Genomic DNA, 110,354 nt, shown 5'->3' with positions numbered 1-110,354 from the left:
ACGACCTCGCCATCGTCGGCTACGACGACATCGAGTTCGCCGCCGCCGCGGCCGTCCCCCTCACCTCCGTACGCCAGCCCGCCGTCACCATGGGCACGCTGGCCGCCGGTCTCCTGCTGGAGGACACCGAGGCACGGAGCAAGGGGCGAACGCATGAGCACCGGCAGGTGGTGCTGCAGCCGGAACTGGTCGTCAGGCACTCCAGCCTGTCCGCCCGCTGAGGGCGCACCCCACACCGACCAGGCGCACCGCGCGAGGCCGTGGCCCCGCGCGGTGCGCCTCGTCGGTGTCGTGACGGTCAGGCGGGCAGGGCGAAGTCGACGACCCTCAGGGCCGACGGCGTCGTGCCGCTGGACTTCTCCTGGTACATGAACGACAGGACCCCGTCCTGGGCGACCCGCGTCTCGTCGATGACGACCTCGCCGAAGGCGTTCAGCCCGGCACCGTCGTACAGGATCCGCCAGTCGGTGTGACCGGACGCCGAGGAGGCGCCCGCGATGCGCCCGAAGGGGAAGACCGCGTAGGCGTTGTCGTACTTGTCGAGGATCAGCTTGGTGCGCTGGCTGGAGCCCAGCGGCACGGGGATCTCGGTCTTCTGCCAGGAGCCGGAGGCGCTCTTCCTGACCAGGAAGGCACGGCCGTTCGCGGTGCGGTCGGCGACGTAGTTCGTGGTGCACTGCCCGTAGCGGCCGGGGACGTAACTGATGATGCCGTGCGGACGGCCCGCCGAGTCGGTGGTCAGGCTCTCCTGGTTCATCAGGGAGTGGTCCGGGTTGAGCGCGTCGACGACGAGCCCGGAGTCGGTGACGGCCACCTTGTCGGAGCCGCCGGTGACCCCCACGACCGCGCCGGCGTTGTTGCGCCAGGTGCGTCCGCGGTCGTCCGAGTAGACGTAGCCCGTGTCGTGGTTGGTGATGCCGCCGCCGCTGCACATGACCGAGCCGGACTGCTCGCGCCAGGTGAACAGGGCGTGCAGACGGCCGTTGCGGTCGTAGTCGATGCCGTGCAGATACATGTTGCGGGCGGTCGAGGAACCGTGCTCGCTCGTGTAGGTGCCGGTCGAGCTGGACCACTCGCCCAGGTTCGTCCACGTCGAACGGTCGTACTCGGCGAGGGCGTTGCGCCCGTTGCCGGAGATGCCGGCGCGGTAGCTGAGCTGGAGCCCGCCCTCGGGGGTGGCGACGAACTGCGGGTAGGTGAACTGGGAGGTCAGCGTGAGCCCGTCCAGGGTGGACTGCGGGGCTCCGAAGCGGGCGGCCGTCCAGCTCAGTCCCGCCGGGTCGTCCATCAGTCCGGCGACCGACTTGACGTAGGTGAACCCGTCGCTGTGCGAGTCCATGTTGAGGTGCAGCCGGCCGTCGGTCCGGGAGATGCCCATGGAGATGACGTTGTGGGAGTCGTTGTAGCGCAGGGTGTGACCGGCCTTGACGGTCTGCCAGGTGCTCGCGCCGACCGCACGGCGGCCGACCACCGCGTTGCGGTCGGCGGTGTACCACGCCGCGTACTGGTGGCCGTTGTAGGTCAGCAGGCCGTTCTTCTGGAAGGCGTTGTTGTTCACCAGCCCGTCGTAGGAGACGAAGAAGAGCGCCTGCGAGTCGAGCAGCGAGGAGCCCTTGAGGGTGACCGAGGGGGCGGGGGCGGCGGCGCGGGCCGAGCCCGTGGCGCCGATTCCGGCCAACGCGGGAACGGACGCGGCACCCAGCAGGGCACCGGTCAGGAACATGCGACGCTTCATGGTTCTTTTCTCCGGCGGAAGTGAAAGGTTTCAGTGGGGTTGCCGGGAAGTTAAGTGGGGTGGGACCGTGGCGTCAATGCGTACGACGGTGAAAATTGGAGTTCGCAGATCAAGAGGGCGGCTGGGGTGACGATCGAGAGCTAGTGGCCGACAACTCGGTCGTCACTGTAATTGAAACGTTCAATCCATCGAGGGCTCGGGAGTGTCCCGCGACGGGGGTGGCACACCCTGCACGATGTTCGTATCTGATCGATTCTCTTCGTTTCGTGCTGCTGCTCTGGTCGTGTCGCGGACCGGCCGACTATTCCTGACCCCGCAGGTTCCGGCCGGACACCGGCGGAACGCGTTCGATCCCCGTGCCGAGGAAGAGGAGCCCGTACTCCATGCGCACCAAGCCCCATGCTCTGGTCGTGATGAGCAGGTCGAGCTTCGAAGCACACTTCGACCCGACGCGACGGGACCGCCTCGCCGCACTGGTGGCGACGGACGAGGAGTGCTGGACCGACGAACTCGACTCGGACCGGGCGCGAGCGCGGCTGGCCCGGGCAGAAGTGCTCGTCACCTCCTGGGGAGCCCCCACGCTGACCGAGGAGCGGCTCGCCGCGGCTCCCCGGCTGGGCGCCGTGCTGCACTGCGCCGGCAGCGTGCGGCACCTGGTCTCCCCGGCGGTGTGGCGCAGGGGCATCCGGGTCACCAGCGCCGCCGACGCCAACGCGGTGCCGGTCGCGGAGTACACGCTGGCCGCCATCATCTTCGCCGGCAAGAAGGCCCCGTTCCTGGCCGCCGACGCGGAGCAGGCATTCCGGGGGTGGGGCGCCGTCCAGGGGTACGGCGACCTGTCCAACTACCGGCGCACCGTGGGCCTGGTGGGCTTCTCGCGGATCGGCCGACGGGTGGCCGAGCTGCTCAAGGTGGTCAGCGGCACCACCTGCCTCGTCGCGGACCCCTACGCCGATCCGGACGAGGTGGCACGCGCCGGTGCCCGGCTGGTGGACCTCGAGGAGATGCTGCCGCAGGTCCACGTGCTGTCCCTGCACGCGCCCGAACTCCCGCAGACACGGCACCTGATCGGCGCCGCCCAGCTGAGCCGGCTGCCCGACTTCGCGACCGTCGTCAACACCGCCCGCGGCAGCCTCCTGGACGCGGACGCCCTGGCGCGCGAGTGCGCCTCCGGGCGGCTGTTCGCGATCCTCGACGTCACCGACCCCGAACCGCTGCCCGCCGACTCACCTCTGCGTCGGGTCGGACACGTGATGGTCACTCCGCACATCGCCGGATCCCTGGGCACGGAGATCGGACGGCTGACCGACCACGTGCTCGACGAACTGTCCCGCTGGACCCGCCAGGAGCCGTTCCGGACGGAGATCACGGCGGAGCACTGGGCGCTCGGCCTCAGCGCCTGAAACCCACAGCCTCCCCCAGCACAACCACCGCTCGAAGGAGAGCCACCGAGATGCAGATGAAGAAGAACCTCGCCGCACTCGCGCCACTGGCCGTGGTCGCGAGCCTGCTCGCCACCGGCTGCGACGCCAGTGGCAGCAGCACCTCGTCCGACGGCCGCACCGTCGTGAAGCTCGCGCTGTGGAACTACGACACCACACCGGAGTTCAAGGCGCTGATCGAGGGCTTCGAGGCGAAGTACCCCGACATCGACGTCCAGCCGGTCGACATCCTCGCCGACGACTACCCGGACAAGGTCACCACGATGCTGGCCGGCGGTGACACCACCGACGTGCTGACGATGAAGAACGTCACCGACTACGCCCGCTACGCCACCCGCGGCCAGCTCGAGCCCCTCACCGGGCAGGTCGCCGAACTGCCGCAGCAGTCCTATGCGGGCCTGAAGGACTTCGACCTGGACGGCAAGTACTACGCCGTGCCGTTCCGGCAGGACTTCTGGGTGCTCTACTACAACAAGGCCCTGGTCAAGGACGCCGACCTCTCCCACCTGACCTGGAAGCAGTTCGCCGACCTGGCGAAGGAGTCCACCAAGGGGTCGGGCTCGTCCAAGGTGTACGGCACCTATCTGCAGACCTGGCGGTCGGTGGTCCAGGCGATCGCCGCCGCCCAGACCGGGGGCGATCTGCTCGGCGGCGACTACGGGTTCATGAAGGACCAGTACGAGGTCGCGCTGGACCTCCAGAAGTCCGGGGCCACCCTGCCGTTCTCCACGGCGTCCAGCCAGAAGATCACCTACGACTCGCAGATGACCACCGGCAAGGCCGCCATGATCCCGATGGGCACCTGGTTCGCGTCCAAGCTGCTGGCGTCCGAGGCCGCGGGCACCAACGACGTCGACTGGGCCATGGCACCGATCCCGCAGGTCCGGGCGGGCGGCGAGACCGTCACCTTCGGCTCGCCCACCGCGTTCGCGGTCAACAAGAAGGCCCGCAACGCCGAAGCCGCCGAGAAGTTCGTGATGTGGGCGTCCGGACCCGAGGGCGCCGCCGCCATCGCCAAGGTCGGCGTCGTCCCCGCCTACTCCGACGACAAGGTCATGGAGACCTTCTTCGGCGTCGAGGGCATGCCGGGCGACCGCGTCTCCCGCCAGGCCATGGCACCGGGCAAGGTGCAGCTCGAGATGCCCGTCAGCGAGAAGTCCTCCGACATCGACCAGATCCTCACCGAGGAGCACGAACTCGTCATGAGCGGCGAGAAGTCCGTCGGCGCCGGCCTCGACGAGATGGGCCGTCGCGTGAGGAGCGAAGTGCAGTGACCCTGGCATCACCGCCGGTCCGGCGCCCCTCCGCCGCGCACGACGTGGCGGGCAGGCGCCGGCGCCGCCGCACCGCACTGATCGGGTGGACGTTCATCCTCCCCAACTTCCTCGGCTTCGCCCTCCTCACCCTCGTGCCCGTCCTCGGCGCGCTGGCGGTCTCGTTCACCCACTGGGACTCCTACAGCTCACCGAGGTGGGCGGGCCTCGACAACTTCCGCCGGCTGTGGAACGACGCCAACTTCTGGACGGCACTGGAGAACACCTGCTACTACGCCGCCGGTCACATCCCCCTGACCCTCGCCGTGTCCCTCGGCCTCGCGGTCCTGCTCAACCAGAAGATGCGCGGCGTGAAGGTCCTGCGGACGGCGTTCTTCTTCCCGTACATCACCTCCCTGGTGGCCGTGGCCGTGGTGTGGAACATGCTGCTGAGCCCCGAGGTGGGACCGGTCAACCAGTTCCTGCGGGCGGTCGGCGTGGACGACCCGCCGGGCTGGACCACCTCGCCCGACTGGGCCATGCCGGCCCTCATCGTCACCAGCGTGTGGCGGGACATGGGCTACTACATGGTCCTGTTCCTGGCCGGTCTGCAGACCGTGCCCGCGGAGCTGTACGAGGCCGCCCGGGTGGACGGGGCCGGGCCGTGGAAGCGGTTCTGGCACGTGACCCTGCCCAACCTGCGCCCCACCACCTTCTTCGTGACCGTGATGGTCACCATCCAGAGCTTCAAGGTCTTCGACCTGGTGCAGGTCATGACCGAGGGCGGCCCGGGCCGCTCCACGCTGGTGCTGTCCCAGCTCATCTTCAGAGAGGGCATCACGCACGGCCGCTTCGGCTACTCCTCCGCGGTCTCCCTCGCCCTGTTCGTGATCTGCCTGGTGATCACGGCCGTCCAGTTCCGGATCCAGCGAAGGAGCGAGCGATGAACACCACCGTGCTGCGGAAGGACAGCACCCGCACCTCCGTGCCGCCGCCGGCAGCGGCCCCGCCGCGGCACGGCGGGCCCCGCCGCGCGCTGCGGACCGCCGGACGTGTCGCCCTGTACGCGGCAGTGACAGCGGTCGCGCTGCTCATCCTGCTGCCGTTCATCTGGATGATGGTCTCCTCGGTCAAGGCCGACCGGGACGTGTTCACCGTGCCCATCGAGTGGATCCCCCGCGAGTGGCACTGGGACAACTTCCGCCGGATCTGGACCGACATCCCGCTCGCCGCCTACCTCGGCAACTCGCTCTTCCTCAGCGTCGTGATCACCTTCCTCCAGGTGCTCACCGGAAGCTTCGCGGCCTACGGCTTCGCGAAGATGCGCTTCCCCGGCCGTGACCTGCTCTTCGCCGGATACATCGCCACCATCGCCGTGCCCTGGCAGGCGTACATGGTCCCGCAGTACATCATCATGCAGAAGCTGGACCTGGTGAACACCCACCTGTCGCTGATCCTGCTCCAGGCGTTCGGACCGTTCGGCGTCTTCCTGATGCGGCAGTTCTATCTGACCATCCCCGACGAGATCAGCGAGGCCGCCCGGCTGGACGGGCTCAGCGAGTACGGCATCTGGGCACGCATCGTCCTGCCGCTGTCCAAGCCGGCCCTCGCGAGCCTGGCGCTGCTCACCTTCGTCAACACCTGGAACGACTACATGGGGCCGTTCATCTATCTGACGGACAACAGCCTGTGGACCGTGCAGCTGGGACTGCGCTCGTTCATCGGCCAGTACGACGCCCGCTACGCGATGATCATGACCGGCTCGGTGCTGTCCGTCCTGCCGATCCTCGTGATCTTCCTCTTGGGGCAGCGCTACTTCGTCCGCGGCATCGCCACCACCGGGGTCAAGGGATGACCGGGGGAGCGACCACGGGCGGCCGGGGCGCCGCCGCATCCGCCACCGGGCCGGGACTCCGGCTCAACGTCACCTACGGCTCCTGGGAACTGGTCTGGGCCCACGTCCACCGGGTCCTGGTCGTCAACCTCGGCATGGCGGCGGCGAACCTGCCGCTGCTCGCCGCCCTTCAGGTGAGTCACCAGCCCTGGCGGCATCCGCTGGTCTTCGGGCCGCTGCTGCTCCTCACGGGCCCGTCGCTCGCGGCGGCCTTCGCCTGTCTGGAGGGGACGGGCGACGAGACGCCCACCGTCCGTGCGTACGCCCGGGCCTACCGGCGGCACTTCCGCCGGGCGTCGTCCGTCAGCGCGGTGTTCCTGCCGGTGGCCGCCGTCGCCGTCGCCGACATCGCCTTCCTCGGCCCGACCACGGCCGGCCCGGCTCTGGTCCCGATGGCCGCGGTCGTCGCCGTCCTGGCGCTCCTGTCCGCCGTCGCCGCCCTCGCCCGGGTGGCGGCCGGGGCCGCGAGCGGGCGCGGGATCCTCCTGTCCGCGCCGTTCGCCGTGGTGCGGCACTGGCGGGCCTCCGCGGTCAACCTCGTCCTGATCACGGCCGGCCTCCACCTCGTCAACCAGGCCCCGCTGCCGGGCCTGGCGGTCCTGCCGGGCTGTGTGCTGTTCGTGGTCCGGCGGAACTGGCGGTGGGAACCCGATGCCGGCCGGCAACGGTAGTGTCGAGTGCCTGCGTGCCTCGTGCGGAGGTGTCACGTGGAGGGAGTCCGGGCGATGCCTTTGGCTGCCGAACGCCACCAGAGAATCCTCGCCGCCGTCCGGAAACACGGAGTGGTGCGGCTCGCGGACCTGGTCCACCAGCTGGGCGTCACGGCGGTGACCGTCCGCAGGGACGTGACCCTGCTGGCGGACCGCGGGCTCGTCCAGCGCGTGCACGGCGGCATCGCCCTGCCGCACCGGGTCCAGGGCCGGCCGGCCCGTGAAGCGCTGTCCGGCCCCTACGGCCCGATGGCGACACGGGCGCTGGTGGGCATGGTCGTGCCGTCGGTGGAGTACTACTGGCCGCCCGTCATCCAGGGCGCCCAGACGGCCGTCGCCGCCGCCGACGGCCGGCTCATCATGCGGGCCTCCCGCTACGACGACGCGGCGGAGGACAGACGCCAGGTCTCCTTCCTGCTGGACCGGGGCGTCCAGGCGCTGCTGGTCGCCCCGACCACCTCGGGGGACGCGGCGCTGGAACTGATGCGCTGGCTCGGGTCGTCGGCCGTCCCCGTCGTCCTCCTCGAACGGCGTCCGCCGGAGGCCCTCGCCACCCTCGCGCTGGATGCGGCCACCACCGCCCATCCGCACGGCGCCGGGCTGGCCGTCCGGCACCTGGTCACCCTCGGGCACCGCCGGGTCGCCCTGTTCACCACGCGCCGGAGCCCCACGAGCAAGGCGCTGCGCACCGGCTGGCAGGACGCCGTGGCCGCCCTCGGGCTCCCCCCGCACGACGGCCTCGACATGGAGATACCGTCGTACGGCGCCCCGGGGTGGGCGCAGGCCTACACCGACGCCCTGAAGCAGGTGGCCGGCCTCGGGGTCCGGGCGCTGCTCGTGCACTCGGACCGCGAGGCCATCGGCCTGATCGAACAGGCCCGGGAGCTGGGCATCGGCGTCCCCCGCGACCTCGCGGTCGTGACGTACGACGACGAGATCGGGGCCGCATCCGACCCGCCGCTGACCGCGGTGCGGCCCCAGAAGCACCGGCTCGGCATGCTGGCCTCCGAACTGGCCCTGGCCCGGCTCGCCGACGTGAGCGGCGAGTGGCCCGTGCACCGCGTCGAACTCTGGCCGAACGTCGTGGTCAGGGAGTCCTGCGGCACGGAGCAGGACCCGGACGTCCTCTGACCGGGGACGCGGCGACGGCCGTGCCGCACGGCCGTCGGGCCGCGTCACCTCGCTCAGGCGAGCTGCCACTTCTGGTTGGCGCCGCCCCAGCAGGCGTACAGCTGGACCTTGGACGTGGCCTTGTCCACGTCCAGGCAGAGTCCCGACTCGACGCCGCGCACGGTGCCGTCGGAGTGGAAGGCCCACTTCTGGTTCGCGCCGCCGTTGCAGTCGTAGATGCCGACCCGCGTCCCGTTCGCGGTTCCCCCGCCCAGCGCGTCCAGGCACTTCTCCCCGCCGTAGACGCTGATCTGTCCCGTCGCGGTCCTGGTCCACTTCTGGTTGGCGCCCCCGTTGCAGGCGTAGGAGGTGACCTGGGTGCGGTCGTCGTGGACGCCGCCGGGGACGTCGAGACACCCCTGAGTGCCGTCGTTCCGCAGCGCGGTCGTGGGCGAGCCGCCGCGCAGCCCCCAGGCGTAGGCGAGCCGGTCCAGGCCCGTCGTGTTGTGCACACGCAGCCGGAGGCCGGTTCCGCTGCCCTCCAGGCGGTAGAGCGCGTACCAGTCGTAGTCCGGACGGTACGTGTGCTTGCCGCCGAGGCCCGGCCAGTAGACGCCTCCCATGCCGAGGGAGCGGATGACGTCGGTGGCGGCGCGCAGATAGCGGACGAAGTTGTCGGTGCTCGCCGCGTCGCCGTAGTCGCGGCCGTCGTCCATGGGGGCGCCGAACTCGTCCATCACCGTGCGCGGCCCGCACGACCCGATGCGGTTCCTGAACTCGGTGACCCACTCGTCGTAGGTCTTCGGGCCGAACTGGAAGGCGTACAGGTGCAGGGAGAGATGGGTGCCGTCGAGCCGGCTGTCGGCGCAGACCGAGGTGACCTCGCCGTTGTAGCCGCTGCCGCTGATGACGACCCGGTCGCGGGGCACGGAGGGGCGGGCCGCCAGCCAGGCGGCGGCCACGTCGGCCCAGGCCGCGGCCGTGTAGCCGTGGGGCTCGTTCATGGGCTCGAAGTAGACGCCGGGGTTCGAGCCGTACTTCGCGACGACGGCGTCCCACATCGCGTCGAAGGCCTGAGTGTCGGTGATCTTTCCGCCGGAGGACGCGCCGTCCTCCCAGTAGGAGAGGATCACCTTGAAGCCCATGGCGGTCGCCGCGTCGACCGCGCCGGCGTAGGCGTCACCCCACGATGTGCCGGGCGCGGACTGCGTGTTGACCGGCAGCCGTACGGTGTCGGCGCCGGAGGTGCGGCGGAAACCGGCGTAGACGGCGGTGGCCTTGGCCTTGACGGTCGCATAGCTGTCCGTGACGGCCAGGCCCTCCGGGACGACCGGACCGTCCACGTAGTTGTCACCGGGACGGGCCCAGTTGACGCCCTTGAACCGGGCCGCGTCGGTGTCGCTCGGGGCGGCTCCGGCTTCCGGCGCCGCGGACAGCAGCGCGAGGGGAGCGGCGACCAGCGTGGCCAGGGCGGTGGTGAGCAGACGCCGGGACGAGCGGCGAAGGGGAGCGGTACGGCCCCCTGCGGGGCGGGTGCGGTGAGGCACGGCTGTCTCCTGTGGGGAAGGGACGGTGGCTGGGCCGGACGCATGTCGGCCCAGCCACTGAAGCCCCCTCACCTCACCCGCGGCAATGAGCGGCGGGGCAACCGAACCGACTCGATCAGATGCGAAACCGCCGTCAGAAGCCCGTCAGAAGCCCGCCGGAAGCCCGTCAGAAGCTCGTCAGAGGCCCGCCGGAAGCCCGTCAGAAGTCGTAGTCGTCGATGTTCTCGGCGTTGAAGAGCGTCGGCTGGTCCAGCGTGATCACCCCGTCCTTCTTGACGGTCCACCAGCCGTCCTTCTCCCCTTGCAGGAGCTGTCCCTCCCTGCCGGTGATCTGCCCGGAGGCGAGGGCGACGGCGGCGCGCGCGGCGAGGTCCCCGAGCCGCGCCGGATCCCAGAGTTCGAACGCCTCGACGGTGCCGTCCTCGACGTACTCGCGCAGGTCGTTGGGGGTGCCGAGGCCGGTCAGCCTGACCTTGCCCTTGAACTCGGAGCCCGACAGGTACTCGGCCGCGGCCCTGATGCCGACGGTGGTCGGGGAGATGATCCCCTTCAGGCCCGGGTGGGCCCGCAGGAGGTCCCGCGTCTTCTGGAGCGACTTCTGGTGGTCGTCGTCGCCGTAGGCCACCTCGACCAGCTTCATGTCCCGGTACCGGGGGTCCTTCAGCTCCTCGCGCATGAAGGAGATCCAGCTGTTCTGGTTGGTCGCCGACTGTGCAGCGGACAGGATCGCGATGTCCCCCGCGTAGTCGATCTGCTGGGCGAGCACCTGCACCTGGGTGTATGCCAGTTCCTCCGGACTCACCGGGGCGACGAAGACGTGACGGCACTCCGGGCTGGTGTCCGAGTCGTAGGTGACGACCTTGACGCCCTGCTCCATGGCCTCCTTCAGGGCGGGGCACAGGGCTTGTGGGTCCTGCGCGGACACGACGACCGCGTCGGCGCCCTGCTCGGTCAGTTCCTCGACGCGGGCGATCTGTCCCGCCGTGTCGGTGCTGCTGTCGGTGCCCGACTCCTTGTAGTCGGAGCCGAGTCGGGTGACCGCCTGCTCGCCGCCCCGGCCGGCGGCGGAGAAGTACAGATTGCCCTGCGCCTGCTTGGGGACGAAGCCGACGACCAGCCCCTTCTTGGTCGGAGCCCCGGGATGGGCTCGTCCGGCGGCCGTGGGATTCGCGGCGGAGTCGTCCGCCGCGTCGTCCCCCGCGCAGGCGGTGCAGCCGAGGGCGAGCGACAGCACGGTGACGAGAGCCGGCGCCCAGCGGTGCGGGTTCGTGGTGCTCATGGCGATTCGGTTCCTTCTGGACATGAGGATGCGCGCGGACGCACGGGAGCCCCGGCGGGACGTTCGGAGGCGCGCGTGATGCCGCCCCGGCCACGACGGTCGGCCACTGGCTCGACCCGCCGGACGGGCGGTGGTCCCCGCCGTCTGAATGGTTTCAGTCCCTGTGCCTGGGGAACGTTAGGGAAGCCGTGTGCGCTCCGTCAACGGTCGTGCACAGACTTTTCCTGCGGAGTGCCTTTGCGGCAGGGGTAGTTGTTGAATCGATTAACGACCGTGCTTCGGCTCGCGCGGTTCCGTCCGGGGCCGGGCCGCATCGGTGATCCTCTCCGGCGACCGCTGCACGGGGAACCGCGGATCGTCGTGGAGCCGCTCGGCGTTGAGGTCGTCGACGGCGCCCCGGGCGTCGCCGATCGTGGCGTAGTCCACGGCGACGAAGTTGACCGGCCGGTCCCGCCGGCGCTCACAGTCGTGCGCCCGCTCCCGCACCCGCCGGCGGGAGTTGACCGTGCCGGTGTCCAGCCGCCGGCCGCCGCCGGCCGTGACGAAGTGGTTGAGCAGGAACAGCCGCTTGTCCGTGCCGCCCCGGTTGGGCAGACAGGTCATCGCGTCGGGGCTGCGCACGGCGAACGGCGTCTCCATGCCGTACCGGTAGAAGTTCCGGTACCACGGGGCGGGGCCGTCCGCCTTCTCCGCGAAGACCACCAGCCGCCGGCCACTGTCGATCATGTCCTTGAGCTTCGGCCACGGGCGGTCCGGGTCGGGGTCCGGTGCGTACAGCAGGCGGCCGAGGCCGGCCCGCTCGAAGGCCCGCTGGGTGGCCGTGGCGTCGACCCCGTCCTGGAGGATCAGGGTGACGATCTCCGTGGGGTGCGCCCGCAGCCAGTCGCCGATCTGACGCAGAGTCGGCGTCAGTTGCAGCGCGCCCGCGCCGCACACCGAGTGACACAGCCACAGGCCCGGGTGCGGCGGGTTCACCCGCCCCAGGATCCTGGTGAGCTGCCCGCGCAGTTCCGGGGAGAACTCGGAGGCGTTCAGCCGGTCCGCGACCTCCTCGGGCCGCTCCCAGCGGTGGGTGTCCAGGAGCAGGGCGCGCACCCCGGCGTCCAGCTGGCCCACGATGTCGGGATCCTGGAGGGGGCCGATGAAACGGTCCGCCGTCGTGGCCATCGCGTTGTGCGCCGCGAGCTGGGCGATCTCGTCGTAGCGGGCGTCGCACAGCTCGGCGCTGCCCTGGCAGATCCGCGGGGTGGGTCCGGTCAGCGCCACGGGGGCGAACACGGTCCCGGCCAGTGCGCACGCCGACACCACGACGGTCAGCGCCGGCCCGTGCCGCGGGTCGGTGAACACCGGCACCGCCGGTCTGGTCTGCCAGACCCAGCCGACGGTGATCAGCAGCGCCCCCGCGGCGAGCAGGATCACGGCGACGACGGTGGCCGTGGTGAGCAGGCGGTCGAGCGCGGTCGCCTGCACGTCGGCCAGAAGTCGGGCGGCCGTCGGGGGCCACGACGGCGGCGCCCGGAAGAGCGCGTCGCCCAGCGTGAGCCGGAGCAGGAACACCGCCAGCGCGGTGAGCGAGGCGGCGGCGGCCGGCACCCAGCCCAGCGGCATCAGCCGCCGCTTGACCGGGGCCGGCCCGGAGAACCACAGCAGCGAGAGCGCGGCCACGCACAGGAGCGCGGCGACCGGCTCCACGACCTGCTGGAACAGCCGCGTGACCGCCCGTGCCCGGTGCACCGGGGCCAGCTCGTCGCGGAACGGATCGACGCGCACGGTGATGACCCAGGTGCCGTCGCGCGCCTCGCGCAGCAACTCCGCGGCGGTCGCGCGGACCTGGTCCGTGAGGGCCACCGGCGCGAGCGCGGCCAGCGCCGCGGCCACGTCACCCCGGTCCAGCGCGGCCTCCAGGGTGGGCGCGAGGGCGGCGCGCGAGCCCTGCGGCACCAGCCGCAGCAGAACCTCGGTGGCCGCGGCCGCCTGGTCCCGGGAGAGCGGCAGCGTCGGCAGGCTGTCCAGCGGCGCCTCGCCCGCCACGACCTGCGCGGCCACCTCGGACACGCGTTGCACGAAGGCCTGGAAATCGGGCTCCGCGCGCTGTTGCAGGGCGGCGACCGCCTCACCGAAGTACGCCTGGCTGAGCCGCTCGACGTTCGCGACGACGGGTTCCAGGTCCACGCAGACGCGCAGCCCCTCGCGGTCGCCCTCCAGGTAGTGGATCACCTCGGCGATCTGCCGGTCGCCCATGGTGCGCAGCGTCTCCGGCGGGATGACGACCTTGAGGTTCGAGGTGATGGTCGACTGCGGCACGGGGAGCCGGTCCAGCAGCTCCTGGGTCAGGGGAGTGCTGTGCGGGTCCACCAGCACCTCGTCGTAGAACCGCTGGTAGGCGTGCTCGTCCTCGAGGACCCGGCTGTAGAACGAGGGGTCGAGCACGGTGCTGCGCACGACGGCGGCCGCGGCCAGGACGGTCAGGCTCAGCACGGCCACGGTCCACACCAGCGCGTGGACCCAGGCCGAGCGGCGAACCAGTCCTTCCATGGGCCCCATTGTCGTGCCCGCCGGCCGTCGGCCGGCCTCCCGCGACACGGCGCGCCGCCGGTGGGCGGCCGGCGGCCCCGCCGCCCACCGTTACCCGGCGGGGCCCTACCGCCCGCCCGTGCTCGGCGCCGCGGCCGCGGACTGCGGGTGTACGCAGTGCCAGCGATGCCCGTCGGGACCGTCCGTCGCCGCCGGGAAGGCGGTGGCGCACGCGTCGTCCGCCTTCCACCCGCGCGCCTCCTGGCTGCTGTTCAGCAACACCGCGACCACCGGCAGCCGCAGCAACCTCACGGTCCGCCTCTCCTGCGACAACGGGCAGGACTGGCCGGTCCGCAGGACCGTCGAGGCCGGCCCGGCCGCCTACTCGACGCTGACCCCGCTCGACGACGGCACCCTCGCCGACTCCCGGGTCGGCCTGCTGTGGGAGCGGAACGACTACGCGGACATCACCTACTCGTCCTTCGGCCTCAAACGGCTCGGCGGCGTCTGCGCCCCCGTCACCGTCACCCCGCCCGCCGCCCTGCCCGCCGGAAAGACCACCGAGGTCACCGTCCGCGTCGTCAGCCAGAACGACGTCCGCCTCCCGGCCGGCACGGTCTCCCTCAAGCTGCCCGCGGGCTGGAGCGCCCCGAGCGTCGTCGTGCCCGCGCTCGCCCCGGGCCAGGGAGCGGACGTCAGGATCCCGGTCGCCGTCCCCGCGAACGCCGGCGCCGCCGAACTGGCCGAGGCCGTCCACGCGGCCGGCACCCTCGTCATGGCCGACGTGTCCACCGTCGGCGAGGGACGTGCGGCCGCCGCCCAGGGCGCCGACTTCATCGGCACCACCCTGTCCGGTTACGTCCCGGGCTCCCCGGTGCAGACCGCCCCGGACCTGACCCTGGTGACCGACCTGGCCGGCGCTCTCGGCACCCCGGTCATCGCCGAGGCCGCATCGCGACGCCGCGGCAGGCCGCGTCGGCGCTCGCGGCCGGCGCGCACAGCGTCGTGGTCGGCACCGCCATCACCGCGCCGACCGTGCTGACCAGGCTGTTCGTGGCGGGCTCACGGCCTGACCGGGCATGCGTGAGGGGCGGCGGGAGAGATCCTCCCGCCGCCCCTCACCCATGCTGCCGGGATCAGACCGCCGGCGACGGGTACGTCGGGTACTCCACCCCGGACACGTGCTGGACGACGCGGACGACCTGGCACGAGTAGCCGAACTCGTTGTCGTACCAGAGGTAGAGGATGGCGTTGTCACCCTCCACCTTGAGCGCGCCGGCGTCGACGATCGAGGCGTGACGCGAGCCGATGAAGTCGCTGGAGACCGCGTCGGGGGCGCTGATGAAGTCGATCTGGCGCTTGAGCGGAGAGGTCAGCGACACCTCACGGAGGTGGTCGAGGACGTCCTCGCGGGTCGTCTCACGGGCCAGCTGGAGGTTGAGGATCGCGATCGACACGTCCGGCACCGGCACGCGGATCGAGCTGCCGCTGATCTTCGCCTTGAGGTCGGGGAGCGCCTTGGCGACGGCGGAGGCCGCACCGGTCTCGGTGATGACCATGTTCAGCGGCGCCGACCGGCCGCGACGATCCGACTTGTGGTAGTTGTCCAGCAGGTTCTGGTCGTTGGTGAACGAGTGGACGGTCTCCACGTGGCCGCGCAGCACCCCGTACTCGTCGGCCATCGCCTTCAGCGGCGGCACGATCGCGTTGGTGGTGCAGGACGCGCAGGACAGGATCTGCTCGTCCGGCTTGATGGTGTCGTGGTTGACGCCGTGCACGATGTTCGGGACGTCGCCCTTGCCCGGCGCGGTCAGGACGACCTTGTCGATGCCGGGGCGCAGGTGCTTGGACAGGCCCTCGCGGTCACGCCACTTGCCGGTGTTGTCGATGAGGATGGCGTTCTTGATGCCGTACGCCGTGTAGTCGACCTGCGTCGGGTCGTCGGCGTAGATCACCTTGATGGCGTTGCCGTTGGCGAGGATCGTGCTGTTGTCCTCGTCGACGGTGATCGTGCCCTGGAACTGACCGTGCACCGAGTCGCGGCGCAGCAGCGAGGCGCGCTTCACCAGGTCCTGGTCGCCGCCGCCCCGCACGACGATGGCGCGCAGCCGCAGGCCGTTGCCCGAGCCGGCCTTCTCGATGAGCAGGCGGGCGACGAGCCGGCCGATGCGGCCGAAGCCGTACAGGACGACGTCGCGCGGCTCACGACGGTCGATCTTGTTCTCACCGGTGGCGCCGGCGACGGCCTCGGCGGTGAACTCCGCCACCGACAGGCCGCGGTCGTCCTCCTTGTAGGTGGAGGCCAGCATGCCGACGTCGATCTGCGAGGGACCGAGGTCGAGGGTGGTGAGGGCCTGGACGAAGGGGAGCGTCTCGGTGACCGACAGCTCCGCACCGGCGATCTGCCGGGCGAAGCGGTGGGTCTTGAGGATGCTGACCACCGACTTGTTCACCAGGGAGCGGCTGTGCAGCAGGACGGTGACGTCCCGCTCGCGGTGCAGCTTCCCGATCATCGGGATCATCGACTCCGCGATCTCCTCGCGGTTCTTCCAATTGATGAACGAGTCGTCGTTGACAGTCACGTCTCTATCTTTCGAGCTAGGCGGCGCTCATATGCTAACCCCACCGCACCTATGATCGATCAAGTGGGCCCCCTCCTGATCAGATGAGTGCCGGATCACGGCCGGTGCGGTGCCTCGAACAGGATTGCGTCGTGGGCCACCGGGTACGCGAGGCTGGACCGCGCTCGTGCCGATCAACGCGCGGGCCCTCACCGCCGCTACCAGGGAATCTGCCATGGAGACACCCGCGAACGACCACCCGACCACCCCCGCCCAGCGGGCTCTGGACGCGCTCGCCGAGAACACCGAGGACACGGCGGCGCTCGACACCCTCGCGAGCAGCGACGTGCTCGTCCCGGTACCGGACGACGCGAACGAGCAGGATGCCGCCGACCCCGGGATGCTGGCGCTGCCGGTGCTGGAGCAGCAGGGCGGCCGCCAGGTGGTGCCCGTGTTCACCTCGGAGCTGGAGATGGCGGACCTGCTGCCGTACGTCTCGCGCTACCGCATGGTGCCGCTCGGAGCCCTCGCCGCGCAGTGGCCGGCCGACGACCTGTCGCTGTCCATCGACGCCGGCTCGGAGCACCGGCTGACGCTCACGTCGGACGGTGTGCGCACCCTGCTGGCACGTCCCTAGGGAAGCGGGAGCCGGCCCGCCCCGCACGGGGGCCCGGGCCGGCCCGCCTCTCGACAGGTTCTAGTCCTCGTGGTCGCCCAGCATGCGGGCCAGCACCGACCGCTGCAGCGGCAGCACCTCGGAGTGCAGTTCGCGGCCCCTGCGGGTCAGGGCTACCCACACACCGCGCCGGTCCTCCGCGCACATGGAGCGCTCCACCAGCCCGTCCTTCTCCAGCCGGGCGATGAGGCGGGACAGCGCGCTCTGGCTGAGGTGGACCCGGCCGACCAGATTCTGCACCCGGCACTGGGAGCCCTCGTCCGGCGCCTCGGTCACCAGGATGTCGAGCACCTCGAAGTCGCTCGCGCCCAGTCCGTACGGATGCAGCACACGGTCGATCTCGCACATCGTGCGCGCGTGCACCGAGAGGATCTCCCGCCAGCGTTCCTCGAGCCGCGCCCCGGCCGTCTTGGCTGCCATGTCTGCACCGTAGCACCCGACGGATTGTTCGTTGACCGTGCAATTACTGTGGCCCGGGCGGAGCCGGAGGGCGCGGCCGGACGGCCGGTACCGGACACAGCGGCCGGAGTTCCGGACAGCGGAGCGGAGGCTGCGGGACAGTGGAGCGACACGGCACCGGAAGGCCCGGAGGGAGGGCGAGATGCCGGCGACCCCCGCCCACGGCACGCGTCGGGACATCCTGGAGTGGCTCAGGGACCCGGACGCGCATTTCCCACCGCAACGCCGCCCGGACGCCTACGCGCACGGCGTCCCCGCCGGCCTCGTCGCCGCCAAGCTCGGCGTGCCCCGCCGGGTGGCCCAGCGTCACCTCCGCCTCCTCGTCGCCCTCGGCCTCCTGCGCGCCGGCAGATTCCGCCGCCGCACCCGCTACCGGCCCGACGAGGCCCGGATCGCCGAAGTGGCCGGCCTCTTCGAGAAGGGCTGGCGGACCGCTCCCGAGGTGACCCGCACGGAAGACCGGCGCTAAGCTGGCCCGCAGCCGCGGCTCCCGGCCGCGGCGCGGCGGTGGGGCCCGCCGTACCCGAACCGCGGCACTCTCGCCGCCAACGGTCCCTACTTGCGAACGGGGGCACCCCCATGCCCGGCGAGTAGGGAGACGCACGACCATGACAGCCCCGGACACCGACAGCCTCGGCGGACTGGGCCGCGCCGCGCCCCGGCGCCCCGTCCGGATGACCCAGGCACCGGTCGTCGCCGTCGTCGCGCTCGGCGGCGGCATGGGCGCCACCGCCCGCTACGCGGTCTCCCTGGCCTGGCCCACGCACACCGGCGGCTTCCCCTGGGCGACCTTCTGGGTCAACGCCTCCGGCTGCGCGGTGATCGGCGTCTTCATGGTCCTCATCACCGAGGTCTGGGCCGCCCACCGCCTGGTGCGGCCGTTCTTCGGCACCGGCGTGCTCGGCGGCTTCACCACCTTCTCCACCTACGCCGTCGACAGCCGGCAGCTGTTCGCCACCGGCCACGTCCGCACGGGCCTGGCCTACCTCGCCGCGACCCCGCTCGCGGCCCTCACGGCGGTCGCCCTCGCCGCATGGGCGACCCGCCGCGTCCTGAAGCGGAGGCAGCCATGACACGGCTCACCGGCAGCGCCCTGCGCCTGACCGTCCTCGTCGGCGAGAACGACACCTGGCACCACCGGCCCCTGTACTCGGAGATCGTCCACCGCGCCCACCGGGCGGGCCTCGCCGGCGCGAGCGTCTTCCGCGGCATCGAGGGCTTCGGCGCCTCCTCGCTCATCCACACCACCCGGCTGCTGTCCCTCAGCGAGGATCTGCCGGTGGCCGTGATCGTCGTCGACACCGAGGAACGCGTACGGGCCTTCCTGCCCGAGCTCGACGAACTCGTCACCGAGGGCCTGGTGATCCTCGACGACTGCGAGGTCATCCGGTACGTCGGCCGCGACAAGACCCCCGGCGGACGACCGGGCGGCGGCACGGACCCGAAGGGCGGGAAGCCGTCGTGAACTGGCTGCTGGTCGTCGCGGGCGCCATGGTCGGCGCCCCGCTGCGCTACCTCACCGACCGCGCCGTGCAGTCCCGGCACGACTCGGTCTTCCCCTGGGGCACCTTCACGGTGAACGTCGTCGGCTGTCTGATCCTCGGCGCGCTGACCGGGGCGGCGCTCGCCGGAGCCGCCTCCTCCCGCCTCCAGCTGCTGCTCGGCACCGGCCTGTGCGGCGCCCTGACGACGTACTCGACCTTCTCCTACGAGACGCTGCGGCTGACCGGGACGGGCGCCCGCCTGCACGCCCTCGTCAACGTCGGGGCGAGCGTGGCGGCCGGCCTCGGCGCGGCCTGCGCGGGGGCGGCGCTGGCCGGCACGCTCTGGGCGTGACCCCTCGCGCACCGTCCCCTCAGTCGCGCAGCGGTTCCCCGACACCGCGCAGATGCCGCAGCGCCTCCCGGTGCGAGGCCAGCAGCCCGGTCTGGTGGTAGGGGACGCCCAGTTCGGCGCAGTACCGCTCGGTGATGACCTGTGCCCGGGCGAGGGCGGGCGTCGGCATGCTGGGGAACAGATGGTGCTCGATCTGGTAGTTGAGGCCGCCCATGAAGGCGTCGACGAAGGCGCCGCCCCGCACATTGCGGGAGGTGAGGACCTGCCGGCGCAGGAAGTCGAGCCGTGTGCCCTCCTCGATCATCGGCATGCCCTTGTGGTTGGGCGCGAAGACCGAGCCCAGATAGATCCCGAACAGGCCCTGGTGCACGGCGATGAAGGCGAGCGCCCTGCCGGGGGAGAGAACGGTGAACAGGCCGCCGAAGTACAGGACGAAATGGGCGACGAGAAGGGTTCCCTCCAGCACCGGCCTCTTCATGGACGGGCTGCGCAGCGCCTTGAAGCTGCTGAAACTCAGATTGAGGCCCTCCAGCGTCAGCAGCGGGAAGAACAGGGCGGCCTGATGCTTTCCGACGAACCGGGGAAGACCCCTGGCCCGGCTCGCCTGACGCCGCGACCAGACGAGGATGTCGGGCGAGACGTCCGGGTCCTTGCCCTCGTGATTGGGGTTGGCGTGGTGGCGGGTGTGCTTGTTCATCCACCAGCCGTAGCTCATGCCCAGCAGCAGGTCGGCCACCAGCAGACCGCCCGCCTCGCTCGGGCGGCGCCGGGAGAAGACCTGCCGGTGGGCGAGGTCGTGCGCGGCGAGACCGAGCTGGCCGAAGACGACGGCCGCCGCCGCGGCGACGGCCAACTGGGCCCAGCTGTCCCCGAGGACGGCGAAGGCCGCGACGACGCCGGCGAGCGCGAGGCCCACGGCGCCGAAACGCACCGTGTAGTACAGCGGGCGGCGCCGCAGCAGCCCCGCCTCGGCCATGCGCCGGGACAGTTCGGAGAAGTCGCTTCCCCTTTCGCGTTCCTCTTCCCTCTCGGGTATTGCGCGGGCGGGTGATGTCTCGATGAGCACGGTGGAATCGGCCATGCGCTTCAGTATGTGAACGGCCGCCCGCCCGCAGAATGACGTCTGCACCCGAAGAGGGGGTGTAGCCAGCCCCACCCCCCGGACGCCGGGAGGCACCCGGAGGGAAAGATGGTGACCATGAGCACGCCGACGACCTTCCAGCCGGTCCTGGAGCGCATCGCCGAGGAGATCGAGCGGACCCCCGGCAGCGGCCGGCCCGCCGACTACATCCCGGCGCTCGCCGCCTGCGACCCCCGCCGCTTCGGCATGGCCGTCGCCGAGGCGGACGGCACGGTGTACGGAGTGGGGGAGTGGCGTCAGCCGTTCTCCGCACAGTCCATCACCAAGGTCTTCACCCTCGCCCTCGACCTGGCCCGCGAGGGCGACGCCCTGTGGGAGCACGTCGGCCGCGAACCGTCCGGCAACCCGTTCAACTCCCTGGTGCAGCTGGAGTACGAGAACGGCATCCCGCGCAACCCGTTCATCAACGCGGGCGCCCTCGTCGTCACCGACCGCCTGCACACCCGCACCGGCGACGCGGCCGGCGAACTCCTCGCCTTCCTGCGCGCCGAGAGCGGCAACCCGGACCTGACCTTCGACGAGGACGTCGCCGCGTCCGAGACGGCCCACGGCGACCGGAACGCCGCCCTCGGCCACTTCATGGCGTCCTACGGCAACATCGACAACCCGGTGCCGGTCCTGCTGGAACAGTACTTCCGCCAGTGCTCCGTCGCCGCGTCCTGCGCCGACCTCGCCCTCGCCACCGGGTTCCTGGCCCGGCACGGGGTCCGCGCCGACGGCACCCGGCTGCTGAGCCGCAGCCAGGCCAAGCAGGTCAACGCGGTGATGCTGACCTGCGGCACGTACGACGCGGCCGGTGACTTCGCCTACCGGGTGGGCCTGCCGGGCAAGAGCGGGGTGGGCGGCGGCATCATCGCCGTGGTGCCCGGCCGCTGCACGCTGTGCGTGTGGAGCCCCGGCCTGGACGAGCGGGGCAACTCGGTCGCCGGGGTGGCGGCCCTGGACCGCTTCACCACGCTCACGGGACTGTCGGTGTTCTGACCCGCCCCCTGCGTCCCGCGGGTCAGTCGTCCGGCTCCACCCGGCCGAACATGAGCCGCAGGGCCAGCGCCATGACGCCCGCGCCGAGTCCGGCCGCGCCGAGGATCGCGCCGGTCTCCGGCCAGCCCGGCTCACCGGGGGCCGGCTTCGCGCTCGCCGTCGGGGGTGCGGCCTGGGGACCCGGCCGCGCCCGGGTGCCCCCGTGAACCAGCGAGCCGACGGGTTCGACGCGCCCGGCGGCGCCGAACCCCCAGTCGAGCAGCGAGCGGGCCTCCTCGTAGACGGCGTAGCCACCGCCCTCCTGAGGGTTCATCACGCTCACCACCAGGGTGCGGCCGTCGCGGCGGGCGGCGGCGACGAGCGTGTTGCCGGCGCTGCTGGTGTAGCCGTTCTTGATGCCGATCAGCCCCGGATAGGGCTCCACCCCGTCGGCACCGGTGAGCAGCCGGTTGGTGTTCATGATCCCGAACGTGTCCCCGTCGCCGTCGGGGAACATCGCGTCGATCCTCGCGCAGTACCGCGCGAAGTCCGGGTTGCGCAGCCCCGCCCGTCCGAAGACCGCCAGGTCGTACGCCGAGGAGACCTGGCCCGGCGCGTCGTAGCCGTCGGGCGTGCGGACGTGCGTGTCGCGGGCGCCGAGGGCGCGGGCCTCGGCCTGCATCCGGGCGGCGGCGGTGCGCCAGCCCCCGACCAGCGACGCGAGGACGTGGACCGCGTCGTTGCCGGAGTTGAGGAACACGCCGTTCCAGAGGTCGGAGACCCGATAGGTGTGGCCCTCCACGACGCCGACCAGACTGCTGCCGGGCCCGATGTCCGACAGCTCCTCGGTGCTCACCCGGTGACTGATGCCGCCCGGCAGGACCGGCATCACGGTGAGCGCGAACAGCGTCTTGAGGGTGCTGGCCGGCGGCAGCTTGCGGTGCGCGTCGTGCGCGGCCAGCACGTCGCCGCTGCCGGCGTCGGCCACCACCCAGGACAGGGCGGAGACGTCGGGAACCTCCGGCGTGCCGGGGCGGAGCCGGACCTGGGTACCGGAGCGGTACAACAGGGACGGCTGCGGCGCCGTGGCCCGTGGCCCGCCGGGTGCACCGGGGTCCGGCCGCACCGTGCGGGCCGCCGCGGCGGCGGGCATGAGCGTCAGCAGGCCCGCGACACAGAGCACACAGGTGGACCGGGATGCCCGAGACGAAAATCCGATAGTCATACCGCAAACGTAGGAATGGGTGCGCGCGACGCCACGCTGCCCGGGCCGAGCCGCGCCCACGAGCACCCGGATGGCGGTGGCGGGACCCGTCCGGGGCGGACCACGGCTCGTCGGTGCGTCAGTCCGCGGGCAGGGTCGGCTGGACGCGCCGCAGGAACGTGGCGTTGTCCGGCGTCTGGCGCATCCGTTCGAGGAGCGTCTCCACGCCGGACAGCCCGTCCCGGGCTCCCAGGGCCCGCCGCAGCCCCCGTACGGCCGTCGATTCGGCGGGGGAGAGCAGAAGTTCCTCGCGGCGGGTGCCGGAGCCGGTCAGGTCCACGGCCGGGAAGACGCGGCGGGAGGCGAGGTCCCCGCTGAGCCGCAGCTCCATGTTGCCGGTGCTCTTGAGCTCCTCGAAGTAGAAGTCGTCCGCGCGGGAGCCGGTCTCCACCAGCGCGGTGGCGAGGATGGTGAGCGAGCCGCCCTCCTCCGCCGTGCGGGCGGCGCCGAAGAACCGCTTGGGGCCGAGCAGCGCCCCGGCGTCGACGCCGCCGCTGAGCGTGCGGCCGCCGGAGGCGGCGGCGTTGTTGTGCGCCCGGCACAGCCGGGTCAGGGAATCGAGGAGGATCACGACGTCCTCGCCGGCCTCGACCAGGCGCTTGGCCCGCTCGATCACCAGCTCGGCGAGCGCGATGTGGTGCTTGGCGCTCAGGTCGAACGTCGAGGCGTACACCTCGCCGCGGACGGAGCGCCGCATGTCGGTGACCTCCTCGGGCCGCTCGTCGAGCAGCACCACCATCAGGTGCGCGTCGGGGTGGTTGCCGGCGACGGCGGCGGCGATCTGCTGGAGCAGCACGGTCTTGCCGGTCTTGGGCGGGGCGACGATCAGGCCGCGCTGGCCCTTGCCGACCGGGGCGACCAGGTCGGCGACGCGTCCGGTCAGCCCGGCCGCGGGGTGTTCGAGACGCAGCCGCTCGTGCGGGTGCAGCGGGGTGAGGTCCCGGAAGTGCCGCCGCTCCTGGCTCCCGGGCGTACGCCCGTTGACCCGGACGACATCGCCGAGGGCGCTGCGGTCGCCGAGGACGCCCTCGACCAGGTCGCCCTTGCGCAGGCCGTGCCGGCGGATCAGGGCGGGGGAGAGGTGGGCGTCGGACGGTCCGGGCAGCAGGCCGGTGCCGCGCAGCCGGCCCTTGCCTCCCGCGTCGACGTCGAGGACACCGGAGGCGATCTCGGCCGGTGACTGCTGCACAGGGGGGTGTTCGAGTGTGGTGGTCATGGTGCTCGGTCCTTTCGCGGACGCGGTCATGAGACTTACGGAAGGAAGGGGGAGTGCGCCGTGCGAGGGGTCGGACGACACCCTGGGGACGGCGGGGAACGGCACCTCGGACGACAGGGGGAAGACCCTGGTCACGAGGTTGTGCCGGGAAGCGGACGCGCCGGTCGTGTCAGGACGGGCGGGTCGGCGAACCGAGGGAGAATCGCACCGGCGTCAGAAGAAGCCCTGAGAACGGGATGTGCACAGGTGCTCTTGCACTGTACCACCGCGAGCGGCGGTGTGGTCGGAGGAAAGCCCGGAGCCCCGCCGGGCACCGCGGCCCGGCGGGGCTTCGGGACGGAATGTGCGATGCTCGTCAGGCCTCCCGCGCCGCCTCCTCGGCGATCCGCTCGAACTGCGCCGCCATGGCCGCCTGGAGTGCCTGAGCCCCCGACAGCGGGCGCACCATCACGGTGAGTTCGTCGATGCGGCCGGCCTCGTCGAGGTGCAGGAAGTCGCAGCCGCTGATCCGCCGGTCGCCGATCCGTGCGCCGAACAGCAGCGCGTGGTCGCGGCCGTCCTCCTCGCCGATGACCCGCTCGTACCGGAAGTCGTCGAAGACGCGCTCGACGGCGCGCAGGATCGCCGAGGTGATCGCCCTGCCGCGGTACGGCTTGAACACGACCGGGCTGGTGAAGACCACGTCCTCGGCCAGCAGCGCCTCGACGGCGTCCATGTCGTGCGCCTCGACGGCCGCGCGGAATGCCTGCATCGTCAGCCTCCCTATTAAACTATTTGAATAAGTGCGGAGTAGGGTAGCCACTTCTTGCTAGCGTGTCGACATGTCTCTCAAGTACGCCGTCCTGGCCGCCCTCCTGGAGGGCGAGGCATCGGGTTACGAGCTGTCCAAGGTCTTCGACGTCTCGCTCGCCAACTTCTGGCCCGCGACGCCCCAGCAGCTCTACCGGGAGCTGGACCGTCTCGCGGGTGAGGGACTGATCGAGTCCCGGACGGTGCCGCAGGAGCGCCGGCCCACCAAGCGCCTGTTCTCGCTGACGCGGGCCGGCCGGGAGCGGCTGGACGCCTTCGCCGCCGAACCCACCCGGCGTCCCACCGCCGTCCGCGACGAGTTCCTGATCAAGATGCAGGCCATGGACGGCGTCGACCCCGAGGTGGTGCGCGCGCTGGTCGAGGAGCGCAGGGTCTGGGCCCTCGGCAAGCTCGCCCGCTACGAGCGCGTCCGCGAGCGCCTCCTCGACGGCCGCACGGAGGAGGAGTACCTGCGCGACGCCGCCCGCGTCGGCCCCTACCTCACGCTGCTCGCCGGGATCACCTTCGAGCAGGACAACGCCCGCTGGTGCGACCGTGTCCTCGCGGTGCTGGAGCGCCGCGCGACCGCGAGCCCGGCCCGGCAGGCCCTAGGCTGACCGGATGTTCAGCCCCGAAGGCCCCACCCTGCGCGAACTCGCCGTCCAGGCCCTGTCGTCGGTCGAGCGGGGCTACGACCTGCTCGCCCCCAAGTTCGACCACACGCCGTACCGCACGCCGGACCGGGTCCTGGACGCCGTGGCGTCCGCGCTGGAGCCGATGGGGCCGTTCGCCGCCGGCCTCGACCTGTGCTGCGGCACGGGCGCGGGCGCGGGCGTCCTCGGCCGGATGTGCCGGGAACGGGTCACGGGCGTCGACTTCAGTGCGGGCATGCTCGCGCAGGCACGCAAGTGTTCCGTGCCGGAGGGGCCGGAGGTCTCCTGGGTGCGCGCGGACGCCCGCGCCCTGCCGTTCGGGCCCGTCTTCGACCTCGTGGTGAGCTTCGGCGCGTTCGGGCACTTCCTGCCCCGCGAGCTGCCGGGCCTGTTCGCCCAGGTGCGCTCCGTGCTGCGGCCGGGCGGCTGCTTCGCCTTCCCCGTCGGCGCCCCGCCCCGCCCCGGCACCCGGGCGTACTGGGCGCTGCTGGGCTTCGACGCGGCGATGCGCGTGCGCAACGCGCTGTGGAGGCCGCCGTTCGTCATGTACTACCGCACCTTCCGCCTCGGCGACGTGGGCCGCGAGCTGGCGCGCACCGGATTCCGGGTCGAGCTGCACACCCTGCCCGGCTTCGGTCTCCGGCCCGACGGCAGTCCGCGCGGACGGCTGGTCGTGGCCCGGCGGCTGCCGTGAGCGCCGCGCGCCGGGTCAGCCCGCCGCCGGCAGCGTGAACTCGTAGACAAGCAGGTCCCGTTGGGAGTCCACCACCAGGTCGGTGATCTCCAGCGGGCGCGCGTACTGGTCGTGCACCCGCCGGGTGACCCGGACCGCCGGGGTGTCCGCGAGCGGGGTGATCGTGTCGCGGTGGTGCAGCGACAGCCCCGCCCGGCGCATCCAGTCGTAGGCCCGGCGCAGCTGGGCGGAGCCTGAGCCGTCGGCGCGGTCGCGGTACCGGGCCAGCTCCGCCACCTCGGCCAGCGCCACGGCGGAGAAGGACGTCACGGCCGTCCGCCGCCCGGTGCCGTCCGGGGTCGCCGACACATAGCGGTGCACCAGGGTCGGCCGGCCCGGTGCCAGCCCCAGCGCCGCCGCGTGCTCCGGCGGCGGTGCCTCCCAGACGACGGTGGCCCGGTCGCCGGTGCCCGGCTCGGCCGCCCGGGCGCCGACCGGGAAGGTGAGGGAGGCCTGGCTTCCGGCGGGCGGTCCCGGCAGGGTGACATGACTGCCGCGCCGGTCGGTGGCGACCAGACCGTCCCGGCGCAGCACCTCCAGGGCCTGGCGCACCGTCTCGCGGCTGACTCCGAACCGCTCGGCCAGCCGGCGCTCTCCCGGCAGCCGTTCGCCGGGCGGGACGGCCCCGAGCCGCAGCTCGTCGAGCAGCCGGCCGGCGACCCGCCGGTACAGGGGGTCCGGAGCGTGGGGGAGGGAGTCGTCGTGCGGGGTGGTGCGGGTCATGCCGCGCCCTCCTGTGGGTGACGTTCGGTAGCCGCGCGGGCTCGGTGCGCCACCAGGAGTACCATTGGTCTAAACCAGTAGGGAAGTGCGGCCCGCCGGTTCGGCCGAAACCGGCTCTCCGGCGCGGGGCACCGCCTGTCCGCGCCGGAGATCCGGGTGCCGGGCGCCGGGGCGCTCGCGGGGCGCTCACAATGCGCTGTACAGGGCCTCCACCAGCGCCATCTTCCGCGGGTCGTCGGCGATGCGCGGGCCCATACGGTTCATCGCATAGCCCAGCGAGACCCCGGCCTCGGGGTCCGCCAGTCCTGCGGAACCGCCGAAGCCGTCGTGTCCGAAAGCATGCGGATTGGGGCCGTAGGAGCCGTTGGGGCCACTGAGCCACAGCCCGAGTCCGAGCTCCGTCTCGTGGGGGAAACCGGCACCGAGGACCAGGTCCCGGCAGGCGCCCTGGCCCTCGCGCACCCGCTCGGCGGCCTCCGGGGACAGCAGCCGGTGGCCGCCGTACGCGCCCCGGCCCGCGAAGATCCCGTACAGCTCGGCCACCGCACGCGCCGTACCGTGCCCGTTGGCGGCCGGGAGCTCGGCGGCCCGCCACGCCGCCGTGCCCGCCTCCGCCGCGCCCACCGGCGGGTTGGCCAGGGCGGCGACCGCCGCGGGCGCCAACTGGGCAAGGACCGCGGCTTGTTCACTGCCGTCCGCGGCGCGGGGGTGCACCAGTTCGGCCGCCCGGCCCGCCTCCCGCTCGGGCAGCCCGATGGTGAAGTCGATCCCGAGCGGCCCGGTCACCTCGCGCGCGAGGAAGGCCCCGGGCAGCAGCCCCGACACGCGCCGCACGACCTCGCCGACCAGGAAACCGAAGGTGATCGCGTGATAGCCGGACCGGGTGCCCGGCTCCCACCAGGGCTCCATGGCGGCCAGCCGGGCGGTGGTCGCCTCCCAGTCGTACAGCTCGGCCAGGGAATGCGGTTCCCGCAGGCCGCTGAGGCCGGCGCGGTGCGACAGCAGATGCCGCACCAGCACCTTCTCCTTGCCCGACGCCGCGAACTCGGGCCAGTAGGCGGCCACCGGCGCGTCGAGGTCGAGCAGTCCGCGGTCGGCGAGGATGTGCGCGCACAGGGCGGTCGGGCCCTTGGACGTCGACCACAGGTTCACGAGCGTGTCCCGTTCCCACGGGCGGGTGCGGGCCGCGTCGGCCCAGCCGCCCCACAGGTCCACCACCGTCCGGCCCTCGACGGTGACGGCCACCGCCGCGCCCAGCTCGCCGCGCTCCCGGAAGTTCTCCTCGAACGCGCTGCGCACCGCCGCGAAACGGGCGTCGCAGTGACCGCCGACCTGTGCCTCGTGCTCTGCCATGGGCCCTCCGTCCTGTGCCGGAACCGGGCCGCGACGTCACGGCCCGGGCCCGAAGAACGTACCGACTGGTCGGACCGGACGGAAGGGTGCGGGCCGGACGGAAGGGTGCGCGCCGGGGCCCGCCCCGGCTCAGGCGTACGCGCGCAGCCAGCGCAGCTTCGCGGCCTCCTGGTAGGGCCCGCCGCCCTCGTGGTCGTTGAAGTCGTACACCTCGATCGCCTTGTCCTCGTGCGCCCACGCGTTGAACGCAGCGAAGACCGTCGACGGCGGGCAGGTCTGGTCCTCCAGAGCCGCCGAGAACAGGGCGGGCGCCCGGCCGCGCGCCGCGAAGTGCACGCCGTCGAAGTAGGACAGCGTGCGCAGGGCGTCCTCCGTGCGGCCGCGGTGCGTCTTCAGGTACAGCCCGACCTCCCGGTACGGGTGCCGGTCGGTGAGCGTCACCGCGCGCGGGAAGTCGCAGAGGAACGGCACGTCCGGCGCGACGGCCACGAGGTCCGGTACCAGGCCGCCGACGGCCGTCGCGATGCCGCCGCCCTGGCTGGCGCCGACCGCCACGGTGCGCGCCGCGTCCGTCAGCGGGTGCGAACGGGCCGCCTCGACCGCGCGCACCGCGTCGGTGAAGACCCGCCGGTAGTAGTAGTTCTCCGGGGCGTCGATGCCCCGGGTCATGAAGCCGGGGTACGCGGGCGAGCCGCCGACCGGGTCCGCGGTGCCGCCACCGCCGCCCCAGGCGCTGCCCTGACCGCGGGTGTCCATCACGAAGTGCGCCCGGCCCGTGGACGCCCACAGCAGGTGCTCGTGCGGCAGCCCGCGTCCGCCGCCGTACCCGACGAACTCCACGACCAGCGGCAGCGGTTCCCCGGCCGCGGCCGGCAGGATCAGCCAGCCCTTCACCGGGTGGCCGCCGAACCCGGCGAACGTCACGTCGTACACCCGCACCGTGGACAGTCCCGTGTCGACCGGCTCGAACCGGGCGTCGAGGTCGTGCGCGCGAGCCTCCTGGAGGGTCTTGCTCCAGAACGCGTCGAAGTCCTCGGGCTCGGTGGACTCGCTGCGGTGGGCGCGGAGTTCCTCGAGCGAAAGGTCGAACAGGGCCATCGAGAACCGCCTTTGCGGGGAGACAGGGCCGGACCGTACGGATGATCACACCGTACGTGAGTGGTCCGACGACTTGCCAGATCCACCCGGGTCCGGGCCCGCCCCTGCCGTGTGGCCGGACCAGGTGGTCGGGTCACCCGCGCCCGGGAGCCGTCGGCGTCACGCCCGGCGGTGCGTCCACTGCGGTTCCGTGCGCTCCCAGTCGCGCTCCCACTCGGCCATCCGCCGCCGCAGCGCCGTCCGGTGGACGACGCAGTGCCCGAGGAGGACCGTGAGCGCGGCGCCCAGGGTCGTGAACGCGCCGACCGTCACGGTGTGCTCCCAGACCGCGGAGTCACCGGGCGGCGGCGGCACGCTCCGGCCGCGGGCGTCGAGCCACACGGCGATCACGTCGCCCTGCCGGGCACCGGCCGGGACCCGGCTCACCGTGGTCCGCGTGTCACCGCCCGGTGTGGTCCAGCGCACGGTCGCCCGGTACGACTGCTCGCCGCCGCCCTCCAGCGAGGACGGCCGGGTGGGGGTGCGGTCGACCACCGTGGCCCGCACACGGTGGCGTTCGGCGCGCTGCTGCTCCGCCACCTGCTGCGCCTGGCCCTGGGCGCCCACGGCGGCGAAGGCACCCAGCAGCGGGGCGCCGACGACCAGCAGGACGGCGACGAGCAGGACGGTCCACGCCTCCACCACGTCCGACCGGCGCCTGAGCGGATTGCGCCGCCAGCGCCAGCCGCGCACCCCGGTTCGCATGTCGACCTCCTCGCGACCACCGCGACCGGAGGACCGGACGGCCGGCCGTACGAGGCGGGGCCGCCGCCCTCTCCGCACCGCGTCACGCGTGCGAGTGCCCGCACAGGTCACGTACCCGCCCGGCGGCCCGTGTCACCGCCCACCACGTCGTTCGCGCGGGCGGCCGGACGGCCGTTCCCGTGCCGCCGCCCAAGTGCCCAGCCGCGGCACCGGGGAAACACGGCCCGCGCCCGGGACCGCCGCGGCGGTCAGCCGAAGCGCTCGATGCGGATCCGGTCCACCGGCTGTCCCGCCGCCACCAGCAGGCGCGAGGCGTGCTCCGCGAAGGAGTTCGAGCCGCAGACGTACGCCTCCCAGCCCCCGGCGGGCGGGTCGGCGAGCAGCGGCGCCAGGTGCGCGGCCGCCAGCCGTCCCACCGGCGTCCCCGCGGGGGCGCCGCGGGTGAACACGGGCGTCGTCTCCGGGCCGTACTCCCGCGCGTAGATCAGCTCCCGCGGACTGCGCGCCGACACCAGCAGCCGCACCGGCACCGACAGACCCCGCGCCCGGTGGTGGCGGACCATCGACATCAGGGGCACCACCCCGGAGCCGGCGCCCAGCAGCAGCGCGGGCCGGTCGCCGGGCCAGGCGAAGAAGCCGCTGAGAGGGCCCCGCACCTCGATCCGGTCGCCGGGCCTGGCCACCGTGTGGAACCAGCCCGACACCTCGCCGTCGGCGACGTGGTCGAGGGTCAGCTCGATGTGGCCCGAGTCGTCGGGCGCGGACGCCAGCGAGTAGTGGCGTTGGGCCACGTACCCGTCGGGCGCGGTCAGCCGCAGCATCAGGTGCTGGCCGGGCAGGTGTCCCGCCCAGCCGGGCACCGCCAGCCGGAAGGTGGCCGCGCGGGGCGTCTCCCGGCGGACCTCCGTGAGCGTGGCGGTCTGCCACGTCCCGGCCACCCCGCCGTCCACCTCGATGCGCCCGGGCACGGCGAACCGCGTCGGGGGAGTGAAGGCGCGTGCGCTGTGCGCCGTGGTCGTCTCAGTCACCGGAGTACCGCTGCTCCTCCCAGGGATTGCCGCGCGCGTGGTAGCCGTTCTGCTCCCAGAAGCCCGGCTCGTCGTGGTCCAGGAGCTCCAGTCCCGCGATCCACTTGACGCTCTTCCAGAAGTACAGGTGCGGAACGACCAGCCGCGCCGGACCGCCGTGCTCGGGGGCCAGCGGCCGCCCGTCGTACTCCCACACGATCCACGCGCGCCCGCCGGTCAGGTCCGCCAGCGGCAGGTTCGCGGTGTAGCCGGTGTGCGCGTAGGCGACGGCGTGCGTGGCGGACGGCAGCGGGCCGGCCGCGTCGAGGAAGGCGTCCAGGGACACGCCCCCGAACCGCACCCCGAACTTCGACCAGCCGGTCACACAGTGGATGTCGCCCTCGTACGCCGAGGCGGGCAGCCGGCCGGCCTCGGCGCGGTCCCAGGTGCGCGCAGCGGCCACCAGTCCGCCGACGCGAAAGGACCAGTCGTCGGGCGCCAGGTCGGGCGTGACCTCGGCGGACAGCACGGGCCAGTCGTCGCGCGCGTCGTACTGGCCGGGCGGAAGTCCCGGCCGGGCGGAGCGTGCGCGCCCGGTGAAACCTCGGGTGGTGTTCATGCGGCGGGGCCTTTCGGCCGACGGGGAGGGCTGCCCGCGGTCGGCGTGATCAGTGCGTACGCCGTCAACGGTACGTGCTTCACACGTGACCTCGGTCCCGGTCCCCCTCGGGGCCGGGGTCCTGCCACGCGTTGTACCGCTCCAGATACGCGGCGAAGCGGACCAGGTCCTCCTCGGCCCACTGGGCGAGCCGCTCCCGGAAGGCCGTGCGGCGGCTCTCGGTGACCTGGGCCAGGATGTGCCGGCCGGCGTCCGTCAGATGCAGGACCTGGACGCGGTGGTCGTCGGGGTCGACGCGGCGCTCGACCAGCGCGGCGCGCTCCAGCGCGGCCACCTGGCGGCTCACGGTGGACTTGTCCAGGGCGTAGTGCGCCGCCAGGTCGGTGGCCCGGCATCCGTCCCGCTCCTCCAGGTGGCCGAGCAGCGTGTACGACACCAGTGACAGCTCGGGGTGCATGCGTCCCGCCGAGGCGCGGGCGCGGCGGGCGAAGGCCGTCATCTCCCGCTGGATGGTCTCCACCGCCGCGTCCGCCGCCTCCCGGGCGCCGGAGGTGACCGTCGTCTCACGCGGGCTGTCGGCTGCCGTCACGGATTCCTCCCTCGGGGTTTGGTTGTATAGTACAACTTGAAGAGAGAGTTGTATAAGCCAACCATTGGAGGATGCGGGCCGATGAGGTCGCACGCCCTGCGCCATGTGCTCACGCACCTGATCACCCCGCTGCTGATGTGCGTCGGCATGGGGCTCGCCTACATGGGGGCCTTCGTGACCCCCGAGCCGAACCACCTGCCCGTCGCCGTCGTCGGCTCCGGAGCCGAGGCCAAGGTGCTCGCCCAGACCGTCAAGGACCGGGGCGGCGACGCGCTCGACGTCCGGACCGTCCCCACTCGCGCCGACGCCGTCGACCTGCTCCGGCACCGCGAGATCACCGGCGCCTTCGTGCCCGGCGGCGAGGCGCCCGAGGCCGTCGTCGCCACCGCCGCCTCCGACATGGGCGCCATGGCCGCGGAGAAGGTCTTCACCCCGCTCGCCGAGCGGCAGGGCGTCCCGCTGAAGGTCACCGACGTCGCCGCCCCGGTCGACGACGACCCCACCGGACAGGGCCTGTTCTTCCTGCTGATCGCGGTCAGCATCGGCTCCTACGCCTCCGTGGCCGCCCTCGGCGCCGCCGGCTCCGCCCTGCCGATGCGCGTCCGCGCCCTGCTGACCCTCGGCGTCTCGGTCGTCGTCAGCGGCATCGGCGCCCTGCTCGCCGGACCCGTGTTCCACCTCGCCCACCACGACCTGCCCGGCCTGTGGGGCCTGGCCTGGCTGTACGCCGCCGGCATCCTGTTCATCGGCGTCGGCCTGCACACCTTCCTCAAGCGGTGGACCACGCTCGCCATGATGGTGCTGTTCGTGATGCTCAACTTCACCACCTCGGGCGGCCTGTTCCGGCCCGAGCTGCAGAACGGCTTCTTCGGCACCCTGCACGCCTTCTGGAACGGCGCCGGATTCGTCGAGGGCGCCCGCAGCCTGCTCTACTTCGGCAACGACGGACTGGGCCGCAGCATCGCGACCCTGGCCGCCTGGCTGCTGCTCGGCCTGGTGGTGACGGGCGTCGCCGCCCTCCGTGAGCGGGCCCTCGCGCCCGGCCACCCGAGGCACGCGCGGCCGGAGGGCGGGACGGCGCAGACGTCCGCCGCCGAGGAGGAGGCCGAGGAGTCCGTCGGCGTGTGATCGCTGGGGTAGTGTGACCGACGGCCGCGGACCGTCCCGGCCGTCGGACACCTGGGAGGTGAGACCCATCACCGCTGTGTCGGCCCGGGTGCTCTCACCTCTCGGCAGTGCGGTCGCCGGCGACCGGTGACCGTGAGAGCGCCCTTCGGTTCCCGAAAGGCTCTCGATCTCCATGCCTCCACTGTCCTCCGCGTCCCCTTCCGCCTCGCCCTTCCCCTCGCGTGACTCCGTCGTCACCGCGCTCCGCGCAGCGGGGTGCGTCTTCGCCGAGGACGAGGCGGAGCTGATCCTCGGCGCCGCCCGTACCCCCGGCGAACTCGCCGCGCTGGTCGGCCGCCGCGTCGCCGGTCTCCCTCTCGAACTCGTCCTCGGCTGGGCCGGGTTCCACGGGCTGCGCATCGCCGTGGCCCCCGGTGTCTTCGTCCCCCGCCGCCGTACGGAGTTCCTCGTCGACCAGGCCCTCGCCCACGCGCCCCGGGCCCGCGTCGTCGTGGACCTGTGCTGTGGTTCGGGCGCCGTCGGCGCGGCCCTCGCCGCCGGCCTCGACCGGCCCGAGGTGCACGCCGCCGACGTCGACCCGGCCGCCGTGCGCTGCGCCCGCGGCAACCTCGCGGCCGCCGGCGGCCGGGTGCACACCGGCGACCTGTTCGACGCCCTGCCCGCCGCACTGCGCGGGCGGATCGACATACTCGCCGCCAACGTGCCCTACGTCCCCACCGGCGAGGTCGCCCTGCTGCCCGCCGAGGCCCGCGACCACGAGCCCCTGACCGCCCTCGACGGCGGTCCCGACGGCCTCGACGTGCTGCGCAGGGTCTCCGCCGGGGCGCCCGGCTGGCTCGCGCCCGGCGGCTGCGTGCTGGTCGAGACGAGCGAGCGCCAGGCCCCGGCCGCCGTCGAGGCCTTCACCCGCGCCGGCCTGGGCACCCGTCTCGCGGTCAGTGACGAGCTGTACGCCCAGGTCGTCGTCGGCGTCAGGCAGTAGCGGAGCGCCGGTCTACTCCGGGGGCGTGGCCCGGGCGATCAGCAGGGCCACGTCGTCGGAGTTCTCCGGCTGGTGCAGCGTGCGCAGCAGCAGGTCGCAGACCTCCTCCAGGGGACGGTCCGGACCCTCCAGCACGGCGACCAGCGCGGCCAGCCGCTCGTCGATCGGCTGCTGCCGCGTCTCGACCAGGCCGTCGGTGTAGAACACCAGCCGGTCGCCCGGCTCCAGCTCGACGGTCGTGGTGGCGAAGGCGACGCCGCCCACCCCGAGCGGCACCCCGGTGGGCAGGTCCAGCAGCTCCGGAGGGCGCCCGGCCCGCAGCCGCACCGGCGGCAGGTGCCCGGCGTTGGCGATGCGGCACTGCCGGGCGTGCGGGTCGTGCACGGCGTAGACACAGGTCGCGATGGCCTGGTCCAGGCCCGCGGTGGTCCGGTCGAGGTGCTCGAGCAGCAGCGCCGGATCCAGGTCCAGGGCGGCCAGCGTGTTCGTCGCGGTGCGCAGCCGTCCCATCGACGCCGCCGCCGTGATGCCGCTGCCCATCACGTCGCCCACGACCAGCGCCGTCTTGCAGCCCTCCAGCGGGATGACGTCGAACCAGTCGCCGCCGACCTCGCTGGTGGCCTCGGCGGGCTGGTAACGGGAGGCGACCTCCAGGCCGCCCGTCACCCGCGGGTGGCTCGGCAGCATGCTGCGCTGGAGGGTGAGGGCGGCGTCGCGGGCGTTCTGGTACCAGCGCGCGTTGTCGATCTGCAGCGCCGCGCGGGCGGCCAGCTCCCGGGCCAGCAGCAGATCGTCCTCGCCGAACGGCAGCGGATTGCCGATCCGCTTCAGATCAAGGGCGCCGAGCACCTCACCGCGCGCGATCAGCGGGACGGCCAGGTACGAGTGCACACCGGCCCGGCGCAGCATCTCGGCGGCCTCCGGCGAGCGGGCGATGCGGGGCAGGTCCTCGTCCGTCACCTGCGCCACCATCACGGGCTTGGCCGTGCGCACGCACTCGGTGACCAGGCGGTCCGGCCCGTACCTGGCGACCTGCCCGGGCGGATCGGCGGCGCGCAGCGCCTCGGCGCCGTCGTCCGCCTGGACGGCGAGGGCGCGGATCACCGCGGGCTCGGCGGGACCCAGCGTGCTGCGCCGGCCCTTGACCACGGCCTCCAGGAGATCCACGGCCGCGATGTCGGCGAGGTCCGGCACGGCCACGTCGGCCAGTTCGTGGGCCGTGCGGTCCAGCTCCAGCGTGGTGCCGATCCTGGTCGAGGCGTCGGCCACGGCGGCGAGCCGGCGCCGCGCGGCCTCCGCCTCGACACCCGCCCGGTACTGCTCGGTGACGTCGACGATCGAGACGGCCACGCCGAGCACCGCTCCGGCGGGGTCCTCCAGCCGGTACAGCGAGACGGACCAGGCGTGGTCCTCGTCCGGGTCGGCCGGGGTCCGTCCGACCGCGGACCGGTCGACGACGGGCCTGCCGGTCTCCAGCACCTGGCGCACCGCGTCCTCCAGCGCGTCGGCGTCCACGCCCGGCAGCACCTCCCGGACCGTGCGGCCGATGTGGGCCTCGGCGGGGACGCCGTTCATCCGCTCCAGCGCCGGGTTGACCGACACGTACCGCAGATCCGGGCCCATGACCGCAAGCCCGATCGGGGACTGCGTGATCACCCGGGCGGACAGCGCCACGTCGTGTTCCAGACGCCGCACGGTGGACCGGTCCACCGCCAGCCCGAGCGCGTAGACGTCGCCCCGGTCGTCGAGCAGCCGCATGTTGCGGAACTCGACCAGCCGGGTCTCGCCGTCCTTGCGCCGGATGGGGAAGGCCCCCGCCCAGCTCCGGCCGGTCTTCATCACGTCGGCGAACAGCTTCACGACCATGTCGAGATGCTTCTCGTGGACCATGATCCGGGCGGCGTACTGGCCCAGTGCCTCCGGCGCGGAGTAGCCGAACAGCTCCTCGGCCTGCGGGCTCCACAGCACGATCCGGCCCTCGTCGTCCAGCACCACCGAGGCCACCCTCAGCACGTCGAGCAGCCCGCTGGGACGCACCGGACCGCGCGGTGACTCGGCGCTCTCGAACCCGGCAGCTCTCATCCCACGCCCCGCCTTCGCCGTTCCACGCGGCACGCCTTCCCGATGCCGACTCCCTTGTTCTACCGCGTTCAACCTCGTACTGGGCCGTTTCTCCGAGGCATCTGCCGGTCCTTCCAGCATCTCCCCGCACGGCGGCGACCGCCCCGCGGGAAGGCGCATCTTTGGTCTGTACATGACTACGTTGCCGGGGCCACACTGTGCGCCGAGTGCGTCGTCGCCCCACCCCCCACCGAGGAGCCGACCCATGCCCCTGTGTGCCCGGCAACGTTGTCACGCGATCCTGACCGGACTCGCCGCCCTCGCCCTCTTCCTCGCCGCCCCGCCCGCCGCGGCGGCGGTCCCGGCCGCCGACACCTGGACCGAGGTGGGCAGCGACCGGGCCGACCCGCTCACCGAGAGCCAGGGCCTGGCATCGATCGAGGTCCCGGCCGGCAGCCCGAACCGCTACACCGGGATCGGCACCATCCCCTGGGACCTGCCCGGCCGCGGCTGGAACCACGTCGGCGACCCCGACGCCTCCTATGACGGGCACTACGTCGAGCCGTACCAGCGCGACGACGGCGGCACGAAGATGTTCCGCGTGCAGGCGCCGGACGGCAGCTGGTCGGAGTACGTGCACACGCTGAGCGCGGGCGAGGCGCTGAACAACTCCTGGGTCGCGATCTCGCCGGACGGCCAGTGGATGCTGTCCGGCGAGTGGGGCACCATGGACCGGCTGCTGGTCTTCCCGACGCCCGGCGTCAATCCGGCCACCTCGCCCTCGGCGAACCTCCCCCAGGCCGCCACCGTCCGCCTCGACCACGCCGTGCGCGACGTCCAGGGCTGCGACTTCCTCGACGCCACCACCCTCCTGTGCGCCTCCGACGACCCGGAGGGTGCCCTCTTCGGGCTCACCAAGCCGCTGCTGCGGATCGACCTCTCGGCGGCGCCGACGGGAGCTTCGGACGTCACCGGTCACGTCACCGCGCTGCGCCAACTGCCGCTGCGCAGCGCCTGCTCCGGCGGCTTCGAGGCGGAGGGCGTCGACTACGACCGCCGTACCGGCACCCTGCGAGTGATCGTCGTCTCCCCGGGCTTCTGCGTGCTGACCGACAGCAAGACGTACCGCCTCACCCGCGGCTGAGGCGGGGCCGTCCGCCGTGCCGGTAGTGCTCCGCCCCGGGTGGTGCTTTTCTGGGGGTATGGGTGCGGTCCTCGTGGGACGTCCACGCCGTGGAGCGGCTCACGGCACCGCACCGCGGCCAGGAGAGGAGCGATCACGATGGACGGCGAGCGACTGCATCCGGAGTCCGTCTCGGTGGAGCTGAGCGGCGACAAGGAGGACGCCCGCACCGTGTTCGACGCCCTGTGCGCGTGCTTCTCGTCCGACCGGCACGCGGGCGACGTGACCCGCGAGTACGACGAGGTGCGCCCGACCGTGTGGCTCGGCACCTTCGACGTGGCCGACGCCCACCAGGGCGAGTGCGGCCCCGCCCGGCTCCGCGCGCCCGTGGAGGCGGACGTGCAGGGCGGCTACTGGGCGATCGAGCGATTCCGCACCACCCTGGACTCCCTGTTCACCGTGCACGACCTGAGCACGGCCTCCGGCGACCAGGAACGCGAACTGCACGTACGGCTGGAGAGTCGCTGACCCGGGCGGTGCCCTTCGGATCACGCGGCGGACGCGCGCGCCCGGACGCGCGCGTCCGCCGCGTCGTCGTCGGCCGAGGGGCGCCGCCACTCGCGGCCGGCCTGATCCGGGCCGCGGTCCCCGAGGGTGCCGGATGCGCCGGTGTGGTGTGCGCCGCGTCTTTGTGCAACTAGTTGCACAAAGACGCGGCCGTCCTCTACAAAAGAGGCATCACACCGCGCACGGAGGGCCCGATGAGCCGTTACCCCCACCTGCTGAGCCCGCTCGACCTGGGCTTCACCACCCTGCCCAACCGGGTCCTCATGGGCTCCATGCACGTGGGCCTCGAGGAGGCCGAGCGCGGCTTCGAGCGCATGGCCGCCTTCTACGCCGCCCGGGCCCGCGGCGGAGTGGGCCTCATCGTCACCGGAGGCATCGCCCCCAACGACGAGGGCCGGCCCTACCCCGGCGGCGCCAAGCTCACCACGAGCGCCGAGGCCGCGCGCCACCGCGTCGTCACCGACGCCGTGCACCGCGAGGGCGGCCGGATCGCGATGCAGATCCTGCACTTCGGCCGCTACGCCTACCACCCCGACCTCGTCGCGCCGAGCCCGCTCCAGGCGCCGATCAGCCCCCACGTGCCCCGCGAACTGACCGACGAGGAGATCGAGCGGACGGTCGACGACTACGCCCGCACCGCCCGCCTCGCCCGCGAGGCCGGCTACGACGGCGTCGAGATCATGGGCTCCGAGGGCTACCTGATCAACGAATTCATCGCCGCGCACACCAACCGGCGCACCGACCGCTGGGGCGGCTCCTACGAGAACCGCATGCGCTTCCCCGTCGAGATCGTCCGCCGGGTACGCGAGGCGGTCGGCGAGGACTTCATCGTCGTCTACCGGCTGTCCATGCTCGACCTGGTCCCCGGCGGCTCCACGCTCGAGGAGGTCGTCACGCTCGCCAAGGCCGTCGAGGCCGCCGGAGCCACCATCATCAACACCGGCATCGGCTGGCACGAGGCCCGCATCCCCACCATCGCCACCTCCGTGCCGCGCGGCGCCTACACCTGGGTGACCAAGCGCCTGATGGGCGAGGTGTCGGTGCCGCTCGTCACCACCAACCGCATCAACACCCCCGAGGTGGCCGAGCAGTTGCTCGCCGAGGGCACCGCGGACATGGTGTCGATGGCCCGCCCGATGCTCGCCGACCCCGACTTCGTCGCCAAGGCCGCCGCCGGCCGGCCCGAGTCCATCAACACCTGCATCGGCTGCAACCAGGCCTGCCTCGACCACACCTTCAGCGGGAAGATCACCTCCTGCCTGGTCAACCCGCGCGCCTGCCACGAGACCGAGCTGGTCCTCACCCCGACCCGGCTGCGCAAGCGCGTCGCGGTCGTCGGCGCCGGACCGGCCGGACTGGCCTGCGCCGTGAGCGCCGCCGAACGCGGCCACGAGGTCACCCTCTACGACGCCGCCGGCGAGATCGGCGGCCAGCTCAACGTCGCCCGCAAGGTCCCCGGCAAGCAGGAGTTCGACGAGACGCTGCGCTACTTCCGCACCCAGCTCGACACGCACGGCGTCGACGTACGGCTCAACACCCGCGTCACCGCCGAGGACCTCACCGGCCACGACGAGGTCGTCGTCGCCACCGGCGTCACCCCGCGCGTCCCCGACATCCCCGGCGTCGACCACCCGAGCGTCCTCGGCTACCTGGACGTCCTGCGCGACGGCGCCCCCGTCGGCGACCGCGTCGCCGTCCTCGGAGCGGGCGGCATCGGCTTCGACGTCGCCGAGTTCCTCACCGACGGCGGCGACAAGGCCCACGAGGACCCCGCCACCTACTTCCGCCAGTGGGGCGTCGACATGGACTACCGCGCGCCCGGCGGCCTCGCCGCGCCCGAGCGCCCGGCACCGCCGCGCACCGTCCACCTGCTCCAGCGCAAGGCGTCCAAGGTCGGCGCCGGTCTCGGCAAGACCACCGGCTGGATCCACCGCACCGAGCTCAAGCACCGCGGCGTCACCATGGTCCCGGGCGTGCGCTACGACCGGATCGACGACGCCGGCCTGCACATCACGATCGGCGACGAGTCCACGGTGCTGGAGGTCGACACCGTCGTCCTGTGCACCGGCCAGGAGCCGCGCCGCGACCTGTACGACGAGCTGGTCGCCGCCGGCCGCAGCGCCCACCTCATCGGCGGCGCCGACGTGGCCGCCGAACTGGACGCCAAGCGGGCCGTCAAGCAGGGCACCGAACTGGCGGCGGCACTGTAGGAGGCGTCGGGAGCGGCGTGGGCCGTCCCTAGGATGAGCCCATGTCACTCCCGCACGCGATCCTCACCGCCCTGGTCGAAAAGCCGTCGTCGGGGCTGGAGCTGACCCGCCGGTTCGACAAGTCGATCGGCTACTTCTGGTCGGCGACGCACCAGCAGATCTACCGCGAGCTGGGAAGACTGGAGGCACAGGGGCTGATCCGCGCACTGCCCGCCCAGCAGCCCGCACGCGGGCAGAAGAAGAGCTACGAGGTCCTGCCCGCGGGCCGCGAGGAACTCGCCCGGTGGACCGCCACCCCGCAGGACCCGCGGCCCCTGCGGGACACGATGCTGCTGCGCCTGCGGGCCGCCGCGGTGGTCGGCACCGCCGGGATCGAGGCGGACCTGCGACGCCATCTGGAGCTGCACGAACGGCAGTTGGCCGAGTACGAGGAGATCGAGAAGCGCGACTTCCCGCCCGGCAAGGACAGCACCGAGGACCGGCTGCGGCACCTGGTGCTGCGCGCCGGCATCGACCTGGAGACCTTCTGGACCCAGTGGCTCCGGCACGCCCTGGCGGAGTGCGCGCAACTGCCCGGCGACGGCCCGGCGTGACGCCCGCGCGGCACGCTCAGAAGCGGTACGGCTTCGAACAGCGGCGCAGGAACCAGGCCGCGGCGATGACCCCGCCCCCCATCAGCGCACTGCCCACCACGAGGGTGACCGTGCCGTAGTCCTGGATAGCCCCGCCCACACCGCCCAGGACGCCGCGCGGGGACGCGGACGGCGAGGGGGAGGGGGATGCGGTGCGGCTCGGCGAGGGGGAGGGCGAGGACGCCGCGGACACGATGACCGTCTGGGAGCCCGCGGTGCTGTTGTTCGAGCAGACCACGACGACCGTGTAGGTGCCCGGGGAGATGCCCGACCACGCGGCGGACTGGCCCGCACTGGTCCCCGACAGCGCCACCTGGCGGCCCTCGGCGAAGCTGCCCTGGCTGCTGGTGAGCAGCGAGGCCGTGCCCCAGCTGCCGTTCAGCTGGGCGCACGCGGTGGTGGTGACCGACACCGTGCTGCCGGTGGTGCTCACCGAGATCCCCGGACCCGCGGCGGCCGGCCCCGCGGCCAGGGCGACGGGCAGCGCGGCGGCGGCTGCCACGGTCAGGCCGGAGCGGAGAAGTGGCGATGAGATGCGCATGTGGACTGCCCTCCGGCGGCACGGTTGGCGGACTTCCCTTGCGCCGCCGAGTTCGGATCGCCCGTGCTGCCCCCTCAGGGGCAGCCAACAGGGCTCCGAACGGGCCCGCATGCGGAGCGCGACCGCCCAGGTGACGCGCCTGCCGGCCGCCCGCGCGGCCGGGACGTCACCGTTGCCGGCCCGTCGTCACCGTCCGCTCCGCGGAGAAGCCGCCCCAGGTGCCGTCGGGCAGCCTGGCCCGCAGCCGCACCCGGTGCGTGACGCCGGCCTCCTGTCCGGCGTAGAAGCTGTACTCGGCGCGCTCGCGCGGAGCGTCGCCGCCGTACACGAGCGAGGTGGCCCTGCGGCCGTCCAGATGGATCTCGTACTCGGTGACCACACCGTCGGTGCGCGGCGGCACCCAGTCGAGGTCGATGTAGTACGCGCCGTCGGCGCGGTGGGTCGCGGCGCGCAGCCCGGTGGGCGCGGTGGCGCGGCCGTCGTCGGTGCCCGGGGTGGTGAGGCGGACGACGGCACTGGCGGGGGAGACGTTGTCGGCCGCGTCCCGCGCCCGGACGGTGAACACATAGCGGGTGCCCGGACGCAGGCCGGTGACGACGGCCGCGGTCTGGGCGCCGCCGACGCTGTGCACCTTGGTGTCGCCCTGGTAGACGTCGTACGACACGACGCCCCGGTCGTCCTTCGCCGCGGACCAGGTGAGCTGGACCGCCCGGCTGCCCGCAGCGCGCCCGTGCGCGCCGTCCGGCGGGGTGGGGGCGGAGGCGTCGGCGGCCGCGGCGGCCGGGGTCGTCGCCCGGACCTCCGCACTGTTCGGCCCGAGCCGCCCGTCCGCGTCGCGCGCCCGCACGGTGAAGACGTAGGCGGTCGACGGGCGGAGCCGGGTGACGTCGACCATGCGCTCGGCGGCCGGCACCTCCGTCACCTTGGTGGTGCCCCGGTAGACCTCGTAGGCCTCGACCCCGTCGACGGCGTTCCACATCACGTGCACGCTGGTCGCGCTGCCCGCCGCGGCGGTGACTCCCGTCGGCGCCCCGGGCGGGCGGCCGCTCCCGTCGTCGTCCGCGCCCCAGCCGCAGGAGGAGACCAGGGCGAGGGCGCCGCACAGCAGGGCGCAGCGGCGCAGGACGGACGGGCGTGCGACGGGGTGGGGGGTGGGGAGGGGAACGCCTCGCACGACTCTGCCTTTCGGGCGACCGGACGGCAATGGTCCGGACCAATATGCCCCCGTGACGCGATCACATCAAGAGGGTCGTCGGGCTCGATCACCCGGAAGGGTTACGTATCCTGGACGCCATGACGGTCCAACTCCCCTCATGTGCAGGGGAGTTGCGACCTGCCGTCGCGGACCGCTGTCGTCGCTGATCCCGCGCCGGCGCGGGCGGCCGAGCGGGCCCGAACCGGTACCGGACCCGGCCCGCCGGCCGCCCGTCGCGCACCCGGGTGTGCACCGTCTGGCCCTGTTCCGGTGGTCAGCGCGCGCGATCCGGGGACAGATGGGGCCGAGTGACGTCCATGCCCCCCAGGAGAGGCCACCACGTGCGTGTCCCGTCGCTGACACTGGCCGCGGCCAGCGCCGCCCTGCTCGCCCCCACGGCGTTCCCCGCAGCACCGCCGCCGCCCCGGCCGGGCGCGCAGCAGCTCCAGGTCCGGCCCGCCCCCGAGGGAGCCACCCGGTACCGGCCCGCCCTCGCGGACGCTCCCCTCTACCGGCCCGCGCTGGAGGACGCCTCCCGCCACCGGGCGGCGTCCGCGTCCGGGGCCGTGGCTCGCCTCAGGCCGCAGCACAGGGCCGGCTCCCGCTCCGCGACCCGACCCGTGCCCCGCCCGGACGCCGGTGCCCGGACCAGGGTCGGCACGGCGTCGGGACCCGTCCGCGCCGCCGACCTGCTGGCGAAGACCCGGGACTGCGACCCCGTCTCCCACGGCCGCTACCGCAGCGACGCGGGAGGCCGCGCGGACATCCCGGTCTGCGGCACCCGGGACGCCGTGTTCTGGAAGGCCGACCTCGACGTCGACTGCGACGGCAGGAGCGGCGACCGCTGCAACGCCGGCACCGACCCGCACTTCACGGCCGCCACGGCCTACACCGCTTCCGACGGCGGCCCGCTGGACGCGGAGAAACTGCCCTACGTCGTCGTCCCCCAGCCCAGCGACATCTGGGACCACCGGGCGGACGGCGTGCACGGCGGCTCGGTCGTGGCCCTCGTCCACGGGGACCGGGTGGGGTACGCGGTCGTCGGCGACATCGGGCCGCGCGACATCATCGGCGAGGCGTCCTACGCGGCCGCCGAGGCCCTCGGCGTCCCCGCCGACCCCAGCGGCGGCGGCGTCGCCTCCGGGGTGACGTACATCGTCTTCAAGGACACCGCGACCGAGCCCCTCGAGGACACGGCCGCCACCGAGCGGACGGGGGAGCGGCTGGCCCGGAAGTTCGCCGGCGGCGACTGAGCGGCCGGCGTGCAGGGGGCGGCGTGTCGCCGTCCCCCTCCCGCTCGCTACACCTTCCGGTAGGAGTACGCGTCCGCTGCCGCCGCCTCCACCGCCGCCAGGTCGGCGCCCGTCGCCGCCGTGACCACCGCCGCCACCGCGCCCTCGACGAACGGGGCGTCGATCAGCCGGGTGCCGTCCGGCAGTTCGTCCCCCTCGGCCAGCAGCGCCTTGACGGTGAGCACCGCACTGCCCAGATCGGCGAGCACGGCGACACCCGCACCCCGGTCCACGGCCGCGGCGGCGGCGGACACCAGCTCGGAGCTGGTGCCGAACCCGCCGGCCGCGGTGCCGCCCGCCGGAGCCACCGGCACCGCCGCGCCACCGCCCGACAGGGACTTCGCCAGCTCGGCCACGGAGGCCGCGACCTCCGCGCTGTGCGACACCAGTACGATCCCGACCAGCTTCTCGTCACTCACCGGACGCCTCCTCGAGCGCCTCGAACAGCAGCGCCGACGACGTGGCACCGGGGTCCTGGTGGCCGATGCTGCGCTCGCCCAGATAACTCGCCCTGCCCTTGCGCGCCTGCAACGGCGTCGTCGCCCTGGCCCCTTCCCCCGCGGCGGCGCGGGCCGCGGCGAAGGACTCGCCGAGGGCGTCCACGGCCGGCACCAGGGCGTCGACCATCGTCTTGTCGCCCGGTGCCGCGCCCCCGAGGGACCGCACCGCGTCAACCCCGGTCCGCAGCGCCTCGGCCAGCTGCTCCCCGCTCACCTCGGCCGCGTCGCCGAGCGCCTTTCCGGTGCGGCGCAGCAGCGTCCCGTACAACGGCCCCGAGGCACCGCCGACCGTCGAGATGAGCTGCCGCCCGGCGAGCGTCAGGACCGCGCCGGGAGTGCCGGGCGCCTCCTTCTCCAGCGTGGTCCGCACGGCCGTGAACCCGCGCTGGAGGTTGGTGCCGTGGTCCGCGTCGCCGATCGGCGAGTCGAGGGCGGTGAGCCGGTCCGCCTCACGGTCGACCAGCGCGGCGGTCGCCGTCATCCAACGGCGGAAGAAGTCGGCGTCGAGCACGGGCTCTCCTTGCCTGGTAGGTGTGTTCCGGTCCGTTCCCCGTCCAGCCTCACATGCCCCACCGCAGACCCGGCGTGCGCACCGGCGCGTCCCACAGCCCGAGCAGCTCCTCGTCGATCTCGCAGAGGGTGACCGAGGCGCCCGCCATGTCGAGGGAGGTCACGTAGTTGCCGACGAGGGTGCGGGCGACGGCGACACCGCGCTCGCCGAGCACGCGCTGCACCTCGGCGTTGAAGCCGTACAGCTCCAGCAGCGGCGTGGCGCCCATGCCGTTGACGAGGACCAGAACGGGATTGCTGGGGGCGAGGTCGGTCAGTACCGCGTCCACGGCTGCCTCGGCGATCTCGCCCGAGGTCATCATCGGCCGCCGCTCCCGGCCGGGCTCCCCGTGGATGCCGATGCCCAGCTCCAGCTCGCCGGCGGGCAGGTCGAAGGTGGGGGTGCCCTTGGCCGGCGTCGTGACGGCGCTGAGGGCGACGCCGAAACTGCGGGAGCTCTCGTTGACCCGCCGGGCGACGGCCGCCACGTGCTCCAGCGGGCGGCCCTCCTCCGCGGCGGCGCCCGCGATCTTCTCCACGAACAGCGTGGCGCCGGTGCCGCGCCGCCCCGCCGTGTACAGGCTGTCCGTCACCGCCACGTCGTCGTTGACGAGCACCTTCGCGACCTGGATGCCCTCGTCCTCGGCCAGTTCGGCGGCCATGTCGAAGTTGAGCACGTCACCGGTGTAGTTCTTGACGACGAACAGCACTCCGGCCCCGCTGTCCACGGCGGCCGCGGCGCGCAGCATCTGGTCCGGCACCGGCGAGGTGAACACCTCGCCCGGACAGGCCGCCGACAGCATCCCGGGCCCCACGAACCCGCCGTGCAGCGGCTCGTGCCCCGACCCGCCGCCGGACACCAGGGCGACCTTCCCGGCCACGGGCGCGTCCCGCCGCACGATCACCCGGTTCTCGACGTCCACGGTCAGCTCGGGATGGGCGGCCGCCACACCCCGCAGCGCGTCCGCGACCACGGTCTCCGGCACGTTGATGAGCATCTTCACGGGTACCTCCTGGGGAGACGGGCAGGCGGGGTCAGATCCATTCTTTTCGCTTGAACAAATGATAGAGAAGTGCGACCAGGGCGAGCATCACGGCGATGGCCACGGGATAGGAATGGCTCCAGCGGAGTTCGGGCATATGCTCAAAATTCATGCCATAGATGCCTGCGATCACGGTCGGCACCACGGCCATGGCGGCCCAAGCGGAAATCTTCCGCATGTCGTCGTTCTGCCGGACGCCCATCTGGGCCAGATGCGCGGAGAGGATATCGGAGACGAGCCGGTCCAGGGCGTCCACGGACTCGTTGACCCGCGTGAGATGGCCGTCCACGTTCCGGAAGAAGGGGCGTCCCGCCTCCTGGACGAGGGGCACTTTCGTGCCCAGCGGTCCGGCGCCGGCGAGCTCGCTGAGCGGCTGGGTCAAAGGACTGGCGGCCCGCTGGAACTCCAGAATCTGGCGTTTGAAAAGGTAAATGCGTGACGCGGTACGCCGAGAGTCCGCCTTCGTCGCGGAAAAGACCTCCGCCTCCAGTTCCTCCAGGTCGACCAGCAATTTCGTCGCCACGTCCAGATAGTGGTCGACCACGGTGTCCGCGACCGCGTACACGACCGCCACGGGACCCTTCCGGAGCATGTCCGGATCACCCTCGAGGCGTTTTCGCACATCGTCCAGCCGAGACCCCTCTCCGTGCCGGACGGCGATGAGGTAGTGGCCGCCGAGGAACAGCATGATCTCGCCGCTGGTCACGGTGTCGGTGTCCTCGTCGTACGTCACCGGCTTGAGCACCAGGAAGAGCGAGTCCTCGAAGATCTCCAGTTTGGGCCGCTGGTGTGCCTTCACGGCATCCCCCACGGCCAGCGGATGCAGTCCGAACACCTCCCCGACCCGGCCGAGTTCCTGCTGGTCGGGCTCGTGCAGCTCCAGCCAGACGAACCCTCCCTCGGTCCGCGCGGAACGGAGCGCCTCCGGGAGCTCCGCCCGGCCGGGCGCCCGGCGGCCGTCGCGGTAGACGGCGCAATCGGTGATCACTGGGCTTACCTACTCCTTCTCCCGCGTGCGCCGGCCCGAGCGGGTCCGTCGCCTGCCCTGCCCGCAGAGCACGGTCCTGGCCATCGAACCGCCGGTCGGGCTCCGGCGCACGTCGGTCGCGCGCGCCGAGGCGGCGGGGCCGTGGCCGGGCGCACCGTGCCCGCCGGTGTGACTTAAGGTGTCGACATGAGCACACAAGGTGACGCCGGGTCGGGGCCGGGCGGACCTCCCCGCCAGCTTCTCGACCCGAGGGTCGGCTCCTCGCGGGGTCCCGGGGCCGGCGGGTCCACGTTCACCGTGATCGTGGCAGCCGCCGCCAACTTCGGGGTCGCCCTGGCCAAGGCCGTCGCGGGTGTCCTCAGCGGTTCCAGCGCGATGCTGGCCGAGGCGGGGCACTCCGTCGCCGACACGGTCACCGAACTGCTCCTGCTGATCGCCCTCAAGCGCAGCAAGAAGCCCGCGGACGCCGAGCACCCGCTCGGACACGGTCCCGAGCGGTACATCTGGGCGCTCCTCGCGTCCGTGGCGACGTTCGTCGGCGGCGGTGTCTTCGCCGTGTACGACGGCATCAGGGCACTCACGCACGGGGGAGAGCCCGGCGATCCGCTGATCTCCTACATCGTGCTCGCGGTCGCCTTCGTCCTGGAGGGTCTCTCACTGCGCACGGGCGTCAAGCAGGCCGCCGGAAGGGCGAGGCACTTCCGCGTCCCCCTGCTGCGCTACCTCGAGCACACACCGGACACGGCCGTCAAAGCGGTCGTCATGGAGGACACGGCGGCCCTCGTGGGCCTCGTACTGGCCGCGCTCGGACTGCTCGGCGGGCAGCTCACCGGCTCCGGCGTGTGGGACGGCATCGCCTCCATCCTCATCGGACTGCTGCTCGTCGTCGTCGCGTGGGTGCTCGGCCGGTCCAACACCGAACTCCTCGTCGGCCGCGCCCTTCCCGCACCCTTGCGGGACGCCGTGCGCCGGGAGCTGACGGCGGTCCCGCACATCCAGGACGTGCTGGAGCTGACGACGCTGGTGCAGGGCCCGGGAGAGATCCTCATCGCGGCCAAGGTCGACTTCCACGACACCGCCACGTCGGAGCAGGTCGAACGGGCCTGCGAGGAGGCGGAGTCACGTCTCAGAGCGCTGATCCCGGCCGTCGGACGCGTCTACCTCGATCCGACACCGCCGCGGAACACCGACTGAGCGTCCGGGACCTCGCTCGAATCGAGGCTTTCGCCGGGGGGCGCTACGGTGTTCGAGGGGGGTGCCCATGAGGGACCGGGACACGCCCTGTTCGGTGATCAGACCTCCGCGACGGGAGCCCGGTCTCCACCTGCCCGACCTGCAGGAGGAATCATGACCAACCCCGAGCAAGACCCCGACCGGCGAGAAGGCCCCGCTGACGGTGGCGCCGCCGGGACGCCCGGCGTCCACGACGGCGGCGCCGACGGTGGTGCGGAGGGTCCCGCGGACGGTGGTGCGGCCGGGACGCCGGGTGTGCATGACGGTGGGGCCGATGGTGGTGCGGAGGGTCCCGCGGACGGTGGTGCGGCCGGGACGCCGGGTGTGCATGACGGTGGGGCCGATGGTGGTGCGGAGGGTCCCGCGGACGGTGGTGCCGCCGGGACGCCCGGCGTCCACGACGGCGGCGCCGACGGCGGGGCGGGCGAGTCCCCCGACGGCGCTTGAGTACCTCCCCGTGCGGATCTCAGCGCCGCGGCCCCGCGACAGCGGACGCCGGGGCGCTGAACCGCCTGACCGACCTGGGCCGGGACGCATTCGCCCGTGACGTCTGGGCGCGGACGGCCCTGCACACACGGCGAGCGGACGACTTCTCCGACCTGTTCTCCGCCGGCGCCGTGGACGAACTCGTCGCGCGCCGCGGACTGCGTACGCCGTTCCTCCGCATGGCGAAGGACGGTTCCACCCTTCCCGACGCGTCGTTCACCGCGTCCGCCGGCGTCGGAGCCACCATCTCCGACCAGCTCGACGACACCGCCGTGTGGCGTGCCTTCGCCGACGGCGCCACCCTCGTACTGCAGGCCCTCCACCGCACGTGGGAGCCGGTCGGCGGCTTCGTCGCCGCGCTCGCGGCGGAACTCGGCCACCCCGTGCAGGCCAACGCCTACGTCACCCCGCCGCAGAACCGCGGGTTCGACGACCACTACGACGTCCACGACGTCTTCGTCCTACAGATCGAGGGCACCAAACGCTGGCTCGTCCACGAGCCGGTGCACCCCGACCCGCTGCGCGACCAGCCCTGGACCGACCGCCGCTCCGCCGTCGCCGAGGCGGCGCGGGGCGAGGCCCGCATCGACACGGTGCTCGAGCCCGGCGACACCCTCTACCTGCCGCGCGGGTGGCTGCACTCCGCCCGGGCGCAGGGCACGGTCTCGATCCATCTGACGCTGGGCGTCCACACCTGGACCCGGTACGCGCTCGCCGAACACCTCGCACGGTCGGCCCTCGCGGCGCTGCGCGACGACCCCCGCATGCGCACCACCCTGCCGCTGGGGATCGGGGAGCCGGACGACGAGATCGGCACCGTCCGGGACCTCCTCGCCGCCGCCGTCGCCGAGGCGGACCCCGCGCCGCTGTTCCACCGGGCCCGGCGCGGACAGGGACGGCCGGCGCCGCTGGGACCGCTCGCCCAGCTCGACGCCGTCGACGGGCTCGGTCCCGGCTCGGAGGTACGGCTCCGCGACGGGCTGGAGGCGCGGCTGGAGGGCCGGCGCCTGCTCACCCGCGTCGGCTGGCTGGACTTCGCCCAGGACGAACTGGCGTCCGTCGCTCTCGTCCTGGACGGGAAACCACACAGGTCCGGCGAGCTCGGCCTGGGGCTCGCCGGACGGCTGCTGCGGGCCGGCGTCGTGGTGCCCGCCGCACCGTGAGGTCCCCGGTGGCAGGGTCGGGCCCCTTCTTCTGCTCCGACGCCGCCCGCGTCCGCGGCGACCCGATCGCGGGTACGGCGCCGTACGGCGACGTCTGGGTCCTCGTCGAGCACCGGGGAGGCTGGCCCTCCAACGGGTTCGACGGCCTCGACCTGGACCCCGCCGTCAAGGCACGCGTCTACCGCGCCGCCCAGGCCGTGCGGGCGCGGGTGCTCCTGGTGAGGCGGCACGGCCGCCGGGCTCCGTCGGGGCCCGCCCCGCGCTGGGCCGTACTGCGCTACGACGGTTCCGGGGTCCACCGACAGCACTGGGGCACGTGGAACGCGGACACGGACCTGGTCGGGATCGTGGACGCCCTCGACGCCCCGGGAGACGCCGGCCTGCCGCCCGTCGTCCTCGTGTGCGCGCACGGTCAGCACGACCCGTGCTGCGCGATGCGCGGACGGCCCGTGGCGCGTGCGCTGAGCGAGCGCTGGCCGGACCTGGTGTGGGAGTGCGCGCACGTCGGCGGCGACCGGTTCGCCGCGAACGTCGTCGTCGCGCCCGACGGCGTCTACTACGGCGGCCTGGACGCCAGGTCGTCCGTCGCGGCCATCGACGCGCATCTGGCCGGGCGGATCCGCGCCGAGCACCTGCGCGGGTACACGGACCTGTTCCCCCCGCAGCAAGCCGCAGTCGCGGCCGTGCTCGGACGCGCGGGGCCCGCGGGCCGGCACGACTACGCGGTCACCGGGACGACCCGGGACGGCGACCGCTGGCGGATCCGCGTCGCGGGCCGCCCGCCCCGGGACGCGTCGTTCGACGTCGAGGTACGGGCGTACCGCACGCCGGCCACCCGGCTGACGTGCCGCGGGGCGGCGCGGAGTTCGGCCGTGGTCTACGAGGTCACCTCGGTCCGTCCGGGGTGAACCGTCGCGCGTCCGGCACCCGAGATGCGGTACGCACCACGGTGTCGCAGGCTGGAGCATCATGGACAACGACCGTATCGCGGACATCTGGGGACCGAGCACCCCGTACACGGCGGGGTCGCCGTGGCCCCGTCGCGTGGACCAGTTCCTGGCCGACGGCCTGACCGACGCCGACGTCGACACCTGGGTGCGCGGCGCGTGCCTGCTGTGCTCCAACGGCTGCGGCCTGGAGGTGGCCGTCCGGGACGGCCGCATGGTGGGCGTCCGCGGACGCGCCGAGGACCGGATCAACCACGGACGCCTGGGACCCAAGGGGCTCTACGGGTGGCAGGGCGAGCAGCACGACCGGCTCACCACGCCGCTGATCCGCGAGGGCGGGCGGCTGGTCGAGACCGACTGGGAGACCGCCATGACCCGGGTGGTCGAGCGCTCACGTGCCCTGCTGGACAGCAAGGGCCCGCTCAGCCACGCGTTCTACACCTCCGGCCAGCTGACCATCGAGGAGTACTACACGCTGGCCGTGATCGGCAAAGCGGGCATCGGCACCCCGCACATGGACGGCAACACCCGTCTGTGCACGGCCACAGCGGCCTCCGCCTTCCAGGAGAGCTTCGGCTCGGACGGGCAGCCCGGCTCCTACTCCGACGTCGACAGCTGCGACGCGCTGTTCCTGTTCGGGCACAACGTCGCCGAGACCCAGAGCGTGCTGTGGGCCCGGATGCTCGACCGGCTGGACGCCGCCGGCCCGCCGCGGCTGGTCTGCGTCGACCCGCGGCGGACCAAGGTCGCCGAACGGGCGACCGTCCATCTGCCGATCCGCAACGGCACCAACCTCGCTCTGATGAACGCCCTGGTCCACGAGCTGATCGCCCACGGCTGGGTGGACCGTGACTACGTCGACGCCCACACGGTCGGTTTCGAACAGCTCGACGAACTGACCCGCCCGGCGACACCGGAGTGGGCCGCCGGTATCTGCGGCGTCCCCGCCGACGACATCCGTGCCGCCGCCGAGATCTTCGGCACGAGCGAACGGGTGGTCTCGACCTGTTCGATGGGCTTCTACCAGTCCCACCAGGCCACCGCCGCCTCCTGCCAGGTCAACAACCTGCACCTGCTGCGCGGCATGCTCGGCCGCCCCGGAGCCGGCGTCCTCCAGATGAACGGCCAGCCCTCCGCGGAGAACAACCGCGAGGCCGGGTGCGGCCCCGCGCTCCCCGGCTTCCGCAACTGGGACAACCCCGAGCACGTGCGCGAGCTGGCCGAACTGTGGAACGTCGACCCCATGACCATTCCGCACTGGTCGCCTCCCACCAACACCAACGAGATCTTCCGCTACGCCGAGCAGGGCTCCGTCGGCTTCCTGTGGATCGCGGGCACCAACCCGGCGGTGTCGATGCCGGACCTCGCCCGGATCCGCCGGATCCTCTCCGGCGACCAGTGCTTCGTCGTGGTCTCCGACGGATACCGCAACGAGACCACCGAACTCGCCGACGTGGTGCTGCCCGCGGCGCTGTGGGCGGAGAAGACCGGCACGTTCACCAACGTCGACCGCACCGTCCACCTCCAGGAGAAGGCCGTCGAGCCACCCGGTCTGGCCCGGGGCGACCAGGCCGTCTTCACCGACTACGCCCGTCGCCTCGGCCTGACCGACAAGGACGGCCGCCCACTGCCGGCCTGGGACACCCCGGAAGAGGCCTTCGAGGCGTGGAAGGCGGCGAGCGCCGGACGCCCCTGCGACTACAGCGGGCTGACCTACCGGAAGCTGCACGACGTCGGCGGCATCCAGTGGCCCTGCACCGAGCAGGCACCCGAGGGCACCGAACGGCTCTACACCGACGGCGTGTTCAACACCGACGCAGACATGTGCGAGACCTACGGCCACGACCTGGCCACCGGCGCACCGGTCGGCGAGACCGCCTACCGGGCGCGCCGCGTCGACGGCCGCGCCATCCTGAAGACGGCCGCCTACGAGCACGCCTTCGAGGAACCCGACGACACGTACCCCCTGCGGCTGACCACCGGCCGTACCGTCTACCACTGGCACACCCGGACCAAGACCCGCCGCAGCCGGCAGCTCGACGCCGCCGCCCCCTCCATGTGGGTCGAGCTCTCCGAACCCGACGCCGAACGGCTCGGCGTCGCCGAAGGCGACCTCGTACGCGTCACCTCCCGCAGGGGCAGCATCGAGGCACCGGCCCGCATCTCGCACATCCGGGAAGGCGTCGTCTTCGCACCGTGGCACTACGGCGACAGCGGCACCGCCGCCAACGAACTCACCCTCACCGGCTGGGACCCCGTCTCCAAACAACCGGAGCTCAAGGTCGCCGCCGTATCGGTCGAACGGATCGCGGCCGGGGACGGGCCCGCACCGGCGCCCGTCCACACGGCCTCCGCGCCGGTCCGCCCCCTCGACGCGGTCCGCGACTGAAGGGCACCACACCATGCATCTCGTGACCTACCTGGACTTCCAGCACACCAGCGAAGCCACCCTGGGCAGCAGCTTCACGGTCGTCTCCGAGGGCCACACGGCGGACGCGGACGTCCACTGGGCCGCCGCCCGCTTCGCCCGTCAGTGCGCCGCCCACAGCGAGGCGCTCGGCCCCGTCCTGGCCCGCCTCGACGCTCCCGACGAGCCCGTACCCGAACGCCTCCACGTCCAGGGCATCACCACCGTCCGGCCGGGACCCGCGGGGCTCCTGCGCGACCTGCTGGACCTGTACCAGCTCGTCAACCTCGTCGACATCACCTGGCACCTCGTCACCCAGGCGGGCAGCGCCCTGCGCGACCACGAACTCCTCCGGGCCGCCGGCACCTGCTCGGCCGAGACCACTGCCCAACTCGACTGGCTGCGCATGCGCATGAAGTCCGCCGCCCCCCAGACGCTGCTCGTGGCCACCTGACCCCGGACGGGGAAGCGCCGACGGGGCTCACACCGTCCAGTGGTGGCGGGCACGGGCCATGTCCACGCGCGCCCCGCGCATCGGCGTCCCCTCGTCACGCAGGAGGGCGGGCGCCCGCCCTCCGTGGCAGGAGGGCGGCGTGCCGTCCGCGTACACGACCCGCCACCAGGGCACGTTCTCGTCCAGCAGACTCATGGCCCGCCCGACCTGGCGCGCACCGGCACCGACCCGCCGACCGACATCACCGTAGGAGGCGACGGCACCCGCGGGGATCGAGCACACTGCTTCCCGGACGTCGTCGACGTAGGTCACGGGCACCTCCGGGTCGGGCGGCCACCGGCGCCTACACCTTGGTCAGTGCCGCGCCCTTGTGCATGGCGATGTGGTCGGTCCTGTCGCTCTTGATCTCGTACTGCGGGTCGTCCTCGGAGCAGTGACGCGTATAGCCCTTGAACTCCACATCATGCGTGTGCTTCTTGATGATGACGCCTTCGACGTACCCGGCCTCGGAGTTCCAGCGCACGTGGTCTCCCACGGAAAAGTCGTCTGCCATGCGGAATCCTCTCTGGTTCAGCCCTCGGCGGCGGCCTCTTGGAGGTCCTGGTGGGTGTGCTCCATGACCTCGCCCATGTCGGCGGTCGCGGGGTCGAGCTCCGCCGCACGCGGCGCCACCTGCCGCAGGCAGTCCGTCGTCGCCAGAGCGAGGCCGACCGCCTTCTCCTGCTGCCCGTCACCGAGCAGTTCCTCGACGGCGAAGGACAGACCGGCCAGGGTCTCGTCGTCGGTCTCCGGTACCAGGTGGTCCCGCAGACCCGCCGGGTACGGGTCCCGCTCCCGGTACTCGCGCAGGGCCGTGACGACGGCCGGGTCCTCGCTGTACCGGTCGAGGAGTCCCATCAGGACGTACAGCCGTGCCGTCAGGCGCGGCAGGCCGGGGTACCCGTCCAGCCAGGTGATGAGCTCGCGCCGCCCGCCGAGGTGGTCGATGAAGCGGGTCATGGCCTCGGCGAGCGTGTTCGACTGGGACCAGTGGGCCGGAAGCTGCCGTGCCACCTGCCGCGCCAGCTCCTCCTGTCCCGCCGGGGGGAGTGTTCCGGCCTCGAAGGCGGTGACCAGCCCCTGGTCCACGCCGAAACCGGCGGGTGCGGACGTCCCCGCCACGGCGTGCGACACGTCACGCCGGATGCGCAGCAGCTCGTCGCCGACCTTGCTCAGCGGCTTCTCCCTCACGGCTTCCTCCCAGTCCTCGGCGTGCCTCCCACACCCTGACGTCCCGCTCGGCCGGGCGCGCGCCGGCAGGACCATGTGGACTAGGCAGTGCCCGCGTACGGGGTGTCGTCGGCCGGGCGGACGGGCTCCAGGCGGACCACGACGCCCTTGGAGGTGGGACAGTTGCTGATGTCTGCGACGCTGTCCAGCGGGACCAGCACATTGGTCTCGGGGTAGTACGAGGCGGCGGAACCGCGGCTGGTGGGGTAGGCGACGACCCGGAAGCCGTCGGCGCGGCGCTCCGTCCCGTCGTGCCAGACGCCGACCAGGTCCACCTCGTCGCGGTCGGCGAGGCCGAGGGCGTCGAGGTCGTCCGGGTTGACCAGCACGACCCTGCGGGCGTTGTGGATGCCCCGGTAGCGGTCGTTCGGAGCATAGGGAACGGTGTTCCACTGGTCGTGCGAACGCAGGGTCTGCAGGAGCAGGTGGCCCTCCGGGACGTGCGGCGTGGTGAACTCGTTGCAGGTGAAGACGGCCTTGCCGCTGGGCGTCGGGAAGACCCTCTCGTCGACGGGGTTGAGCAGCCGGAAACCCCCGGGCCGGGCCACACGGGCGTTGAAGTCCTCGAAGCCCGGCACGACCCGGGAGATCCGGTCGCGGATCGTGCCGTAGTCCGCCTCGAACTCCTCCCACGGCAGCGGCGGGGTGCCGCCGAGGGTCCTGCGGGCCAGCCGGCTGACGATCGCCACCTCGCTGAGCAGGTGCGGAGAGGCCGGCGGCAGCTTCCCCCGGGAGGCGTGCACCTCGCTCATCGAGTCCTCGACGGTGATGAACTGCTCACCGGTCGCCTGGACGTCGCGGTCGCTGCGGCCGAGGGTCGGCAGGATGAGGGCCGTGTCGCCGCACACGGTGTGCGAGCGGTTGAGCTTGGTGGATATGTGCGCGGTGAGCCGGCAGCCGCGCATGGCCGCCTCGGTGAGCGTGCTGTCGGGCGCCGCCCGGACGAAGTTGCCGGCGACACCGAGGAACACCTTGGCCCGGCCCTCGCGCATGGCCCGGATGCCGTCGACCGCGTCCACACCGTGATGCGCGGGCGGGGTGAAGCCGAACTCCCGCTCCAGAGAGTCCAGGAACGCCTTCGGCATCCTCTCCCACACCCCCATGGTGCGGTCGCCCTGCACATTGCTGTGGCCGCGCACGGGACACGCGCCGGCGCCCGGACGGCCGAGATTGCCGCGGAGCATCAGGAAGTTGATGACCTCACGGATGGAGGGCACCCCGTGCTTGTGCTGGGTCAGGCCCATCGCCCAGCACACGACGACGCTCCGGCTCGCGAGGACCCGGTCGACGACGCCCTCGATCTCCTCGCGGGACAGCCCGGTCGCCCCGAGAGTGTCCTCCCACGTGGACTTCCGCGTGTGGACGGCGAATTCCTCGAAGCCGGTCGTGTGGTTCCGGATGAAGCGGTGGTCGAGCACGGTGCCCGGAGCGGCGTCCTCGGCCTCCAGCAGCAGCCGGTTGAGGGCCTGGAAGAGGGCGAGGTCGCCGCCGGCCCGGATGTGCAGGAACTGGTCGGCGATCTGTGTGCCGCGTCCGATCACGCCGCGCGGGCGCTGCGGGTGCTTGAAGCGCAGCAGCCCCGCCTCCGGCAGGGTGTTGACGGCGACCACCTGTCCGCCGTTGCGCTTGGTCTCCTCGAGGGCGGAGAGCATCCGCGGGTGATTGGTGCCAGGGTTCTGCCCGACGACGAAGACCAGGTCGGAGTGGTGGATGTCGTCCAGCGTGACGGTGCCCTTGCCGGTGCCCAGGGTCTCCGTCATGGCGGATCCGCTGGACTCGTGGCACATGTTGGAGCAGTCGGGCAGGTTGTTGGTGCCGTACGCGCGGGCGAAGAGCTGGAGCAGGAAGGCCGCCTCGTTGTTCAGCCGGCCCGAGACGTAGAAGAGGGCCTCGTCCGGGGAGTCCAGTCCCTGGAGCTCCCGGGCGACGAGGCCGAACGCCTCGTCCCATCCGATGGGCTCGTAGTGCGTCGCGCCGGGCCGCTTCACCATGGGCTCGGTGAGCCGCCCCTGCTGGTTGAGCCAGTAGTCCGACTTCGCGTCCAGCTCGGCGACCGAGTACCGGCGGAAGAAGTCCCGGGTGACGCGCCGCGAGGTGGCCTCGTCGTTGATGTGCTTCGCGCCGTTCTCGCAGTACTCGTTCATGTGCCGCTTGCCCGGCGCGGGTTCGGGCCAGGCGCAGCCCGGGCAGTCGATGCCCTCGGCCTGGTTGATGTTCAGCAGCGTCAGGGCGGTGCGGCGCACCGACGTCTGCCCCAGGGAGTACTCCAGCGCGTGGGTCACCGCGGGCACCCCGGTCGCCCAGGTCTTGGGCGGGGTGACGCGAAGGTCGTCGTCGGGGTCCTCGATGCCGCTCATGTTCGCTATGCCTCTTCCGTGGTGGCCCCTGCGCGGGGCCGGTCCCGTCTCCGGGGGTTCCCCGCACCGCATGCACTCGCTGTGCGCGGAAGCAGCTTTCATCTCCGCCCGGAAACTGTCAAAGAGGTCATTTCGATGAGGCGATAAGAGGCGCTTATCAGTCCCGCGCGGTCGTCCCCTCCCGCGTGTGGACGTACAGGCGGCGCCGGTCGCCGACGTCGACCGGCTGTGGCAGGGGAAGCTCGTAGCGCACCGGGCGGGTGTGGTCGGCCAGTTGCCGGCGGGGGTTGTAGACCTGGTTGAACTTCCACAGCATGCGGGCGAAGTTGGTCTGCCCGTGCAGCAGGTTGCGGCCGAGGACGCGGGCCGCGCCGAAGGCGGTGCGCAGGCCCAGGTGCTTGCGGTTGATCACTGCCTGGGTGCGCACCAGCTCCTCGTAGAAGCGCTCCAGGGGCAGCGCGGTCGGGACCACGGCGTGCTGGATGTCGAAGAGGCGGTAGTCGCGGGTGGTGAGCCGGCGCGACTCCGTGTGCCAGATCTCCGTGCCCGGGTACGGGGTCATCACCGTGAAGTGGACGATCTCCGGCACCGAGAGCGCGAACTCCCGGACGATCCGGAAGCGCTCCTCGTCCCACGCCGGGTCGACGATCAGGTTGATGGCGACCTGGATGCCCATGCGGCGGGCCGTCTCCAGGGCGCGGATGTTCTCGTCCGGGCTGATCCGCTTGCGGAACAGGTCCAGCCCCTCCGCGTCGATGGCCTCCATGCCCAGGAACATGTAGCGCAGCCCCAGCCGCGCCCACCGTTCGAAGACCTCGGGGTGGCGCAGCAGCACGTCGCTGCGCGTCTCCAGGTAGTACTGCTTGCGGATGCCGCGCCGCTCCACCTCGGCCGCGATGGCGTTGCCGTGGTCGGGCTTGATGAAGGCCACGTCGTCGACGATGAAGACGTTGGGTTCCCGGATCCGCGCCAGGTCCTCGGCCGCCGCCTCGGGGGAGGCCTTGCGGTAGCTGCGGCCGTAGAAGGTCCAGGCGGAGCAGAACGAGCAGTCCCAGGGGCAGCCGCGGGTGAACTCGATGGAGGCGCACGGGTCCAGTTCGCCGATGAAGTAGCGGCGGCGGTTGCGCATCAGGTCGCGGGCCGGGAGCGGGGAGTCGATGCCGTGCATCATCAGCGGCGCCGGCCCCCGCCCGGCGGCGGTGATGATGCCGGGGACGCCGTCCACCCCGCCGTCGCGCACCGCCTCCAGCAGGGGCGCCATGGCTGGTTCGCCCTCGCCCCGGACCACCGCGTCCACCGCTCCGGCCGCCTGGGCGAGCACGTCCTCGGCGACGAAGGAGACGCTGTGCCCGCCGAAGAAGACGAAGCAGTCCGGGACCTCCCGCTTGATCTTCCCGGCCAGGCCGATCGCCTCGGGGATGTTCGCCAGGTAGTTCAGCGAGAAGCCGACGGCCTGCGGGCGGAACGAGCGGACCTCGTCGCGCAGCCGCGCGACCGGGAGCACCTGGAGGTCCACGACCCGGACCTCGTGCCCCGCCTCGCGGGCGGCGCCGGCCACCCGTTCCAGGCCGAGGGGCTCCAGCCGCAGGAAGATCTCCGAGTACATCAGGGCGCTGGGGTGGACGAGCAGCACGCGCATGGTCACCTCGTCGCGGGGGCTGGGCGAACCGGAACGGAGGGGAACCGGACGGGCACGACCTCTCCTTCCTAACCCGCCCGCCCCGGCCCCGCACGCCCGTACCGCCGTCCGGTGGCCCGGCGGCGGAACGGCACCCGGCCGGACCGACCGCACGCCGGGTCCACGGCCCGGCCCGCCTCGGGGCGCCGACTCGGCCGCCGTCCGCCCGGCCACCGAAGGGGGGCGCCGGAAGGATCCCGGCGTGTCGAGACACCCGCGGGGGGGCACTGGAGGACGGTGGCGGCGGCCCCGGCCGACCGGTGACGGCCGCTCGCGGCGGCCGCCGCGGCGGCCACGGTGAGCGGGGCGTGACCGGCCAGCAGCCACGAGCCCACGTTCATCGGCGAGGTGGGTTTGAAGACGCGCAGCATGTTGAGGAACCGGGAGGGCCGGCCCAGGTCGTGCACCAGCCCGCCCAGCGACAGCGAGACGGCGCCCGCCGCGCCCAGCTTCGCCGTCCGGGCCGGCCCTGCATGCCCCGTGGCGTGCGCGCCCGCCGCCAGCAGCGAGGAGGCGCCCGCGAGCCCGCCCGGCCAGAGGTTGCCCGCGATGTCGGGGGCCGCCCAGCGCGGCTTGTTCAGCACCGGCCTGCCGTAGTACGAGGAGACTCGGCGTCCGGCGCCATCGGTTGCTCGCCCCGGACGCCGCCGGCGCCGGCGGCGTCCGGCGTGCGCCCCCGTCGGGGCCTCGCGTCCGGGGCGGGCGCCCGGGACGGCGTCGCGGGTGACCTCCGAGCCGGTCATGGGGCCTCCTGGCGAATCCGGCGGCGGCCAGCGCGGCGAGCGAGACGGCGGCCACCGCCGCGTGCCGCCACATCGAGGGCAGGTCCCGGGTGGTGACCACCCCGGTCAGGCGACGCCGGGGCCGGTGATCCGCCTGCCGTCCTCGTCGTAGGGCCAGACGTTGGTGGTGCAGCCGTGCAGTCCCTTGATCTGCTGCATCATCACCGGCGCCGGCCGCCCCGCTCCCGGGCACCCCTCGTGACCGTGGCCCAGGAAGTGCCCGACCTCGTGGTTGATGATCAGCGCCCGGTACGCGGTGACGTCGCCGGCGTAGTACCGCGTGGCCAGCAGCCACCGCTTGAGGTTGACCATGACGTCCTGGCCGACGTTGCAGTTGACCTCGCCGCCCGTGTCCAGGCCGTACTGTCCGCAGATGTCGTCCACCGTGCCCGCCGTGGCGAGCCGCACCCGGAAATCGGCCGCGCCGCCGGACACCCGGCGGAACCCCACCTCGCCGTCGGCCGTCCAGCCCCGGTCGTCCGCGAGGATCCGCTCGACCTCGGCGGCGACGTCCCGCGCCCGCAGCCCGATGCCGTCCTCGACCTGGACGACATAGGCCAGCGTGCGTCCGCTCCCGCCCACCCGGTCGCCGCCGCCCGCGGCCGTGGTGAACGTCCCCGGACCCGAATCCGGGATCGAGGCGGTGCCGCCCGAGCCGTCCGGCGCGGCCGCCGGCTCGTCCTCGGGCTGGTCCTCAGCCGTGGCGCCCGGCGTCGCGGGCCCTCCGGCCGGGGAGGAGGGCCGGGGCTCCACCGTCGTGACGGGACCCGCGGCGCCGGCCGGAGGGCCTGAGGCGGAGGTGCTCTCCCGCACGGCCAGCCCTCCGGCGAGCAGCACGACGGCGGCCATGAGGCCCGCCCACAGGGCCGGTGCCCGCCGGCCCCGGCCGCGGCGGGCCCGTCTCCCGCCCCGGCTCCGGCGGTCCGGGCCGGCGGACGGTGAGGGCGTCGATCGGTGCGCGTTCATGATCAGGCAGCGTGGCCGCGCCGTGTGATCGCCGCTGGACCGCTTGTGGACCGTCCTGTAACAGCCGCCCACCCGTGCGCGAACACCCGTTCGCCCCGACGCATACTGAGACCCATGCCACGGGTCCTGATCATCGAAGACGACCGCGCCGTCCGGGAGGGCGTCCGCCTCGCCCTGCGCCGCCAGGGACACGAGGTCGCAGCCGCCGCGACCGGCGAGGACGGACTGCGCGAACTGCGGTCGTTCCGGCCCGACGCCGTCGTCCTCGACCTGATGCTGCCCGGCATGTCCGGACTGGAGGTGTGCCGCCGCATCCGCGACCACGACCAGGTGCCCATCATCATGGCCACCGCGCGCGGCGACGACACCGACGTCGTCGTCGGCCTCGAGGCCGGAGCGGACGACTACGTGGTCAAGCCCGTCCGCGCCCGCGTCCTGGACGCACGCATCCGGGCGGTGCTGCGCCGCGCCGGCGGCCCGCCCGACGACCACGGCGGCCCGCGCACCGAGCAGCACGGCGACCTGACCATCGACCGCGCCGGACTCACCGTCACCCACCAGGGGCGGCCCGTCGCCCTCGCGCCGTCCGAACTGCGGCTGCTGCTCACCCTGTCCGCCTCGCCCGGCCAGGTGTTCAGCCGCCAGCAGCTGCTGGAAGCCGTGTGGGAGCACAACTACCACGGGGACGCACGGCTCGTGGACGCCTGTGTCAAACGGCTCCGGTCCAAGATCGGCGAGCCCGCGGACCGGCCGCGGCACATCCACACCGTGCGCGGCTTCGGCTACCGCTTCGGACCCCGGTGAGGGCGGTGAAGCTGCTGCGCGCCCTGGGCGGGCTGCGGGTGCGCCTGGTGATGGCCTTCGCCTTCGTCGCCGCCGCGGCCACGGTGACCACGGGCGCGCTGACCTTCCGCGAGGCACGCACCGGCATCCTCCAGCAGAGCCAGGACACGGTGATCGAGGACTTCCGGGACCGGGTCAACACCCTGGTGCCCAACTACCGTTTCCCGCCCGACCGTTCCGTCCTGGAGTCGCTCGCCGCCGACGTGGCCCGCGGCGGACGCTCCCAGAACTGGCGGGTGCTGGCCGCCTACCGGACGCTGAGCGCGACCTCCGTCCCCGGCGACGCCTTCCGCGAACTCTCCCGGGGCATGCGCGAGTCGGTGCGCTCGCGCCGCGCCACGGTCTTCCAGCGGGTGACCGGCGACGGCCGCTCCTCCCTCGTCGTCGGCATGCCCGTCACCTTCGCCGGCCCCTACGCCACCACGGAGCCCGCGTCCGGGCTCGAGGTCTACCTCACCGTCCCCCAGAACGAGGAACAGGGCTACGTCGACGCCCTGGTCACCGCCATCGAACGCGCCACCGTGCCCGCCCTCGCCCTGGCCGTCGTCCTCGCCCTGCTGGCCGCGCGCGGCGTGCTGCGCCCGGTCCGGGAGTTGCGCCGGGCGACCCGCAGCATCGCCGAGGGCCGCCTCGACACCCGGCTCGCCGTGCAGGGCACCGACGAACTCGCCGAGCTCTCCCGCACCTTCAACGAGACCGCCGAGGCGCTGGAGGGATCGGTCGCCGAACTGCGGCGCATGGAGGCCGGCGCCCGGCGCTTCGCCGCGGACGTCTCCCACGAGCTGCGCACCCCGCTGGCGGCGATGACGGCGGTCACCGACGTGCTGGACGAGGACGCCGCGGGACTGGACGAAGACACCGCGACGGCCGTGCGCCTCATCAGCGAGGAGACCACCAAACTGGCCGACCTGGTGAACGACCTGATGGAGATCTCCCGGTTCGACGCGGGCGCCGCCGCCCTCCACCTCGACGACATCGACCTCGCCGAATCGGTACGCCGCACCCTCGCCACCCGGGGCTGGACCCACACGGTGGAGACCGACCTCCCGGAACCGGACACCCTGCGCGGCCGTGCCGACCCGCGCCGTCTCGACGTCGTCGTCGCCAACCTCGTCGCGAACGCCCTCCGGCACGGCCGTCCCCCCGTGCACCTGCGCCTGTACCGACGCGACGCCCCCGAAGCGGGCGCCCAGGCGGTCGTCGAGGTCCGCGACAGCGGCGACGGCATCCCCGAAGACGTCCTGCCGCACGTCTTCGACCGCTTCTACAAGTCGGACACCGCCCGGGTCCGCAGCGAGGGCAGCGGGCTCGGACTGGCCATCACCGCGGAGAACGTCCGCCTGCACGGCGGCACCGTACGCGCGGCCGGCCACCCGGACGGCGGCGCCGTCTTCACGGTCGTCCTGCCGCTGCGCCAGGACGGCACGGAGGACCGGACGGCCGACCCGGAGAAGGAGGACCGCGCATGAACGCCCGGCGCACGCTGCCCGCCCTGCTGACGGCGGCCCTCGCCCTGTCCGCCTGCGACATCCCCGCCACCGGAGTCGTCGAGGCCGGCGAACCCGCCACCGGCGTCCGCGAACCGCCGGGCGCCACCGAGGCGCCGCAGGAGCCGCGGGCCCTGCCGTTCACGACGGTCCCGCTGTACTTCGTCTCCGACGGCTCCCTGGTCGCCGTGCCCCGCACGCTGTCCGGCGGCGCGGAGCTCGGCGGCACGGTGCTGATGCTGTTCAAGGGCCCCGGCCCCGGAGAACGGGAGCGGGGGCTGACGACCGAGCTGCCGCCGGCCGGCGCCGCGCCCACCATCCGGACCGACGGGGCGACCGTCACCGTCGAACTCCCGCCGGACGCCGCCGGACTGAGCGACACGGCGGTCGACCAGCTGGCCTGCACGGTCGCCGGCGCCCGGCTGCGCCAGGACCCGGAACTGGGCAGCGTGCAGGTGACCGTGGAACAGCCCGGCGGACGGCTGGCCGGACGGTCCGGCGACGACTGCCCGGACATGGCGAGCCCCGCACCGTCCGCCACCGTCCCGCCCGCGACCGTTCCCACCGACACCCCGCCCACCGGCTGACCGCCCGCCGGTGGCACCGTGTCCGGCGTGAGGGAACCGGAGACGACGAGGAGAGCGGACATGCCGACGAGCGACCACACGGACGACACGCAAGCGCTGCGGGGCGTGCGGATCGCGGACTTCTCCCGCGTGCTGGCCGGACCGTACGCGACGATGCTCCTCGCCGACCTGGGCGCCGAGGTCGTCAAGGTCGAGCGGCCCGGCACCGGTGACGACACCCGTTCCTGGCTCCCGCCCGCCGACGCCCACGGGACCTCCACGTACTTCCTGGGCGTCAACCGCAACAAGCGGTCCGTCGCCCTCGACCTGACCACCGACGAGGGACGCGGACGCGCCAGGACACTGATCGCCCGCTCGGACGTCGTGGTGGAGAACTTCCGCCCCGGCACCATGGAGAAGCTCGGCCTCGGCCCCGAGGAACTCCTCGCCGCCGACCCGCGGCTCGTCTACTGCTCCGTCACCGGCTTCGGCGCCGGCGCCGGCGCGGCACTGCCCGGCTACGACCTCCTGGTGCAGGCGGTGGGCGGGCTGATGAGCGTCACGGGGGAGCCCGACGGGGAACCTCTCAAGACCGGCGTCGCCCTCGTCGACGTCGTCACCGGACTGCACGCCGTCGTCGGCATCCTCGCCGCGCTGCGCCACCGGGAGCGGACCGGCAGGGGACAGCACGTCGAGGTCAGCCTGCTCGGCTCCCTGCTGTCGGCCATGGCCAACCAGTCCTCCGGCTACGTCTCCGCCGGCGTCGTCCCCGGACGGCTCGGCAACGCCCACCCGAGCATCGCCCCCTACGAGACCTTCCCCACCGCCGACCGCCCGATCGCCCTCGCGGTCGGCAACGACCGGCAGTTCGCCGCGCTGGCCGCGCTGCTGGGACGGCCGGAACTCGCCGACGACGCACGCTTCCGCACCAACCCCGACCGCGTCGCCCACCGCGGCGCACTCCGCCCGCTCCTGACGGAGTTGCTGCGCACCCGCACCGCCGACCACTGGGCCGGCGTCCTGCCCGCCGCCGGAGTCCCGGCCGGGCCCGTCAACGCCCTCGACGAGGCCTTCGAGTACGCCGGACGGCTGGGCGTCGAGGCCGTCGTGGACGTCGGCGGTACCCGCCAGGTGGCCCACCCGATCCGTCTCGCGGCGACACCGGCGCAGTATCTGCTCGCACCGCCTGAGCTGGGCGAACACACCGGGGAGGTGTTCGGCGCCGACGAGCGGGGCGATGCCTGACGCGCCCTCGGCGTGGCCCTGCGACTGGTGTCCGGGGCCCTGGGTACCCTCCGCCGCATGGCGGTGGACCGAAAGACCGAGCCGCCGCGCCGGACGCCCGCGCGGCAGCGGACCGACCGCACACTCGGGCGTGCGCTGGCGCGGTGGGCGAAGACGACCGATCACAAGGTGATCGGAAACCTGTACATGACGACGTCGTTCTGCTTCTTCCTCTTCGGCGGCGTGCTCGCCATGCTGATGCGCAGTGAACTCGCCCGCCCGGGGCTGCAGCTGTTCTCCGCCGAGCAGTACAACCAGCTGTTCACCGTGCACGGCACCGTCATGATGCTGCTGTTCGCGACCCCGCTGTTCGCCGGGTTCACCAATGCGGTCATGCCGCTGCAGATCGGCGCCCCGGACATGGCGTTCCCCCGGCTCAACGCCCTGTCCTACTGGCTGTACCTGTTCGGCGGCCTGATGGTGGTGTCCGGCTTCCTCACCCCGAACGGAGCGGCCTCCTTCGGCTGGTTCGCCTACTCGCCGCTGACCAGCGCCACGTTCAGCCCCGGACCGGGCGGTGACCTGTGGACCATGGGCCTGGTGGTGAGCGGTGTGTCGACCACGCTCAGCGCGGTCAACTTCATCACCACCATCGTGTGTCTGCGCGCCCCCGGCATGACCATGTTCCGGATGCCGATCTTCACCTGGAACGTGCTGTTCACGTCGATCCTGGTGCTGCCGGCCTTCCCGGTGCTCACCGCGGCCCTGTTCGCGCTGGAGGCCGACCGCAAGTTCGGCGCGCACATCTACGACGCCGCGAGCGGCGGGGCGTTGCTGTGGCAGCACCTGTTCTGGTTCTTCGGGCATCCCGAGGTGTACATCGTCGCGCTGCCGTTCTTCGGCATCGTCTCCGAGATCATCCCGGTGTTCAGCCGCAAGCCGATCTTCGGCTACGTCACGCTGATCGGCGCCACCATCGCCATCACCATGCTCTCCGCGGTGGTGTGGGCCCACCACATGTTCGCCACCGGGGCCGTGCTGCTGCCGTTCTTCTCGGTGATGTCGTTCCTCATCGCGGTGCCCACCGGCGTGAAGTTCTTCAACTGGATCGGCACGATGATCCGCGGTTCACTGTCCTTCGAGACCCCCATGCTGTGGTCGGCCGGCTTCCTCGTGACCTTCCTGCTCGGCGGCATGAGCGGCGTCCTCATCGCCTCACCGCCCCTGGACTTCCACCTGACGGACTCGTACTTCATCGTCGCCCATCTGCACTACGTGCTGTTCGGCACGGTCGTCTTCGCGATGTTCGCCGGCTTCTACTTCTGGTGGCCCAAGTTCACCGGCAAGCTCCTCGACGAACGCCTCGGGAAGATCCACTTCTGGACGCTCTTCGTCGGCTTCCAGACCACGTTCCTCGTCCAGCACTGGCTCGGTGAGCAGGGCATGCCGCGCCGCTACGCCGACTATCTGGCCGCGGACGGCTTCACCGCCCTCAACACCATCAGTTCCGTCGGCGCCTTCCTGCTGGGCCTGTCCACCCTGCCGTTCCTCTACAACGTCTGGCGCACCCACCAGTACGGCACCCGGGTGGAGCATGACGACCCCTGGGGCTACGGCCGCTCCCTCGAATGGGCCACCTCCTGCCCGCCCCCGCGCCACAACTTCACGTCGCTGCCCCGGGTGCGCTCCGAGTCCCCGGCGTTCGACCTGCACCATCCCGAGATCACCCGACAGGACCAGAGGCACGTGCAGTGAGGACCGAAGCCCGTCTGTTCACCGGTGTGGCCGCCTTCTTCGCCGCCACCGCCGTCCTCTACGGCTGGTGGTCGGCCGAGCCGGCCGGCACCGCCGCCCTGACCGTGGCCTTCCTGATGGCCTCGCTCGTCGCCTTCTTCTTCCGCGTGCAGCACCGCAAGCGGGGACCGCGGCCCCAGGACCGCGACGACGCCGAGGTCGCCGACTCCGCGGGCCCGCTGGACTTCTTCCCGCCGCACAGCCCCTGGCCGGTCACGATCGCGCTGGGCGCCGTCGTCCTCGCGCTCGGCGTCGTCTACGGCCTGTGGCTCGCCCTCATCGGCTTCGGCGTGCTCGCCTTCACGGTCTTCGGGTTCGTCTTCCAGTACGCCGGCCGGGGCGCTCAGCGCCCCAGCTCGTCCGGGGAACCCGGGGAGCCCGACGCGGACGGCTCCCGTTCCGGCTCCTCGACGTCGGCCCGGTCCCCGTAGTACCACTCGCTGAGCGTCGTCCGCAGCCGCTCGACGTGCGGGGCCTCCTCGCCGGGCGCGGTCCGCGCGAGCGGCTCGGGCTCCTTGCGCGCCCGCAGCACGTACCGCTCCTCGGCGCCGAGGGGCTCATGACTCTCGGCATACCCGCCCGCGAGGGTCTGCCGCAGCTCGCCCGTCTCCTCGCCCTCGGCCAGCCGTTCGCGCTCCGACTCCTGCAGCGCCAGGCAGACCCGCTTGGTCACCATGAAGGAGAGCGGCGGCAGCACCACCAGGGAGATCCGGAACACCCACGTCAGCAGGTTCAGCGAGACGTCGAACGTGTGGGCGATGATGTCGTTGCCGCCGGCGAGCAGCAGCACCGCGTAGAAGACGATTCCGGCGACCCCGAGGCCGGTCCGCACCGGCTTGTCCCGGGGCCGGTCGCACAGGTGGTGCTCCTCGTGGTCGCCCGTCACCCACCGTTCGAAGAACGGGTACGCGTACAGCACGGCGAACAGCACTCCCGGCAGCAGCACCGCCGGGACCAGCACGTTCCACATCACGGTGTGCCCGGCCAGCGCCGTCTCGAAAGGCGGCATCAGGCGCAGCGAACCCTCCAGGAAGCCCACGTACCAGTCCGGCTGCGAGCCCGTCGAGACGACGTCCGTGCGGTAAGGGCCGTACGCCCAGACGGGGTTGATCTGCGCCACCGCCGCGAGCACCGTCAGGACCCCGGACACCATGAAGAACAGGCCGGTCGAGTTCGTCACGAACTGCGGGAACATCGGCTTGCCCACGGCGTTGCGCCCGGTGCGGCCCCGGCCCGCCCACTGCGTGTGCTTCAGGTAGAAGACCAGCACCAGGTGGAGGGTGACCAGCGCCAGCAGCAGACCCGGCACCAACAGGATGTGCACCGAGTACAGCCGGGGGATGAAGTCCTCGCCGGGATACTCGCCGCCGAACACGAACATGCTGATGTACGTCCCCACCACCGGGATGGACAGCATGATGCCCTGCGCGATGCGCAGCCCCGTCCCGGACAGCAGGTCGTCGGGGAGCGAGTAGCCGGCGAAGCCCTCGGCGAGCGCCAGCACGAACAGCGTGACGCCGATCAGCCAGTTGACCTCACGGGGACGGCGGAACGCGCCCGTGAAGAAGATCCGCAGCAGATGCACCCCGATGGCCGACAGGAACACCAGCGCCGCCCAGTGGTGCAGCTGGCGGATCAGCAGCCCGCCGCGCACGTCGAAACTGATGTCCAGCGTGGAGCGGTACGCCTCCGTCACCATCGTCCCGAGCAGCGGCTCGTACGATCCGTCGTAGACGACCTCCGTCATCGACGGATGGAAGAAGAGGGTCAGCCAGATCCCGGTCAGCAGCAGGACGACGAAGCTGTACAGGGCGATCTCGCCCAGCAGGAACGACCAGTGCTCGGGGAAGGCCTTGCGCAGCAGTCCCCCGCTCTCGGACACGGGCAATCGCCCGTCGGCCCAGTCGGCGGTGGATTCGGCCGTGTGACGGGCCCGCGCGCCGGCGCGGGCCCTTCTCCTCTTCGACAGCACGGCGCATGGGTTCCCCCGCGCCCGTGCCGGAAACTACTCCGTGCCACCACCGGGTCACGCCCGGCCCCCCTCGCGGGGCGGGCCGGACGGGTCAGCGCGCGCCGCCCGGGCCGCCACCGCCGAACGAACCGCTGCTGCCCTCGCCCCAGCGCGGACGGTCCTGGCCGGACGCGGTGCGGCTGCCCTGGTGCCGGAGCTCGTGCGGCAGCGTACGGCCGTCGCTCCTCGGCATCTCCTCCGGCTCCCGGTTCTCCCGGACCTCACGGACCGGTCCGCCGTCCGGCAGATGCGGCTGCTCCTCGGGCAGGGGCGGCGGCGGCTCCTTGCGCTTCATGCGGCTGCCGAAGACGAAGGCGCCGATCAGCACCGCCACCACCACGACGGCCGCCACCACCAGCCAGACGCCGGCGGCGCCGGAGCCCGCTGCCATGTCCATGCTTGCGCTAGTCATGGAGCGCGGGTACCCGCCGCGGACCCGGCCAACCGGCTCACTCCGTCCGTGCCGCTCGGGTCCGCGAACGGTTGGCCTTGCGGATCGCGTCGAGCAGCTCCGACTTGGACATCCGTGACCGCCCCGCCACGTCCAGCCGCTGGGCGACGCCGTAGAGGTGCTCCTTCGACGCCTTCTCGTCGACGCCCTCGCCGCTGCGCCCGCCCTGCTGCCGGGGCCGTCCCGACTGCGGGTCGGAGGGGCCCTTGCGGCCGCCCTCCTTGCGTTCCCAGTGGTCGCCGACCTTCTCGTACTTGTGTTTCAGCGCCCCGTAGGCCACCCGGTGGGCGCGCTCGCCCTCGCCGTACTCCTCGACGGCCGAGTCATGGGCCTTGATCCAGGTGCGCTGGGCTTCCTCGGGGGACCGTTCCAGGGTCGACGGCAGTTCCTGTCGTCCCGGCATGTCGTGCACCTCCGCGTCGTCGGTTCCTCTCGCGACGCGTCGCCGGGTGCCCGGCGGCGCCCCGGTGGAAACCGGCCGCGGCCCTTGGGACCACGGGCCTCGGAGGGTTTGGCGACGACCACGGCGGCAACCCGCGCGGTGTGACATCGACGACTTCCCAGCAGGAGCTGTTCCGCTTCCTGGAGGACCGGTTCGCCTGCGCTCAGGCCTGCGCCGAGTGCGCCCGGGCGTGCGCGCTGCGGGCGAGTCTGGTGGACCCCGACGGGTCCGAGCACCAGGAGCTCGCGCGGCGCAAGGGCATCATGTGCGCGGAGGTGTGCGACGCGACCTGCCGTGTGCTGTCCGAGCAGAACCAGGTGGACGAGAACGCGATCCGCGTCCAGCTGGAGTGGTGCAGGCAGGTGTGCCTGGAGGGCGCGCACGTCTTCGACAAGCAGCCGGGCGCCGAGGACAGCGCCGAGGCGTGCCGCGCCTGCGCCCGGGCCTGCGGAGAGTTCCTGGCCACGCTGCGCTGAGCCGCGCCGGCGGCGCGGTGCCCCGGGCGTCTCGGCGGCCCGGCCGGCGGTGCGCCGCCCGGGCCGCCGCACGCACCCTGACGGGGCACGGCCTGCCGCATCCGGCGTACCCGTTCCTGCGCCCGTACGGCCACTGACGCTACGGCAGACCGGCCCCCGCACCGGCCGCCGCAGGCCGCTTCCCGCGTGATCCGGACGGCGGGCCGCCCGGATCCCCGCACGTCCGCGGCCCGCGCCCGCTCCCAAACACCCTCCGGCCGCCCCGTCCGGGCGGGAGCCCGGCACCGTACAAACCCGGACGATAAGCCGCCATACTGGACCGGCCAGGGGAGGGCGGGGCGGACTGAACCACGGGGGCGGAACAGCGATGGGGGACAGCACGCTGATCCAGGGCCGGTACCGGTTGCTCGAGCGGATCGGGCGCGGCGGCATGGGCGAGGTGTGGCGGGCACGGGACGAGTCGCTGGGGCGGCACGTCGCGGTGAAGTGCCTCAAGCCACTGGGCACGCAGGCCGACCAGTCCTTCACCCGCGTGCTGCGGGAGCGGTTCCGGCGCGAGGCCCGGGTGGCCGCCGCGCTCCAGCACCGCGGGGTGACGGTCGTGCACGACTTCGGCGAGGACGACGGCGTGCTCTTCCTCGTCATGGAGCTGCTGGAGGGCCGCGACCTCAGCCGGCTGCTGGAGGACAACCGACACCATCCGCTGCCGGTCGCCGACGTCCTGGACATCGCCGGACAGGTCGCCTCCGCGCTCGCCTACACGCACGAACAGGGCATCGTGCACCGCGATCTGAAGCCGGCGAACATCGTGCGTCTGGCCGACGGCACCGTGAAGATCTGCGACTTCGGCATCGCCCGGCTCGGCCACGACGTCGGGTTCACGGCCCGTCTCACCGGCACCGGCGTCGCCATGGGCACGCCGCACTACATGTCGCCCGAGCAGATCGGCGGCGACGAGGTCGACCGGCGCAGCGACCTGTACTCGCTGGGCTGCGTGCTCTACGAGATCGCCACCGGCGTCCCGCCGTTCGACCTCGACGACGCCTGGGCCGTCCTCCTCGGCCACCGCGACACCGAGCCCGAGCCGCCGCGCAGCCACCGGCGCGACCTGCCCGGCCACCTGGAGCGGATCATCCTGGACCTGCTGGCCAAACGGCCGGAGCAGCGGCCCCAGGACGCCCGGGAAGTGGGCCGCCGGCTCATCGAGGACCGCGCGGACCGCGCGGCGCCGGTGTACGCGCCGGCCGTGCCGACGCCCCGCCCGGCCCTGCGCACACCGGAGCCGGTCGGGGGCGGGACGGCCCCGCCCTCCTGGACCCGGGGCACGGCCGGCGGCGACGAGACGGCCGCCCCCGCGCCCGGCGACGGGACCGGCCCCGCGCCGGAGGTCCTGACCGTGCTGGCCGCGCGGCACGACGCGGCCCTGGGCCTCGGCCGGCTCGGCCGCTGGACCCAGGCGGCCGAACTGCACCGGGCCGTGGCCGGCGAACGCGAGCGGCTGCTCGGCCCCGACCACCCGGACACGCTCGCCAGTCGCCACGAGATCGCCTTCACCCTGACCCGCACCGGCCGCGCCGCCGACGCGCTGCGCGCGTACAAACGCGTCGCCGAGGCCCGGATCCGGACCCTGGGCGCCGACCACGCCGACACGCTCGCCGCCCGCCAGGAGATGGCGTACGTCCTGGGCAGGCTGGGCCGGTACGCCGACGCCCACCAGGTCTACACGGCCGTCCTCGCGGCCCGGGAACGCACCATGGGCGCCGACCATCCCGACACCCTGCGCTGCCGGCACAACCTCGCCTTCAACCTCGGCCGGCTCGGCCGCCCCGAGGAAGCCCACCGCATGGCCTGCGAGGTCGCCGAGGTCCGCGCCCGCGTCCTCGGCGCCGAGCACCCCGACACCCTGGTCACCCGCTACGAGGTGGCCTACGCGCTCGGCCGGCTCGGCCGCTGGCGAGAAGCCCTCGAGACCTACCGGGAGGTCGGCGGCGCACGCGCCCGGGCGCTCGGCCCGGACCACCCCGACACCCTCGCCGCCCGTTACGAGTCCGGCATCTGCCTGGGCCGCCTCGGACACAGCGCCGAGGCGCTGGCGCTGTACGCGGCGCTCATCGACGACCGCACCCGCGTCCAGGGCCCCGACCACCCCGAGACCCTGCGCGCCCGGCACGGCCTCGGCGTCAACCTCGGACGCCTCGGCCGCTGGCAGGAGGCGCTCACCACGGCACGCGAGGTCTGCGCGATCCGCGCCCGCGTCCTCGGCCCCGAGCACCCCGACACCCTGGTCAGCCGCCGCGAGGTCGCCGTGGGCCTGGGCTGGCTGGGCCGCTGGTCCGCCGCGCTGACCGAGTACAGCGCGGTCGCCGCCGCCCGCGAGCGCGTCCTCGGACCCGACCACCCCGACACCCTCGCGAGCCGCGACGACGAGGCGCACTGCCTGCGCCGGCTCGGCCGGGGGCCGGAGGCGGCGGAGCTGTACCGCAGGGCGGCGGTGCGCCGCCGGGCCGGAGCCCGTTGATCCACCCCTGGCCGCCCGGGATCACCTCGTGCTACCAAGAGCCATGAGCGCACCCCGCACCTCCCGTACCTACGACGTCGTCATCGTCGGCGGCGGCCACAATGGACTCGTCGCCGCCGCCTATCTGGCCCGCGCCGGGCGCACCGTGCTCGTGCTGGAGCGGCTCGGCCACACCGGGGGCGCCGCCGTGTCCGCACGGCCGTTCGCCGGGGTCGACGCGCGGCTGTCCCGGTACTCCTACCTGGTCAGCCTGCTGCCCCGGAAGATCGTGCGGGACCTCGGGCTCGACTTCCGGGTCCGCGGCCGCACCGTCTCCTCGTACACGCCCGTCCACCGGGACGGGCGGCCCACCGGGCTGCTCGTCGGCGGGGGCGAGCGGCGCACCCGGGAGTCGTTCGCCGCGCTCACCGGCTCGGAGCGGGAGTACGCGTCCTGGCAGCGGTTCTACGGCATGACCGGTCACGTCGCCCAGCGGGTCTTCCCGACCCTCACCGAGCCGCTGCCCACGCGGGACGAGCTGCGCCGCCGGGTCGACGACGAGGACGCCTGGCGGGCCCTGTTCGAGGAGCCCATCGGCGTGGCGATCGAGGAGCACTTCGCGGACGACCTGGTGCGGGGCGTGGCCCTCACCGACGCGCTGATCGGCACCTTCGCCGACGCCCACGACCCCGGCCTGAGCCAGAACCGCTGCTTCCTCTACCACGTGATCGGCGGCGGCACCGGCGCCTGGGACGTGCCGGTCGGCGGCATGGGCGCCCTCACCGACGCGCTGGCCGACGCGGCCCGCGCCGCGGGCGCCGTGCTCGCCACCGGACACGAGGCGGTGCGCGTCGACACGGACGGCAAGGCGGCCGAGGTCACCTACCGGTCGGCCGACGGCGAGGGCGTCGCCGCCGCGCGTCACGTCCTGGTGAACGCCTCCCCGCGGGAGCTGGCGGCCCTGACCGGACAGGCACCGCCGCCGCCCGCCGAGGGCGCCCAGCTCAAGGTCAACATGCTACTCAAGCGTCTGCCGGCGCTGCGCGACCCCGCGGTCGACCCGAGCGAGGCCTTCGCGGGGACCTTCCACATCGCTGAGGGCTACGAGCAGCTCGCCACCGCCTACGCCCGGGCGGCCGCCGGGGAGCTGCCCGAGGCCCCGCCCTCCGAGATCTACTGCCACTCGCTGACCGACCCCACGATCCTCGCCCCCGAGCTCGCCGAAGGGGGCATGCACACCCTCACCCTCTTCGGGCTCCACACCCCCGCCCGCCTCTTCGCCCGGGACAACGACGCCGTCCGCGAGGAGCTGCTCGAGTCGGCGCTCGCCCAGCTCGACGCCCACCTGGCCGAACCCCTCGGTGACTGCCTGGCCACCGACGCCGAAGGGCGGCCCTGCATCGAGGCCAGGTCGCCGCAGGACCTGGACCACGACCTGCGGCTGCCCGGCGGCAACATCTTCCACCGCGAACTGTCCTGGCCCCACGCGGCGGTCGGCACCGGCCGCTGGGGCGTGGAGACGGCCCGGCCGAACGTGCTGCTGTGCGGCGCGGGCGCGGTGCGGGGCGGGGGCGTGAGCGGAGTCCCGGGACACAACGCCGCGATGGCGGTGCTGGAGCGGACGGGAGGCTGACCGGCATGCGCCCCGCAGGGCTGGGTACCGCGACATGGCGGACATTTCGCCCGCGTATCCGGTACGACAAGGAGCCCGACATGGCGGACCTCAGCCCCATCGACCTGCAGAAGGCCCTCAGCGGGATGGACTACCCGGCGGACAAGAAGGCCCTCGTCGACTGTGCCCGCAGGAACAAGGCGGACGACAAGGTCGTGAGCCGGCTCGACGGCCTGAAGGAGAACAGCTTCGACGGGCCGAACGAGGTGCAGAAGGCCGTGTTCCACGGATAGCGGCCCGCCCGCGGGCTGTCCTAGTCGGCCGACGGCGTCCAGCCCACCGCTTCGATCCGCGCCGCGTCCGCCGGGCGGGCGTCGTCGAACAGGACGCGGTCGGCCGTCCTCACGCGCAGGCCGTCGACGTACGCGCCGCGGCCCACGTACAACCGGTCGGTCGTGTAGCGCCAGCGCAGCACGAGCCCCCGGACGGCCGGGAGTTCCGCCGCCAGGCGGTGCCACACGCGGCCCGACCAGCCGCTCACCGAGCCCGCCGGATGCGCCTCGGGCCCCTCGCCGCGGCGCGTGGTCGTGAAGGGGACCGGCAGCCAGGTGGTGCCGCCGTCCGTGGTGGACTCCAGGACGAGCGCGTCCGCCCCCGGCTCGGTGTCCCACCACAGTGAGCCCTCCAGCCGCCCGCCCCCGGTGGACGTGTCCAGCGCCGGCAGGGTGAGGGTCGCCGAAGCCGCACTCGCCGTCCCCGAGAACCAGGCGGTGCGTCCGTGCGCCGGACGGACGGGCACCGCACGGGCCATGTGGGTGCCGGCAGCCACCCGGGGCGCCGACCCCGAGCGCCAGTTGCGCACCGGGTGCACCGAGTTGCCCAGCACCACGAGGAACGAGTCGGTCGTCGGGTCGAGCACCAGCGAGGTGCCCGTGAAGCCGGTGTGCCCGGCGGTGCGCGGCGTCGCCATCGCGCCCATGTACCAGTGCTGGTAGAGCTCGAAGCCGAGGCCGTGCTCGTCGCCGGGGAAGGAGGTGTTGAAGTCGGTGAACATCAGCTCCACCGACTCCGGCCGCAGGATGCGCGCCCGTCCGTAGGAGCCTCCGTTGAGCAGCGTACGGCCGAGCACCGCCAGGTCCCACGCGCAGGAGAACACTCCCGCGTGGCCGGCGACGCCGCCGAGACTGAACGCGTTCTCGTCGTGCACCTCGCCCCACACCAGCCCCCGGTCCAGCCCCGACCAGGGCTTGCGGGCGTCCTCCGTGGCCGCGATCTTCGGCCGCCAGGAGGCCGGCGGGTTGTAGCGGGTGCGGCGCAGGCCCAGCGGGGCGGTGATGTTCTCGCGCAGCAGGACGTCCAGGGTGCGGCCCGTGACCTTCTCCAGCACCAGCTGGAGCGAGATCATGTTCAGGTCCGAGTAGAGGTATGCGGTACCGGGCGTGCTGACCGGCGCCTCGTCGTGGACGAGCCGGACCTTCTCCTCGTACGTCGGCGCGCTGTACAGCGGGATCCAGGCCCGGAACCCGGAGGTGTGCGTCAGCAGCTGGCGGATCGTCACCGCCTGCTTGCCCGCGCGCCCGAAGTCCGGCAGGTACGAGGCGACCGGCGCCTCCAGCTCCAGCGCGCCCCGTTCCATCTGCTGCACTGCGAGCAGCGAGGTGAACAGCTTGGAGATCGACGCCAGGTCGAACACCGTGTCCTCGGCCATCGGGATCTGCTGCCCGGCCGGGAACTCGACCCCGGTGTCGGTCTTCTCGTCGTACGCCCGGTAGCGCACCGCCATGCCGATCGGCTCGTGCAGTGCCACCGTGCCGCCGCGCCCGGCGAGCAGCACGGCTCCCGCGTACCACGGATGGGCGGGGGAGGGGCCGAGGAACGCCTCGGCGTCGCTGACCAGTTGCCGCAGATGGCCGCGGAGCAGACCGGCCCGCTCCGCCGAGCCGCGCCGGAGGGTCGGGCGGGCGGCCTTGTCCGCGGCGGCCTCGGCGGGTCCGGCCGCGAAGGGGGCGATCGCCAGCGCCCCGCCCAGCGCCAGGGCGCCGGCGCCCAACTGCCGCCGTGTGTATCCGCTCGTGCCCTGACCGGTCATCGAAGAGCCTCCCGCCGCCGAAGCTGAAAGTATCTTTCCCGGATCACCGTGCGGAGTGAAACTTTCCTGTCAGCGGCGGGTCGTGTCAATGGGGCGGGCGGGACCCACGGGCCGCGGCCCGCCCGGTGGCTCACCGGACGGGCCTCGGGGCGGGGGTGCCGCTCAGCGCTCGCGCACCCGGACGATCCGCAGCGCCGGCGAGGCCAGCACGTCCCGCTCGCAGAAGCGCGACGTCACCCACTTCTCGCGGGAGAACAGCCGGGTCTGGTCCGCGTGGTGCGGCGAGCCCGGTTCGGAGGACTGGGAGTAGGTCAGAAGCGTACGGGCCACCGGGCACGGGCCGCCGTCCCAGCCGACGGCCTGGATGTAGCTGGAGCCGGTGGTCACCTCGGTGTAGCCGCCGTGCGCCGGGTCCCAGACGGGCTCGACCTTGTTCCACACGCCGAGGGACTCGGTGCCGCCGCCGACGGGGATGCGGACGCCGTCGCGGACGACGGACTGGTGCTCCCCGAGCGGCGCGTCGAGCGGGATACCCGCGGCACGCAGCTCGCCGACCGCGTCCGCGAGGGCGGTGGCGAAACCGGGCGCCGAGGTGTTCAGCGTGTTCGGGGTGCGGACCGGGTCCGCGGGCGAGAACGGCACCTTCCACAGCTCACCGGCCGGCACGGCCTTGGCGAGCGCCCGCCAGAAGCGGTCGAAGAGCAGCGCACCCCGGCTGCCGGTGTCCATGGTGCGGTCCCACCCGGCGAGGACGCCGCAGGCCTCGCGCACGTCCACGGACCGGCCGTCGCCGCCGGTCGCGGTGGAGCCGGGCAGCGTGGCGCAGGCCTTCGCCGCGTCGGCCGCGACCAGGTCCCCTGCGGGCACCCGGTCGGCGAACTGCTGCCGCTGCAGGTCCCGTACGGTCAGCCCGCCCCGGTCCGCCATCGCCGCCACGTCCTCGACCGCGCCGCGCGTGCGCATCGACCGCTGGGTGCCGACCGTGCCGAAGACCCGCTCGTACCCGGTCAGCGGCCGGTCCGCGTTGGCCAGCCAGGCGCTGTCGTTGGAATTCTCCGCGTACGGCGCGTCCTTCAGCACGGGCATGCTCGACGGACCGAAGATCCCCGGCTGGACAGCGTCCCGGTCCGCTCCGGGCGCGCAGTTCCCGCGCGAGCCGTCCAGCACCGCCAGCCCCGAGGACGGGTACGTCACCCGGCCGAGCGGCGTGGAGCAGCGCCCGGCCAGCTCGTCGGTGATGCGGGGGAGCACCTGGGACTGGGTGAACAGGGTGTGGCCGCGAGAGTCGGCGGCGATGGTGTTCACCCACGGCAGGCCCTGCGTGCGGCGCAGGGAGGCCAGGACGTCGTCCGTGCCGCGGGCCCGGCTGAAGCCGAGGGCGGTGTCGGAGGCGCGCAGGTTGGCGGCGTTCGGATCGTTCAGCGCGTACGCGGTCGTCGCCGTCCACGGCAGCGGCAGCGAGGCGCCGAGCGAGGTCACCACCGGGCCGTACCGGGTCCACCACTGGGACCTCGTGACCGGTGCGCCGTTCTTCACGGCGACGGTGACGGACCGCTTCGTCATCCGCTCGCGCCTGCCGTCGACCACGTAGGCCGTCGGGTCGGCCGGGTCCAGCGTCAGCTGGTGCAGATTGAGGGTGACGCCGGTGGCGACGGTGTGGCTCCAGGCGACGTGCGCGTTGTGGCCGATGGACACGGTCGCCGAGCCGAGCAGCGAGCCGCCCGCGACGTTCAGCCGCCCGGGGATCGTCTGCTGGGACTGCCAGAAGCGGCGCCCGCCCTGCCAGGGGTAGTGCGGGTTGCCGAGCAGCAGCCCGCGGCCGTTCGCCGTGGTGCGGCCGCTGAAGGCGACCGCGTTGGAGCCCATGTCCGCGTCGTCGGCGGCGAACAGCTCCCGGGCGGCGCGGGCGGTCGCCTCGGCGCCGGGTCCCTGCGCGGTGCCGGTCCCGGACGCCGAACTCGGCGGCTGGGCCGCGGTGATGCCGTCCACCGCCCGTCCCTGTCCGCCGAGCACGGAGAGGGCGAAGCCGCGCGCGGCCACGTCCAGCGCGGTCACCGGCCGCACCCAGGCGGCGTCCCGGCACGCCGGGTCGGTGATCCGGTTCTGGGCCAGCCAGGCGTTGTAGCCCGCGGCGAAGCCCCGCATCAGCTCCTCGGCGTCCCGGCTCGGGCCCCGGGGCGCCGGCTCGGCGAGCAGCCGCTCCACGGTGCCCGCACGGCGCACGCCCGCGAAGTACAGGTCGCTGGAGAGGTTCGTGGCGGCGGAGGACAGGGACAGGTCGGGCGCCGCGTCCGGTCCGAACCAGCGGGAGCGTTCGCCGCGCACGGTCACGAAGCCGTCGGCCAGGACGCAGATCTGGTCGGCGGCCTGCGCCCAGCCGGTGCCGAAGCCGAGGTTCGCGTAGTCCTTCGCGACGATGTGCGGAATGCCGTACTCGGTGTAGCGGACCACGGCGGACAGACCACCGCGGGACGGCCGTTCGGCCCGGCCGCCCGAGGGGCCGTCCGAGGCCGCCGCGGGCAGGGTGATCGCCGCGGTGAGCAGGGCGACGGCCGCGACGACGAGTCGTCTCCGGCGGATGCGCATGGTGCCTCCCGACGTCTTTGGGGAAGGGGCGGCTGAGCGTACCAGTCGGTATGTGCACGTGTCAGTGGCATGACAGTCCGAGCCGGGGCGCCGCCCGCACACGTCTTGACCCGCCCCCCGCACCGGCCGAGGATCAGGTCATGACGCCCGGACACCGCAGCACGGTCGACGGGGTGCTGCGGCGCAGCGCCCGACGCACCCCCGCCCGCGTCGCGGTCGAGTACCGCGACCGCGCCTGGACCTACGAGGAGCTCGACACCGCGGTCTCCCGCGCGGCGAGCGTCCTGCGCGACCGGGGACTCGCGCCCGGCGACCGGGTCGGCGCCTACGGGCACAACTCGGACGCCTACCTGATCGCCTTCCTCGCCTGCGCCCGCGCGGGCCTCGTGCACGTCCCGGTCAACCAGAACCTCACCGGCGACGACCTCGCCTACCTCGTGGGGCAGTCCGGCAGCACCCTCGTCCTCGCCGACCCGGACCTCGCCGGCCGCCTCCCCGACGGCGTACGCACGCTGCCCCTGCGCGACGCCGACGGCAGCCTGCTCGACCTGCTGGCGAAGGCACCCGCGTACGACGGGCCCGAGCCCGACGGCGAGGACCTGGTGCAGCTGCTCTACACCTCGGGCACCACCGCGCTGCCCAAGGGCGCGATGATGACCCACCGCGCCCTGGTGCACGAGTACCTCAGCGCCATCACCGCCCTCGACCTCGGCGCCGGTGACCGCCCCGTGCACGCGCTGCCCCTCTACCACTCGGCGCAGACACACGTCTTCCTGCTGCCCTGCCTGGCCGTCGGCGCGACGAACATCATCCTGGACGCCCCGGACGGCGACCGCCTCTTCGACCTGATCGAAGCCGGCCGCGTGGACAGCCTGTTCGCGCCGCCCACGGTCTGGATCGGCCTCGCCAGCCGCGCCGACTTCGCCACCCGGGACCTCGACGGCCTGCGCAAGGCCTACTACGGGGCGTCGATCATGCCGGTGCCCGTCCTGGAGCGGCTGCGCGCACGCCTGCCGCACCTCGCCTTCTACAACTGCTTCGGCCAGAGCGAGATCGGCCCCCTGGCCACCGTCCTCGGCCCCGACGAGCACGAGGGCCGCATGGACTCCTGCGGGCGGCCCGTCCTGTTCGTCGACGCGCGCGTGGTCGACGAGGAAGGCAAGGACGTGCCCGACGGCACCCCGGGCGAAGTCGTCTACCGCTCCCCGCAGTTGTGCGAGGGCTACTGGGACAAGCCCGAGGAGACCGAGGCGGCCTTCCGCGGCGGCTGGTTCCACTCGGGCGACCTCGCGGTCCGGGACGCCGACGGCTACCTCACCATCGTCGACCGGGTGAAGGACGTCATCAACTCCGGCGGCGTCCTGGTCGCCTCCCGCCAGGTCGAGGACGCCCTCTACACCCACGAGGCCGTCGCCGAGGCCGCCGTCGTCGGCCTGCCCGACGACCGCTGGATCGAGGCCGTCACGGCGGTGGTCGTCCGCCGCGGCGAGGTCACGGAGGACGAACTCGTCGCCCACGCCCGCGAGAAGCTGCCCGCGTTCAAGGCCCCGAAACGCGTCCTGTTCGTGGACGCCCTGCCACGCAATGCCAGCGGCAAGATCCTGAAGAGGGAACTGAGAGACCGCTTCGCCGGCTCTCAGGACGGCCCGAGATCGACCTCGGCCCACTGCTGAGGGTCGTTGTGAACGTCCCGCAGGAGGTTCTCGAAGGCCTTGGCGTCGAACAGCAGACCGTTGTAATCCGCAGGAATCGGCTTGCCGTTGATCGCAGCGGTGGGCGTCCCGCGTCCCCCGGGGTTCTCCGGTCCGCCGGCCCGCTCGTACGCCTTCTCCGAGGCCGTCACGAAGGAGCGGTACTTCATCGTCTTCACGGCCGTGTCGAACTCGGGACCGCGCAACCCCTCCACCTGGCCGGCCAGTTCCAGGAGAAAGGCGTCGGTGTAGCCGTCGACGCTCTCCTCCGGCTGGTTGGCGTAGAGCACCTCGTGGTACTCCACGAACTTGCCCTCCTCCAGAGCGGCGCGCAGTGCGTTGACCGCCTTCTTCGACCCGGTGCCGCCGACCCGGTCGTCCAGGAAGGACGCCAGGGTGTACTCGGTACGTACCCGACGGGAGAGCATCTCCTCCCGCAACTGGCCGGAGCCGCCGACGGTCTCGAACTCCTCGCAGACGGGGCAGCGCGGATCCTCGTACAGCTGCACCCTCGTGCTCGCGTCCGGATCACCCACCAGAATGGTGACACCGTCCTCGCCGAGCCTCTCCGGCAGTTCCTCCGCCCCGGCGAAGTCCGGCGCCGCCTTCGCCGCCTGCTGCCCACAGCCGGCCAGCGCCAGCACCGTGGCCGCGCACAGCACGACCCACCGCCCCCTACGCACCATGCGTCATCCCCTCCCCAGAGAACAGACGAACGATAGATCATCCGCCAACCGATCTCCCCGAAGGCACGTGTCGTATGGCCTGTCGGCGGTCCGAAGCGGTCGCTAGGCTGGCCCGCGGACGACGAAACCGGGAGGAGCACGGACGTGGCCGAGAGCACCACCCACCAGCGCCCGCTCATGGGCTGGGACAAGCCGGAGCTGGACCTCAGCAACGCGCAGTGGCAGTCCAGCAGCCGAGGAATGGGGGATGTCCAGATCGCCTTCGTCGAGGGGTTCATCGCCATGCGGAACAGCGGCAGCCCGGAAAGCCCCTCCTTGATCTTCACCCCGGCGGAGTGGGGCGCGTTCGTGTCGGGAGCACGTGAAGGGGAGTTCGACCTCACCTGACTCCGGCGAGGCCCACCCGCCGGGCACCGTCCGGCCGATCCGGGGGTGTTCCACCGGTTTTTCCGGACACGCGACCGTGAGCGCCCCGTCGCGGCCACGCCTGAGCGAGGCTGGGCCACGACGGGGGAAGGTCGTCCTTCCGGAGGTGAGGAACCCATGAGCACCCTGCCGGTCATCGCTGCGGTCGACGGTTCGCAGGACAGCCTGCGCGCCCTGGACTGGGCCGTCGACGCGGCCCGCGGGCGCGCGGCGCCCCTGCGGGTGGTGCACGTGCGGCAGTACGCCGCCTGGGCACAGGGCGACGTCCTGGTCGCCGGCCCGCCGGACACCGGACAGGACCCGGTGATCGAGGAGGCCCGCGACCGTCTGCGGGCGCGGACCGACGCGCCGGTGACGGAGTACCTCGGCATGGAGGGCGTGCCGGGCGCCGTGCTGCCGGAGCTGGGAGCCGAAGCCCAGCTCCTGGTGCTCGGCTCCCGGGGCCGCGGCGGATTCGCCAGCCTGCTGCTCGGCTCCAACAGCATGGCCGCCGCCCGCGACGCCGAGTGCCCCGTCGTCGTGGTGCCCCGCCCCGGCCGCGAGGTGCACGGCGAGCCGCCGGCCGAGCCCGGCCCGCGCGTGGTCGTCGGCCTCCATGTGGACAGCCCCGACGACGCGGTGCTGTCCTTCGCCTTCGCCGAGGCGGCGCGGCGCGACGCCCGCCTCCAGGTGGTCGTCGCCTACCCCTGGCCGGTGCAGACCTGGGCCGCCGCCGGCCAGATGATGCCCCTGGTGATCGACGAGGTCTCCGTCGAGAGCGAGACCCGCGTCCTGGCCGACGGCCTGCTCGCCCCCCACCGGGGACGCCACCCCGACGTCAGCGCCGAATCGTACGTCGTGGCCGGCGACGCGGCGGGACACCTCGTCTCCGCCTCCCGGGACGCCGAACTCGTCGTCGTCGGCCGCCACCGCCGGCGCCTGCTGGCCCCCGCCCGCATGATGGGCTCCGTCACCCACGCCGTCCTGCTGCACGCGGCCTCCCCCGTCGCGGTCGTACCCCCCGCCCCACCGGAGGAGTGACCCCGCGCGGCTCCCCGGGGCGACCGGGCGCGGCCCGCACCGGCACCCGCGCCCCGGACGCCCGCCCGCACTCCGGGAAGGGGGTCCGGCCACGTACCATGGCGGCATGTCGTTCCTCCGCCGCCGCAGCGCCACGCCCGCCGGGCCCGACTTCGACGTACTGGCCATGGACCCCGGCGACTGGCCGGGGAACCTGGGCGCCGGACTGCTCCCCGCGCCCGACGGCACCTGCCAGGGCGTCTTCCTGCGCTACGACCTGTTCGGCGGGCGCGGCCCCGCGATGATCATCGGCAACCTGCCGGAAGGCTCCCCGGCCCGCGAGGTCCCCGAGGGCGAGATCCCCTTCGAGGTGGCCCAGCTGCTGCTGGCCCTGGAGAACGACGAGGAGATCACCGTCGTCGGCACCGAGGACGTGCCGGTCATGCAGGGCGACAACCTGCTGATCGTGCGCCGCCTCAAGCTCTCCGAGAGCCGGATCGCCTGCGTCCAGTTCGACCGCAGCGACAACGTCCTGGTGACCATCGCCGCCTGGGACCGCCCCATCACCGACGACCTGTACGCCCTGCTGAAGCCGCTCCCGGCGGAGCTTTTCCAGCAGGGCTGAGCAGGCCGCTACCGCGCGGTCGTGAGCGTGACGTCCGCGGCGCGCACGTACGCGATCCGGTGACCGTACTGGATCTCGTAGTACCGGTCCTGGCCCCGCACCACCCGGTGCGACGCCTCGTCGAAGGTGACCGCGTAGTAGTACTCGCCGGGCACCTCGTCGCCCACCACGTACCTCTGCCCCTTCGGCAGCGTGTACGGCAGCGGTGACACGGCCTGGGCGGGGACGTCCGCCGGGTAGGCGGCCTTCTCCGGGTAGGCGCGCCCGTACACCGGGACGCTGTCCAGACCGGCGCGCGGGGTGATCAGCCGGCCCGAGGCCGGTACCGCGGCGGGGTCCTCCTTCGGATCGTGGAACCAGGCCTTCTGGCCCAGGTACCAGATGGCCGTCCAGTCACCCCACCGGCCGGCCACCGCGAACTGCTGGCCCGTGGAGACCCGCGAGGACAGGTCGTTCACCCCAGTCGTCGGGGCGGTGCCGAGCCCCACGTCCTTGACCAGGGGCGCGTTCACGTCGTGGTCGGTGTACAGCCGCACCTCGCTGGAACCGTGCGCCGCGCAGGGCACGCCGACGGTCTCGCAGCCGGTGTACACGGGGCGGTTCGTGTCGTAGTCGGGGCGGATCGTCACCAGCTGCGCCTTCTTGCCGGCGGTCGGCGTGACCGGCCGGCCCAGCAGCTGGAAGTAGTGCCGCCAGTCCCAGTACGGGCCCGGGTCGGTGTGCATGCCGGGGACCGTCGAGGCGGTCGGACCGGGCACGTTGTCGTGGCCCAGGATGTGCTGCCGGTCCAGCGGGATGTCGTAAGTCCGTGCCAGGTACTTCACCAGCCGCGCCGACGACCGGTACATCGCCTCCGTGTACCAGGCGTCCGGGTCCGCGAGGAAGCCCTCGTGCTCCAGGCCGACCGAATTGGCGTTGAGGTACCAGTTGCCCGCGTGCCAGGCCACGTCCTTCGCCTTCACGTGCTGGGCGATGTGGCCGTCGGTGGAGCGCAGGGTGTAGTTCCAGGAGACGTAGGTCGGGTCCTGCACCATGTTCAGGACACCGTTCCAGGTGCCCTCCGTGTCGTGCACGACGATGTACCGGATGCGCTGGGAGGCGGGACGGTTCCCCAGGTCGTGGTTGCCGTAGTCGCCGTCCCCGAACTCCTCGTACGGTGCAGGGACCCACTCGCAGGACACCGACGCCGGGCACTCGGTACCGGCGGCCGACGCGGCGCGCAGGCCGGTGTGCGCCAGCTGCGCGGTGTCGGGGGCCACACCGGGACGGGCGGCCAGCGTGACCCGCTGACCGGCGTCCGTGGTCCGCCGCTCACCGGCCCGGATCACCGCGTACACGTCGTCGGCGTAGGCCGCCGCCGTCGCCGAGTCGTCGGCGCCCGAGAAACGGGCCACCGCCCCGTACCAGTCCGCGGGGTCCTCGCTGAGCGGCTCGCCCAGCTCACGCTGCGCGGCGGCGAGCAGCGCGGCGCCGCCCTCCACGTTCGCGGCGGGGTCGGTGCGCAGCGCGGCCGGGCTCAGCCCGGTCAGCTCGGCCGCCCTCGGCAGCGTGGTCAGCCGGGCCGGCAGCTCGCTGCCCGCCGGGACATCCGCCTCACGCGCTTGCAGCGGGCCCCGGGCGTCGTCGCCGCGCGGGTCCTCCGCGCCCTCGGCGTGGTGCGAGGCCCCGGCCAGCGCGGTCCGTGCGTCGGTGAGGTGCATGGGCCCGTAGCCGCCGGTCACGCTCGGGGCACCGCCGTGCGTGTCCCAGCGGGACTGGAGATAGGAGACGCCGAGCAGCACCGACTGCGGCACCTGGTACTCGGCCGCCGCGGCGGCGAACGCCCGCTGGAGGCCGTCGGGGGCGGGCGGCGCGGCCGGTCCGGCGGCGGACGGTGCCGCGCCCAGCAGCGGCAGCAGCAGCGCCGCCGCGGCCAGGGCACCGGCCGTCGTACGGACGCGTCTGCCGCCGCGGGCGGGCTCGGGAACGGTGGCGGATCCTCGCAAAGCGGCCTCCTGTGACCGTCGGGCGTAGCGGGGCGTGCGGGACCGGGTGTGGGTCAGTCAGTGGTACCCGGCGGTCCGACGATCCGTCAATCATGCCGACACGGTGGCGATTTCCCACGTCAACAGGGCTCCGGCGAGTTTCGTGGCGGCGGCTCACGGGCCTGCGGGGCGTCAGTGGCGTACACCAATGGCCCCTCTCGCATCGCGCGGACACACAAAAGATCCGCGGTACGGCCCGTGTGGGGCGTACCGCGGATTCCCGTCCTCGTCAGCGCGTGCCGACCGCCGCGCGCACGGCGCGCCGGGCCATCTGGCAGTCCTCGTGCAACCGCCGCAGCAACAGCCGCTGCTCCTCCCCGGAGGGCACGGCTCCCGCGGGTGTCGCCGTCGGGGCCGCCTCGTGCATCGACCGCTGCACGGCCGTCTCGTACGTACGGATCTCCCGGGTCAGCACGAGCATCAGGTTCACCAGGAACGCGTCGCGCGCCGCGGGCCCCTGCGCCTGGGCGATCTGGCTGATCTGGCGGCGGGCCACGGGGGCGTCCGCGAGCACCGACCACAGCGTCGCCAGGTCGTAGCCGGGCAGATACCAGCCCGCGTGCTCCCAGTCCACCAGCACCGGACCGGCCGGTGACATCAGGATGTTGGACAGCAGCGCGTCACCGTGGCAGAACTGGCCCATGCCCTGGCGTCCGGAGGCGTGGGCGATGCCGTGCAGCAGCTTCTGCAGGTCGCCCAGGTCACGGTCGGTGAGCAGACCGAGCTCGTGGTACCGGGAGATCCGTGCCGCGTAGTCCAGCGGCGCGTCGAAGGTCCCGGCGGGCGGCCGCCAGGCGTTCAGCCGGCAGATCGCGCCCAGCGCCGCCCTGATGTCCGTCCGCGGCGGCGTCTCCAGCGGGTGCCGCTGCAGCGCCGCGGGGCGTCCCGGCATCCGCTCGATCACCAGCGTGCCGTTGTCCGGATCCGCCGCGATCAGCCTCGGCACCCGCACCGGGGGGCGGTGCCGGACGAACGCGCGGTATGCCCCTATCTCGTGCCGGATCCGCTCACCCCACGCGGGGGAGAGGTCCAGTAAACACTTGGCGACCGCCGTGCTGCGCCCGGTCGTGCCGACCAGGAGAACGGAGCGCCCGCTGCGCCGCAGCACCTGCACCGGGGAGAACTCCGGGCAGATCCGGTGCACGGCGGCGATCGCCGTGCGCAGCTGGGCGCCCTGGACGCCGGACAGGTCGATTCTTCCGCTGAGCGGTTGCGTGCCCGCTCCCGCGCCGTGCCGCGCCCTGCCTGCCCCGAGCACCGGGGCCGCCGGACGCGCGGGGGCGAGGTAGGGGCCGCCGCCCGCCGCCGGGCGGGGGTGGAGCGGTCGCTGCGGGGCGGACACGGAGGACGATGCTGCGTACATGGGCGAGACAGATCCCTTCGTGTGCCTGCTGTGCCTGTCTGGAGGCGGTGCCCGCTCGAGCGGGCGCGCCCTCCGAAAAGCCTTCGCGCTCCCCGGCCCGGCCGCCGGGGGCCACCCTGGGGAGTACCCCCGCGGCGACCGGGTCGAGGTGGCGCTTTCCTACCTGACACCCGGGCGCCCGTGGCACACCATCTGGCGCACCCTGGCGAACGGTGGCGAATAGTCGCCCGGCAACCCGCACCGGGCTACTGTCAACTCAGCCGAGAACCTGGGGGCTTGACGTGAGCGGAGAACCCAACACCCGTCTGTCGGACCTGTTCGGCCTGGCCGGCTGGTCCAAGGGCGAGCTCGCGAGGCTGGTCAACCGGCAGGCGGCGGCCATGGGCCACCCCCAGCTGTCGACCGACACCTCGCGGGTGCGGCGGTGGATCGACATGGGAGAGATCCCGCGCGATCCGGTGCCGCGGGTGCTGGCGGTTCTGTTCACCGAGCGTCTCGGCCGTGTCGTGACCATCGAGGACCTCGGTCTGGTCCGGCACGGGCGCGCGGGTAAACGGCAGGTCGGCGGGAGCGAGGAGCATCCCGACGGAGTGCCGTGGGCGCCCGAGCGGACTGCGGCGGTCCTCACCGAATTCACGGGAATGGACCTCATGCTCAACCGACGCGGCTTGGTGGGCGCGGGCGCCGCGCTCGCCGCGGGATCCGCACTCAGCAGCGCCATGTACGACTGGCTGCACACCGACCCCTCCCTCGCTGCCGACGCACCCCACTTCACCGATCCCCTGCACGCCGACCCCGCCGGGTACGACCGCTACGAGGCCGCCCCCATCGGGTCCCAGGAGATCGAGGAACTGGAGCGCTCGGTCGAGGTGTTCCGTGCCTGGGACGCCGCCCGTGGCGGCGGTCTCCAGCGCAAGGCGGTCGTGGGCCAGCTCAACGAGGTGGGCGGCATCCTCGCCTACCACCACCCACCCCACCTGCAGAGGCGCCTGTGGGGTGTGGCGGCCAACCTCGCCGTCCTCGCGGGCTGGATGTCGCACGACGTCGGCCTGGAGCCCACGGCCCAGAAGTACTTCGTCATCGCCGCCCATGCCGCGAGGGAGGGCGGCGACCGGCCCCGGGCCGGTGAGGCACTGTCCCGGGCGGCCCGTCAGATGGTGCACCTGGGCCGGCCCGACGACGCGCTGGACCTGATGAAGCTCGCCCAGTCCGGCTCCGGCGAGCAGGTGTTGCCCCGCACCGAGGCGATGTTCCACACCATCGAGGCCTGGGCGCAGGCCTCCATGGGCAAGGGCCAGGCGATGCGCCGGACCCTCGGCCGGGCGGAGGACCTCTTCGTCTCCGACAAGAGCGACGTGCCGCCGCCGAGCTGGATGCAGCTGTTCAACGAGGCGGACCTGTACGGCATGCAGGCGCTGGCCTACCGCACCCTCGCGGAGTTCGAGCCGGGGGCCGCCGCGCACGCGCAGCACTACGCCGACAAGGCGCTGGCGCTGCGGGTCGACGCGCAGGAGCGGTCGAAGATCTTCGACCACCTCTCCATGGCGTCCGCCTGCTTCATCGCCGACGACCCGGAGCAGGCGGCCGGGTACGCGCGGCTGGCGCTGGTGTCGATGGGCTCCAACTCCTCACGCCGCACCTGGGACCGGCTGCGCCAGATGTACCGGCTGACCGCCCAGTACGCCGGCTATCCGAAGATCCAGGAGCTCCGGGAGGAGATCGAACAGGCGCTGCCCAAGGGCAAGTCGCCCAAGGGCGGGGGAAGGGGCGGCGACACCGCCCAGGCGTAGGGGGCGGCGCGAGCGCTACGCCGTCACCCGGGCGACCAGCACACAGGCGTCGTCCTGTCGGCCGGCCGTGGCGAGCGCCTCCGTCACGAGCCGTACGCCGTCCCGCGCCGAGCGTGCCCCGGTCAGCCGGGGGGCCAGAGCGAGGAGGCCGTGCGCGGCCGTCGGCGCGGGTGTGCCGGTGTGCAGGAGCAGCACGTCGCCGGCCTCGAGCCTCGTCCCGGCACCCTCGTCCAGCTCACGCCCCGTCCCGTCGCGGAACAGCAGCGGAACGGGGCCGCGGGCGTGCGCCCAGGTGAGGGTGCGGGTGGCGGGGAGGTAGCCGCAGTACACGGCGTCGTGCACGGGCGGAAGGGCGGTGGACTCCAGTAACCCGGCGAGCCGGTCCGGCAGTTCGGCGGGCCGGGCACCCCCGGCCGCCAGGCCGCGCAGGGCGCCGATCACCAGGGCCGGCGCCGACGTCCCGTCGCCGTCCGCGCCGGCGAGGGCGCCCACGCTGAGCAGTGTCCCGTCGCCGGTCAGGGGGCATGCGTCGTACCAGGCGCCGCCGTGCGGCGCCGCCAGGTGGCCGGCGGCCAGGTCGAGGCCGGGCCGTCCCCGGTCCGGGAACCGCAGGAGGGCGTGCCAGGGCGGCGGCACGGCCTCCTGCGGTTCCACCGCAGCCCGCCGCTCGATGGCCGCGTCCCGCGGGTGACGGTGCAGCGAGTCACGGGTCTCGCTCACCACCCGCTGGCTGCGGCGCAGTTCGCTGACGTCCCGCAGCACCGCCCACATCGAGGCGGTGCTGCCGTCGGCGTCGAGCACGGGCTCGCCCATCATGTGCACGGTCCGTACGGTGCCGTCGGGGTGCACGACGCGGAACTCCCCGTCGATGGGGCGGGCGTCGACGAGACAGTCCGTGACCATCGCGGTGAGCTTCGACCGGTCCTCGGCGACCACCAGGGACGGCAGTTCGTCGAGGCTGAGGGGGGAGGCGGCCGGGTCGAGACCGAGGATCCGGAAGAGCTCGCCGGACCAGTCGGCCTCGTCGGTCAGCAGGTTCCACTCGGCGCTGCCGACCCGGCTGAGCAGCGAACCGGCCCGCGGTGCGGGGGCCGGGCCGTCCCGCAGCTGCGCCAAGTGCTCGTCCAGGTCCGTGAGCTGATGCAGCGCCAGGTCGTACAGGGCCCGCTGCCAGCGGCCTCGGGGACCGGCCGCGTCGTGCCGGGTGTCCCGCCGCACGGCGTCCACGTCGCCCCGGAGCCGCCGCGCCTGCGAGATCAGCGCTTCGACCGAGCCGCGTTCCGGCGGCTGGGCGGCGGGGCGGTCCGCGGAGAGGTGGGACGACATGACGCACTCCGATGTGCAGACGGTACGACCGAGGCGGATCCAGGGGGTGGCGGAAGGACCGTTACGACTCTTGCACAGCCCGCGACGCCCCGTAAGGGATTCGGCGACACACGATACGGTGGTGCTTCCGGCATATGCCAGCGTCTTCCCGGAGCGACTTCCGCGCGCCGATGACGTACGCCCGCGGCCGTCCAAGTCGTAGCGTTCCTACGCGACTTGGGGGCCACGGGCACCTCGGGGCGTCGTCGCCCGGATGTTCGTCGGACGCCTGTTCTAGGAAGGTGTGTGCAGTGCCGGGCGCGGGGCCGCCTCGACGGTGGTCCGCACCCCCGTCTCCAGTGCCCGCACGCCGGCTTCGGCGACCACGGAGGCGACGTAACCGTCCCAGGCGCTCGCACCGGTGACCCGCCCCCGCCGGGTGGCGTCGACCCACGCCTGCACCTCGCGGTCGTAGGCGTCCGCGAACCGCACGAGATAGTCCTGCGGCACCTCCTCGCGGGCGCCGCCCCCCGCCGTCACCACCATGGTGTGCGCCCCGCCGATCCGGGCGCTGCCCGCCTCGCAGACGGCCTCGCAGCGGACCTCGTAGCCGAAGCCGCAGTTGACGAAGACCTCCACGTCGACCAGCGCGCCCCGGTCGGTCTCGAACAGCACGAACTGCGGGTCGAGCAGCCCCTCGGGCGCGCCCGAGGACGGCCGGGGCCGCAGCACGCTCACCGCGGTCAGCTCCTGGCCCAGAAGCCAGCGGGCGGCGTCGATCTCGTGCGAGACGGAGCTGTTGACCAGCATCGCGGAGGTGAAGTGCGGCGGAGAGGACACATTGCGGTGCACGCAGTGCAGCATCAGCGGACGGCCCAGGCCGCCGCCGTCCAGGAGGGACTTCAGCCGCAGGTACTCGAGGTCGTGGCGCCGCATGAAACCGATCTGCGCCAGCCTGCGGCCGAGCCGCGCCTCCGCCTCCACCACACGCAGCGCGCCCGCGGAGCCGGGCACCATCGGCTTCTCGCACAGCACCGGCAGACCGCGGGCGAAGGCGGCCAGCAGGGCGTCCTCGTGGGCCTCACCGGGGGAGGCGATCAGCACGGCCTCGACACCGGGCGCGTCGAGCGCCGCCTCGGCCTCCGCGTGGACGCTCACCCCGTCGATCCCGGCCACGGCCTTACGCGCCCGTCCGGCGTCGGGATCCGCGACGGCGGCGACCCTGGCACCGCTCACCACCCTGTCGAGGCGCCGAATGTGATCGGCGCCCATGTGCCCCGCGCCCAGGACCGCCACGCCCAGAAGTCCGCTCACGCTCCGCCGCTCCTTCCCCGTCCGCCGTGCACCCGCCGGGCGGATGCGTGTACGGCGGACAGGGTTTCACGGTCGTCAGGACCGGCGGGGTGGCGGGCCTCAGTAGCGCAGCACCCCGGCGATGCCCTCCACGTCCTCGAGCACACCGTCCGGCACGAACCGGACGTCGGCGCCGGTCTCCAGGCACTGCTCGACGATCTCGTCCACGATGTCCTCGCGGGCGTCGAGGTCGCCGCTCTCCGCGGGCATCAGGTGTTCGCCGTCGTCCCGCATCGTCACCCTGAAGTTCTCCTCCACGGCGAGCAGCCGGACGCGCCCGGTGTGCGCGCTCTCCCACAGCTCGTCGACGCCGGCGGCGAAGTCCTTGCGCCCGCGGGCCGCATCCAGCTCCCTGGCGAGGGCCTCGACGGAGCCGCGCGCCTCGTCGTCGAGGACCGGCCGCACCGCCTGCCGCACGGCTTCCGCGGTGCTGTGCGCGAGGCCCCCGTGCGGGACGCACACGGCGTGCGCCGCGACCCCGCCGGCCTCCTCGAAGAGCGCCAGCGCGGCCTCCGAGCCGGTGATGTACAGCGGCCGGGGATGCGCGCGCAGCATCCTGTCCATCGCGGCGTCGGCCTCGCGGAGGAACTTACGGGTCTCCTCGTCGCGGAAGGCGCTCGGCGAGTCGCCGATCCGCTCCTGGCGCTCCGGGTCGAAGTTCGCCTCGGGCCGGTCCATCGGGAAGCCGCCGGTGCGCTCCTCGACGACGCGGTCCCCGCCGCCGTTCCACAGCGTGACGCGGTCCGCGGCGACCGACAGCACCCAGAACGGCCGCTCCGCGGCCTGCGCCGCGACGAGATTGCGGGTCAGGAAGGTGTCCGAGAGCACCACGCGCTCGGGCACGGAACGGGCCAGCGTCCAGACCTGGTGCTCACCGGGGGCGGCGAAGATCGCCAGACCGTCCTCGGCGTACGTGAGATCGACTTCGGCGAGGGCCCGGTCCAGCTCCCGGGCGACCTCGAGGCGCCGCTCCCGGGTGACGGCCGGATCCTCGTCCAGCTGCTTCTTGGCCTCGGCGACCATGTTGCGCAGCCGGACCGCGTCCTGGGCGTTGTCCGGTTCGCGACGGTGCGTCGGCGTCAGCACGGACACCGCCGGATACGGGCGGGGCCGTCGTAGCGCGGCAAGGGCTGCGGGACTCAGATCGTGCTCCATGTCAGCACCATAGAGCCCTCGGACGTATCGGGCATTCGGAGCAATCGGTGTACGCCCCGGGCGGCGCCGGTCCTACCCCCCGGCCGACGGCTCAGTCCTCCTGGTCCTCGGGGCCGCAGGAGCTGCCGTCGGGCGGCAGGGAGCCGTAGAGGAGGAAGTCGTCGATCTTGCGGTGCACGCAGTCGGAGGACGCGTAACCGGTGTGTCCCTCGCCCTTGTTGTCGAGCACCACCGCCGACGGACCGAGCCGGTCGGCCGTCTCCTCGGTCCAGCGGTACGGCGTCGCCGGATCGCCGCGGGTGCCGACCAGCAGCATCTTCGCGGTGCCGACGTTCTTCACGTCCTCGCGGATGTAGTCGGTGCCCTTGGGGCGGCCGTAGCACATCAGCACCTGGGTGAGCCGGTACCGTCCGAAGACCGGGGAGGCTTCCTCGTACTGCTCGCGCAGCCGGCCCAGGGACCGGGCGACCTGCTCGGCGCTCGGACGGTCGGGGTCGTCCGCGCAGTTGACGGCCATCAGGGCGGCCGGGGGGTTGTCCATGGGGACGTCCTCCTCGTCGGTGAGGCCGCCGCCGTCCGCGCGGCCCTTCCCGCGCACGGGGAAGGTGACGCCGCCGGACATGAAGCCCTCCAGGCCCCGGGTGTCGCCGTCCTCCAGCAGCTGGGCGAGCGCGCGCTCCAGCAAGGGCCACAGCTCCCGGCTGTAGAGCGCCTGCCCGATCGCGCCCGCCATGTCCTGCCCGGAGAACGCCTCGCCGAAGGCCGACGGCACCGGGTCCGCGTCGAGCGAGCCGACGAGCTGGACGACCTGGCGCCGGGCGTCCCGGGCGTCCTGCCCGAACGGGCAGGCGATGTCCTCGACGCACCAGCCGAGGAAGTTCTCCAGCGCGGTCTGCTGCCCCCGCGCGGCGGCCAGCCCCTGTTCGGCCAGCGGCTCCGTCAGCGTGTCCACGCCGTCCAGGGCCACCCGGCCCACCTTGTCGGGGAACTGCGCGGCGTAGACCGAGCCCAGTCGCGTGCCGTAGGAGAAACCCAGGTAATTGAGCCGGTCGTCGCCGAGCGCCGCGCGCATCACGTCCATGTCCCGGGAGGCGTTCACCGTGCCGATGTGCGGCAGCACGGGGCCCGAGTGCTTCGCGCACTCCGCGGCCGCGTCGCGCAACTTGCGGAGCACCGACCGCGGGTCGCCGGTCCCCTCGTCACCGTCCGTCGCGTCGATGATCTTTCCGATGGCGGGCCCGCAGGTGACGGGGGAGGACCGGCCGACGCCTCGGGGGTCGAACGTCACCACGTCGTAGCCGTTGGTCAGGTGCATGAACTCCTTGCCGCCGGCGGCGAGTTCGCTGACACCCGAACCTCCGGGGCCGCCGAAGTTCAGCAGCACCGAGCCCCGCGCCTGACCGGTCGCCCGGTACCGGGCGAGCGCCAGGTCGAGGGTCCCGCCTTCGGGCCGGCCGTAGTCGAGGGGGACGGTGACCTTCCCGCACTGCAGGTCCTTCGGCATCTCCATACCCTCGCACGCCGACCATCTGATCTTCTGGTCGTAGAACCGGGCCAGTGCGGGTTCCCCGGCCTGCGCGGTCGCGGCGGGCAGCCCCGCGCCCAGCAGCGCCAGGCCGAGCGTCCCGGTGACCGCGCGGCGCCGGACCGACGGCCGTATCGACAGCTTGGCCAGCATCGATGCCTCCCGGGACGCCCCGTCGCGGACCGGTCGTCGGCGTCCTCGCTCACCATAAACGGGCCTCGCACCCGGCGCCTCCGGGCGCTTTCGGCGGTCGCGCGCGGGACTGTGCGGACGTGCGGACACCGCGCCGTTCGTTCGACAAACCGCCCACTCGATGGAGTGAAAGGCCGATAAGCCATAACTCGGATCGTGCGCCCGCGTTTTAACCGGTGCGGGCGAGCGCCCGCGACATTGTCTGGAAGGCAGGGAACCTCATGCGAAGGGTCACCCGAAACGGTCTGTTCGCTGTCGCCGCGTCCGGCGCGCTCGCCGTGACGATGCCGGCGTACGCGGCGTTCGCGTCCGACGGCGCCGTCGCGGAAGGCTCCACGGCCGGTTCGCCCGGAGTGGTCTCCGGCAACACCGTCCAGGTACCGGTGGACGTCCCGGTGAACGTGTGCGGGAACACGCTGAACGTGGTCGGGCTCCTCAACCCGGCGGTGGGCAACGCGTGCGCCAACACCGGCACGGGCGCCTCGGCGCAGGAGAAGGCGGAGACCCCGTCGGGCACCTCCGCCGGCGGTGCCGTCGCCGAGGGTGGGACGAAGGGCTCGCCGGGCGTGCTCTCCGGCAACGGCGTACAGCTGCCGGTCCATGTCCCGGTGAATGTCAGCGGCAACAGCGTGAACGTCGTGGGCATCGGCAACCCGGCCGTCGGCAACGAGTCGGTGAACACCTCCGACGAGCGTCCCGCGGAGCCGCAAAGCCCGCGGAAGCCGGCTGCCCCGGTGGAGCGCGCACAGCCCGAGCCGGCCCCGCGCACGGTGGCGCCGCAGGCGGTGGAGACCCTCGCGCACACGGGCGCGGACGCCACCGTGCCCGCCCTCGCGGGCGGCGCCGCGCTCGTCCTCGGCGGAGCGGTCCTCTACCGCCGCTTCCGTCCGGGAGCCACGGGCTGACCAGGGGCGGGCGTCCGTCCCGGTTCCCCGCCGGCGGGGTGTGCCACGGCGCCCGTCCCGTCCGGCTCAGCGGGCCGTGCTCCCTTCCTCCGGCTCTCCGGCCCCTGACACTCCGCACCCCCGGCGCACGGTCGCGCCGGGGGTGCCGTGCGCTTCAGGCACTCCGGCCGTGGAACCGGTGGTGCAGCGCCCGCACCTCCTCCGCCAGTCCGGGCACGGGCCCCTCGACCGCGACGCCCGGAGCCACCTCCCCGACCGGCAGCGCCCGGACCGGTGCCGCGGGCACCCCCAGTTCCGCCAGCCAGGTGCCGAGCTGCTCCGACGAGGCGACGTACACGATGCGGCCAAGACCCACCCAGGCGTGCGCCGCGGCACACATCGGGCAGTGCTCGCCGGACGTGTACACGGTGGCCGCGGCGCGTTCCTCGGGGGTGAGGCGGGCGGCGGACCAGCGCGCCAGCTCGAACTCCGGGTGCCGGGTGCGGTCACCGGACGCCACCCGGTTGCGGTCCTCGGCCAGCACCGTGCCGTCCGCGCTCACCAGCACCGACCCGAACGGCTCGTCCCCGGCGTCCAGCGCCTCGGCCGCCAGCTCCACGCAGCGGCGCAGATGTCCCAGTTCGGCGTCCTTCACGACCATGACGTACGGCCCTTCTCGCGATGTGCTCCTCACCGGGCACCTTACGTCCCGTGCACTCCTCGGCCCTTGCTAGGGCTGGTCACTGGAGTTAGAGTCTCTAACAGAAGCGAGTGGCAGTAGCGCGCGTATGCCCCTCCTCATCGCAGCGACCGAACAGAGACAAGGGGAGCGCCATGTCCGCCACACACACCGTCCTGGGATCCGGCCCCGCCGGCACCGCGCTCGCCCGTGAACTGGTGCACCGGGGGCACCGCCCCGTACGGCTGGTCGACCGCAGCGGTGGTGGCCCCGCACTCGACGGCGTCGAGCGGTTCGCCGCCGACGTGAGCACCGCCGACGGCGCCCTGGCCGCCGTGGGGGACGCGTCCGTCGTGTACCACTGCGTCAACGTCGGCTACCACCTCCAGGTCGAGGTGATGCCCCGCATACAGGAAGCGGTCCTCTCCGCGGCCGAGGCCGCCGGAGCCCGCCTGGTCGTGCTCGACACGCTCTACCCGTACGGCGAGACCGGGGGAGCGGTGATGACCGAGGACAGCCCCTGGCGGGCGACCAGCCGCAAGGGCCGGATGCGCGCCGGACTCGACGAGCGCTACCTCGGCGCCCACCGCGCCGGGCGTGCCCGTGTGACCCTCGGCCGCTCCGCCGACTTCGTCGGCCCCCGCGTGCTCAACTCCTCGCTCGGCGCGGCCGTGTTCCCCGGCGCACTCACCGGCGGGGAGGTCGTCGGGTTCGGCGACATCGACCTGCCGCACAGCTACACCGCCATCCAGGACGTGGCCGGCGGCCTGGCGACGCTCGGGGAACGGCCGGAGGGCGACGGGCGCGTCTGGCACCTGCCCACCGCGCCCGCCGTCAGCACCCGCGAGATCCACACGATGATCGAGAAGCGCGTCGGCCGGTCGCTGGAGGTCGTGATCCTCGAAGAGGCCCTTCCCTTCGGGCCGTTCGACGAGCGCTTCATGGCCGAGTACGCGGAGATGTTCTACCAGCACACGGAGCCGCAGATCATGGACTCCTCCGCCTTCGAGCGCGCCTTCGGCGTGGCACCGACACCGCTCGAGGACACGGTGGACGCCACGCTGGCCTGGTACGGGGAGTGGCTCGCGAGCCGATGACCGCGAGCGTCCGGACACGCCCGGTCGCGGGCGGACGCGGTTCGGCCCGCTGTGGACGGACGCGGCCGGAACCGTACGCAACGGCGGCGCGCCGGTTCCGGCGCGCCGCGTCGCTCCCCGGCCCGTCCTTCCGTCCGGGCCTTGCGGATCTACGGCCGTGGGGTGCTCCTCGCGGCCGTGCCGGCGCAGACCGCGCCCAGGACCACGGCCAGAGCGCCGATGACGATGTTGTTCCAGATGACGCCGGCGTCCGGGCTCGAGCCGACGATCCACGGAGAGATGATCATCCACACGCCCATGGCGCACATGGCCCAGCTGAGGCCGTACATGCGCTCGGGGGCCCGGGTGAACCCGAGGGCGAGCAGGCCGATCGCGATGCCGATGATCAGGTTGTGGGCGACGAGCGCGGGCTGACTCGTGGTGAAGTGGACAATCCACGGGGACACGGCACAGTACAGACCGAGCAGGAACACCGGCCCGTCCATGAGTGCCACATCGCGGCCACCGAGCACGCGGGCGTAGCGCGCCTGCATCTCCGGTGCGTCGGGGTGGCTGGTGATGTCACCTCTGGGGTGCGAGACGTTTGCCATGAGTCGTCTCCTTCGACTTGCCGGGCCGACCGCGTCGAACGCGGTGCGGTAGCGCCGTATATCTCCCATTCTGCTCTTATTTGGCACTTATGTGTAGAGGTGAGAGGCCCGGACATGCATCGATCGATCGCGGGCATCCGCACAGTGTGAGCGATCGGTGACACGGGCTGGACGTGGAGGTGGCGGCCGCTATGGGCGCGAAGGTGCTGGAGAGGTTCCCGGCGGGGGCGCCGCGCGGGTCGTGGCCGGCGGAGGAGTACGCCGCGCGACGCCGCGCCGAGGGGGAGCCCGCCACCGTCGTGATGGACCTGGAGGCGGACGCCTTCCTGGTCGTGGTGCCCGCCGGTGCCGAGGACGGGGAACCGACGGGTGTCCGACAGCTCACGGGCGGCGGCGCCCTGACGCCCGCGTCACCGGGGTCCTGACGCCCGTGCAGCCGGGGTCCTGACGCCCGCATCCCCGGACCCCCGGACTCTCGTCACCCGGCCCCGCGTAACTCGAACCCGGCTGTAACAAAGCCGAGTTGGACTGGTCTACACCCTTGACTGGTACAGACCAACGCGGTTGAGTATGCCTCCACACCCCCCACCACGGCCGCCCCCACGCCTGGCCGGACCGACCGGCACGCGCGGACAAGGTCCGGCTCCCCCCTGCCCTTGTCGCGGGGAGCGGCCGTGCTCCGCGAAGGAGGCAGACCTGTGCCGAGACGCCGCATCGCCGCCGCCGTGACCGTACTGGCCCTCGCGGGCTCCGTGCCCGCCTTCCTGCCGGCCACCGAGGCGTCCGCCGCCGCCTGTTCGAGCTACCCGAACTGGACGGCAGGCAAGGCCTACAACGCCGGCGACATCGTCCGCTACACCGACGGCAAGGCCTACATCGCCGAACACGCCAACCCGGGCTACGACCCGGTCATCAGCACCTGGTACTGGGAGCCCTACGCCTGCGACGGCGGACCGCAGACGCCGGTCGGGAACTTCGTCGTCAGCGAGGCCCAGTTCAACCAGATGTTCCCGGGCCGGAGTTCCTTCTACACCTACAGCGGCCTCACCGCCGCGCTCGCCGCCTACCCGGGCTTCGCCAACACCGGCAGCGACACGACGAAGAAGCAGGAGGCCGCCGCCTTCCTCGCCAACGTCAGCCACGAGACCGGCGGTCTCGTGTACGTCGTCGAGCAGAACACCGCCAACTACCCGCACTACTGCGACTGGAGCCAGCCCTACGGCTGCCCGGCCGGCCAGGCCGCCTACTACGGACGCGGTCCGATCCAGCTCAGCTGGAACTTCAACTACAAGGCGGCGGGCGACGCGCTCGGCATCGACCTGCTGAACAACCCCTGGCTGGTGCAGAACGACGCGGCCGTCGCCTGGAAGACGGGCCTGTGGTACTGGAACACCCAGTCCGGGCCGGGCACCATGACCCCGCACAACGCCATGGTCAACGGGGCGGGTTTCGGGCAGACCATCCGCTCCATCAACGGCTCCCTGGAGTGCGACGGCAAGAACCCCGCGCAGGTCCAGAGCCGGGTCACCACCTACCAGCGGTTCAGCCAGATCCTCGGCGTCGACCCGGGCGGCAATCTTTACTGCTGACCCGCGGCGGGTGTGCGAGACTCCGCCGATGACCTCCCAGACGATCACCGCGGAGTCCGCGGGCACCTGGAGACTCGGCGACCTGCCCGTCAACCGCGTCGGCTTCGGCGCGATGCGGCTGACGGGCAGCGCCGCCTTCCACCTCGGCACGCCGAGCGACCGCGCACGGTCCCTCGCCGTCCTGCGCCGGGCGGTCGACCTCGGCGTCAACCACATCGACACCGCCGCCTTCTACTTCTCCTCCCTCCGCTCCGCCAACGAACTGATCAACAGCGCGCTGGCGCCGTACCCCGACGACCTCGTGATCGTCACCAAGGTCGGCCCGTACCGCGACTGGTCGGGGGAGTGGGGCACCTCCGCCCGGCCCGAGGACCTGCGCGCCCATGTCGAGGAGAACCTGCGCCAGCTCGGCCGCGACCACCTCGACGTCGTCAACCTGCGCCGCATGGGGCAGGACTCGATCGCCGAGCACTTCGGCGCTCTCGCCGAACTGCGCGCGGCGGGCCTGATCCGCCACCTCGGCCTCTCCGACGTCGAGCCCCGGCACCTCGCCGAGGCCCGGGCCATCGCGCCCGTCGTCTGCGTCCAGAACCGCTACGGGCTCGGCTTCCACGACCCCGCCACCGACGAGATACTCGCCCTGTGCCGGGACCAGGGCATCGCCTTCGTGCCGTTCTACGCCATCGCCGGCGAGGCCGGACCCAAGGGCGCGGGCACCGCCCACGAGGACGATGTCCGCGCCGTCGCCCGCGCCCACGGCGCGAGCCCCGCGCAGGTCAGGATCGCCTGGACGCTGCACCAGGGGCCGAACGTCCTCGCCATCCCCGGCACCGGAGACCCCGGCCACCTCACCGAGAACGTGGCCGCGGGCGCCCTGCGCCTGACCGGCGCGGAACTGGCGCGGCTCGACGGGGCCAGGACCGGCTGAGGGGCCGGGCGGGCCGAGACGGCTCGCCGCCCCGGCCTACGCCCTCCAGGTGCCGTCCCGCATGAGGTGCCGCTTCCCCAGCTCGCGTGCCTCGTGCCACGCCTGGACGGCGAGCGGCCGCACCCGGAACCAGGCGTAGGACGGGCTGTCCTCGCGAGGGTCCCAGCCGGTCTTCGCGAGGAACGCCCCGGCCGCCGCCGACGGCACCTCCCGCAGGCCGAACGTCTCCACCTCGCCGTCGATCAGCACGACGTCCCGCGTGTCGCCGAACGCCAGCCGGGCCCGGCCGCCGTCCCGCAGATTGCGGCCGGTGGGGTTGGTGACGCGCGTGCACAGCCAGACCGACTCGTCGTGCCACACGAACCACAGGGGAACCATGCAGGGCACCCCGGCGGCGTCCGCCGTGGCCACCCAGACGTCCGTCTCCCGGTCGAGCCGTTCCAGGACGTCCCGTCTGCGGTGGCCCGGTTCCCGCGGGGGTGGGGTGATCCTCATGGCGGTGACCGTACTGGACGCGGGGGCTCGGGCGGTCGCGTGCGGGGTCTTGCGGCCGGGGTTTCACGGCGGGTTTCACGACGGGGTTTTGAGTCTGCGGGTTTTACGTATAACCTCTCCCGTCAATCCCCCGTCCCGAGAGGTCCCGATGAGACGCATCGCCCTGGTCACCCTCGTCGTCGACGACTACGACGAGGCGATCCGCTTCTACACCGAGGCCCTCGGATTCCGGCTCGCCGAGGACACGCCCCGCCCCGACGGCTCCCGCTGGGTCGTCGTCGAACCCGGTGACATCGGACAGGGCACCGCGCTGCTGCTGGCCCGCGCCGAGGGGGACGGCCAGCGTGCCCGGATCGGCGACCAGACGGGCGGGCGTGTCGGCTTCTTCCTGTACACCGACGACTTCGCCCGCGACCACGCCCGGATGGCCGCCGCCGGCGTGACCTTCCTGGAAGATCCCCGGCACGAGCCCTACGGCTCGGTCGCCGTCTTCCAGGACCTGTACGGCAACCGCTGGGACCTGCTCCAGCCCGCCGCCTGACCCGACCTTCCGCTCAGACCGCCGAGGAACCGCCACCCATGTCATCTACGCGCATAGACACCGAGACCCTCCGCCGCCTCCCCAAGGCGGTGCTGCACGACCACCTCGACGGCGGCCTGCGTCCCGCGACCGTGGTGGAACTGGCCGCGGCCGCCGGCCACACCCTGCCCACCACCGACCCCGACGAGCTGGCCGCCTGGTACTACGAGGCCGCCAACTCCGGTGACCTGGTGCGCTACATCGCCACCTTCGAGCACACCCTCGCCGTCATGCAGAACCGCGAGGGCCTGCTGCGCACCGCCGAGGAGTACGTCCTCGACCTCGCCGCCGACGGCGTCGTCTACGGCGAGGTCCGCTACGCCCCCGAGCTGAACACCAGGGGCGGACTGTCGATGAGCGAGGTCGTGGAGACCGTCCAGGAGGGTCTCGCCGCCGGCATGGCCAAGGCGGCCGCCGCCGGGACGCCCGTCCGCGTGGGCACCCTGCTCTGCGGCATGCGGATGTTCGACCGGGTCCGCGAGGCCGCCGACCTCGCGGTCGCGTTCCGCGACGCGGGCGTCGTCGGCTTCGACATCGCCGGCGCCGAGGACGGCTTCCCGCCCGCCGACCACCTCGACGCCTTCGAGCACCTGCGCCGCGAGAACGTGCCGTTCACCATCCACGCCGGCGAGGCCCACGGACTGCCCAGCATCCATCAGGCCCTCCAGGTGTGCGGCGCCCAGCGCATCGGGCACGGGGTACGCATCACCGACGACATCCCCGACCTCGCGTCGGGCAAGCTCGGCCGCCTCGCCGCCTGGGTCCGCGACCGGCGGATCGCCCTGGAGATGTGCCCGACGTCCAACCTCCAGACCGGCGCCGCCACCTCCATCGCCGAGCACCCGATCACGGCGCTCAAGGACCTCGGCTTCCGCGTCACGCTCAACACCGACAACCGCCTCGTCTCGGGCACCACGATGACCCGTGAGATGTCGCTGCTGGTCGAGCACGCGGGCTGGACGGCCGAGGACCTGCGCACGGTCACGGTGAACGCCCTCAAGAGCGCCTTCATCCCGTTCGACGAGCGCAGGGCCCTGATCGAGGACGTCGTCCTGCCGGGTTACGCGGCGGCGCTCTGAACGAGCCCGCGCACATAGGCGGCCTGTCCGACGTGCTGGAGATCGTCGGACAGGACGCTGACCAGCCGCACGCCCAGCGAGACCGGCGGGTCCCAGTTGTCGTCGACGATCCGCTCCAGGTCCTTGGCGGCCAGGGAACGCAGGGCCCCGAGCGTCTGCTCGTGCACGGCGTCGTGGTAGCCGGTCAGCAGGTCCCCCGAGTCGACCCGCACCTTCGCGACCTTCGCGGAGCTGTGCCCGTACCCGGTGTCGAGACGGGGCAGGCCGAGGCCGAACCGCTTCTCCCACCCGCCGGTCAGCCACACCTGGTCCAGCCCGAAGGCGTCCGCGACGTGGTCGTCCTGGACCCGGGTCAGGTGCCAGACCAGCCAGGCGACGGAGTTGGCGTCGTCGGCGGGACGGGCGTTCAGGCCGTCGGGGTCCAGGCCCTCGACGGCGGCGTGGACTTCTTCCCGGATGCGGCCGTAGCCCTCGATGAGTACGTCCTTCGCGTGCATCCCTCCACCATCGCGCAGGACGCCCTCACGCGCTCCCCGTCTCCAGCAGCCCCATCAGCGCCCGCGCCGCCGGGCTGGTGGACTGCGCCGGCGGCAGCAGAGCGATGGTCTCGTACGCCGTGTCGCCGGAGTCCTTCAGCGGCAGCGAGGTGAGGGAGGCCCGCTTGTGCCGGAAGTGGCGCGGCACGACGGCGATGCCGAGGTTCTCGTCGAGCAGGTCCAGCAGCCCGTGCACGTCGTTCACCTCCAGCGCGACGGTCCGCCGTACGCCCGCCGCGGCGAAGGCCGCGTCGGTGACGCGGCGCGGGCCCCAGTCCGGGTGGAAGTCGACGAAGACCTCGTCGGCGAGATCGCGCGCGGTCAGCGCCGCACCGCTGCCCGCGAGGCGATGGCCGGGATGGCACAGGACGGTCATGGGCTCGCCGGCCAGCGAGACGGACCGCAGCTGCTCCGTGTCCGCCTGCGTCCGGTAGGCGAAGGCCAGGTCGAGCCGCCCGGCCGCGACCTCCTCCGCCAGCTCGCCCGAGCCCGCCTGCCGCAGCCGGATCTCCACGTCCGGATGGCGGCGCCGGAACGCGGCCAGCAGCCCCGCCACCGGCACCCCGGCGATGCACTGCTCGGTGCCCAGCGACAGCGTGCCGCGCAGCACGCCCTGCACCGCGGCGACCGCCTCGTGTGCCGACCGCACCTGTGCCAGGATGCGCTGTGCCTCGTCCAGCAGCGCCCGCCCGGCCTCCGTCAGCGTCACCCTGCGGGTCGTGCGCACGAACAGCGGCGCCCGCAGCTCACGCTCCAGCGCCCGGATCGACGCCGACAGACCGGACTGGGAGACCAGCAGCCGTTCGGCCGCGCGGGTGAAGTGCTGGTCCTCGGCGACGGCGACGAAGTGCTGGAGATGACGCAGTTCCATGATTGAGAAGCGTAGTCGCTGAATACCATCGGATTCTTCTGTTGGACCACTGCCCGCAGGTCACGACAGAGTGGGACACGGTTCCGCACAAGCCCCGTACCTCGGGCGCCAACCCCTCTGGAGTCGCGTTGTACACCGCACACCCCGACCGCTACGCGGAGATGCCCTACCGGCGCACCGGACGCAGCGGTCTGAAGCTCCCCGCGCTCTCGCTCGGCCTGTGGCACAACTTCGGCCCGGACCGCCCCGTCGAGACCCAGCGCGCCATCCTGCGCCGCGCCTTCGACCTCGGTGTCACCCACTTCGACCTCGCCAACAACTACGGCCCGCCGCCCGGCTCCGCGGAGTCCGCCCTCGGCGAGGCCCTGAAGGCCGACTTCGCGCGGTACCGCGACGAGCTGGTCATCTCCACCAAGGCCGGCTACCTCATGTGGCCCGGCCCGTACGGCGAATGGGGCTCGCGCAAGTACCTGCTGTCCTCGCTGGACCAGAGCCTGTCCCGGATGGGCCTGGACCACGTCGACATCTTCTACTCGCACCGCCCCGACCCGGAGACTCCGCTGGAGGAGACGATGGGCGCCCTGCACACGGCGGTGCAGCAGGGCAAGGCGCTCTACGTCGGCGTCTCCAACTACTCGCCGGAGCAGACCCGCGAGGCCGCCCGCATCCTCGCAGGCCTCGGCACCCCGCTGCTCATCCACCAGCCGCGCTACTCCCTGCTCGACCGGCGTCCCGAGACCAGCGGACTGCTGGACACCCTCGACGAGCTCCACGTCGGCTCGATCGCCTACTCCCCGCTGGAGCAGGGCCTGCTCACCGGCCGCTACCTCGACGGCATCCCCGAGGACTCGCGTGCCGCGAGCGACAGCCCGTTCCTGAACTCCGACGCGGTCACCGCGGAGCTGGTCGGCAAGCTGCGCGCGCTGGACGAGATCGCCAAGTCCCGCGGCCAGTCGCTGGCGCAGATGGCCCTGGCCTGGGTGCTGCGCGGGGGCCGGGTGACCTCGGCCCTCGTCGGCGCGAGCAGCCCGGGCCAGCTGGAGGACAGCGTGTCGGCCATCGGCAACCTCGCCTTCGACGCCGACGAACTGGCCCGGATCGACGCCGTCGTCACCCGCTAGGCCGGGGGCTGTCTGGCACGGTCACGGTCCGAGCCGCTCCGCCAGCCGGACCGTGACCGTGTCGCCCTCCTCCTTGCCGATGGCCCGGCGGACCTCCGCCTTCACCGGCAGCTTGTGCGTGCCGTCGCCCAGCGCCATGAAGGAGCTGCGGAAGGCGTGCCCGTCGATGGTGCCGCGGACCTTGACCAGGCCACGGGTGCCGAAGAACTCGGCGGACTTCGGCCAGACGAGATACGTCCATCCGCCCTTGTCGGGGCTCTTGCGCAGGACGGCGGTGAATTCCTCGTCCAGCTCCTGGCCGACGCTCATGGTTCCTCCACTTCCCCGGGGGCCGTTGCCCCGTTTCCCGGTAGACCCCCGGGAGCCGTGGAACTCATCGCCGGCGCCGCGGCCTCACGCCCCCGCGGGCACCCGGTCGAGGAAGCCGTACACGGACCGGATCCGGCCCTCCTCGTCCAGGGTGACCACGTCGGAGCCCGCCACCGGCGCCGAGCCGTCGGCCTCGTTCACCAGCTCCCAGGAGAAGCGCGCCGTGTCGTGGTGCCCGTCCACGGAGCCGGACAGCCGGAAGACGAATCCCGGGAACTGCTCGCGGGCCGCCGTGATCACCGCGGCGATCCGGTCGTGGCCGCGGACGTCGGCGAGCGGGTCGGTGTAGCCGCCGTCCGCGGTCCAGGCCGCGGCGACCGCCTTGGCCCGGGCGTCCGGCCCGGCGTTCCACGCCTCGAAGTAGCGGGCGACGGCGTCCTCGTGACGGTACGTGGGTGCGGACATGGCGATCAGCCTCCATCAAGGGGGTATGTGCTGGTCAGGGACCGGATCCTCGCTCGGCGACCCGGTGGTGCAACCATGCCCGCGGCCGGCCCGAGCCGTCGATTACCTCAGGGGTCATGACGGACGCCCGGACCGCTCCTCGCGTTTTCGGCCAACAGCCGCCGTGAATATGCCAGGAGACTGGCCGGAATGCCATGGTGACAGTGATTCAGCAGTGAACATACTCACCTCTAGGGCGTCTCACACCAAGCGACAGCGCCCTCACGCACCGCACACGAGCCGCACGGACGTCATGCCCGACCGGCAGGCGAGCCGGGCGACGGGGGAGGGGAGCAGTGCACGACGAGTTCCTGTGCCATGTCACCGCCTACGGCGTCTGCGACGGCAGACGCGTCGGCGTACCGCTGGGCACCTACCGGGCTCCCACCCTCGCCCTCGCCCTGTGGTGGCTGCGCGACCGCGCCACCTGGATCGCCATGCGCCTCGATCCGCAGCCCGACTCCCCGCACTTACCCCGCGGCGCCCTGACCCCGGTCGCCGACGACGCCCCCGACGTACCGCGCGTCCTGCGCGTGTGGTGCGCGGACACCGTCCAGCAGGAGCTGGTCGCCGACGAACTGGCCGCAGGGCGCCTGGTGCGCATCGCCACCAGCGACGACACCACGGAGTACGAGCTGCTGGCCGAGTCCGTCGACGCGCTGCGCATGCAGCGGGCCGCCCCGCCGCTGGTCGTCCCCGTCGCCTGAGCCCGTCCCGCGCGCCGGCAGGACCCTAGGAGCGGGCGTCACCCTTCCGGCGTCCGCGCAGCCTTCGCTCGAGCAGCGCGCCGAGATACCCGGTGACCAGCCCCCACAGCAGGGCCAGTCCGACCGCGCTCTGCAGCCGGGGGCGCAGGAACAGCCGCCCGGACAGGTCTCCGCCCAGGTCGCCGATGCCCAGCACCGACAGGCCGTAGTACGCCGAGATCCGGCCCACCGCGCAGATCATGAGCACCGTGAGCGCCAGCGCGACGCCCATGTGCACGGAGTGCCGCCAGGCCGGTGTCCCGTCCGGAGAACGGACCGCCGCCAGCCACGCGGCCGCCAGCAGCAGCACCGCCGCCGCGACCAGCAGCCACCACATCCGCCCGTCCCGCTCACCGAGCGTGCCCAGGTTCACCGTGGAAACGTCCGGCGTGCGCAGCACCTCGTCGAGGACCTGCGGCATCGGCAGTCCGAACGGACCCTCCACCCGCCCGTTCCAGGTGGCGCCCGTACCGATGGTGAACGCCGGCCACGCCAGATTGGGCAGCCCGAGCAGCAGCACGGCGAAAGTGTCCGCCGGGTGCCCCCGCGTCGCGGCGACGACCAGACAGACGACGACACCGGCGACGGCGTACGCGAGCAGCAGCGCCACCATCGCGTACGCCACCGGCCGTACCGACGCCTGGAAGCGCAGCAGCCGTCCCGGCAGCGGGGCCCCGCTCGAGACCAGCAGGGCCAGCACCAGCACCCCCGCCAGCCACAGCAGCCCGAACAGCACGGTCAGCGGCACGTCCGTGGTGAAGCCGATCCGCGGGACGATGCCGAACAGGTCCCCGAGGTCGTCGAGCACCCCCTCCCCGAGCGACACCTCGAAGGTCTGCCGCGAGGCGAAGGCCAGCCCGAGGAGGGCGGGCAGCCACAGCACGGCGATGCGGCCGGCCCACCCGGCCAGCTCCCAGGAGTCGGCGACCGCACGGTGGCGCAGCGGCCGCAGGAACCCCGCGGCGAACACCAGCGCTCCGGTCAGCGTGACGGACAGCGGCATCACGGTCAGTCCCGCGTCCGTGGCGGCGATGCCCCCGGCGTCCCCGGCCAGCTCCAGCGAACCGCCGACGGCGGCGACGACCGTCGCCGTGACGACGCGCGGGAAGGCGTTGTCGGGCAGATCCGTCGCACCGGCCGCCCACAGTCCGAGCGCGGCCACGACTCCCATGGCGACCAGCCCGGCCAGCACCGTGACGAGGGCCTGGGCCCAGCCGTGACGGGCCGCTGCCGGACCGGAGGGGGTTCGCGCGCTCACGCAGCCACGCTAAGCAACACCCGCGCGCGGCGCCCTCCCGGCGGGTCCGTCCGCGTCGCCCCGCGCCCGGCCCCACCGCCGTCGGGGCTCAGGACGTGCGGACGACCAGCGCGTGGTCGCCGAGGCCCGTCATACGGTCGGCGGGCAGCTCGCCCCGCGTGGTGAACAGGGCCAGCACGCGCCCGTCGCGCGGATCGAACGCCACGTCCAGCACCGTGCCGCGCTCGACGCCCTCCTCGGTCAGGACCCGCCGGCCCAGCAGCTCGTGACCCGGCGGCACCGCGTCCGCCGGGGTCACCGGAGCGACCCGGGCGGCCCCGGGGCCCAGCGACCGCACCGCGTCCCAGGCCAGCACGGTCTCGCCGCGCAGCCGGCCGGCGCGGAACCGGAGGTGGCTGACCGTGCCGGAGGGGGCGTCGACCGTCAGGGACGTCACGGCACCCAGCCTCCGGTCCCCGTCCGCGCTCAGCACCGGCAGCCCCCGCACCTCGGTGAACAGCATCACGACAGCGCGTCCCGCCGGTCGCCCAGCAGACCGGCGAGGCCCGTCAGGTCGTCGGCCACGTCCCGCACCGCGTCCACGGGAAGGACGAGCGTCCGGCCGGCGACCGTCAGCACCGGTCCCCGGGCCACGTACACCTTGCGGTGGTGACGGGCCGGGGCCGGCGCGAAGCGTCGGCTCGCCGCCACCCGGAAGCCGACGACCCACCCGCCGGTGCCGCCCTCCACCACGACGTCGAGCACGGTGCCGACCTCGGTGCCCGCGTCCGTCAGCACGTTCGCCCCCAGCAGCCGGCCGCGCAGTGTCTCTCGGTGCACCATCAGCAGCGCGGTGCTCGCCAGGCCCCGCCGGTCGCGGACCATCACCGCGTCATGGCCGAGCGCGTGCACCGCCGACCACGGAAGCCCCTCCTTCATCGGACCGGACAGACCCCGGCCGCTCAGCGTGAAACCCGTGATCCGCCCGACCGCGGCGTCGAAGACGGTGTCCTTGACATGGGCGACGGCGTCCCCGCCCAGGGTGACCACCGGCCGGGTGGTGAGACTGCGCGCACCCATCAGTTCGTTCATCGCACACCCTTCCCGTGACCTCCGGGTTCCCCGGGCGACTGTGACGATGCCCGCACTGCGCGCAGAGGTGGACTGCAATGCCGGAGCCGGGGTACGAGGACTGGTGCAGTGGCGTCCGGCCAGTCCGGCTTCCGAGAGAGAAACGCATGACCGAACACCTGGACGGGGCAGTGATACCGACTGGCTTCGACGTACCCGTGGAACCGCTGAGGCGCGCCGCCCACTACACGGGGGAGCCCGGATGCATCGCCGAGGCGCGTCATCTCGCATCGCTCTTCCTCGACCAGCTCAGGACCGAGTGGTGCGCCACGATCGGCCGGCGGGCCGACGGCGCGGTGCTCCTGGTGGTGAGCGAACTGGTCACCAACGCCGACCGGCACAGCCAGGGGCCGTACATCCTGGAGCTGGAGGGCACGGACGCCTCCGTGACGGTGACCGTCTACGACAGCAGCGGCGCGGTGCCCCGGCGCTTCCCCCGCGACCCCGGACGCGTCGGCCGGCACGGACTCGAGATCGTCCACGCCCTCGCCGAGACGGTCCACGTCGAACGGGTGCCGGTCGGCAAGCGGGTGCGTGCGGTGGTGCGCCTCACCGACGAGTGACCGTCGACGAACGGCCGACCGTGCACGGACGCCACCGCCCCGGGCCCTGACCTGCCCCGGGGCGGTGGCGTCGTGGGCGTCAGGCGCAGCCCAGCTCGCCCAGCATGCCCTCGCGCAGCCGGGTGATGATCCGCTTGATCAGCCGGGACACGTGCATCTGCGAGCAGCCGAGCTCCTCGCCGATCTCCGCCTGGGTGGCCTCCTCCACGAACCGCATGTGGATGATCCGCCGGTCGCGCTCGCTGAGCTCGGCCATGAGCGGGGCGAGGGAGTGGAAGTCCTCGACGAGCCGCAGCCCGTCCTCCTCGACACCGATGAAGTCGGCCAGCACCGACTCGCCGCCCTCGGCGCCGTCCCCGGTCAGCGCGGCGTCCAGCGAGGAGGAGTTGTAGCCGTTGGAGGCGATCTGGCCCTCGACGACCTCCCTCTCGTCGATGTTCATCAGCGTGGCGAGCTCGGCGACGGTGGGCTCGCGGTCCAGCCGGCTGGACAGTTCCTCGCGGGCCTTGGCCAGCTCCACGCGCAGTTCCTGGAGCCGCCGCGGCACATGCACCGCCCACGTGGTGTCACGGAAGAAGCGCTTGATCTCGCCGACGATGTACGGCAGCGCGAAGGAGGTGAACTCGACCTCGCGCGACAGCTCGAACCGGTCGATCGCCTTGATCAGGCCGATCATGCCGGTCTGGACGATGTCCTCCATGTCGTCGCCCCGGCCGCGGAACCGGCCGGCGGCGAACCGCACGAGCGACATGTTCATCTCGATGAGCGTGTTGCGGGCGTACTGGTACTCGTGCGTGCCCTCTTCGAGCTCCGCCAGGCGCCGGAAGAACTGACGGGACAGCTGCCGTGCGTCACGCGGGGCCACGGAACGTCCGTCCACGGCACCCGGAAGCGATCCGTCGTCCGTCCCGCTCTCGGTGGTCTCCCCGACGACCTGTTCCTGCGGCCGGATCACGGCGGTCTCCATTGCCTCTCCCACGGAAGTCACGGTTGGGCGTCTCCCCAGCTTCGTACCGTCTGCGGGTACCCGGGTCACGCCGGTCCATGCCGTCCGGTTTCCCGGGTGACGCGGATCCGGTGTCCTCGGTGTCGTCGCGAGGTGGGGTGGCCGTCTCCCAGCCTATGCCCGGGACCGGCGGGCGGCACCCGGGCACGCCGTCCCGCCGGATTTCCCTGTGGGCGGAACGCCGCCCCCTTCCCTCCGGCGGCCGGGCTCCTAGGCTGTGGACGTGACCAGCCACGTGCCGAACGAAGCCCGCGTCATTCCCCTGCGCCCGCCGGCCGCGCGCACCGAGGACCGTCCCTCCGCCAGAGAGCCGTTGTGGCGCGATCTGGTCGGCGACGTCCTGCGGCGCGAACGCCTGGCCCAGGAACGCACCCTGAAGGACGTAGCGGAGAGCGCCCGGATCTCGATGCCGTATCTGTCGGAGGTGGAGCGCGGCCGCAAGGAGGCCTCGTCGGAGGTCCTCGCCGCCGCCGCGGGCGCCCTCGGCCTGGGCCTGGCCGACCTGCTCGCGAGGGCCCAGCGCGAGCTGGTCCGCGTCACCGCGAGCCACACCGGCACCGGCCGCGGACGCGGTGGCTCCGGCGCCCGGTACGACGGAATGTGCCTGGCCGCCTGACGGTCGCCCCTGCTGTCCGGCCCGGTGCCCAGCTGATCGAGCTGCAGAAGACCCTGAAGAAGACCATCGTCTTCATCACCCACGACCTGAACGAGGCCATGCGCCTGGGCGACCGCATCGCCG

The 110,354-nt window shown here is 73.0% G+C and carries 107 protein-coding genes and 3 pseudogenes; 55 read left to right on the top strand and 55 right to left on the bottom strand.

All coding sequences use genetic code 11. The features are described from left to right. Positions 1-221, top strand: a 221-nt coding sequence (locus AB0E77_RS27715) for a substrate-binding domain-containing protein (protein ID WP_361575505.1), incomplete at its 5' end; no start/stop codon positions are given. A gap of 77 nt (positions 222-298) precedes the next feature. Here AB0E77_RS27715 and AB0E77_RS27710 read toward each other — a convergent pair. Beyond that, the gene (locus AB0E77_RS27710) at positions 299-1,735 is read right to left on the bottom strand and encodes a BNR repeat-containing protein (protein ID WP_361575502.1); all 1,437 of its coding nucleotides are present in this window, start codon (positions 1,733-1,735) and stop codon (positions 299-301) included. 383 nt (positions 1,736-2,118) lie between these two features. Between AB0E77_RS27710 and AB0E77_RS27705 the strand changes: the two genes are divergently transcribed. From AB0E77_RS27705 to AB0E77_RS27680, 6 genes are read left to right on the top strand one after another with little or no spacing between them, the layout of a single operon-like run. Continuing rightward, positions 2,119-3,138: a hydroxyacid dehydrogenase gene (locus AB0E77_RS27705; RefSeq protein WP_361575499.1), complete on the top strand. Its 1,020-nt coding sequence runs from the start codon at positions 2,119-2,121 to the stop codon at positions 3,136-3,138. A gap of 50 nt (positions 3,139-3,188) precedes the next feature. Then, positions 3,189-4,451: an extracellular solute-binding protein gene (locus AB0E77_RS27700; protein WP_361575496.1), complete on the top strand. Its 1,263-nt coding sequence runs from the start codon at positions 3,189-3,191 to the stop codon at positions 4,449-4,451. Continuing rightward, entirely contained in the window at positions 4,448-5,377 is a 930-nt protein-coding gene (locus tag AB0E77_RS27695; protein WP_361575493.1) for a sugar ABC transporter permease, read from the top strand. Before AB0E77_RS27700 ends, AB0E77_RS27695 begins: the two co-directional genes overlap by 4 nt. Next, positions 5,374-6,285, top strand: coding sequence for a carbohydrate ABC transporter permease (locus AB0E77_RS27690; protein WP_361575490.1), 912 nt, complete (start codon positions 5,374-5,376; stop codon positions 6,283-6,285). The genes AB0E77_RS27695 and AB0E77_RS27690 overlap by 4 nt, the downstream gene beginning before the upstream one ends. Continuing rightward, positions 6,282-6,995: a hypothetical protein gene (locus AB0E77_RS27685; RefSeq protein WP_361575487.1), complete on the top strand. Its 714-nt coding sequence runs from the start codon at positions 6,282-6,284 to the stop codon at positions 6,993-6,995. The genes AB0E77_RS27690 and AB0E77_RS27685 overlap by 4 nt, the downstream gene beginning before the upstream one ends. A gap of 54 nt (positions 6,996-7,049) precedes the next feature. Next, a complete protein-coding gene (locus AB0E77_RS27680) occupies positions 7,050-8,165 on the top strand; it encodes a substrate-binding domain-containing protein (RefSeq protein ID WP_361575484.1) in 1,116 nt (371 codons plus the stop codon). A gap of 53 nt (positions 8,166-8,218) precedes the next feature. Here AB0E77_RS27680 and AB0E77_RS27675 read toward each other — a convergent pair whose 3' ends face one another. The 4 genes and pseudogenes from AB0E77_RS27675 to AB0E77_RS27660 all read right to left on the bottom strand — a co-directional run. Next, positions 8,219-9,691, bottom strand: coding sequence for a ricin-type beta-trefoil lectin domain protein (locus AB0E77_RS27675; protein ID WP_361575482.1), 1,473 nt, complete (start codon positions 9,689-9,691; stop codon positions 8,219-8,221). A gap of 199 nt (positions 9,692-9,890) precedes the next feature. Then, positions 9,891-10,970 carry a rhamnose ABC transporter substrate-binding protein gene (gene rhaS, locus AB0E77_RS27670; RefSeq protein ID WP_361575479.1) on the bottom strand — a complete coding sequence of 360 codons (1,080 nt, stop codon included), beginning with the start codon at positions 10,968-10,970 and terminating at the stop codon, positions 9,891-9,893. Positions 10,971-11,234: 264 nt separating this feature from the next. Next, positions 11,235-13,505, bottom strand: coding sequence for a hypothetical protein (locus tag AB0E77_RS27665; RefSeq protein WP_361575476.1), 2,271 nt, complete (start codon positions 13,503-13,505; stop codon positions 11,235-11,237). A 105-nt stretch (positions 13,506-13,610) separates the two neighbouring features. After that, positions 13,611-13,739 (bottom strand): annotated as a pseudogene (locus AB0E77_RS27660) (peptide ABC transporter ATP-binding protein); the annotation flags it as partial. Between AB0E77_RS27660 and AB0E77_RS27655 the strand changes: the two are divergent. Both AB0E77_RS27655 and AB0E77_RS27650 read left to right on the top strand, forming a co-directional pair. Further along, positions 13,732-14,226: pseudogene (locus AB0E77_RS27655) on the top strand (NEW3 domain-containing protein); the annotation flags it as partial. The pseudogenes AB0E77_RS27660 and AB0E77_RS27655 sit on opposite strands and share 8 nt — an antisense overlap. Next, positions 14,218-14,699, top strand: a pseudogene (locus AB0E77_RS27650) (nitronate monooxygenase); the annotation flags it as partial. The pseudogenes AB0E77_RS27655 and AB0E77_RS27650, both read left to right, overlap by 9 nt. On the opposite strand, the gene AB0E77_RS27645 reads toward AB0E77_RS27650, so the two are convergent. Continuing rightward, a complete protein-coding gene (locus tag AB0E77_RS27645; protein WP_361575473.1) occupies positions 14,621-16,066 on the bottom strand; it encodes a glyceraldehyde-3-phosphate dehydrogenase in 1,446 nt (481 codons plus the stop codon). The pseudogene AB0E77_RS27650 and the gene AB0E77_RS27645 sit on opposite strands and share 79 nt — an antisense overlap. A 214-nt stretch (positions 16,067-16,280) precedes the next feature. Here AB0E77_RS27645 and AB0E77_RS27640 point away from each other — a divergent pair, with 214 nt between their 5' ends. Continuing rightward, positions 16,281-16,682, top strand: coding sequence for an SseB family protein (locus AB0E77_RS27640; RefSeq protein ID WP_225630392.1), 402 nt, complete (start codon positions 16,281-16,283; stop codon positions 16,680-16,682). A 60-nt stretch (positions 16,683-16,742) separates the two neighbouring features. Here the strand turns inward: AB0E77_RS27640 and AB0E77_RS27635 are convergent, their stop codons facing one another. Further along, on the bottom strand, positions 16,743-17,141 hold the full coding sequence (locus tag AB0E77_RS27635; RefSeq protein WP_361575470.1) for a MarR family transcriptional regulator: 399 nt from the start codon (positions 17,139-17,141) through the stop codon (positions 16,743-16,745). A 181-nt stretch (positions 17,142-17,322) separates the two neighbouring features. Here AB0E77_RS27635 and AB0E77_RS27630 point away from each other — a divergent pair, with 181 nt between their 5' ends. The 4 genes from AB0E77_RS27630 to crcB (AB0E77_RS27615) all read left to right on the top strand — a co-directional run bounded on the left by AB0E77_RS27630 (position 17,323) and on the right by crcB (AB0E77_RS27615) (position 19,016). After that, on the top strand, positions 17,323-17,649 hold the full coding sequence (locus AB0E77_RS27630; RefSeq protein ID WP_361575467.1) for a helix-turn-helix domain-containing protein: 327 nt from the start codon (positions 17,323-17,325) through the stop codon (positions 17,647-17,649). 139 nt (positions 17,650-17,788) lie between these two features. Further along, positions 17,789-18,253, top strand: a complete 465-nt coding sequence (crcB, locus tag AB0E77_RS27625; RefSeq protein ID WP_361575464.1) for a fluoride efflux transporter CrcB — start codon at positions 17,789-17,791, stop codon at positions 18,251-18,253. Continuing rightward, complete coding sequence (locus AB0E77_RS27620; RefSeq protein ID WP_361575462.1) at positions 18,250-18,645, top strand: DUF190 domain-containing protein; 396 nt, start codon at positions 18,250-18,252, stop codon at positions 18,643-18,645. The genes crcB (AB0E77_RS27625) and AB0E77_RS27620 overlap by 4 nt, the downstream gene beginning before the upstream one ends. After that, positions 18,642-19,016, top strand: coding sequence for a fluoride efflux transporter CrcB (gene crcB / locus AB0E77_RS27615; protein WP_361575459.1), 375 nt, complete (start codon positions 18,642-18,644; stop codon positions 19,014-19,016). The genes AB0E77_RS27620 and crcB (AB0E77_RS27615) overlap by 4 nt, the downstream gene beginning before the upstream one ends. Positions 19,017-19,035: 19 nt before the next feature. On the opposite strand, the gene AB0E77_RS27610 is transcribed toward crcB (AB0E77_RS27615), so the two are convergent. Then, on the bottom strand, positions 19,036-20,097 hold the full coding sequence (locus tag AB0E77_RS27610) for a fatty acid desaturase (RefSeq protein ID WP_361575456.1): 1,062 nt from the start codon (positions 20,095-20,097) through the stop codon (positions 19,036-19,038). A 108-nt stretch (positions 20,098-20,205) separates the two neighbouring features. Between AB0E77_RS27610 and AB0E77_RS27605 the strand changes: the two genes are divergently transcribed. After that, complete coding sequence (locus AB0E77_RS27605; RefSeq protein ID WP_361575453.1) at positions 20,206-21,138, top strand: glutaminase; 933 nt, start codon at positions 20,206-20,208, stop codon at positions 21,136-21,138. A 22-nt stretch (positions 21,139-21,160) separates the two neighbouring features. Here AB0E77_RS27605 and AB0E77_RS27600 read toward each other — a convergent pair whose 3' ends face one another. From AB0E77_RS27600 to AB0E77_RS27590, 3 genes are all read right to left on the bottom strand, one after another. Then, positions 21,161-22,342: a serine hydrolase gene (locus AB0E77_RS27600; RefSeq protein ID WP_361575450.1), complete on the bottom strand. Its 1,182-nt coding sequence runs from the start codon at positions 22,340-22,342 to the stop codon at positions 21,161-21,163. Between the two features lie 118 nt (positions 22,343-22,460). Further along, complete coding sequence (rho, locus tag AB0E77_RS27595; RefSeq protein WP_361575447.1) at positions 22,461-23,597, bottom strand: transcription termination factor Rho; 1,137 nt, start codon at positions 23,595-23,597, stop codon at positions 22,461-22,463. A gap of 355 nt (positions 23,598-23,952) precedes the next feature. After that, positions 23,953-24,348, bottom strand: a complete 396-nt coding sequence (locus AB0E77_RS27590; RefSeq protein ID WP_361575444.1) for a nuclear transport factor 2 family protein — start codon at positions 24,346-24,348, stop codon at positions 23,953-23,955. A 70-nt stretch (positions 24,349-24,418) separates the two neighbouring features. Between AB0E77_RS27590 and AB0E77_RS27585 the strand changes: the two genes are divergently transcribed. After that, positions 24,419-25,003 carry a PadR family transcriptional regulator gene (locus tag AB0E77_RS27585; RefSeq protein WP_361575441.1) on the top strand — a complete coding sequence of 195 codons (585 nt, stop codon included), beginning with the start codon at positions 24,419-24,421 and terminating at the stop codon, positions 25,001-25,003. Between the two features lie 4 nt (positions 25,004-25,007). Continuing rightward, positions 25,008-25,733: a class I SAM-dependent methyltransferase gene (locus tag AB0E77_RS27580; protein ID WP_361575438.1), complete on the top strand. Its 726-nt coding sequence runs from the start codon at positions 25,008-25,010 to the stop codon at positions 25,731-25,733. 15 nt (positions 25,734-25,748) lie between these two features. Here the strand turns inward: AB0E77_RS27580 and AB0E77_RS27575 are convergent, their stop codons facing one another. From AB0E77_RS27575 to AB0E77_RS27545, 7 genes are all read right to left on the bottom strand, one after another. Beyond that, the gene (locus AB0E77_RS27575; protein ID WP_361575435.1) at positions 25,749-26,495 is read right to left on the bottom strand and encodes a GntR family transcriptional regulator; all 747 of its coding nucleotides are present in this window, start codon (positions 26,493-26,495) and stop codon (positions 25,749-25,751) included. Positions 26,496-26,681: 186 nt separating this feature from the next. Continuing rightward, entirely contained in the window at positions 26,682-27,848 is a 1,167-nt protein-coding gene (locus AB0E77_RS27570; RefSeq protein ID WP_361575432.1) for a serine hydrolase domain-containing protein, read from the bottom strand. 129 nt (positions 27,849-27,977) lie between these two features. After that, the gene (locus AB0E77_RS27565; RefSeq protein ID WP_361575429.1) at positions 27,978-28,946 is read right to left on the bottom strand and encodes an acetylxylan esterase; all 969 of its coding nucleotides are present in this window, start codon (positions 28,944-28,946) and stop codon (positions 27,978-27,980) included. A 159-nt stretch (positions 28,947-29,105) separates the two neighbouring features. After that, positions 29,106-29,690, bottom strand: a complete 585-nt coding sequence (locus AB0E77_RS27560) for a hypothetical protein (RefSeq protein ID WP_361575426.1) — start codon at positions 29,688-29,690, stop codon at positions 29,106-29,108. Positions 29,691-29,938: 248 nt separating this feature from the next. Further along, positions 29,939-30,658, bottom strand: coding sequence for a ferredoxin reductase (locus AB0E77_RS27555; RefSeq protein ID WP_361575520.1), 720 nt, complete (start codon positions 30,656-30,658; stop codon positions 29,939-29,941). A gap of 52 nt (positions 30,659-30,710) precedes the next feature. Beyond that, entirely contained in the window at positions 30,711-31,316 is a 606-nt protein-coding gene (locus AB0E77_RS27550) for a sulfite oxidase-like oxidoreductase (protein ID WP_361575423.1), read from the bottom strand. Positions 31,317-31,395: 79 nt separating this feature from the next. Next, positions 31,396-31,905, bottom strand: coding sequence for a MarR family transcriptional regulator (locus AB0E77_RS27545; RefSeq protein WP_361575420.1), 510 nt, complete (start codon positions 31,903-31,905; stop codon positions 31,396-31,398). An 81-nt stretch (positions 31,906-31,986) separates the two neighbouring features. Here AB0E77_RS27545 and AB0E77_RS27540 point away from each other — a divergent pair, with 81 nt between their 5' ends. Next, on the top strand, positions 31,987-33,033 hold the full coding sequence (locus tag AB0E77_RS27540; protein WP_361575418.1) for a hypothetical protein: 1,047 nt from the start codon (positions 31,987-31,989) through the stop codon (positions 33,031-33,033). 172 nt (positions 33,034-33,205) lie between these two features. Further along, positions 33,206-34,015: a putative protein N(5)-glutamine methyltransferase gene (locus tag AB0E77_RS27535; protein WP_361575415.1), complete on the top strand. Its 810-nt coding sequence runs from the start codon at positions 33,206-33,208 to the stop codon at positions 34,013-34,015. Between the two features lie 12 nt (positions 34,016-34,027). Here the strand turns inward: AB0E77_RS27535 and AB0E77_RS27530 are convergent, their stop codons facing one another. Then, on the bottom strand, positions 34,028-36,097 hold the full coding sequence (locus AB0E77_RS27530; protein ID WP_361575412.1) for a SpoIIE family protein phosphatase: 2,070 nt from the start codon (positions 36,095-36,097) through the stop codon (positions 34,028-34,030). 244 nt (positions 36,098-36,341) lie between these two features. Between AB0E77_RS27530 and AB0E77_RS27525 the strand changes: the two genes are divergently transcribed. The 4 genes from AB0E77_RS27525 to AB0E77_RS27510 all read left to right on the top strand — a co-directional run bounded on the left by AB0E77_RS27525 (position 36,342) and on the right by AB0E77_RS27510 (position 40,569). Further along, positions 36,342-37,220, top strand: a complete 879-nt coding sequence (locus AB0E77_RS27525) for a hypothetical protein (RefSeq protein ID WP_361575410.1) — start codon at positions 36,342-36,344, stop codon at positions 37,218-37,220. Positions 37,221-37,358: 138 nt separating this feature from the next. Then, positions 37,359-37,727 (top strand): hypothetical protein, encoded by a 369-nt coding sequence (locus AB0E77_RS27520; protein WP_361575407.1) that lies wholly within the window; start codon positions 37,359-37,361, stop codon positions 37,725-37,727. A 233-nt stretch (positions 37,728-37,960) separates the two neighbouring features. Then, positions 37,961-39,976, top strand: coding sequence for an NADPH-dependent 2,4-dienoyl-CoA reductase (locus tag AB0E77_RS27515; RefSeq protein WP_361575404.1), 2,016 nt, complete (start codon positions 37,961-37,963; stop codon positions 39,974-39,976). Positions 39,977-40,017: 41 nt separating this feature from the next. After that, complete coding sequence (locus AB0E77_RS27510; protein ID WP_361575401.1) at positions 40,018-40,569, top strand: PadR family transcriptional regulator; 552 nt, start codon at positions 40,018-40,020, stop codon at positions 40,567-40,569. 16 nt (positions 40,570-40,585) lie between these two features. Here AB0E77_RS27510 and AB0E77_RS27505 read toward each other — a convergent pair whose 3' ends face one another. Both AB0E77_RS27505 and AB0E77_RS27500 read right to left on the bottom strand, forming a co-directional pair. Beyond that, positions 40,586-41,149, bottom strand: a complete 564-nt coding sequence (locus AB0E77_RS27505; protein ID WP_361575398.1) for a hypothetical protein — start codon at positions 41,147-41,149, stop codon at positions 40,586-40,588. Between the two features lie 166 nt (positions 41,150-41,315). Then, positions 41,316-42,254, bottom strand: coding sequence for a fibronectin type III domain-containing protein (locus tag AB0E77_RS27500; RefSeq protein WP_361575517.1), 939 nt, complete (start codon positions 42,252-42,254; stop codon positions 41,316-41,318). 431 nt (positions 42,255-42,685) lie between these two features. On the opposite strand from AB0E77_RS27500, the gene AB0E77_RS27495 reads away from it, so the two are divergent. Beyond that, a complete protein-coding gene (locus AB0E77_RS27495; protein WP_361575395.1) occupies positions 42,686-43,597 on the top strand; it encodes a glycoside hydrolase family 75 protein in 912 nt (303 codons plus the stop codon). Between the two features lie 47 nt (positions 43,598-43,644). Here AB0E77_RS27495 and AB0E77_RS27490 read toward each other — a convergent pair whose 3' ends face one another. The 4 genes from AB0E77_RS27490 to AB0E77_RS27475 are packed head-to-tail and all read right to left on the bottom strand — an operon-like array spanning position 43,645 to position 46,716. Continuing rightward, positions 43,645-44,055 (bottom strand): PTS fructose transporter subunit IIA, encoded by a 411-nt coding sequence (locus AB0E77_RS27490; protein ID WP_361575392.1) that lies wholly within the window; start codon positions 44,053-44,055, stop codon positions 43,645-43,647. Beyond that, on the bottom strand, positions 44,048-44,647 hold the full coding sequence (gene dhaL, locus AB0E77_RS27485) for a dihydroxyacetone kinase subunit DhaL (RefSeq protein ID WP_361575389.1): 600 nt from the start codon (positions 44,645-44,647) through the stop codon (positions 44,048-44,050). The genes AB0E77_RS27490 and dhaL overlap by 8 nt, the downstream gene beginning before the upstream one ends. Positions 44,648-44,696: 49 nt before the next feature. Continuing rightward, positions 44,697-45,689, bottom strand: coding sequence for a dihydroxyacetone kinase subunit DhaK (gene dhaK / locus AB0E77_RS27480; RefSeq protein ID WP_361575386.1), 993 nt, complete (start codon positions 45,687-45,689; stop codon positions 44,697-44,699). 31 nt (positions 45,690-45,720) lie between these two features. Further along, the gene (locus tag AB0E77_RS27475) at positions 45,721-46,716 is read right to left on the bottom strand and encodes a magnesium and cobalt transport protein CorA (RefSeq protein ID WP_361575383.1); all 996 of its coding nucleotides are present in this window, start codon (positions 46,714-46,716) and stop codon (positions 45,721-45,723) included. Positions 46,717-46,902: 186 nt separating this feature from the next. Between AB0E77_RS27475 and AB0E77_RS27470 the strand changes: the two genes are divergently transcribed. The 5 genes from AB0E77_RS27470 to AB0E77_RS27450 all read left to right on the top strand — a co-directional run bounded on the left by AB0E77_RS27470 (position 46,903) and on the right by AB0E77_RS27450 (position 53,406). Then, positions 46,903-47,910 carry a cation diffusion facilitator family transporter gene (locus AB0E77_RS27470; protein ID WP_361575380.1) on the top strand — a complete coding sequence of 336 codons (1,008 nt, stop codon included), beginning with the start codon at positions 46,903-46,905 and terminating at the stop codon, positions 47,908-47,910. A gap of 482 nt (positions 47,911-48,392) precedes the next feature. Continuing rightward, the gene (locus AB0E77_RS27465; RefSeq protein ID WP_361575377.1) at positions 48,393-49,598 is read left to right on the top strand and encodes a cupin domain-containing protein; all 1,206 of its coding nucleotides are present in this window, start codon (positions 48,393-48,395) and stop codon (positions 49,596-49,598) included. Between the two features lie 8 nt (positions 49,599-49,606). After that, positions 49,607-50,506: a sucrase ferredoxin gene (locus AB0E77_RS27460; RefSeq protein WP_361575374.1), complete on the top strand. Its 900-nt coding sequence runs from the start codon at positions 49,607-49,609 to the stop codon at positions 50,504-50,506. A gap of 61 nt (positions 50,507-50,567) precedes the next feature. Then, the gene (locus AB0E77_RS27455; protein ID WP_361575372.1) at positions 50,568-52,934 is read left to right on the top strand and encodes a nitrate reductase; all 2,367 of its coding nucleotides are present in this window, start codon (positions 50,568-50,570) and stop codon (positions 52,932-52,934) included. 13 nt (positions 52,935-52,947) lie between these two features. Next, complete coding sequence (locus AB0E77_RS27450; RefSeq protein ID WP_361575369.1) at positions 52,948-53,406, top strand: hypothetical protein; 459 nt, start codon at positions 52,948-52,950, stop codon at positions 53,404-53,406. A gap of 27 nt (positions 53,407-53,433) precedes the next feature. Here AB0E77_RS27450 and AB0E77_RS27445 read toward each other — a convergent pair whose 3' ends face one another. From AB0E77_RS27445 to AB0E77_RS27415, 7 genes are all read right to left on the bottom strand, one after another. After that, positions 53,434-53,718: an MGMT family protein gene (locus AB0E77_RS27445; protein WP_361575366.1), complete on the bottom strand. Its 285-nt coding sequence runs from the start codon at positions 53,716-53,718 to the stop codon at positions 53,434-53,436. A gap of 31 nt (positions 53,719-53,749) precedes the next feature. Beyond that, positions 53,750-53,959, bottom strand: a complete 210-nt coding sequence (locus AB0E77_RS27440; protein ID WP_361575363.1) for a DUF2945 domain-containing protein — start codon at positions 53,957-53,959, stop codon at positions 53,750-53,752. Between the two features lie 17 nt (positions 53,960-53,976). Beyond that, entirely contained in the window at positions 53,977-54,636 is a 660-nt protein-coding gene (locus tag AB0E77_RS27435; RefSeq protein ID WP_361575361.1) for a hypothetical protein, read from the bottom strand. Positions 54,637-54,716: 80 nt separating this feature from the next. After that, complete coding sequence (locus AB0E77_RS27430) at positions 54,717-57,032, bottom strand: FdhF/YdeP family oxidoreductase (protein WP_361575358.1); 2,316 nt, start codon at positions 57,030-57,032, stop codon at positions 54,717-54,719. 157 nt (positions 57,033-57,189) lie between these two features. Next, a complete protein-coding gene (gene hpnR / locus AB0E77_RS27425; protein WP_361575355.1) occupies positions 57,190-58,671 on the bottom strand; it encodes a hopanoid C-3 methylase HpnR in 1,482 nt (493 codons plus the stop codon). A gap of 68 nt (positions 58,672-58,739) precedes the next feature. Beyond that, the gene (gene nrfD / locus AB0E77_RS27420) at positions 58,740-59,453 is read right to left on the bottom strand and encodes an NrfD/PsrC family molybdoenzyme membrane anchor subunit (RefSeq protein WP_361575353.1); all 714 of its coding nucleotides are present in this window, start codon (positions 59,451-59,453) and stop codon (positions 58,740-58,742) included. A gap of 105 nt (positions 59,454-59,558) precedes the next feature. After that, positions 59,559-60,458, bottom strand: a complete 900-nt coding sequence (locus AB0E77_RS27415) for a DUF3152 domain-containing protein (protein WP_361575350.1) — start codon at positions 60,456-60,458, stop codon at positions 59,559-59,561. Between the two features lie 114 nt (positions 60,459-60,572). On the opposite strand from AB0E77_RS27415, the gene AB0E77_RS27410 reads away from it, so the two are divergent. From AB0E77_RS27410 to AB0E77_RS27385, 6 genes are read left to right on the top strand one after another with little or no spacing between them, the layout of a single operon-like run. Then, positions 60,573-61,262 (top strand): response regulator transcription factor, encoded by a 690-nt coding sequence (locus tag AB0E77_RS27410; protein WP_361575348.1) that lies wholly within the window; start codon positions 60,573-60,575, stop codon positions 61,260-61,262. Between the two features lie 50 nt (positions 61,263-61,312). Continuing rightward, positions 61,313-62,770, top strand: a complete 1,458-nt coding sequence (locus AB0E77_RS27405; RefSeq protein ID WP_361575514.1) for a HAMP domain-containing sensor histidine kinase — start codon at positions 61,313-61,315, stop codon at positions 62,768-62,770. Further along, complete coding sequence (locus AB0E77_RS27400; protein ID WP_361575345.1) at positions 62,767-63,375, top strand: hypothetical protein; 609 nt, start codon at positions 62,767-62,769, stop codon at positions 63,373-63,375. The genes AB0E77_RS27405 and AB0E77_RS27400 overlap by 4 nt, the downstream gene beginning before the upstream one ends. A 60-nt stretch (positions 63,376-63,435) precedes the next feature. Then, a complete protein-coding gene (locus AB0E77_RS27395; protein ID WP_361575342.1) occupies positions 63,436-64,599 on the top strand; it encodes a CoA transferase in 1,164 nt (387 codons plus the stop codon). A gap of 57 nt (positions 64,600-64,656) precedes the next feature. Next, a complete protein-coding gene (gene ctaD, locus AB0E77_RS27390) occupies positions 64,657-66,333 on the top strand; it encodes a cytochrome c oxidase subunit I (RefSeq protein WP_361575339.1) in 1,677 nt (558 codons plus the stop codon). After that, complete coding sequence (locus AB0E77_RS27385) at positions 66,330-66,803, top strand: cytochrome c oxidase subunit 4 (protein ID WP_361575336.1); 474 nt, start codon at positions 66,330-66,332, stop codon at positions 66,801-66,803. The genes ctaD and AB0E77_RS27385 overlap by 4 nt, the downstream gene beginning before the upstream one ends. Here the strand turns inward: AB0E77_RS27385 and AB0E77_RS27380 are convergent. The 3 genes from AB0E77_RS27380 to AB0E77_RS27370 form a co-directional block, all read right to left on the bottom strand. Beyond that, positions 66,716-68,344, bottom strand: coding sequence for a ubiquinol-cytochrome c reductase cytochrome b subunit (locus tag AB0E77_RS27380; protein WP_361575333.1), 1,629 nt, complete (start codon positions 68,342-68,344; stop codon positions 66,716-66,718). The genes AB0E77_RS27385 and AB0E77_RS27380 overlap by 88 nt on opposite strands. A 91-nt stretch (positions 68,345-68,435) precedes the next feature. Continuing rightward, positions 68,436-68,795 (bottom strand): DUF6479 family protein, encoded by a 360-nt coding sequence (locus AB0E77_RS27375; protein ID WP_361575330.1) that lies wholly within the window; start codon positions 68,793-68,795, stop codon positions 68,436-68,438. A gap of 37 nt (positions 68,796-68,832) precedes the next feature. Beyond that, the gene (locus tag AB0E77_RS27370; protein WP_361575327.1) at positions 68,833-69,237 is read right to left on the bottom strand and encodes a ChaB family protein; all 405 of its coding nucleotides are present in this window, start codon (positions 69,235-69,237) and stop codon (positions 68,833-68,835) included. Positions 69,238-69,377: 140 nt separating this feature from the next. Here AB0E77_RS27370 and AB0E77_RS27365 point away from each other — a divergent pair, with 140 nt between their 5' ends. From AB0E77_RS27365 to AB0E77_RS27350, 4 genes are all read left to right on the top strand, one after another. Beyond that, positions 69,378-69,752: a four-helix bundle copper-binding protein gene (locus AB0E77_RS27365; protein ID WP_361575324.1), complete on the top strand. Its 375-nt coding sequence runs from the start codon at positions 69,378-69,380 to the stop codon at positions 69,750-69,752. A 367-nt stretch (positions 69,753-70,119) separates the two neighbouring features. Continuing rightward, entirely contained in the window at positions 70,120-72,270 is a 2,151-nt protein-coding gene (locus AB0E77_RS27360; protein WP_361575321.1) for a tetratricopeptide repeat protein, read from the top strand. Positions 72,271-72,313: 43 nt separating this feature from the next. Continuing rightward, positions 72,314-73,882, top strand: a complete 1,569-nt coding sequence (locus AB0E77_RS27355; protein ID WP_361575318.1) for an NAD(P)/FAD-dependent oxidoreductase — start codon at positions 72,314-72,316, stop codon at positions 73,880-73,882. Positions 73,883-73,962: 80 nt separating this feature from the next. Next, positions 73,963-74,154, top strand: coding sequence for a DUF2795 domain-containing protein (locus AB0E77_RS27350; RefSeq protein ID WP_361575315.1), 192 nt, complete (start codon positions 73,963-73,965; stop codon positions 74,152-74,154). 20 nt (positions 74,155-74,174) lie between these two features. On the opposite strand, the gene AB0E77_RS27345 is transcribed toward AB0E77_RS27350, so the two are convergent. Further along, positions 74,175-75,950 carry a serine hydrolase gene (locus tag AB0E77_RS27345; protein WP_361575312.1) on the bottom strand — a complete coding sequence of 592 codons (1,776 nt, stop codon included), beginning with the start codon at positions 75,948-75,950 and terminating at the stop codon, positions 74,175-74,177. Between the two features lie 162 nt (positions 75,951-76,112). Next, a complete protein-coding gene (locus tag AB0E77_RS27340) occupies positions 76,113-78,536 on the bottom strand; it encodes a penicillin acylase family protein (protein ID WP_361575309.1) in 2,424 nt (807 codons plus the stop codon). A gap of 140 nt (positions 78,537-78,676) precedes the next feature. Here AB0E77_RS27340 and AB0E77_RS27335 point away from each other — a divergent pair, with 140 nt between their 5' ends. Then, entirely contained in the window at positions 78,677-80,209 is a 1,533-nt protein-coding gene (locus tag AB0E77_RS27335) for an acyl-CoA synthetase (RefSeq protein WP_361575306.1), read from the top strand. On the opposite strand, the gene AB0E77_RS27330 is transcribed toward AB0E77_RS27335, so the two are convergent. Beyond that, positions 80,173-80,913, bottom strand: coding sequence for a thioredoxin domain-containing protein (locus tag AB0E77_RS27330; RefSeq protein WP_361575303.1), 741 nt, complete (start codon positions 80,911-80,913; stop codon positions 80,173-80,175). The two genes, AB0E77_RS27335 and AB0E77_RS27330, sit on opposite strands and share 37 nt — an antisense overlap. A gap of 144 nt (positions 80,914-81,057) precedes the next feature. Here AB0E77_RS27330 and AB0E77_RS27325 point away from each other — a divergent pair, with 144 nt between their 5' ends. The 3 genes from AB0E77_RS27325 to AB0E77_RS27315 all read left to right on the top strand — a co-directional run bounded on the left by AB0E77_RS27325 (position 81,058) and on the right by AB0E77_RS27315 (position 82,963). Continuing rightward, positions 81,058-81,300, top strand: coding sequence for a DUF397 domain-containing protein (locus AB0E77_RS27325; RefSeq protein ID WP_361575300.1), 243 nt, complete (start codon positions 81,058-81,060; stop codon positions 81,298-81,300). 156 nt (positions 81,301-81,456) lie between these two features. Beyond that, positions 81,457-82,359 carry a universal stress protein gene (locus AB0E77_RS27320; RefSeq protein WP_361575297.1) on the top strand — a complete coding sequence of 301 codons (903 nt, stop codon included), beginning with the start codon at positions 81,457-81,459 and terminating at the stop codon, positions 82,357-82,359. A gap of 106 nt (positions 82,360-82,465) precedes the next feature. Continuing rightward, positions 82,466-82,963, top strand: a complete 498-nt coding sequence (locus AB0E77_RS27315; protein ID WP_361575294.1) for a hypothetical protein — start codon at positions 82,466-82,468, stop codon at positions 82,961-82,963. Between the two features lie 8 nt (positions 82,964-82,971). On the opposite strand, the gene AB0E77_RS27310 is transcribed toward AB0E77_RS27315, so the two are convergent. After that, positions 82,972-84,948, bottom strand: coding sequence for an N-acetylmuramoyl-L-alanine amidase (locus AB0E77_RS27310; protein WP_361575291.1), 1,977 nt, complete (start codon positions 84,946-84,948; stop codon positions 82,972-82,974). A gap of 268 nt (positions 84,949-85,216) precedes the next feature. After that, on the bottom strand, positions 85,217-86,350 hold the full coding sequence (locus AB0E77_RS27305; protein ID WP_361575288.1) for an aminoglycoside phosphotransferase family protein: 1,134 nt from the start codon (positions 86,348-86,350) through the stop codon (positions 85,217-85,219). A gap of 281 nt (positions 86,351-86,631) precedes the next feature. Between AB0E77_RS27305 and AB0E77_RS27300 the strand changes: the two genes are divergently transcribed. Continuing rightward, on the top strand, positions 86,632-88,140 hold the full coding sequence (locus AB0E77_RS27300) for a hypothetical protein (protein WP_361575285.1): 1,509 nt from the start codon (positions 86,632-86,634) through the stop codon (positions 88,138-88,140). Positions 88,141-88,155: 15 nt separating this feature from the next. On the opposite strand, the gene AB0E77_RS27295 is transcribed toward AB0E77_RS27300, so the two are convergent. The 4 genes from AB0E77_RS27295 to AB0E77_RS27280 all read right to left on the bottom strand — a co-directional run bounded on the left by AB0E77_RS27295 (position 88,156) and on the right by AB0E77_RS27280 (position 93,631). After that, a complete protein-coding gene (locus tag AB0E77_RS27295; RefSeq protein ID WP_361575282.1) occupies positions 88,156-89,466 on the bottom strand; it encodes a PAS domain-containing protein in 1,311 nt (436 codons plus the stop codon). A 273-nt stretch (positions 89,467-89,739) separates the two neighbouring features. Further along, positions 89,740-90,759: a Gfo/Idh/MocA family oxidoreductase gene (locus AB0E77_RS27290; protein WP_361575279.1), complete on the bottom strand. Its 1,020-nt coding sequence runs from the start codon at positions 90,757-90,759 to the stop codon at positions 89,740-89,742. Positions 90,760-90,858: 99 nt separating this feature from the next. Next, a complete protein-coding gene (locus AB0E77_RS27285; protein ID WP_361575276.1) occupies positions 90,859-91,953 on the bottom strand; it encodes a chemotaxis protein in 1,095 nt (364 codons plus the stop codon). A 91-nt stretch (positions 91,954-92,044) separates the two neighbouring features. Continuing rightward, complete coding sequence (locus tag AB0E77_RS27280; protein ID WP_361575273.1) at positions 92,045-93,631, bottom strand: alpha/beta hydrolase; 1,587 nt, start codon at positions 93,629-93,631, stop codon at positions 92,045-92,047. A 260-nt stretch (positions 93,632-93,891) separates the two neighbouring features. Between AB0E77_RS27280 and AB0E77_RS27275 the strand changes: the two genes are divergently transcribed. Next, on the top strand, positions 93,892-94,575 hold the full coding sequence (locus AB0E77_RS27275; RefSeq protein WP_361575270.1) for a chaplin: 684 nt from the start codon (positions 93,892-93,894) through the stop codon (positions 94,573-94,575). Between the two features lie 154 nt (positions 94,576-94,729). Here the strand turns inward: AB0E77_RS27275 and AB0E77_RS27270 are convergent, their stop codons facing one another. Beyond that, on the bottom strand, positions 94,730-95,215 hold the full coding sequence (locus tag AB0E77_RS27270) for a nucleoside deaminase (protein ID WP_361575511.1): 486 nt from the start codon (positions 95,213-95,215) through the stop codon (positions 94,730-94,732). A 173-nt stretch (positions 95,216-95,388) separates the two neighbouring features. Between AB0E77_RS27270 and AB0E77_RS27265 the strand changes: the two genes are divergently transcribed. Continuing rightward, positions 95,389-96,330: an epimerase gene (locus tag AB0E77_RS27265; protein WP_361575267.1), complete on the top strand. Its 942-nt coding sequence runs from the start codon at positions 95,389-95,391 to the stop codon at positions 96,328-96,330. Between the two features lie 149 nt (positions 96,331-96,479). On the opposite strand, the gene AB0E77_RS27260 is transcribed toward AB0E77_RS27265, so the two are convergent. Then, positions 96,480-96,920: an SPW repeat protein gene (locus tag AB0E77_RS27260; RefSeq protein ID WP_361575264.1), complete on the bottom strand. Its 441-nt coding sequence runs from the start codon at positions 96,918-96,920 to the stop codon at positions 96,480-96,482. A 191-nt stretch (positions 96,921-97,111) separates the two neighbouring features. Here AB0E77_RS27260 and AB0E77_RS27255 point away from each other — a divergent pair, with 191 nt between their 5' ends. The 3 genes from AB0E77_RS27255 to AB0E77_RS27245 all read left to right on the top strand — a co-directional run bounded on the left by AB0E77_RS27255 (position 97,112) and on the right by AB0E77_RS27245 (position 99,437). Then, positions 97,112-97,345: a hypothetical protein gene (locus AB0E77_RS27255; protein WP_361575262.1), complete on the top strand. Its 234-nt coding sequence runs from the start codon at positions 97,112-97,114 to the stop codon at positions 97,343-97,345. A gap of 273 nt (positions 97,346-97,618) precedes the next feature. Continuing rightward, a complete protein-coding gene (locus AB0E77_RS27250; RefSeq protein WP_361575259.1) occupies positions 97,619-98,509 on the top strand; it encodes a glycoside hydrolase family 19 protein in 891 nt (296 codons plus the stop codon). A 28-nt stretch (positions 98,510-98,537) separates the two neighbouring features. Further along, positions 98,538-99,437 carry an oxidoreductase gene (locus tag AB0E77_RS27245; protein ID WP_361575257.1) on the top strand — a complete coding sequence of 300 codons (900 nt, stop codon included), beginning with the start codon at positions 98,538-98,540 and terminating at the stop codon, positions 99,435-99,437. A 36-nt stretch (positions 99,438-99,473) separates the two neighbouring features. Here AB0E77_RS27245 and AB0E77_RS27240 read toward each other — a convergent pair whose 3' ends face one another. Then, the gene (locus AB0E77_RS27240) at positions 99,474-99,932 is read right to left on the bottom strand and encodes a pyridoxamine 5'-phosphate oxidase family protein (protein WP_361575254.1); all 459 of its coding nucleotides are present in this window, start codon (positions 99,930-99,932) and stop codon (positions 99,474-99,476) included. 148 nt (positions 99,933-100,080) lie between these two features. Here AB0E77_RS27240 and AB0E77_RS27235 point away from each other — a divergent pair, with 148 nt between their 5' ends. Further along, entirely contained in the window at positions 100,081-100,473 is a 393-nt protein-coding gene (locus AB0E77_RS27235) for a VOC family protein (RefSeq protein ID WP_361575251.1), read from the top strand. Positions 100,474-100,511: 38 nt separating this feature from the next. After that, complete coding sequence (locus tag AB0E77_RS27230) at positions 100,512-101,591, top strand: adenosine deaminase (protein ID WP_361575248.1); 1,080 nt, start codon at positions 100,512-100,514, stop codon at positions 101,589-101,591. Here the strand turns inward: AB0E77_RS27230 and AB0E77_RS27225 are convergent. After that, positions 101,573-102,088 carry a DinB family protein gene (locus tag AB0E77_RS27225; protein ID WP_361575245.1) on the bottom strand — a complete coding sequence of 172 codons (516 nt, stop codon included), beginning with the start codon at positions 102,086-102,088 and terminating at the stop codon, positions 101,573-101,575. The two genes, AB0E77_RS27230 and AB0E77_RS27225, sit on opposite strands and share 19 nt — an antisense overlap. 25 nt (positions 102,089-102,113) lie before the next feature. Then, entirely contained in the window at positions 102,114-102,998 is an 885-nt protein-coding gene (locus AB0E77_RS27220) for a LysR substrate-binding domain-containing protein (RefSeq protein WP_361575242.1), read from the bottom strand. Positions 102,999-103,126: 128 nt separating this feature from the next. On the opposite strand from AB0E77_RS27220, the gene mgrA reads away from it, so the two are divergent. Then, positions 103,127-104,119, top strand: coding sequence for an L-glyceraldehyde 3-phosphate reductase (gene mgrA, locus AB0E77_RS27215; RefSeq protein ID WP_361575240.1), 993 nt, complete (start codon positions 103,127-103,129; stop codon positions 104,117-104,119). Between the two features lie 21 nt (positions 104,120-104,140). Here mgrA and AB0E77_RS27210 read toward each other — a convergent pair whose 3' ends face one another. Both AB0E77_RS27210 and AB0E77_RS27205 read right to left on the bottom strand, forming a co-directional pair. Then, positions 104,141-104,428 (bottom strand): DUF1905 domain-containing protein, encoded by a 288-nt coding sequence (locus AB0E77_RS27210; protein WP_361575237.1) that lies wholly within the window; start codon positions 104,426-104,428, stop codon positions 104,141-104,143. 84 nt (positions 104,429-104,512) lie between these two features. After that, the gene (locus tag AB0E77_RS27205) at positions 104,513-104,893 is read right to left on the bottom strand and encodes a nuclear transport factor 2 family protein (protein ID WP_361575234.1); all 381 of its coding nucleotides are present in this window, start codon (positions 104,891-104,893) and stop codon (positions 104,513-104,515) included. Positions 104,894-105,228: 335 nt separating this feature from the next. Here AB0E77_RS27205 and AB0E77_RS27200 point away from each other — a divergent pair, with 335 nt between their 5' ends. Continuing rightward, a complete protein-coding gene (locus tag AB0E77_RS27200) occupies positions 105,229-105,639 on the top strand; it encodes a hypothetical protein (protein WP_361575231.1) in 411 nt (136 codons plus the stop codon). A 25-nt stretch (positions 105,640-105,664) separates the two neighbouring features. Here the strand turns inward: AB0E77_RS27200 and AB0E77_RS27195 are convergent, their stop codons facing one another. From AB0E77_RS27195 to AB0E77_RS27185, 3 genes are all read right to left on the bottom strand, one after another. After that, positions 105,665-106,936: a streptophobe family protein gene (locus AB0E77_RS27195; protein WP_361575230.1), complete on the bottom strand. Its 1,272-nt coding sequence runs from the start codon at positions 106,934-106,936 to the stop codon at positions 105,665-105,667. Between the two features lie 88 nt (positions 106,937-107,024). Beyond that, positions 107,025-107,441, bottom strand: coding sequence for a PRC-barrel domain-containing protein (locus tag AB0E77_RS27190; protein WP_361575228.1), 417 nt, complete (start codon positions 107,439-107,441; stop codon positions 107,025-107,027). Continuing rightward, on the bottom strand, positions 107,438-108,007 hold the full coding sequence (locus AB0E77_RS27185) for a PRC-barrel domain-containing protein (protein ID WP_361575226.1): 570 nt from the start codon (positions 108,005-108,007) through the stop codon (positions 107,438-107,440). The genes AB0E77_RS27190 and AB0E77_RS27185 overlap by 4 nt, the downstream gene beginning before the upstream one ends. Positions 108,008-108,153: 146 nt before the next feature. Between AB0E77_RS27185 and AB0E77_RS27180 the strand changes: the two genes are divergently transcribed. Further along, positions 108,154-108,609, top strand: a complete 456-nt coding sequence (locus AB0E77_RS27180) for an ATP-binding protein (RefSeq protein WP_361575224.1) — start codon at positions 108,154-108,156, stop codon at positions 108,607-108,609. Between the two features lie 79 nt (positions 108,610-108,688). On the opposite strand, the gene AB0E77_RS27175 is transcribed toward AB0E77_RS27180, so the two are convergent. Then, a complete protein-coding gene (locus AB0E77_RS27175) occupies positions 108,689-109,576 on the bottom strand; it encodes an RNA polymerase sigma factor SigF (protein WP_361575508.1) in 888 nt (295 codons plus the stop codon). A gap of 262 nt (positions 109,577-109,838) precedes the next feature. Here AB0E77_RS27175 and AB0E77_RS27170 point away from each other — a divergent pair, with 262 nt between their 5' ends. Beyond that, positions 109,839-110,231, top strand: a complete 393-nt coding sequence (locus AB0E77_RS27170; protein WP_361575222.1) for a helix-turn-helix transcriptional regulator — start codon at positions 109,839-109,841, stop codon at positions 110,229-110,231. Positions 110,232-110,354: the final 123 nt, after the last annotated feature.

Source organism: Streptomyces sp. NPDC032940, assembly GCF_040636935.1.
GTDB lineage: Bacteria > Actinomycetota > Actinomycetes > Streptomycetales > Streptomycetaceae > Streptomyces.
Note: the sequence above shows the minus strand (reverse complement) of the source record. Positions and strands in the feature narration are given on the sequence as shown.

Excerpts from the sequence above, each read along its gene's own strand:
- AB0E77_RS27245 (WP_361575257.1), top strand. The coding sequence starts at position 98,538 with ATGACCTCCCAGACGATCACCGCGGAGTCCGCGGGCACCTGGAGACTC.
- AB0E77_RS27510 (WP_361575401.1), top strand. The coding sequence starts at position 40,018 with ATGTCACTCCCGCACGCGATCCTCACCGCCCTGGTCGAAAAGCCGTCG.
- AB0E77_RS27450 (WP_361575369.1), top strand. The coding sequence starts at position 52,948 with ATGCATCTCGTGACCTACCTGGACTTCCAGCACACCAGCGAAGCCACC.
- AB0E77_RS27400 (WP_361575345.1), top strand. The coding sequence starts at position 62,767 with ATGAACGCCCGGCGCACGCTGCCCGCCCTGCTGACGGCGGCCCTCGCC.
- AB0E77_RS27635 (WP_361575470.1), bottom strand. The coding sequence starts at position 17,141 with ATGGCAGCCAAGACGGCCGGGGCGCGGCTCGAGGAACGCTGGCGGGAG.
- AB0E77_RS27235 (WP_361575251.1), top strand. The coding sequence starts at position 100,081 with ATGAGACGCATCGCCCTGGTCACCCTCGTCGTCGACGACTACGACGAG.
- AB0E77_RS27355 (WP_361575318.1), top strand. The coding sequence starts at position 72,314 with ATGAGCGCACCCCGCACCTCCCGTACCTACGACGTCGTCATCGTCGGC.
- AB0E77_RS27175 (WP_361575508.1), bottom strand. The coding sequence starts at position 109,576 with ATGGAGACCGCCGTGATCCGGCCGCAGGAACAGGTCGTCGGGGAGACC.
- AB0E77_RS27550 (WP_361575423.1), bottom strand. The coding sequence starts at position 31,316 with ATGAACACCACCCGAGGTTTCACCGGGCGCGCACGCTCCGCCCGGCCG.
- AB0E77_RS27320 (WP_361575297.1), top strand. The coding sequence starts at position 81,457 with ATGAGCACCCTGCCGGTCATCGCTGCGGTCGACGGTTCGCAGGACAGC.
- AB0E77_RS27565 (WP_361575429.1), bottom strand. The coding sequence starts at position 28,946 with ATGGCCCTGTTCGACCTTTCGCTCGAGGAACTCCGCGCCCACCGCAGC.
- AB0E77_RS27370 (WP_361575327.1), bottom strand. The coding sequence starts at position 69,237 with ATGCCGGGACGACAGGAACTGCCGTCGACCCTGGAACGGTCCCCCGAG.
- AB0E77_RS27255 (WP_361575262.1), top strand. The coding sequence starts at position 97,112 with ATGGGCGCGAAGGTGCTGGAGAGGTTCCCGGCGGGGGCGCCGCGCGGG.
- AB0E77_RS27180 (WP_361575224.1), top strand. The coding sequence starts at position 108,154 with ATGACCGAACACCTGGACGGGGCAGTGATACCGACTGGCTTCGACGTA.
- AB0E77_RS27610 (WP_361575456.1), bottom strand. The coding sequence starts at position 20,097 with ATGGCCGATTCCACCGTGCTCATCGAGACATCACCCGCCCGCGCAATA.
- AB0E77_RS27520 (WP_361575407.1), top strand. The coding sequence starts at position 37,359 with ATGGACGGCGAGCGACTGCATCCGGAGTCCGTCTCGGTGGAGCTGAGC.
- AB0E77_RS27350 (WP_361575315.1), top strand. The coding sequence starts at position 73,963 with ATGGCGGACCTCAGCCCCATCGACCTGCAGAAGGCCCTCAGCGGGATG.
- AB0E77_RS27505 (WP_361575398.1), bottom strand. The coding sequence starts at position 41,149 with ATGCGCATCTCATCGCCACTTCTCCGCTCCGGCCTGACCGTGGCAGCC.
- AB0E77_RS27415 (WP_361575350.1), bottom strand. The coding sequence starts at position 60,458 with ATGAACGCGCACCGATCGACGCCCTCACCGTCCGCCGGCCCGGACCGC.
- AB0E77_RS27455 (WP_361575372.1), top strand. The coding sequence starts at position 50,568 with ATGGACAACGACCGTATCGCGGACATCTGGGGACCGAGCACCCCGTAC.
- AB0E77_RS27620 (WP_361575462.1), top strand. The coding sequence starts at position 18,250 with ATGACACGGCTCACCGGCAGCGCCCTGCGCCTGACCGTCCTCGTCGGC.
- AB0E77_RS27605 (WP_361575453.1), top strand. The coding sequence starts at position 20,206 with ATGGTGACCATGAGCACGCCGACGACCTTCCAGCCGGTCCTGGAGCGC.
- AB0E77_RS27525 (WP_361575410.1), top strand. The coding sequence starts at position 36,342 with ATGCCCCTGTGTGCCCGGCAACGTTGTCACGCGATCCTGACCGGACTC.
- AB0E77_RS27600 (WP_361575450.1), bottom strand. The coding sequence starts at position 22,342 with ATGACTATCGGATTTTCGTCTCGGGCATCCCGGTCCACCTGTGTGCTC.
- AB0E77_RS27560 (WP_361575426.1), bottom strand. The coding sequence starts at position 29,690 with ATGCGAACCGGGGTGCGCGGCTGGCGCTGGCGGCGCAATCCGCTCAGG.
- AB0E77_RS27680 (WP_361575484.1), top strand. The coding sequence starts at position 7,050 with ATGCCTTTGGCTGCCGAACGCCACCAGAGAATCCTCGCCGCCGTCCGG.
- AB0E77_RS27315 (WP_361575294.1), top strand. The coding sequence starts at position 82,466 with ATGTCGTTCCTCCGCCGCCGCAGCGCCACGCCCGCCGGGCCCGACTTC.
- rho (WP_361575447.1), bottom strand. The coding sequence starts at position 23,597 with ATGACCACCACACTCGAACACCCCCCTGTGCAGCAGTCACCGGCCGAG.
- AB0E77_RS27710 (WP_361575502.1), bottom strand. The coding sequence starts at position 1,735 with ATGAAGCGTCGCATGTTCCTGACCGGTGCCCTGCTGGGTGCCGCGTCC.
- AB0E77_RS27410 (WP_361575348.1), top strand. The coding sequence starts at position 60,573 with ATGCCACGGGTCCTGATCATCGAAGACGACCGCGCCGTCCGGGAGGGC.
- AB0E77_RS27630 (WP_361575467.1), top strand. The coding sequence starts at position 17,323 with ATGCCGGCGACCCCCGCCCACGGCACGCGTCGGGACATCCTGGAGTGG.
- AB0E77_RS27540 (WP_361575418.1), top strand. The coding sequence starts at position 31,987 with ATGAGGTCGCACGCCCTGCGCCATGTGCTCACGCACCTGATCACCCCG.
- AB0E77_RS27280 (WP_361575273.1), bottom strand. The coding sequence starts at position 93,631 with ATGCTGGCCAAGCTGTCGATACGGCCGTCGGTCCGGCGCCGCGCGGTC.
- AB0E77_RS27220 (WP_361575242.1), bottom strand. The coding sequence starts at position 102,998 with ATGGAACTGCGTCATCTCCAGCACTTCGTCGCCGTCGCCGAGGACCAG.
- AB0E77_RS27575 (WP_361575435.1), bottom strand. The coding sequence starts at position 26,495 with ATGACCCGCACCACCCCGCACGACGACTCCCTCCCCCACGCTCCGGAC.
- AB0E77_RS27260 (WP_361575264.1), bottom strand. The coding sequence starts at position 96,920 with ATGGCAAACGTCTCGCACCCCAGAGGTGACATCACCAGCCACCCCGAC.
- AB0E77_RS27395 (WP_361575342.1), top strand. The coding sequence starts at position 63,436 with ATGCCGACGAGCGACCACACGGACGACACGCAAGCGCTGCGGGGCGTG.
- AB0E77_RS27405 (WP_361575514.1), top strand. The coding sequence starts at position 61,313 with ATGGCCTTCGCCTTCGTCGCCGCCGCGGCCACGGTGACCACGGGCGCG.
- AB0E77_RS27185 (WP_361575226.1), bottom strand. The coding sequence starts at position 108,007 with ATGAACGAACTGATGGGTGCGCGCAGTCTCACCACCCGGCCGGTGGTC.
- AB0E77_RS27530 (WP_361575412.1), bottom strand. The coding sequence starts at position 36,097 with ATGAGAGCTGCCGGGTTCGAGAGCGCCGAGTCACCGCGCGGTCCGGTG.
- AB0E77_RS27440 (WP_361575363.1), bottom strand. The coding sequence starts at position 53,959 with ATGGCAGACGACTTTTCCGTGGGAGACCACGTGCGCTGGAACTCCGAG.
- AB0E77_RS27305 (WP_361575288.1), bottom strand. The coding sequence starts at position 86,350 with ATGTACGCAGCATCGTCCTCCGTGTCCGCCCCGCAGCGACCGCTCCAC.
- AB0E77_RS27580 (WP_361575438.1), top strand. The coding sequence starts at position 25,008 with ATGTTCAGCCCCGAAGGCCCCACCCTGCGCGAACTCGCCGTCCAGGCC.
- nrfD (WP_361575353.1), bottom strand. The coding sequence starts at position 59,453 with ATGACCGGCTCGGAGGTCACCCGCGACGCCGTCCCGGGCGCCCGCCCC.
- rhaS (WP_361575479.1), bottom strand. The coding sequence starts at position 10,970 with ATGAGCACCACGAACCCGCACCGCTGGGCGCCGGCTCTCGTCACCGTG.
- AB0E77_RS27240 (WP_361575254.1), bottom strand. The coding sequence starts at position 99,932 with ATGAGGATCACCCCACCCCCGCGGGAACCGGGCCACCGCAGACGGGAC.
- hpnR (WP_361575355.1), bottom strand. The coding sequence starts at position 58,671 with ATGCGCGTGCTGCTCGTCCACCCCAGCGCCCTGATGTACTCGGAGATC.
- AB0E77_RS27515 (WP_361575404.1), top strand. The coding sequence starts at position 37,961 with ATGAGCCGTTACCCCCACCTGCTGAGCCCGCTCGACCTGGGCTTCACC.
- AB0E77_RS27330 (WP_361575303.1), bottom strand. The coding sequence starts at position 80,913 with ATGGTGCGTAGGGGGCGGTGGGTCGTGCTGTGCGCGGCCACGGTGCTG.
- AB0E77_RS27340 (WP_361575309.1), bottom strand. The coding sequence starts at position 78,536 with ATGCGCATCCGCCGGAGACGACTCGTCGTCGCGGCCGTCGCCCTGCTC.
- ctaD (WP_361575339.1), top strand. The coding sequence starts at position 64,657 with ATGGCGGTGGACCGAAAGACCGAGCCGCCGCGCCGGACGCCCGCGCGG.
- AB0E77_RS27295 (WP_361575282.1), bottom strand. The coding sequence starts at position 89,466 with ATGTCGTCCCACCTCTCCGCGGACCGCCCCGCCGCCCAGCCGCCGGAA.
- AB0E77_RS27535 (WP_361575415.1), top strand. The coding sequence starts at position 33,206 with ATGCCTCCACTGTCCTCCGCGTCCCCTTCCGCCTCGCCCTTCCCCTCG.
- AB0E77_RS27570 (WP_361575432.1), bottom strand. The coding sequence starts at position 27,848 with ATGGCAGAGCACGAGGCACAGGTCGGCGGTCACTGCGACGCCCGTTTC.
- AB0E77_RS27585 (WP_361575441.1), top strand. The coding sequence starts at position 24,419 with ATGTCTCTCAAGTACGCCGTCCTGGCCGCCCTCCTGGAGGGCGAGGCA.
- AB0E77_RS27685 (WP_361575487.1), top strand. The coding sequence starts at position 6,282 with ATGACCGGGGGAGCGACCACGGGCGGCCGGGGCGCCGCCGCATCCGCC.
- AB0E77_RS27205 (WP_361575234.1), bottom strand. The coding sequence starts at position 104,893 with ATGTCCGCACCCACGTACCGTCACGAGGACGCCGTCGCCCGCTACTTC.
- AB0E77_RS27210 (WP_361575237.1), bottom strand. The coding sequence starts at position 104,428 with ATGAGCGTCGGCCAGGAGCTGGACGAGGAATTCACCGCCGTCCTGCGC.
- AB0E77_RS27270 (WP_361575511.1), bottom strand. The coding sequence starts at position 95,215 with ATGGTCGTGAAGGACGCCGAACTGGGACATCTGCGCCGCTGCGTGGAG.
- AB0E77_RS27665 (WP_361575476.1), bottom strand. The coding sequence starts at position 13,505 with ATGGAAGGACTGGTTCGCCGCTCGGCCTGGGTCCACGCGCTGGTGTGG.
- crcB (WP_361575464.1), top strand. The coding sequence starts at position 17,789 with ATGACAGCCCCGGACACCGACAGCCTCGGCGGACTGGGCCGCGCCGCG.
- AB0E77_RS27225 (WP_361575245.1), bottom strand. The coding sequence starts at position 102,088 with ATGCACGCGAAGGACGTACTCATCGAGGGCTACGGCCGCATCCGGGAA.
- AB0E77_RS27285 (WP_361575276.1), bottom strand. The coding sequence starts at position 91,953 with ATGGAGCACGATCTGAGTCCCGCAGCCCTTGCCGCGCTACGACGGCCC.
- AB0E77_RS27375 (WP_361575330.1), bottom strand. The coding sequence starts at position 68,795 with ATGACTAGCGCAAGCATGGACATGGCAGCGGGCTCCGGCGCCGCCGGC.
- AB0E77_RS27640 (WP_225630392.1), top strand. The coding sequence starts at position 16,281 with ATGGAGACACCCGCGAACGACCACCCGACCACCCCCGCCCAGCGGGCT.
- AB0E77_RS27265 (WP_361575267.1), top strand. The coding sequence starts at position 95,389 with ATGTCCGCCACACACACCGTCCTGGGATCCGGCCCCGCCGGCACCGCG.
- AB0E77_RS27690 (WP_361575490.1), top strand. The coding sequence starts at position 5,374 with ATGAACACCACCGTGCTGCGGAAGGACAGCACCCGCACCTCCGTGCCG.
- AB0E77_RS27590 (WP_361575444.1), bottom strand. The coding sequence starts at position 24,348 with ATGCAGGCATTCCGCGCGGCCGTCGAGGCGCACGACATGGACGCCGTC.
- AB0E77_RS27360 (WP_361575321.1), top strand. The coding sequence starts at position 70,120 with ATGGGGGACAGCACGCTGATCCAGGGCCGGTACCGGTTGCTCGAGCGG.
- AB0E77_RS27700 (WP_361575496.1), top strand. The coding sequence starts at position 3,189 with ATGCAGATGAAGAAGAACCTCGCCGCACTCGCGCCACTGGCCGTGGTC.
- AB0E77_RS27335 (WP_361575306.1), top strand. The coding sequence starts at position 78,677 with ATGACGCCCGGACACCGCAGCACGGTCGACGGGGTGCTGCGGCGCAGC.
- AB0E77_RS27230 (WP_361575248.1), top strand. The coding sequence starts at position 100,512 with ATGTCATCTACGCGCATAGACACCGAGACCCTCCGCCGCCTCCCCAAG.
- AB0E77_RS27430 (WP_361575358.1), bottom strand. The coding sequence starts at position 57,032 with ATGAGCGGCATCGAGGACCCCGACGACGACCTTCGCGTCACCCCGCCC.
- AB0E77_RS27470 (WP_361575380.1), top strand. The coding sequence starts at position 46,903 with ATGAGCACACAAGGTGACGCCGGGTCGGGGCCGGGCGGACCTCCCCGC.
- AB0E77_RS27275 (WP_361575270.1), top strand. The coding sequence starts at position 93,892 with ATGCGAAGGGTCACCCGAAACGGTCTGTTCGCTGTCGCCGCGTCCGGC.
- AB0E77_RS27345 (WP_361575312.1), bottom strand. The coding sequence starts at position 75,950 with ATGACCGGTCAGGGCACGAGCGGATACACACGGCGGCAGTTGGGCGCC.
- AB0E77_RS27705 (WP_361575499.1), top strand. The coding sequence starts at position 2,119 with ATGCGCACCAAGCCCCATGCTCTGGTCGTGATGAGCAGGTCGAGCTTC.